This is a genomic window from Sphingomonas faeni, assembly GCF_040407495.1.
Lineage (GTDB): Bacteria > Pseudomonadota > Alphaproteobacteria > Sphingomonadales > Sphingomonadaceae > Sphingomonas > Sphingomonas faeni_D.
In genome coordinates this window covers 171337-285525 of sequence record NZ_JAPZPP010000006.1, presented here as the reverse complement: position 1 = coordinate 285525, position 114189 = coordinate 171337, and the positions used below count along the sequence as shown (strand labels likewise).

Annotated in this window: 107 protein-coding genes, 1 tRNA gene, 5 pseudogenes and 1 riboswitch (2 of these 114 cut by a window edge); of the genes and pseudogenes, 59 read left to right on the top strand and 54 right to left on the bottom strand. The window is 62.8% G+C overall.

Going from position 1 to position 114189, the window contains the following annotated elements:
* Together O6W96_RS17965 and O6W96_RS17960 are read left to right on the top strand one after the other, a co-directional pair.
* A protein-coding gene (locus O6W96_RS17965) for a DUF5677 domain-containing protein (RefSeq protein WP_353470786.1) crosses the window boundary here: on the top strand, nt 1-596 show its 3' portion. Its footprint begins 307 nt before the window's first position; the window shows 596 of its 903 coding nt (coding positions 308-903); the start codon falls outside the window, past its left edge; its stop codon occupies nt 594-596.
* A gap of 199 nt (nt 597-795) precedes the next feature.
* Nucleotides 796-1335 carry a pseudouridine synthase gene (locus tag O6W96_RS17960; protein ID WP_353470785.1) on the top strand — a complete coding sequence of 180 codons (540 nt, stop codon included), beginning with the start codon at nt 796-798 and terminating at the stop codon, nt 1333-1335.
* 962 nt (nt 1336-2297) lie between these two features.
* Here the strand turns inward: O6W96_RS17960 and rplS are convergent.
* Nucleotides 2298-2690, bottom strand: a complete 393-nt coding sequence (gene rplS / locus O6W96_RS17955; protein WP_031395442.1) for a 50S ribosomal protein L19 — start codon at nt 2688-2690, stop codon at nt 2298-2300.
* Nucleotides 2687-3418, bottom strand: a complete 732-nt coding sequence (trmD, locus tag O6W96_RS17950; RefSeq protein WP_353470784.1) for a tRNA (guanosine(37)-N1)-methyltransferase TrmD — start codon at nt 3416-3418, stop codon at nt 2687-2689. Before trmD ends, rplS begins: the two co-directional genes overlap by 4 nt.
* A gap of 108 nt (nt 3419-3526) precedes the next feature.
* On the opposite strand from trmD, the gene O6W96_RS17945 reads away from it, so the two are divergent.
* On the top strand, nt 3527-4432 hold the full coding sequence (locus O6W96_RS17945; protein WP_353470833.1) for an NAD(P)/FAD-dependent oxidoreductase: 906 nt from the start codon (nt 3527-3529) through the stop codon (nt 4430-4432).
* A gap of 27 nt (nt 4433-4459) precedes the next feature.
* Here the strand turns inward: O6W96_RS17945 and rimM are convergent, their stop codons facing one another.
* From rimM to ffh, 3 genes are all read right to left on the bottom strand, one after another.
* The gene (gene rimM / locus O6W96_RS17940) at nt 4460-5026 is read right to left on the bottom strand and encodes a ribosome maturation factor RimM (protein WP_353470783.1); all 567 of its coding nucleotides are present in this window, start codon (nt 5024-5026) and stop codon (nt 4460-4462) included.
* A 255-nt stretch (nt 5027-5281) separates the two neighbouring features.
* Nucleotides 5282-5728 (bottom strand): 30S ribosomal protein S16, encoded by a 447-nt coding sequence (rpsP, locus tag O6W96_RS17935; RefSeq protein ID WP_107961785.1) that lies wholly within the window; start codon nt 5726-5728, stop codon nt 5282-5284.
* Nucleotides 5729-5795: 67 nt separating this feature from the next.
* The gene (gene ffh, locus O6W96_RS17930) at nt 5796-7352 is read right to left on the bottom strand and encodes a signal recognition particle protein (protein WP_107952269.1); all 1557 of its coding nucleotides are present in this window, start codon (nt 7350-7352) and stop codon (nt 5796-5798) included.
* A gap of 384 nt (nt 7353-7736) precedes the next feature.
* Here ffh and O6W96_RS17925 point away from each other — a divergent pair, with 384 nt between their 5' ends.
* From O6W96_RS17925 to O6W96_RS17910, 4 genes are all read left to right on the top strand, one after another.
* The gene (locus tag O6W96_RS17925; protein ID WP_353470782.1) at nt 7737-9362 is read left to right on the top strand and encodes a putative bifunctional diguanylate cyclase/phosphodiesterase; all 1626 of its coding nucleotides are present in this window, start codon (nt 7737-7739) and stop codon (nt 9360-9362) included.
* Nucleotides 9363-9691: 329 nt separating this feature from the next.
* On the top strand, nt 9692-10939 hold the full coding sequence (mtaB, locus tag O6W96_RS17920) for a tRNA (N(6)-L-threonylcarbamoyladenosine(37)-C(2))-methylthiotransferase MtaB (RefSeq protein WP_353470781.1): 1248 nt from the start codon (nt 9692-9694) through the stop codon (nt 10937-10939).
* Entirely contained in the window at nt 10936-11871 is a 936-nt protein-coding gene (gene ftsY, locus O6W96_RS17915) for a signal recognition particle-docking protein FtsY (protein WP_353470779.1), read from the top strand. The genes mtaB and ftsY overlap by 4 nt, the downstream gene beginning before the upstream one ends.
* A gap of 116 nt (nt 11872-11987) precedes the next feature.
* Complete coding sequence (locus O6W96_RS17910; RefSeq protein ID WP_353470832.1) at nt 11988-12614, top strand: septation protein A; 627 nt, start codon at nt 11988-11990, stop codon at nt 12612-12614.
* A 121-nt stretch (nt 12615-12735) separates the two neighbouring features.
* Here the strand turns inward: O6W96_RS17910 and O6W96_RS17905 are convergent, their stop codons facing one another.
* The 6 genes from O6W96_RS17905 to O6W96_RS17880 all read right to left on the bottom strand — a co-directional run bounded on the left by O6W96_RS17905 (nt 12736) and on the right by O6W96_RS17880 (nt 18745).
* Nucleotides 12736-13350, bottom strand: coding sequence for a superoxide dismutase (locus tag O6W96_RS17905; protein WP_192974463.1), 615 nt, complete (start codon nt 13348-13350; stop codon nt 12736-12738).
* 131 nt (nt 13351-13481) lie between these two features.
* Nucleotides 13482-14279: an SDR family NAD(P)-dependent oxidoreductase gene (locus tag O6W96_RS17900; RefSeq protein ID WP_353470778.1), complete on the bottom strand. Its 798-nt coding sequence runs from the start codon at nt 14277-14279 to the stop codon at nt 13482-13484.
* A gap of 15 nt (nt 14280-14294) precedes the next feature.
* Nucleotides 14295-15059: an SDR family oxidoreductase gene (locus O6W96_RS17895; RefSeq protein ID WP_353470777.1), complete on the bottom strand. Its 765-nt coding sequence runs from the start codon at nt 15057-15059 to the stop codon at nt 14295-14297.
* Between the two features lie 118 nt (nt 15060-15177).
* A complete protein-coding gene (locus tag O6W96_RS17890; RefSeq protein ID WP_353470831.1) occupies nt 15178-16221 on the bottom strand; it encodes a phosphotransferase family protein in 1044 nt (347 codons plus the stop codon).
* Between the two features lie 17 nt (nt 16222-16238).
* On the bottom strand, nt 16239-17321 hold the full coding sequence (locus O6W96_RS17885; protein ID WP_133030494.1) for a Zn-dependent alcohol dehydrogenase: 1083 nt from the start codon (nt 17319-17321) through the stop codon (nt 16239-16241).
* Between the two features lie 140 nt (nt 17322-17461).
* Nucleotides 17462-18745 (bottom strand): acyl-CoA dehydrogenase family protein, encoded by a 1284-nt coding sequence (locus O6W96_RS17880; protein ID WP_353470776.1) that lies wholly within the window; start codon nt 18743-18745, stop codon nt 17462-17464.
* Between the two features lie 156 nt (nt 18746-18901).
* On the opposite strand from O6W96_RS17880, the gene O6W96_RS17875 reads away from it, so the two are divergent.
* Both O6W96_RS17875 and O6W96_RS17870 read left to right on the top strand, forming a co-directional pair.
* Complete coding sequence (locus O6W96_RS17875; protein WP_353470775.1) at nt 18902-20146, top strand: TetR/AcrR family transcriptional regulator; 1245 nt, start codon at nt 18902-18904, stop codon at nt 20144-20146.
* 87 nt (nt 20147-20233) lie between these two features.
* Complete coding sequence (locus tag O6W96_RS17870) at nt 20234-20638, top strand: STAS/SEC14 domain-containing protein (protein WP_353470774.1); 405 nt, start codon at nt 20234-20236, stop codon at nt 20636-20638.
* An 84-nt stretch (nt 20639-20722) separates the two neighbouring features.
* Here O6W96_RS17870 and O6W96_RS17865 read toward each other — a convergent pair whose 3' ends face one another.
* Nucleotides 20723-22024: a spinster family MFS transporter gene (locus O6W96_RS17865; protein WP_353470773.1), complete on the bottom strand. Its 1302-nt coding sequence runs from the start codon at nt 22022-22024 to the stop codon at nt 20723-20725.
* Between the two features lie 480 nt (nt 22025-22504).
* A complete protein-coding gene (locus O6W96_RS17860) occupies nt 22505-23119 on the bottom strand; it encodes a glutathione S-transferase family protein (RefSeq protein ID WP_353470772.1) in 615 nt (204 codons plus the stop codon).
* 73 nt (nt 23120-23192) lie between these two features.
* On the opposite strand from O6W96_RS17860, the gene O6W96_RS17855 reads away from it, so the two are divergent.
* The 5 genes from O6W96_RS17855 to O6W96_RS17835 all read left to right on the top strand — a co-directional run bounded on the left by O6W96_RS17855 (nt 23193) and on the right by O6W96_RS17835 (nt 28269).
* Complete coding sequence (locus tag O6W96_RS17855; RefSeq protein WP_353470771.1) at nt 23193-24740, top strand: class I adenylate-forming enzyme family protein; 1548 nt, start codon at nt 23193-23195, stop codon at nt 24738-24740.
* Nucleotides 24737-25513 carry a thioesterase family protein gene (locus O6W96_RS17850; RefSeq protein WP_353470770.1) on the top strand — a complete coding sequence of 259 codons (777 nt, stop codon included), beginning with the start codon at nt 24737-24739 and terminating at the stop codon, nt 25511-25513. Before O6W96_RS17855 ends, O6W96_RS17850 begins: the two co-directional genes overlap by 4 nt.
* A gap of 112 nt (nt 25514-25625) precedes the next feature.
* Nucleotides 25626-26138, top strand: coding sequence for an EF-hand domain-containing protein (locus O6W96_RS17845; protein ID WP_353470769.1), 513 nt, complete (start codon nt 25626-25628; stop codon nt 26136-26138).
* A 68-nt stretch (nt 26139-26206) separates the two neighbouring features.
* Nucleotides 26207-26926, top strand: a complete 720-nt coding sequence (locus tag O6W96_RS17840; RefSeq protein WP_353470830.1) for a response regulator — start codon at nt 26207-26209, stop codon at nt 26924-26926.
* 38 nt (nt 26927-26964) lie between these two features.
* Nucleotides 26965-28269, top strand: a complete 1305-nt coding sequence (locus O6W96_RS17835) for a sensor histidine kinase (protein ID WP_353470829.1) — start codon at nt 26965-26967, stop codon at nt 28267-28269.
* A gap of 142 nt (nt 28270-28411) precedes the next feature.
* Here O6W96_RS17835 and O6W96_RS17830 read toward each other — a convergent pair whose 3' ends face one another.
* The 4 genes from O6W96_RS17830 to O6W96_RS17815 form a co-directional block, all read right to left on the bottom strand.
* Complete coding sequence (locus O6W96_RS17830) at nt 28412-29701, bottom strand: MFS transporter (RefSeq protein WP_353470768.1); 1290 nt, start codon at nt 29699-29701, stop codon at nt 28412-28414.
* Nucleotides 29701-31833, bottom strand: coding sequence for a M3 family metallopeptidase (locus tag O6W96_RS17825; protein ID WP_353470767.1), 2133 nt, complete (start codon nt 31831-31833; stop codon nt 29701-29703). Before O6W96_RS17825 ends, O6W96_RS17830 begins: the two co-directional genes overlap by 1 nt.
* A gap of 103 nt (nt 31834-31936) precedes the next feature.
* The gene (locus tag O6W96_RS17820) at nt 31937-32119 is read right to left on the bottom strand and encodes a hypothetical protein (protein WP_353470766.1); all 183 of its coding nucleotides are present in this window, start codon (nt 32117-32119) and stop codon (nt 31937-31939) included.
* 52 nt (nt 32120-32171) lie between these two features.
* Nucleotides 32172-32888, bottom strand: a complete 717-nt coding sequence (locus O6W96_RS17815; RefSeq protein WP_353470765.1) for a Crp/Fnr family transcriptional regulator — start codon at nt 32886-32888, stop codon at nt 32172-32174.
* A 131-nt stretch (nt 32889-33019) separates the two neighbouring features.
* On the opposite strand from O6W96_RS17815, the gene gntA reads away from it, so the two are divergent.
* Nucleotides 33020-33706, top strand: coding sequence for a guanitoxin biosynthesis heme-dependent pre-guanitoxin N-hydroxylase GntA (gene gntA / locus O6W96_RS17810; RefSeq protein WP_353470764.1), 687 nt, complete (start codon nt 33020-33022; stop codon nt 33704-33706).
* Entirely contained in the window at nt 33699-34286 is a 588-nt protein-coding gene (locus O6W96_RS17805; protein ID WP_353470763.1) for an urea carboxylase-associated family protein, read from the top strand. The genes gntA and O6W96_RS17805 overlap by 8 nt, the downstream gene beginning before the upstream one ends.
* 6 nt (nt 34287-34292) lie before the next feature.
* On the opposite strand, the gene O6W96_RS17800 is transcribed toward O6W96_RS17805, so the two are convergent.
* The 8 genes from O6W96_RS17800 to O6W96_RS17765 all read right to left on the bottom strand — a co-directional run bounded on the left by O6W96_RS17800 (nt 34293) and on the right by O6W96_RS17765 (nt 43967).
* Nucleotides 34293-35516 (bottom strand): alpha-hydroxy-acid oxidizing protein, encoded by a 1224-nt coding sequence (locus tag O6W96_RS17800; RefSeq protein ID WP_435372238.1) that lies wholly within the window; start codon nt 35514-35516, stop codon nt 34293-34295.
* 146 nt (nt 35517-35662) lie between these two features.
* Complete coding sequence (locus O6W96_RS17795) at nt 35663-38551, bottom strand: TonB-dependent receptor (protein ID WP_353470762.1); 2889 nt, start codon at nt 38549-38551, stop codon at nt 35663-35665.
* A 1018-nt stretch (nt 38552-39569) separates the two neighbouring features.
* Nucleotides 39570-39752: a helix-turn-helix transcriptional regulator gene (locus O6W96_RS17790; protein WP_353470761.1), complete on the bottom strand. Its 183-nt coding sequence runs from the start codon at nt 39750-39752 to the stop codon at nt 39570-39572.
* Between the two features lie 436 nt (nt 39753-40188).
* A complete protein-coding gene (locus tag O6W96_RS17785) occupies nt 40189-40713 on the bottom strand; it encodes a hypothetical protein (RefSeq protein ID WP_353470760.1) in 525 nt (174 codons plus the stop codon).
* A gap of 104 nt (nt 40714-40817) precedes the next feature.
* Complete coding sequence (locus tag O6W96_RS17780) at nt 40818-41777, bottom strand: lysozyme inhibitor LprI family protein (RefSeq protein ID WP_353470759.1); 960 nt, start codon at nt 41775-41777, stop codon at nt 40818-40820.
* A gap of 10 nt (nt 41778-41787) precedes the next feature.
* The gene (locus tag O6W96_RS17775) at nt 41788-42540 is read right to left on the bottom strand and encodes a hypothetical protein (RefSeq protein ID WP_353470758.1); all 753 of its coding nucleotides are present in this window, start codon (nt 42538-42540) and stop codon (nt 41788-41790) included.
* Between the two features lie 2 nt (nt 42541-42542).
* A complete protein-coding gene (locus tag O6W96_RS17770) occupies nt 42543-43436 on the bottom strand; it encodes a CsgG/HfaB family protein (RefSeq protein ID WP_353470757.1) in 894 nt (297 codons plus the stop codon).
* Between the two features lie 219 nt (nt 43437-43655).
* Nucleotides 43656-43967 carry a hypothetical protein gene (locus tag O6W96_RS17765; RefSeq protein WP_353470756.1) on the bottom strand — a complete coding sequence of 104 codons (312 nt, stop codon included), beginning with the start codon at nt 43965-43967 and terminating at the stop codon, nt 43656-43658.
* Nucleotides 43968-44010: 43 nt separating this feature from the next.
* Between O6W96_RS17765 and O6W96_RS17760 the strand changes: the two genes are divergently transcribed.
* From O6W96_RS17760 to O6W96_RS17720, 9 genes are all read left to right on the top strand, one after another.
* A complete protein-coding gene (locus tag O6W96_RS17760) occupies nt 44011-45573 on the top strand; it encodes a sensor histidine kinase (RefSeq protein WP_353470755.1) in 1563 nt (520 codons plus the stop codon).
* Nucleotides 45570-46148: a response regulator transcription factor gene (locus tag O6W96_RS17755; RefSeq protein ID WP_353470754.1), complete on the top strand. Its 579-nt coding sequence runs from the start codon at nt 45570-45572 to the stop codon at nt 46146-46148. Before O6W96_RS17760 ends, O6W96_RS17755 begins: the two co-directional genes overlap by 4 nt.
* Before the next feature lie 401 nt (nt 46149-46549).
* Complete coding sequence (locus O6W96_RS17750) at nt 46550-46711, top strand: hypothetical protein (protein WP_353470753.1); 162 nt, start codon at nt 46550-46552, stop codon at nt 46709-46711.
* Between the two features lie 122 nt (nt 46712-46833).
* Nucleotides 46834-46956, top strand: a complete 123-nt coding sequence (locus O6W96_RS17745) for a hypothetical protein (RefSeq protein ID WP_353470752.1) — start codon at nt 46834-46836, stop codon at nt 46954-46956.
* 18 nt (nt 46957-46974) lie between these two features.
* A complete protein-coding gene (locus tag O6W96_RS17740) occupies nt 46975-47349 on the top strand; it encodes an XRE family transcriptional regulator (protein WP_353470751.1) in 375 nt (124 codons plus the stop codon).
* Nucleotides 47350-47398: 49 nt separating this feature from the next.
* Nucleotides 47399-47614, top strand: coding sequence for a hypothetical protein (locus O6W96_RS17735; RefSeq protein WP_353470750.1), 216 nt, complete (start codon nt 47399-47401; stop codon nt 47612-47614).
* Between the two features lie 2 nt (nt 47615-47616).
* Nucleotides 47617-47793, top strand: coding sequence for a hypothetical protein (locus O6W96_RS17730; protein WP_353470749.1), 177 nt, complete (start codon nt 47617-47619; stop codon nt 47791-47793).
* Complete coding sequence (locus O6W96_RS17725) at nt 47790-48248, top strand: hypothetical protein (protein WP_353470748.1); 459 nt, start codon at nt 47790-47792, stop codon at nt 48246-48248. Before O6W96_RS17730 ends, O6W96_RS17725 begins: the two co-directional genes overlap by 4 nt.
* Before the next feature lie 13 nt (nt 48249-48261).
* The gene (locus O6W96_RS17720; RefSeq protein ID WP_353470747.1) at nt 48262-48927 is read left to right on the top strand and encodes a dihydrofolate reductase family protein; all 666 of its coding nucleotides are present in this window, start codon (nt 48262-48264) and stop codon (nt 48925-48927) included.
* A gap of 187 nt (nt 48928-49114) precedes the next feature.
* Here O6W96_RS17720 and O6W96_RS17715 read toward each other — a convergent pair whose 3' ends face one another.
* Nucleotides 49115-50002, bottom strand: coding sequence for a LysR family transcriptional regulator (locus tag O6W96_RS17715; protein WP_353470746.1), 888 nt, complete (start codon nt 50000-50002; stop codon nt 49115-49117).
* A gap of 95 nt (nt 50003-50097) precedes the next feature.
* Here O6W96_RS17715 and O6W96_RS17710 point away from each other — a divergent pair, with 95 nt between their 5' ends.
* Nucleotides 50098-51201 (top strand): aldo/keto reductase, encoded by a 1104-nt coding sequence (locus tag O6W96_RS17710; protein WP_353470745.1) that lies wholly within the window; start codon nt 50098-50100, stop codon nt 51199-51201.
* Nucleotides 51202-51792: 591 nt separating this feature from the next.
* On the opposite strand, the gene O6W96_RS17705 is transcribed toward O6W96_RS17710, so the two are convergent.
* Together O6W96_RS17705 and O6W96_RS17700 are read right to left on the bottom strand one after the other, a co-directional pair.
* The gene (locus tag O6W96_RS17705; RefSeq protein WP_353470827.1) at nt 51793-54132 is read right to left on the bottom strand and encodes a putative bifunctional diguanylate cyclase/phosphodiesterase; all 2340 of its coding nucleotides are present in this window, start codon (nt 54130-54132) and stop codon (nt 51793-51795) included.
* Nucleotides 54132-54734, bottom strand: a complete 603-nt coding sequence (locus O6W96_RS17700) for a methylamine utilization protein (protein WP_353470744.1) — start codon at nt 54732-54734, stop codon at nt 54132-54134. Before O6W96_RS17700 ends, O6W96_RS17705 begins: the two co-directional genes overlap by 1 nt.
* 141 nt (nt 54735-54875) lie before the next feature.
* Between O6W96_RS17700 and O6W96_RS17695 the strand changes: the two genes are divergently transcribed.
* Together O6W96_RS17695 and O6W96_RS17690 are read left to right on the top strand one after the other, a co-directional pair.
* Nucleotides 54876-55772 (top strand): DUF3034 family protein, encoded by an 897-nt coding sequence (locus tag O6W96_RS17695; protein ID WP_353470743.1) that lies wholly within the window; start codon nt 54876-54878, stop codon nt 55770-55772.
* A gap of 12 nt (nt 55773-55784) precedes the next feature.
* Nucleotides 55785-56255 carry a group I truncated hemoglobin gene (locus O6W96_RS17690; protein WP_353470742.1) on the top strand — a complete coding sequence of 157 codons (471 nt, stop codon included), beginning with the start codon at nt 55785-55787 and terminating at the stop codon, nt 56253-56255.
* 167 nt (nt 56256-56422) lie between these two features.
* Here O6W96_RS17690 and O6W96_RS17685 read toward each other — a convergent pair.
* From O6W96_RS17685 to O6W96_RS17670, 4 genes and pseudogenes are all read right to left on the bottom strand, one after another.
* A pseudogene (locus tag O6W96_RS17685) lies at nt 56423-56752 on the bottom strand (hypothetical protein); the annotation flags it as partial.
* Nucleotides 56753-56768: 16 nt separating this feature from the next.
* Nucleotides 56769-57014, bottom strand: a pseudogene (locus tag O6W96_RS17680) (Arm DNA-binding domain-containing protein); the annotation flags it as partial.
* Nucleotides 57015-57173: 159 nt separating this feature from the next.
* Nucleotides 57174-57258: transfer RNA gene (locus O6W96_RS17675), tRNA-Leu, on the bottom strand.
* 57 nt (nt 57259-57315) lie between these two features.
* Nucleotides 57316-57996: pseudogene (locus tag O6W96_RS17670) on the bottom strand (ATP-binding protein); the annotation flags it as partial.
* 117 nt (nt 57997-58113) lie between these two features.
* On the opposite strand from O6W96_RS17670, the gene O6W96_RS17665 reads away from it, so the two are divergent.
* The 4 genes from O6W96_RS17665 to O6W96_RS17650 all read left to right on the top strand — a co-directional run bounded on the left by O6W96_RS17665 (nt 58114) and on the right by O6W96_RS17650 (nt 62004).
* Nucleotides 58114-59874, top strand: a complete 1761-nt coding sequence (locus tag O6W96_RS17665) for a Mu transposase C-terminal domain-containing protein (protein ID WP_082463427.1) — start codon at nt 58114-58116, stop codon at nt 59872-59874.
* On the top strand, nt 59871-60782 hold the full coding sequence (locus O6W96_RS17660) for a TniB family NTP-binding protein (RefSeq protein WP_082463426.1): 912 nt from the start codon (nt 59871-59873) through the stop codon (nt 60780-60782). The genes O6W96_RS17665 and O6W96_RS17660 overlap by 4 nt, the downstream gene beginning before the upstream one ends.
* A gap of 3 nt (nt 60783-60785) precedes the next feature.
* Entirely contained in the window at nt 60786-61757 is a 972-nt protein-coding gene (locus tag O6W96_RS17655) for a TniQ family protein (RefSeq protein ID WP_082463425.1), read from the top strand.
* Between the two features lie 82 nt (nt 61758-61839).
* Nucleotides 61840-62004 carry a hypothetical protein gene (locus O6W96_RS17650; protein WP_165895408.1) on the top strand — a complete coding sequence of 55 codons (165 nt, stop codon included), beginning with the start codon at nt 61840-61842 and terminating at the stop codon, nt 62002-62004.
* Nucleotides 62005-62181: 177 nt separating this feature from the next.
* On the opposite strand, the gene O6W96_RS17645 is transcribed toward O6W96_RS17650, so the two are convergent.
* Complete coding sequence (locus O6W96_RS17645; RefSeq protein ID WP_055879861.1) at nt 62182-62673, bottom strand: nucleoside deaminase; 492 nt, start codon at nt 62671-62673, stop codon at nt 62182-62184.
* A 357-nt stretch (nt 62674-63030) separates the two neighbouring features.
* On the opposite strand from O6W96_RS17645, the gene O6W96_RS17640 reads away from it, so the two are divergent.
* Nucleotides 63031-63840 (top strand): SirB1 family protein, encoded by an 810-nt coding sequence (locus tag O6W96_RS17640; RefSeq protein WP_055879859.1) that lies wholly within the window; start codon nt 63031-63033, stop codon nt 63838-63840.
* A gap of 33 nt (nt 63841-63873) precedes the next feature.
* On the opposite strand, the gene O6W96_RS17635 is transcribed toward O6W96_RS17640, so the two are convergent.
* Both O6W96_RS17635 and O6W96_RS17630 read right to left on the bottom strand, forming a co-directional pair.
* Entirely contained in the window at nt 63874-64248 is a 375-nt protein-coding gene (locus tag O6W96_RS17635) for a hypothetical protein (protein WP_055879855.1), read from the bottom strand.
* A 27-nt stretch (nt 64249-64275) separates the two neighbouring features.
* Nucleotides 64276-68457 (bottom strand): hypothetical protein, encoded by a 4182-nt coding sequence (locus tag O6W96_RS17630; protein WP_353470741.1) that lies wholly within the window; start codon nt 68455-68457, stop codon nt 64276-64278.
* Nucleotides 68458-68675: 218 nt separating this feature from the next.
* Here O6W96_RS17630 and O6W96_RS17625 point away from each other — a divergent pair, with 218 nt between their 5' ends.
* Both O6W96_RS17625 and O6W96_RS17620 read left to right on the top strand, forming a co-directional pair.
* Complete coding sequence (locus O6W96_RS17625) at nt 68676-69836, top strand: ATP-binding protein (protein ID WP_055879849.1); 1161 nt, start codon at nt 68676-68678, stop codon at nt 69834-69836.
* A gap of 98 nt (nt 69837-69934) precedes the next feature.
* Nucleotides 69935-72016: a hypothetical protein gene (locus O6W96_RS17620; RefSeq protein WP_353470740.1), complete on the top strand. Its 2082-nt coding sequence runs from the start codon at nt 69935-69937 to the stop codon at nt 72014-72016.
* 783 nt (nt 72017-72799) lie between these two features.
* On the opposite strand, the gene O6W96_RS17615 is transcribed toward O6W96_RS17620, so the two are convergent.
* The gene (locus O6W96_RS17615; protein WP_055879840.1) at nt 72800-73369 is read right to left on the bottom strand and encodes a recombinase family protein; all 570 of its coding nucleotides are present in this window, start codon (nt 73367-73369) and stop codon (nt 72800-72802) included.
* Between the two features lie 1741 nt (nt 73370-75110).
* The gene (locus tag O6W96_RS17610; RefSeq protein WP_333927310.1) at nt 75111-76043 is read right to left on the bottom strand and encodes an STM4504/CBY_0614 family protein; all 933 of its coding nucleotides are present in this window, start codon (nt 76041-76043) and stop codon (nt 75111-75113) included.
* 475 nt (nt 76044-76518) lie between these two features.
* Here O6W96_RS17610 and O6W96_RS17605 point away from each other — a divergent pair, with 475 nt between their 5' ends.
* Nucleotides 76519-76818 carry a hypothetical protein gene (locus O6W96_RS17605; RefSeq protein WP_333927309.1) on the top strand — a complete coding sequence of 100 codons (300 nt, stop codon included), beginning with the start codon at nt 76519-76521 and terminating at the stop codon, nt 76816-76818.
* A 49-nt stretch (nt 76819-76867) separates the two neighbouring features.
* On the opposite strand, the gene O6W96_RS17600 is transcribed toward O6W96_RS17605, so the two are convergent.
* Nucleotides 76868-77080, bottom strand: coding sequence for a hypothetical protein (locus O6W96_RS17600; RefSeq protein ID WP_333927308.1), 213 nt, complete (start codon nt 77078-77080; stop codon nt 76868-76870).
* Nucleotides 77081-77241: 161 nt separating this feature from the next.
* On the opposite strand from O6W96_RS17600, the gene O6W96_RS17595 reads away from it, so the two are divergent.
* Nucleotides 77242-77496, top strand: a complete 255-nt coding sequence (locus O6W96_RS17595) for a hypothetical protein (protein WP_353470739.1) — start codon at nt 77242-77244, stop codon at nt 77494-77496.
* 169 nt (nt 77497-77665) lie between these two features.
* The gene (locus O6W96_RS17590; RefSeq protein ID WP_248524374.1) at nt 77666-78064 is read left to right on the top strand and encodes a VOC family protein; all 399 of its coding nucleotides are present in this window, start codon (nt 77666-77668) and stop codon (nt 78062-78064) included.
* A gap of 285 nt (nt 78065-78349) precedes the next feature.
* Here O6W96_RS17590 and O6W96_RS17585 read toward each other — a convergent pair whose 3' ends face one another.
* Together O6W96_RS17585 and O6W96_RS17580 are read right to left on the bottom strand one after the other, a co-directional pair.
* A complete protein-coding gene (locus tag O6W96_RS17585; RefSeq protein WP_353470738.1) occupies nt 78350-78715 on the bottom strand; it encodes a hypothetical protein in 366 nt (121 codons plus the stop codon).
* A gap of 5 nt (nt 78716-78720) precedes the next feature.
* Nucleotides 78721-80301 (bottom strand): recombinase family protein, encoded by a 1581-nt coding sequence (locus O6W96_RS17580; RefSeq protein ID WP_353470737.1) that lies wholly within the window; start codon nt 80299-80301, stop codon nt 78721-78723.
* 34 nt (nt 80302-80335) lie between these two features.
* Here O6W96_RS17580 and O6W96_RS17575 point away from each other — a divergent pair.
* The 5 genes and pseudogenes from O6W96_RS17575 to O6W96_RS17555 all read left to right on the top strand — a co-directional run.
* A pseudogene (locus O6W96_RS17575) lies at nt 80336-80581 on the top strand (ATP-binding protein); the annotation flags it as partial.
* A 125-nt stretch (nt 80582-80706) separates the two neighbouring features.
* Nucleotides 80707-81849 carry a TniQ family protein gene (locus O6W96_RS17570; protein WP_147079641.1) on the top strand — a complete coding sequence of 381 codons (1143 nt, stop codon included), beginning with the start codon at nt 80707-80709 and terminating at the stop codon, nt 81847-81849.
* 664 nt (nt 81850-82513) lie between these two features.
* On the top strand, nt 82514-83599 hold the full coding sequence (locus tag O6W96_RS17565; protein ID WP_043150693.1) for a sulfite oxidase: 1086 nt from the start codon (nt 82514-82516) through the stop codon (nt 83597-83599).
* On the top strand, nt 83569-84039 hold the full coding sequence (locus O6W96_RS17560) for a YidH family protein (RefSeq protein ID WP_353470735.1): 471 nt from the start codon (nt 83569-83571) through the stop codon (nt 84037-84039). Before O6W96_RS17565 ends, O6W96_RS17560 begins: the two co-directional genes overlap by 31 nt.
* Nucleotides 84040-84280: 241 nt before the next feature.
* A riboswitch (Fluoride riboswitch) is annotated at nt 84281-84357 on the top strand.
* A 23-nt stretch (nt 84358-84380) separates the two neighbouring features.
* On the top strand, nt 84381-85745 hold the full coding sequence (locus O6W96_RS17555) for a voltage-gated chloride channel family protein (RefSeq protein WP_353470734.1): 1365 nt from the start codon (nt 84381-84383) through the stop codon (nt 85743-85745).
* Between the two features lie 9 nt (nt 85746-85754).
* On the opposite strand, the gene O6W96_RS17550 is transcribed toward O6W96_RS17555, so the two are convergent.
* From O6W96_RS17550 to O6W96_RS17525, 6 genes are all read right to left on the bottom strand, one after another.
* Nucleotides 85755-86231: a hypothetical protein gene (locus O6W96_RS17550; protein WP_031439129.1), complete on the bottom strand. Its 477-nt coding sequence runs from the start codon at nt 86229-86231 to the stop codon at nt 85755-85757.
* Nucleotides 86232-86244: 13 nt separating this feature from the next.
* The gene (locus tag O6W96_RS17545) at nt 86245-87489 is read right to left on the bottom strand and encodes a molybdopterin-dependent oxidoreductase (protein WP_197983136.1); all 1245 of its coding nucleotides are present in this window, start codon (nt 87487-87489) and stop codon (nt 86245-86247) included.
* A 106-nt stretch (nt 87490-87595) separates the two neighbouring features.
* Complete coding sequence (locus tag O6W96_RS17540) at nt 87596-88747, bottom strand: TDT family transporter (RefSeq protein ID WP_056056383.1); 1152 nt, start codon at nt 88745-88747, stop codon at nt 87596-87598.
* On the bottom strand, nt 88744-89616 hold the full coding sequence (locus tag O6W96_RS17535) for a LysR family transcriptional regulator (RefSeq protein ID WP_192239386.1): 873 nt from the start codon (nt 89614-89616) through the stop codon (nt 88744-88746). The genes O6W96_RS17540 and O6W96_RS17535 overlap by 4 nt, the downstream gene beginning before the upstream one ends.
* Before the next feature lie 88 nt (nt 89617-89704).
* Nucleotides 89705-90763, bottom strand: a complete 1059-nt coding sequence (locus O6W96_RS17530) for a malate dehydrogenase (protein WP_244647481.1) — start codon at nt 90761-90763, stop codon at nt 89705-89707.
* Nucleotides 90735-91904, bottom strand: a complete 1170-nt coding sequence (locus tag O6W96_RS17525; RefSeq protein WP_051583499.1) for a YncE family protein — start codon at nt 91902-91904, stop codon at nt 90735-90737. Before O6W96_RS17525 ends, O6W96_RS17530 begins: the two co-directional genes overlap by 29 nt.
* A 244-nt stretch (nt 91905-92148) precedes the next feature.
* Between O6W96_RS17525 and O6W96_RS17520 the strand changes: the two genes are divergently transcribed.
* From O6W96_RS17520 to O6W96_RS17505, 4 genes are all read left to right on the top strand, one after another.
* The gene (locus tag O6W96_RS17520; protein ID WP_043150680.1) at nt 92149-92628 is read left to right on the top strand and encodes a hypothetical protein; all 480 of its coding nucleotides are present in this window, start codon (nt 92149-92151) and stop codon (nt 92626-92628) included.
* A 35-nt stretch (nt 92629-92663) separates the two neighbouring features.
* The gene (gene copM / locus O6W96_RS17515) at nt 92664-93032 is read left to right on the top strand and encodes a CopM family metallochaperone (protein ID WP_132898311.1); all 369 of its coding nucleotides are present in this window, start codon (nt 92664-92666) and stop codon (nt 93030-93032) included.
* Nucleotides 93029-94447, top strand: coding sequence for a YncE family protein (locus tag O6W96_RS17510; RefSeq protein ID WP_133032469.1), 1419 nt, complete (start codon nt 93029-93031; stop codon nt 94445-94447). The genes copM and O6W96_RS17510 overlap by 4 nt, the downstream gene beginning before the upstream one ends.
* A 299-nt stretch (nt 94448-94746) precedes the next feature.
* Nucleotides 94747-94968 (top strand): hypothetical protein, encoded by a 222-nt coding sequence (locus O6W96_RS17505; RefSeq protein ID WP_056019259.1) that lies wholly within the window; start codon nt 94747-94749, stop codon nt 94966-94968.
* Between the two features lie 28 nt (nt 94969-94996).
* Here O6W96_RS17505 and O6W96_RS17500 read toward each other — a convergent pair whose 3' ends face one another.
* The 5 genes from O6W96_RS17500 to O6W96_RS17480 form a co-directional block, all read right to left on the bottom strand.
* Nucleotides 94997-96775, bottom strand: a complete 1779-nt coding sequence (locus O6W96_RS17500) for a chloride channel protein (protein WP_082445489.1) — start codon at nt 96773-96775, stop codon at nt 94997-94999.
* A 1-nt stretch (nt 96776) separates the two neighbouring features.
* Nucleotides 96777-97058 carry a hypothetical protein gene (locus tag O6W96_RS17495; protein WP_132833781.1) on the bottom strand — a complete coding sequence of 94 codons (282 nt, stop codon included), beginning with the start codon at nt 97056-97058 and terminating at the stop codon, nt 96777-96779.
* A 25-nt stretch (nt 97059-97083) separates the two neighbouring features.
* The gene (locus O6W96_RS17490; RefSeq protein ID WP_056019265.1) at nt 97084-98859 is read right to left on the bottom strand and encodes an SLC13 family permease; all 1776 of its coding nucleotides are present in this window, start codon (nt 98857-98859) and stop codon (nt 97084-97086) included.
* A 37-nt stretch (nt 98860-98896) separates the two neighbouring features.
* Nucleotides 98897-99196 (bottom strand): DUF202 domain-containing protein, encoded by a 300-nt coding sequence (locus O6W96_RS17485; protein ID WP_353470733.1) that lies wholly within the window; start codon nt 99194-99196, stop codon nt 98897-98899.
* Between the two features lie 631 nt (nt 99197-99827).
* Complete coding sequence (locus tag O6W96_RS17480) at nt 99828-101285, bottom strand: S41 family peptidase (RefSeq protein WP_353470732.1); 1458 nt, start codon at nt 101283-101285, stop codon at nt 99828-99830.
* A gap of 1255 nt (nt 101286-102540) precedes the next feature.
* Here O6W96_RS17480 and O6W96_RS17475 point away from each other — a divergent pair.
* Nucleotides 102541-103104 (top strand): recombinase family protein, encoded by a 564-nt coding sequence (locus O6W96_RS17475; RefSeq protein ID WP_353470731.1) that lies wholly within the window; start codon nt 102541-102543, stop codon nt 103102-103104.
* Complete coding sequence (locus O6W96_RS17470; RefSeq protein ID WP_353470730.1) at nt 103101-104525, top strand: hypothetical protein; 1425 nt, start codon at nt 103101-103103, stop codon at nt 104523-104525. The genes O6W96_RS17475 and O6W96_RS17470 overlap by 4 nt, the downstream gene beginning before the upstream one ends.
* A gap of 115 nt (nt 104526-104640) precedes the next feature.
* Here O6W96_RS17470 and O6W96_RS17465 read toward each other — a convergent pair whose 3' ends face one another.
* Nucleotides 104641-105051: a hypothetical protein gene (locus O6W96_RS17465; RefSeq protein ID WP_353470729.1), complete on the bottom strand. Its 411-nt coding sequence runs from the start codon at nt 105049-105051 to the stop codon at nt 104641-104643.
* Between the two features lie 175 nt (nt 105052-105226).
* On the opposite strand from O6W96_RS17465, the gene O6W96_RS17460 reads away from it, so the two are divergent.
* Complete coding sequence (locus O6W96_RS17460) at nt 105227-106450, top strand: hypothetical protein (protein WP_353470728.1); 1224 nt, start codon at nt 105227-105229, stop codon at nt 106448-106450.
* Between the two features lie 22 nt (nt 106451-106472).
* Here the strand turns inward: O6W96_RS17460 and O6W96_RS17455 are convergent, their stop codons facing one another.
* Together O6W96_RS17455 and O6W96_RS17450 are read right to left on the bottom strand one after the other, a co-directional pair.
* Nucleotides 106473-106616: a hypothetical protein gene (locus tag O6W96_RS17455; RefSeq protein WP_353470727.1), complete on the bottom strand. Its 144-nt coding sequence runs from the start codon at nt 106614-106616 to the stop codon at nt 106473-106475.
* Between the two features lie 238 nt (nt 106617-106854).
* A pseudogene (locus tag O6W96_RS17450) lies at nt 106855-107490 on the bottom strand (magnesium chelatase domain-containing protein); the annotation flags it as partial.
* 130 nt (nt 107491-107620) lie between these two features.
* Here O6W96_RS17450 and O6W96_RS17445 point away from each other — a divergent pair.
* The 9 genes from O6W96_RS17445 to dapE all read left to right on the top strand — a co-directional run.
* Entirely contained in the window at nt 107621-107923 is a 303-nt protein-coding gene (locus tag O6W96_RS17445; RefSeq protein WP_353470726.1) for a hypothetical protein, read from the top strand.
* Nucleotides 107924-108010: 87 nt separating this feature from the next.
* A complete protein-coding gene (gene rpmH, locus O6W96_RS17440; RefSeq protein WP_031393806.1) occupies nt 108011-108145 on the top strand; it encodes a 50S ribosomal protein L34 in 135 nt (44 codons plus the stop codon).
* A 56-nt stretch (nt 108146-108201) separates the two neighbouring features.
* A complete protein-coding gene (rnpA, locus tag O6W96_RS17435; protein WP_435372237.1) occupies nt 108202-108558 on the top strand; it encodes a ribonuclease P protein component in 357 nt (118 codons plus the stop codon).
* A gap of 198 nt (nt 108559-108756) precedes the next feature.
* Nucleotides 108757-109002: a membrane protein insertion efficiency factor YidD gene (gene yidD / locus O6W96_RS17430; protein WP_353470725.1), complete on the top strand. Its 246-nt coding sequence runs from the start codon at nt 108757-108759 to the stop codon at nt 109000-109002.
* Entirely contained in the window at nt 108999-110708 is a 1710-nt protein-coding gene (gene yidC / locus O6W96_RS17425) for a membrane protein insertase YidC (protein ID WP_353470724.1), read from the top strand. The genes yidD and yidC overlap by 4 nt, the downstream gene beginning before the upstream one ends.
* Nucleotides 110709-110767: 59 nt before the next feature.
* Complete coding sequence (yihA, locus tag O6W96_RS17420; protein WP_056487036.1) at nt 110768-111385, top strand: ribosome biogenesis GTP-binding protein YihA/YsxC; 618 nt, start codon at nt 110768-110770, stop codon at nt 111383-111385.
* Between the two features lie 103 nt (nt 111386-111488).
* A complete protein-coding gene (locus O6W96_RS17415; RefSeq protein ID WP_353470825.1) occupies nt 111489-112904 on the top strand; it encodes a S41 family peptidase in 1416 nt (471 codons plus the stop codon).
* A gap of 73 nt (nt 112905-112977) precedes the next feature.
* Nucleotides 112978-113649 carry a glutathione S-transferase gene (locus tag O6W96_RS17410; protein WP_353470723.1) on the top strand — a complete coding sequence of 224 codons (672 nt, stop codon included), beginning with the start codon at nt 112978-112980 and terminating at the stop codon, nt 113647-113649.
* Nucleotides 113646-114189, top strand: partial view of a succinyl-diaminopimelate desuccinylase gene (dapE, locus tag O6W96_RS17405; protein ID WP_353470722.1) — the 5' end (the start) only. 581 nt of this gene lie beyond the right edge of the window; 544 of the gene's 1125 nt are visible here — the first part of the coding sequence; the start codon lies at nt 113646-113648; the stop codon falls past the right edge of the window. Before O6W96_RS17410 ends, dapE begins: the two co-directional genes overlap by 4 nt.

Here is a 114189-nt window from a genome sequence, read left to right as displayed (position 1 = left end):
CTCGCGTGCTATTGGAAGCTGCCATTGTCTATAATTGGCTTTGCGGAGACAAAGTCGACGATGACGAACGAAAGGGCAGATTTATCCTGCTATACCTTCACGATTATGGATCTCGTCGGCGCCTGTTTCCCGATGATTTCAAAGATACTAGTGAGGTTTGTGAGGACCTAGTACGTCAGTTTGACGAAAACACCTTTTTGCAAAGGTATGATGCCAAACAAAGACGCGTTGCACTAAGAGGCGAGAAAACCCCGTTTATTCAAGATGACGTACTCATCCAGATGGAAAACGATCCAAATCAGTTCCGTTTGCTATATCGTTTTCTGAGTCAACATACTCATACTGGTCCAATGGCATTCTATAGAATAATGGAACATGATCGCGGTTCTGGAGTCGAAACTAAGCACGAGAAACGTTACATGCTGTTCGCGATCAACGCCGCCTGGGAGTGCCTCAATCAAGTTATCGACGAGCACCTTCTGATATTTCCGGACGCGGAGACGAGGCCTCCGCACCTCACCCCGCAACAAATTGAAGAAAACGTTGAAGTAGCTCAAGGCAGACGCAAGCCGCGCAATCATCGCCGACCCGTGTAGGTGGATCGTGTTTTAACGAGACGGTTAATATATTTTTCGATTAGCGAAAGTTTATTGTTACGGTAGCGGACTATGAAAGTCGTCCACGCAACCAGCAGTCGCAACCGTGCTCGTAAATGGTCACACGACCGACGGAGTACTGCTTTCGCTAACCGGCGGTCCGCGCTACCGATCAATATCACGACTCTAAAGACCCGCCATGCCCCGCATTATCCTGTTCAACAAACCGTACGACGTCCTCAGCCAGTTCACCGACGTGAGCAGTCCGACCCCGCGCGCGACGTTGTCGCAGTTCGTCGATGTGCCGGACGTCTATCCGGCGGGGCGGCTCGACCGCGATAGCGAAGGGCTGCTGCTGCTGACCGACGACGGCCGCCTCCAGGCGCGGATCGCGGACCCGAAGTTCAAGCTGGCCAAGACCTATCTCGTGCAGGTCGAGGGCGATGCCGGCGAGGACGCGCTCGATCGGTTGCGGAGCGGGGTCCTGCTGAAGGACGGCCCTGCCCGCGCCGACGTCGAGCGGATCGCCGCGCCCGACCTCTGGCCGCGCGTGCCGCCGATCCGGGTCCGCGCGAGCATCCCCGATTGCTGGCTGAAGATAACGATCCGCGAAGGCCGCAACCGCCAAGTCCGCCGCATGACCGCCGCGATCGACCACCCCACGCTGCGGCTGGTCCGGTGGAGCATCGGCGACTGGACCGTGGCGGGTCTGGAGCCCGGCACGTGGCGCGACGCCTGACGGGCGCTTGAGGCGGGCTGACGGGTGCGCGGGGGCCACCGGAGGCGGGTACGCTCCACGGGCACGACCTACAGACGGCAGCGGTCGTTATTACAAGCGGAACGCCTCCCCACCCACGCCGTCATCCTGACGAAAGTCAGGACCCAGAGCCAAGCAGCGCGGCGTTCGTGATCCTGGGTCCTGACTTTCGTCAGGATGACGGGGCGGCGGGGGTTACGTCACGCCCGCCCAAGCCTCGTCATTGCCGCGGAGGCGGGAACCCATACTGGCTGGCCTCGCACCATGATCACTGGCCCCCGAGGATATGGATCCCCGCCTCCGCGGGGATGACGGCGCGTTGCGTGACGCGCCGAGGTTGCATGATGCGATGGCGATGATGACGATGATGGCGCACGACGAAAACTCCCTCCCCTTCAGGGGAGGGTCGGGGTGGGGCATGTCCACGCGAGCGCGCTCAGCGTGGCAAAGCCCCTCACGCCTCAAACGAGCAGCCATCCCAATCAGCGAGCAAGCCTGTTTCCCCGCGAAGGCGGGGACCCAGACTGGGCTCCCGCCTTCGCGGGAGAACAAGGAAGCGCAAGTCGGCCTGCGCAGGAAGGCGCGTCCGTGTCCGACCAAATAACCGCCCCATGTCCCGAGGGACAGGCACCACCACCGCCACCGCTGGCCGGCGAGCTAATCGGCTGTCCTACACGCCCGGAGAAGCGCACCGTCACCAGATGCCCGCGCCCACCCCCTTAACCGCGACACCGCTCCCACACCCCGACGTCACCCCCACGTCAAGAAAGCTTCCCAGCGTCTACACTTCCTATACTTCCGTGCTGCAGCATAAACGCGAAACACCGACAATCGGCAACGTTTCCAAAAGCTTGCCGCCCGAACCAGCCCCCGCCCCGCGCACAACGAAAAAGGGCGCGGGGACCATCGCCCCTGCGCCCTTCTTCAACTCGAACAGTCTCCGATTACTCGGCGGCTGCGGTGCCCTTGGCAGGGCGCATGTCGCGACGCTCGGCGATACGCGCTGCCTTGCCGGTGCGGCCACGCAGGTAATACAGCTTGGCGCGACGCACGGCGCCCTTGCGGACGACTTCGATCGAATCGACGTTCGGCGAGTAGAGCGGGAAGACGCGCTCGACGCCCTCGCCGAAGCTCATCTTACGCACGGTGAAGTTCGAGCCCATGCCCTTGTTCGAGCGCGCGATGCACACGCCCTCGTAGTTCTGAATACGCGTGCGCTCGCCTTCGACGACCTTCACGCCGACCTTCAGCGTATCGCCAGGGCGGAAATCGGGGATCGTCTTGTTGGCCAGGAACTTCGCGATGTTCTCGGCTTCGATCGTCTGCAACAGGTTCATGTCTCGTCCTCGTGTCGCCGCGCGCCAGAGGGCGACTGGACCCGAGCGCCCTCATGGCGCTCCCAAAGGTCCGGTCGCCGTGACCGTGTATCGATCTCCGCGCGGCGTTTGCGCCATGCAGCGATCTTCGCATGATCCCCCGATCGCAGCACCTGCGGGATCGTGCGCCCTTCCCATGATTGAGGTCGGGTATAATGCGGATATTCGAGCAGCCCCGTTTCGAAGCTCTCGTCATCCCCACTAGAAGCCGCGCCCATTACGCCGGGCAGCAGCCGAATGCAAGCATCGAGCAGCACCAGCGCCCCCATCTCGCCCCCCGACAGGATGTAGTCGCCGATCGAGACCTCCTCGATCTCCCGCGCCTCGAACAGCCGTTCGTCGAACCCCTCGAACCGCCCGCAGAGAATGGTGACGCCAGGGCCCTGCGCGAGCTGGCGAACCCGCTCCTGGGTGAGAGGCTTCCCCCGAGGAGTCATCGCCAGCACCGGCCGCCCATCGGCAACGCTGTCGATCGCCGAGGCGACCACGTCGGCCCGGAGCACCATCCCGGCCCCGCCCCCTGCCGGCGTATCGTCCACCGACTTGTGCTTGTCGGTCGCAAAGTCCCGGATCTGCACCGGCGAGCAAGACCATCGCCCCTCCCCCAGCGCGCGGCCCGCAAGCGACGTCCCCAGCGGCCCGGGAAACATCTCCGGATACAGCGTCAATATCGTGGCAGCGAAAGTCACAGCGTCCAATTCTCTATGCGTTTGCGCCAGCGTGCGGCGCCGAATGCGCCCAGCACCTATACGGATCGGCGCAGTGGAACAATTACGCTGGCGAAACGCTCGCGGCGGATGGACGATTGCATCATCATCGGCGCCGGCCCAGCGGGGCTGACCGCGGCCATCTATCTCGCGCGGTTCCACCTCTCGATCCGGCTGTTCGATTGCGGCAGCAGCCGCGCCGCGCTCATCCCGTGCACGCACAACCATGCCGGCTATCCCGAAGGCATCCGCGGGACGGACTTGCTGGCCCGGATGCTGGCGCAGGCTGAGAATTATGGTGCGGTCCGCGAGGGCGTGCGGGTAGACGCGATCGAGGTCGACGACGACGGCTTCACCGTGCGGCTCGGCGACCGCCGCGCGCGCGCCCGGAGCGTACTGCTCGCCACCGGGGTCGTGAACAACCGCCCCAACATGCCCGACGCCATCCACGACGAAGCGCTGGAAGCGGGGTTGCTCCGCTATTGCCCGATCTGCGACGGCTACGAAGTCACCGACAAGCGCGTAGGCATCATCGGCACCGGCGACCACGGCATGCGCGAGGCGCTGTTCCTCCGCGGCTACACAAGGGACGTGACGCTGATCGCCCCAGAGGGCGGCCACGACCTCGATCCGGCATGCGAAGCGGCACTAGACGACGCCGGGATCGTCCGCGTCGGAGGCCCCTGCGGCAACTACGCGATCGAGGGGGACAAGCTGGCGCTGGACACGGTCGAGGGACGGTTGTCGTTCGACAGCATCTATCCAGCGCTCGGATCGGTCATCCGTTCGGAACTGGCCGTCGCGGCAGGCGCACGCGCATCCGAGGACGGGTGCCTGGAAGTCGACTCGCATCAGCGCACATCCATCCCCGGCCTGTTCGCGGCCGGCGACGTGGTGAAGGGCCTCGACCAGATCAGCCACGCAATGGGAGAAGCCGGCGTCGCCGCGACAACGATCCGCAACATGCTCGCCGAACAGCGACCACTTCGGAGGTAATCGCTACTCAACTTAGGAGAACAAGGCTTACTCAGCCGCGAACGAAGCCTCGACGATGAGCCGGTCGGCATTCCACTCAGGAACGGCCTCGGGCCGCATCGGTATCATGAACCGCTTGCCGGGCTTGTCGTCCACGGACGGCCGCTCGATCTCGATCACGTCGCCCGCACCGAAATTATCGATCGCAACGACGCGTCCGATAGCCTCGCCATCGGTCGAGACGACATCGAGCCCGATCACATCCGTGTGATAATATTCACCATCTTCCAGCGGCGGCAGCGACGACCGCGGCACCGTCAGTTCGGTCCCGCGCATCGCCTCGGCAACGTTGCGATCGGCGACCTCGGCGAAGCGCGCGATCATGCCGTTGTTGCCGTTTCGCGCCGACTTCAGCGTCAGCCCGCCGTCGTTGAAGCTTTTATAGCTCCCGAAATTCTCCGCGAAGATCTTCAGCCGCACTTCGCCACCGATGCCGTGCGCACCGATGACGACCGCGAGCGTGACCTCAGCCTTCCGCTGAGCCCTGGTCTGGACCGGGGGTGTCGTCGGATCCTTCGGCGGGGTCTTCGGCGGAGACGCCTTTGTTGGTGGCATCTTCGATGTCCTCGGGTGCGGGGGCTGTGCGGGGTTCGGATTCGGGGGCCATCATGCGCTCCTGTTCGGGGTTACCGATCAAGAGAACGCATGAAGTCCGGATCGGGTGCGGTTGTGCACCCGTTGTCAGCTTCCGTCATCCTGGGCTCGACCCAGGATCCGGGGTCACGAACGCTGTCGTTCCCGGCTCCGGATCCCAGCAGTCGCTGGGATGACGGAACAAGGGCGGCCGGGATGTCCCGACCGCCCCAGATCTTACGAAGCGCTCGTGGCGTCTTCGACTTCGGCAGCGACGACCTGCTCGGTCTCTTCGTTGCTGCCCGTAGCAGGTGCAGCCTTCGCGGCAGCTTCCGCCTCGGCAGCTTCGGCCGCCTTGGTCGCCCGCTCTTCAGCGCGCTCGGTGGCCTTCTCGCCGGGCTTGCCCTTGTTCGGGTTGTTGCGGGCCGAACGCTCGAGCACACCAGCCTGGTCGAGGAAGCGCGCGACGCGGTCGGTCGGCTGCGCGCCGACGCTCAGCCAATGCTTCGCGCGGTCGGCGTCGAGCTGCACGCGCTGCTCGTTGTCCTTGGCGAGGAGCGGGTTGTAGTTGCCGATCTTCTCGATGAAGCGGCCATCACGCGGCGAACGCGCGTCGGCAACGACGATCTTGTAGTAAGGACGCTTCTTGGAGCCACCGCGCGCGAGGCGAATGTTGATTGCCATGATATTTTCCTTCGTTTTCTAGATAGATCCCCGAGCAAAGCCGAGGTGTCGTGGTTGGATAAGGAGGTTATTTCTTCTTCAGAAAATCATCGAAACCGGCAGGCATCTGCGGCATCTTGGGGCCACCAAGCCCCGGCAGACCACCGCCGCCCATACCGCCGCCACCGCCCGGCAGGCCACCGGCGCCAGCCTTGTTGAGCATGTCGCCCATCTGCGGCCCGCCGATCGCGTTGCCAATGCCGCCGAGACCGCCGCCCATGCCGCCCTTGCCGAGCATCGCCATCATGCCCTTCATGCCGCCCATCTTCTTGATCTTCTTCATGGCGGTCGACATTTCGAGGTGCATCTTGAGCAGCTTGTTGACCTCCTGCACCGTGGTGCCGGAGCCCTTGGCGATGCGGATCTTGCGCTTGGCGTTGATCAGTTCGGGCTTGTTGCGTTCCTTGATCGTCATCGATCCGATCATCGCGTCCATGTGCACAAGCACCTTTTCGCCACCGACCGACGCGACCGCGCCCTGCGCCTTCTTCATGCCCGGGATCATGCCCGCGAGCGCGCCGAGCCCGCCCATTCGCTGCATCTGCGCCAGCTGGGCGCGCAGGTCGTTCATGTCGAACTGACCCTTGGCCATCTTGGCGGCCATGCGCTCGGCGTCTTCGGCCTGGATCGACTCCGCGGCGCGCTCGACCAGGCTGACGACGTCGCCCATGCCGAGAATACGGCCAGCAACACGCTCCGGATGAAACGCCTCAAGCGCATCGAGCTTCTCGCCGGTGCCTGCGAACTTGATCGGCTTGCCGGTGACCGCGCGCATCGACAGCGCCGCGCCGCCGCGCGCATCGCCGTCCATGCGGGTCAGCACGATACCCGTCAGCGGCACCTGGTCGCTAAAGTTCTGCGCGACGTTGACCGCGTCCTGACCGGTCAGCGAGTCGACGACGAGCAGGATCTCGGCCGGGTTCGCGACGTCGGCGACCGCCTTCATCTCGTCCATCAACGCCTGGTCGACATGGAGTCGACCCGCGGTGTCGAGCATCAGGACGTCATAGCCCTGGAGCTTGGCAGCCTGCATCGCGCGACGGGCGATATCGACCGGCTGCTGCCCCTGCACGATCGGCAGCGTAGCGACGTCGATCTGCGTACCTAGCGTCGCCAGCTGCTCCTGCGCGTTCGGGCGATTGACGTCGAGCGACGCCATCAGTACCTTTTTCCGCTCGCGACCGGCCTGGCCGAAATTGGCCTGCCCCGCCGCCAGCCGCTTGGCGATCTTGGCGGTCGTCGTCGTCTTGCCCGAGCCCTGGAGGCCGACCATCATGATGACGGCCGGCGGCGTGACGCCCAGCTCCAGCTCGACGGCATCCGAGCCGAGCATCTCGACCAGCGCATCGCTGACGATCTTGACGACCTGCTGCCCCGGCGTGACCGAACGCAAGACGTTCTGGCCGATCGCCTTCTCGGTCGCCTTCTCGACGAACTCGCGTGCGACGGGCAGCGCGACATCGGCTTCGAGCAGCGCGACGCGCACTTCGCGCATCGCTGCGCGCACGTCCGCTTCGGTCAGCGCACCCCGGCCGCGAAGGCGGTCGAAGACTCCGCCAAGTCGATCGCTCAGGCTTTCGAACATCGAAATACTCCCATACACCGCCATGGAGACACAAAGAACGCCAAACGCAAAAGCGCCGGCGGGCGAAACCTCGCCGGCCAGCGTGCATCCTTGGATGCTCGTCCAATGCGCCCCGTAACGGAACGTGGTGGGCCACCTACTGGAATGCTGCCAGGGATGCAAGATGGCGTCCTGGATCGTCATTATCGGGTGCCGCGCCTTGGCCTTTCGCTAAGGCAGCCTGCAAATTGGGCTCCAGACTCGCATGACCAACATTCTACCGTGATGTAGATCAACCAAGCGCGCCCGAGCCACGCCCCGTCCCGCCTGAGCTACGCCTTAACATCTCCTACACCTGTGCCATGCCACACCGTAAACCAATCAGAGACCGGACAGGCCAGACCCATGACCGCAAAGTCGGCGGCGCTCCGCGCGCCCCGCAACATCAGTCGGGAATTTATGACCGGCGCCGTCATGGGCGCCGCGCTTCTCCTGTTCGTCGGCACCGGCGGCACGGTTCTCCTCAAGGCGCTGGCACATCTCCACGGTAGCGACGTGGTGATCGATCGGACGCTGATCGCAACCATGTTGCTGAACGTCTCACTGATCTTGTTCGGCTGGTTTCGCTACCGCGCGCTGGCGGAGGAACTCAGCGACCTGACCGAAGCCGGTCACCGCGCAAAGGCTCTAGCCCAGCGTGATTCTCTGACAGGTTTCTTAAATCGCCGCAGCCTGTCCGAGGACGGCGCGACGTTATTTGCCAGCGCCAGCCGTCGCGGCAAGGCGATGGCCATGCTGACGATCGACATCGATCACTTCAAGAGCGTCAACGACCTGCACGGCTATGCGATCGGCGACCTGCTGCTTGCCTATGTTGCGGAAACGATCGCCGCAATAGCGCCTGGCGCTAGCCTGCTCGCGCGGCTTGGCGCGGACGAATTCGCCTGCACCTTCGTCTTCGACTCAGCGCACAAGAACGTCGCCGACCGGATCGCCGAGCGGATGGTAGCCGGCCTTGCGCTCCCGTTCCGGACCAACGGCGTCGACATCCATCTAAGCGTGTCGATCGGTATTGCCCGATCGGACGTCGACTGCAGTTCGATCGACGCGCTGCTGCGCAACGCCGATATCGCGCTCCACGCCGCCAAAACGGCCGGACGCGGCCGCCATGCATGGTTCGATCGATCGATGGAACGTTCGCTGCAACTTCGCGGCGAACTCGAAGCAGGCCTGCGCAACGCCGTCCCCGCGCATGAAATCGTCCCCTATTTCGAGCAGCAGGTCGATCTGGCCACCGGCTGCATCACCGGTTTCGAAGTGCTTGCCCGCTGGGAACATCCGACGCGAGGTACGATTGCGCCCGACGTCTTCATCCCGGTCGCCGAGGAGATTGGATTGATCGGCGATCTCTCGCTGTCGATCATGCGCCAGGCATTCACCGCCGCACGGGACTGGGACGCCGCCCTTACCCTGTCGGTCAACGTATCGCCGCTGCAGTTGCGCGATGCGTGGCTCGCGCAGAAGATCATCAAGACGTTGGTCGAGACGGGTTTCCCCGCCAGCCGCCTGGAGATCGAGATCACCGAAAGTGCGCTGTTCGACAACCTCCCGCTGGCGCAGTCGATCGTCGGGAGCTTGAAGAACCAGGGCATCCGGCTCGCGCTCGACGATTTCGGCACCGGCTATTCAAGCCTGGCGCATCTGAGGGCGCTGCCGTTCGACCGAATCAAGATCGACAAAAGCTTCGTCACGTCGATGCTCGACAACCCGGAGAGCATGGCGATCGTCAACACCATCGCGCGGCTGGGGGATAGCCTTAATCTGCCAACCACCGCGGAAGGAATCGAGGACGCGGCGATCGAGGAACGCCTGCGCGCGATCGGCTGCGCGAAAGGCCAAGGATATCTTTACGGCAGGCCGCTCGGCACGGCGCAGGTTCGACGGTTGCTGGCGGAGAAGCGATTGCTGGCGCAACGGCCGGACCGTGATGCGCCGCCGCCACGCGGGATCGCGCCGCGGTTGGCGGGGTAATTGCAAAACACCCATATTCTTGGGTGGCCTATCCCAACTTACGACGACCCCGGCGAAGGCCGAAGCCCAATTGGAAGGGTCGCAGTAACCGCGGATAGTCCGTTGTTAGCAGCGTTACCCAATTAGGCCCCGGCCTTCGCCGGGGTAGTGTGTGATGGATGGCGGCAGGGCCATTACCCTCGTTCTCCCGCGAAGGCGGGAGCCCAAGACCAAGCAATGCTCCGTTAGCTCCCTCGATTCCTGCGTTCGCAGGAGAACAGGATGTCGGACGCGCTAGCACCGCAACGCAAAGCGTGGACTTCGCTCCACGCCCCCCCTAAATCGCGCGCATGTCACCCGCCCCCGCGCCAGAGGTCATCAGCCTCGGCTGCCGCCTCAACATCGCCGAAAGCGAGACCATCCGCGCGCTCGTCGCCGGGCGGGACATGGTCGTGGTCAACAGCTGCGCGGTCACCAACGCCGCGGTGAAGGCGACGCGCGTCGCGATCCGCCGCGCCAAACGCGATCGCCCCGAGGCACAGATCGTCGTCACCGGATGCGCCGCGCAGATCGATCCTGCGAGCTTCGCTGCGATGGCCGAAGTCGACCGCGTCGTCGGCAACGCCGACAAGCTGACGTTTTCAGCCTGGCAGACGGATGACGCAGTGGTGGTCTCCGACATCACGCAAGTCCGCGAGACCGCACCCCACCTCGCCGCGAGCTTCTCCGCCCACGCCAGAGCGTTCGTCGAGGTCCAGAACGGCTGCGACCACCGTTGCACCTTCTGCGCGATCCCGTTCGGCCGCGGCCCGAGCCGCTCGGTCCCTGCGGGCGCGGTCGTCGATCGGATCGCCGGCCTAGTCGACGCAGGCCATCGCGAGATCGTCCTGACCGGCGTCGACCTCACCAGCTACGGCCCCGACCTTCCCGGCGCGCCGACGCTGGGCCACCTCGTCGAACGCATTCTGCATCACGTGCCCGCGCTCGAACGCCTGCGTCTCTCCTCGCTGGACGGCATCGAGATCGACGACCGCCTCTTCGCGCTGCTCACGACGGAGGCTCGGATCATGCCGCACATCCACCTGTCGCTGCAGGCCGGCGACGACATGATCCTCAAGCGCATGAAGCGCCGCCATTCGCGCGCCGAAAGCGTCGCCCTCGTCGAGCGCCTCAAGACAGTCCGCCCCGACATCGCGATCGGCGCAGACCTGATCGCCGGCTTCCCGACCGAGGACGCGGCGATGTTCGCCAACACGCGCGCGCTGATCGACGACTGCCACATCGTCCACCCGCACATCTTCCCCTACTCGCCCCGCGCCGGCACCCCTGCCGCGCGGATGCCGCAGGTCGAACCCGAAATCCGCCGCCACCGCGCCGCCCTCCTACGCGAGGCCGGCGAAACGTCGCGAGCGAACTGGCTGCAAACGCTGGTAGGCACCTCGCAGGATCTGCTCGTCGAACGCCCCGGCGACCGCGGCCATATCGGCAATTTTGCAGAAGTCCTGCTGGACGAACCCGCCATACCCGGCGACATCGTCCGCATCACGATCACCGGCGCCACGTCCGACCGCCTCAGCGCAACACGAGAACCATCATGAGCACCACCCCCACCTGGCACGACAAGCTGATCGGCGGCTTCAAACGCACCTCCGACCGGCTCGTCGGCAACCTCGCCGGCCTCGGCGGCGCACGGCTCGACAACGCGACGCTCGACGACATCGAGGAAGCACTGATCGCGTCGGACCTCGGCCCCGAGACCGCCGGTCGCATCCGCCACCGCCTCTCCGAAGGCAGCTTCGAACGCAACATGGAGGAACTTGGCATCCGCGTGATCGTCGCGGAAGAAGTCGAGAAGGTCCTCGCCACGGTCGCGAAACCAATCGAGATCGACGCCTTCCCGCGCCCGCAGGTGATCCTCGTCATCGGCGTCAACGGCTCGGGCAAGACCACCACCATCGCCAAGCTCGCGCATCTGCTGATGGAGCAGGATTACGGCGTGATGCTCGCCGCCGGCGACACCTTCCGCGCCGCCGCGATCGGCCAGCTCCGCACCTGGGCCGAGCGTGTCGGCGTGCCGATCGTAACCGGCCCCGAGGGCGGCGACGCAGCCGGCGTGGTGTGGGACGCGGTCAAGAAGGCAACTGAGACCGGTATCGACGTACTCATCGTCGACACCGCGGGCCGCCTCCAGAACAAGCGCGAGTTGATGGACGAATTGGCCAAGATCCGCCGCGTCCTCGGCCGTATCAATCCCGAGAGCCCGCACGACATCGTCCTGGTGCTCGACGCCACCACCGGCCAGAACGCGCTCCAGCAGATCGAGGTCTTCAAGGAGGTCGCGGGCGTCACCGGCCTCGTGATGACCAAGCTAGACGGCACGGCGCGCGGCGGCGTGCTGGTCGCGGCCGCGGAAAAACACGGCCTGCCGATCCACGCGATCGGGATCGGCGAGGGCATGACTGACTTGCGCCCGTTCGACGCGAACGAGGTTAGCCGGATCATCGCGGGTGTAGAGAGCGTTCGGAAGTAAAGCCTTTCCACTCGCTCCACGCCCCCTCTCTTTTCCGTTCGTCCTGAGCGTAGTCGAAGGACCGGCCCGTTTGTGGCAATGTCCTTCGACTACGCTCAGGACGAACGGTATTCTGGATTGATCTCGTGACCCCAACTAAGCCCCCCCTATCCCCCGGCCTCCGCATGGCGGTCGACTACGGTCCGCTCGCGGTCTTCTTCGCGGTGAACTTCCTCACGCCCGGCCTGCCGATCGTCCGCGTCGTCGCCGCCACCACCGCGTTCATCATCGCCACGATCGCCGCGATGATCGTGTCGAAGGTCAAGACCGGGCATATCTCGCCGATGCTGTGGCTGTCGGGTGCGCTAATCGTCGTGTTCGGCGGGCTGACGATCTATTTTCACGACCAGCGCTTCATCCAGATGAAGCCGACCATCATCTACGCGATGTTCGCGGCGATCCTGACGTTCGGGCTCGTCACCGGCCGCCCGCTGCTCCAGTCGCTGCTCGCCACCGCTTACCCCGGTCTGTCCGCGGATGGCTGGCGCAAGCTGACGCGCAACTGGGCGGTGTTCTTCGTGTTCATGGCGGTGCTGAACGAGGCCGTGTGGCGCAATACCACTTGGGATTTCTGGGTCGGCTTCAAGCTGTGGGGCGCCATCCCGCTGACGCTGCTCTTCGCGTTCGCCAACATTCCGATGCTGTTGAAGCATGGATTGCAAACGGGCGACAAAGCCGTGACCGACCTGCCGCCCGAAGGGTAACCTTACTGCTCCCCACCCGCTCGCGGGAGGGGTCGGGGGAGGGGCCGACCAAACAGACCGGACGCCGGTACGTACGTCGCGCCCTCCCTAGCCCCTCCCGCGAGCGGGAGGGGAATTGGGTTCAGCCAGCGACCTTTGCGTAGCGCTCGCCGACGACGTCCCAGTTCACGATGTCCCACCAGGCCTTCAGATAGCCCGGACGATCGTTCTTGTACGTCAGGTAATAGGCGTGCTCCCAAACGTCGTTACCGAGCAGCGGCGTGCCGGGCTCCTTGGCGTCGTCCATCAGCGGGTTGTCCTGGTTCGGCGTGCTCGTCACTTTCAGCTTGCCGCTGTCGTCTGCGATCAGCCATGCCCAGCCCGAGCCGAACTGCCCCGCGCCCTTGGTGTTGAACTCTTCCTTCAGCTTGTCGAGGCTACCGAAGTCGCGGTCGATCGCCTCGGCGAGCTTGCCCGACGGTGCCTGGCCGTTCTTGGCTGCCATCGTCTTCCAGAAGAAGTCGTGGTTCCAGAAACCGCCGCCATTGTTGCGGACCAGCGGCGGCTGCGACGAGATCATGCCGAGGATGTCCTCGATCGACTTGCCCGCCAACGCGGAGTCCTTCTCGACCCCTTCGTTCAGCTTGGCGGTGTACGCCGCGTGATGCTTGTCGTGATGAAACTTCATCGTTTCCTGGTCGATCACCGGCTCGAGCGCGTCATAGGCATACGGCAGCGGTGGGAGTTCGAAAGCCATGGGGGTTCTCCTTTATGGGGTCGGACGCTCAACGTCCGCACGTCGCAAATGGTCCCGCAAAAGTCGTTGCGCAAGCGTATCCAGCGGCCGAAACGCCGCGACCCGAAGGCATCATCGGCTAGGCAGGTGGGTCAGGCGGCCGTCTTGCCATATTCCTGCCGCGTGACGGGATGGCTGGACGAGAGGCCGCCATCGACCGCGATCGCCTGGCCATTGACGTAGCTGGCGTCGTCGGAGGCGAGGAACAGCGCGACCTTGGCGAGTTCCTCGGGCTGCGCGCCGCGGTGGAGCGGGTTGAGGCGGCCAACACGGTCCATCTTGTTCGCCTCGCGCGCGTAGTCGAAGACGGGCTTCGTCATGCCGGTCTCGGTCAGGCCGGGGCAGATCGCGTTGACGCGGACGTTCGAGCCGGTGAGTTGTTGCGCGGAAACGGCGGCGAGGTTGATGACGCCGGCCTTCGAAGCGGAATAGGCGGGCGAGCCGGCGCCCGAGCGAATCCCGGCGACGCTGGCGGTGAGGACGATCGCGCCCTTCCCCCGCTCGGCGATACGCGGGGCGGCATGCTTGATCGCGAGGAACGGGCCGATCAGGTTGACGCGCAGCACTTCGGTGATGAGCGCGACGTCGGTGTCGAACAGGTTGGCCATGCCGCCCGAGATACCCGCATTGGCGAACATCACGTCGAGCCCGCCGAAGCTGTCGCACGCCAGCGCCACGGTGCGGATCACGTCCTCTTCGACCCCGGCATCGATGCGGATCGCCTTCGCCGTGCCGCCGGCCTGCGTGATCAGGTGCGCGGTTTCGTCCGCGCCCTCGGCCTTGTCGGCAACGACGACCTTGCCCCCTTCGCTCGCGAACAAGAGCGCGGCGGCACGGCCGATGCCGGAGCCTGCGCCGGTGACGATGATGGATTTGTCCGTAAAGCGCATCGCATGGTCCTTCGGTTAGATCGTGACGCCGCCGTCGATGACCATCGTCTGGCCGGTCATGAAGTTGCTTGCCGACGACGCCAGGAAGACGACCGCGCCCGCGATCTCCTCCGGCTCGCCGATCCGGCGGAGCGGCACGCTGGTGTTCGCTGCCTCGATCCGCTGCGGGTCTTCCCACAAGGCGCGGGCGAAGTCGGTCTTGATCAGGCCGGGGGCGATGCAGTTCACGCGGACGTTCGACGGCCCGAACTCGACCGCGAGGTTGCGGGCAAGTTGCATATCGGCGGCCTTGCTGATGCAATACGCTCCGATCACTGGTGAACCGCGCAGCCCACCGATCGACGAGATGATGATGATGCTGCCGCTGCGGCGCTCCAGCATCTTGGGCGCGACCATCTGGATCAGCCAGTGGTTGGAGACGATGTTGTTGTCGAGGATCTTCCGGAACTGGTCGTCGGCGATGCCGGCTTGGGGGCCGTAATAGGGGTTCGAAGCGGCGTTGCAGACGAGGATGTCGATGCGGCCGAACGTCGCGCGGGTCTGATCTACCAGATGCTGAAGCCCGGCCTTATCGGAGATGTTGGCGGCGACTGCGATCGCGGTGCCGTCTCCGTGTCTGGCATTGAGTTCGGCAGCAACAGTGTCGCACGCGTCCTGCTTGCGGCTGGAAATCACGATCTTCGCGCCGTGCTCGGCCAACTCGCGCGCGGAGGCGAGGCCGATGCCCCGCGACGATCCCGTGACGATGGCGACCATGCCGGTCAGGTCGAACTGCGACATCTTCTACTGCTCCCCTTCCGCTTGCGGGAGGGGTCGGGGGAGGGCCCGATCTTTCCGCAACGTTTCATGCCGGGGAGGTCAGCCCCTCCCCTAACCCCTCCCGCAAGCGGGAGGGGAATCAGGCCCCCGCCTTCACCGCAAACCCCCAAGCCGCGTCCGCGAGCCCGTGGATCTTCGCCACCGTCTTTTCTGCCTGAGCACTCGACGCAGTGCCGTCGATGATGCGCTTCTTGATGCCCTGCACGATGCCGGTCAGCCGGAAGAGGTTGTAGGCGAAATACCAGTTGAGATCGGGCACGCCGTCGCGGCCGGTGGCAGCGCAATAGCGGTCTACAACCTGCTCGATCGTCGGAATGCCCGTTTCCGGCCCGGTCATCCCGAGCACGCCCGAGCGCCCCTCGGGTTCCGTCACCCAGCTCATCAGCAGATACGAGAAGTCCGCCAGCGGATCGCCGAGCGTCGACAATTCCCAGTCGAGCACCGCGATAACCTTGGGCTCGGACGGCGCGAAGATCATGTTGTCGATGCGGTAGTCGCCGTGGACGATCGCGGTGCGCGTCTGCTCGGGCAGCGTACGCGGCAGCCACCCGATCAGCCGTTCGACCGACTCCATATGCTCGGTCTCGGCGGCGCGATATTGCTTGGTCCAGCGGCCGACCTGGCGCTCGAAGTAATTGCCGGGCTTGCCGTACTCCTCGAGCCCCGCCGCTGCGTAATCAGTGTTGTGGAGCGCGGCGAGCGTGTCGACCATCGCCTCGTAATGCGCGTTGCGCTCAGGCGGAGTCGCGTCGGGCATCGCGCCGTCCCAGATCGTCCGGCCCTCGACCATCTCCATGACGTAGAACGCCGAGCCGATCACGGCCGCATCTTCGCATAGGCCGTAAGGTCGGGGCACGGGAAAGCCGGTCGGATGCAGTCCCGCGATGACGCGGTATTCGCGGTCGACGGCATGCGCGCTCGGTAGAATCGGCCCGAACGGTTTCCGGCGCAGCACGTAGGCGCGATCCGGTGTGTCGAGGCGGTAGGTCGGGTTCGACTGGCCGCCGGCGAACTTCGCGTAGGTCAGCGGACCGGCATAGCCGGGCACGTTGGCGGTCATCCACGCGCCAAGCGTGTCGAGGTCGAGACGGTCCTTGTCGCCGACCTCGATCGTGCCGACCATGCTGGTCGATGCGTTGCTCACGAGAAGGTGATCACGCTACGGGTCGTGTCGCCGCGGCGGAGTTCGTCGAACGCGTCGTTGATACGCTCCAGCGGCATCCGGTCGGCGATGATGGTGTCGAGATCGAGCAACCCGCGCATGTAGAAATCGACCAGCCGCGGGATGTCGACCGGGAAGCGGTTCGAGCCCATGAAGCCGCCCTGCAAGCGCTTGCCCGACAGCAAGTCCATCGCCGACAGCCCGACCTTCTCGCCGAGCGGCATCATCCCGAGGATGGTCGCGGTGCCGCCGCGACGAAGCACTTTCACGGCGGTGGCTGCCGATTGCGCACGACCGACTGCCTCGATCGCGTGGTGCACGCCGCCCTTGGTGATCGCGACGACCTCGTCCGCTGCGGTCTCGGACAATGCATCGATACTGTGAGTCGCGCCGAGCTTCTCCGCCATCGCGCGCTTCTCGGGCACCGGATCGAGCGCGATGATCTTCCCAGCGCCGGCGATCTTCGCCGCATTGACCGCCGCCAGCCCGATGCCGCCGCAGCCGACCACGCATACCGTCTCACCCGGCGTAACGTCGGTCGTATTGAAAACCGCGCCCGCCCCGGTGGTGATCGCGCACCCGAGCAGCGCGGCACGATCCATAGGCATGTCGCGGTCGATCGCGACGCACGCATGTTCGTGGACCAGCATCATTTCCGCGTAGGCGCTCAGGTTGAGCATCTGCGCGATCGGCCGGTCGCCGAGCATGAGGCGGGGGGCCGCGCCCTTGGGACGGCGAACGCTGGCGTCGATGCATAGCGACATCCGCCCGGTGACGCAGAACTCGCACTGACCGCAAAACGCCGAGAGGCAGGTCACGACATGGTCGCCGACCTTCACGCCGCGCACTTCGTCGCCGACTGCCTCGACTACGCCGCAAGCCTCGTGCCCCGGAATGGTCGGCATCGCATGCGGATAGGCGCCGTCGACGAAATGCAGGTCGGACCGGCACACGCCGACCGCGACCGTGCGGATCAGCACTTCGTGCGCGGTCGGCTTCGAGATGGTGACATCCTCGATGCTGAGCGGGGTGTTGGCTTCGAAAAGGACTGCGGCTTTCATGGGTAGGTGCGCTCCGAAACGAGACCGTCATCCTGACGAAAGTCAGGACCCAGAGCCAAGAGCGCTGCCCTTGTGGCTCTGGGTCCTGGGTCGAGCCCAGGATGACGAAGAAAGAAGGGCGAACGGGGAATGCGGTGAGTTTACCGGCTCACCCCGACGTCACCGCTGGACACGCCGCCCTTGCGGAAGTCGCCGTATTTCCCGAACTCATTCCTCGCGATCGAGCGATTGTGGACCTCGTCCGGGCCATCCGCGAACCGCAGAGTCCGCATCGCCGCCCAGTCGTGCGCCAGCCGGAAATCGCCCGACACGCCGCCGCCGCCATGCGCCTGAATCGCGTCGTCCAAAATCCGCAACGCCATGTTCGGCGCTGCGACCTTGATCATCGAGATCTCGATCTGCGCGGACTTGTTGCCCGCCTTGTCCATCATGTCCGCCGCCTTCAGGCAGAGCAGACGAGTCATCTCGATGTCGATCCGCGCAGTCGCGATCCGCTCCTCCCAGACCGAAAAATCAGCGATCCGCTTGCCGAACGCGACCCGGTCGAGCAGCCGTCGTGCCATCGCCTCGATCGCCGTCTCGGCCACGCCGATCGTCCGCATGCAGTGATGGATACGCCCCGGTCCAAGCCGCCCCTGCGCGATCTCGAACCCGCGCCCTTCGCCGAGCAGCACGTTCTCGACCGGCACGCGAACGTTCTCCAGCACGACCTCACCATGCCCATGCGGCGCGTGGTCATAGCCATACACGGAGAGCATCCGCTTGATCGTCACGCCGGGCGTATCCATCGGCACAAGGATCTGGCTCTGCTGCTGGTGCCGCGAGCCCTCGAAGCTCGTCTTGCCCATCACGATGGCGATCTTGCAGCGTGGGTCACCAACGCCGCTCGACCACCATTTGGTGCCGTTGATGACGTAGTGATCGCCGTCGCGCACCATCGACGTCTCAATGTTGGTCGCGTCCGACGACGCCACTGCGGGCTCGGTCATCAGGAACGCCGAGCGGATCTCGCCACGCATGAGAGGCCCGAGATACGCCTCCTTCTGCTCACGCGTGCCATAGCGGTGAAACACCTCCATGTTGCCGGTATCGGGCGCGGAACAGTTGAAACACTCGCTCGCCCAGCTGACCTTGCCCATCTCCTCCGCGCATAACGCATATTCGAGATTGGTGAGCTGCGTGCCTTCGAATTCGAACGAATCGTCGACATGCGTCTGGCCCGAATGCGGCGGCATGAAGAAATTCCACAAGCCCGCTGCCTTGGCTTTCTCCTTCATCTCCTCGATCACCGGAATCACCTTCCAGCGCTCGCCCTCATGCGCCTGCTGGTCGTAATCGGCCTGACGCGGGCGAATATTCTGGTCGATGAAGTCGCGTACCCGGTCCCGGAAATACGTCTCTCGTTCGCTCAGCGTAAAATCCATGCGGGCTCTCCAATCGTCATCGCTTTGGAGGCGAGTTAGACCATACCGCGTATTCGGTAAAGCGTGCGGAGGGCGTGAGAAAGCATGTTTTCAAGTCCGCCCTGAAAGCGCCTAAAAAGCACTGTATCTTCAAATCGAAGCTGTTAGGGTGTTTCGATGAAGGTTCCGGCAGAGGCCAGCGACGAGAGCGAACAGGGGACCAAGCGCTTCCGTGCGAAGCGTGACGCGATCCTCGCCGCGGCGGCAGAAGCGATCAACGAACAGAGTGCCAAGGGCATGACGTTCGCGGACGTCGCGCGGCGCGTCGGGCTCAACACGACGAGCGTTACCTATTATTTCAAGCGCAAGGAAGACCTCGCGGCGGCGGCGTTCGAGAACACGCTCGAATCGCTGATCGCGATGCTCGACGTCGCGGCGGAAGAGGCAACGCCGGAGGAACGCGTTCGCCGCTATCTCGCGCTCAACATGGACCGGCTCGGTCGGATTCAGCGCGGCGAGGAGAAGGCGTTCGCGGTCCTGTCGGATCTGCGCGCCACCGAGGAGCCGATGCGCGGTCGGCTGATGGCGGGCTGGCGCGAGGTGTTTCGCCGCACCCGCCTGTTGTGGGGGCCGACTTCGTCGCGCGCGCAGACCGATCTCAACGGCGCACGCGCGCATGTGCTGCTGGAAAACACGTTCTGGCTGCCGATCTGGCTGACGCGGTACGAGCCCGACCAGTACGGCCGCGTCGAGGAACGGCTGATGGACGTGTTCGCGCACGGCATCGCGGGCAAGGACGCCAAATGGTCGCCTACCTTGCTCGACCTCAGTCATGACGAGGCGGAGCCGGGGCGCGAAGCGTTTCTGCTCGCCGCGACGCGCCTGATCAACGAACTCGGCTATCGCGGCGCATCGGTGCAGAAGATCGCCTCCGAGCTGAACGTGACCAAGGGCAGTTTCTACCACCATCTCGATGCGAAGGACGATCTCGTCATCGCATGCTACCGCCGCAGCTTCGACACGATCGCCGATGCACAGAGCCGCGGCGAGGCCGAGGGCGGGAGCTACTGGCACAAGCTGTCAAGCACCGTCGCGACCCTGCTCGACGTACAGTTCGCCGAACGCGGGCCGTTGCTCCGCACCACCGCACTCAGCGGCCTGCCGGTCGGCGTGCGCAACGCGATGGTCGATCGCTCGAACGGCATTGCGCGGCGCTATGCGGGCATGATGATGGACGGCATCGGCGAAGGCTCGATCCGCGCGGTCGATGCGCTGATCGCGGCGCAGGCGTTGATGGCGCTCCAGAACGCGGCGTTCGACATGCGCAAATGGGCGTCGACGATGCCGCGCGAGCGGGCGATCGCGATGTATGCCTCGACCTTGATGTACGGCCTGTTCGACGATCGGATTGCGAAGGCCTGACCGCATTCGGGGGCGTTCGCACCCGTTACGGTTTTCTTACCTCGTGTTAATCCGCCGCACCCGATGCGACCTCCGAACCGAGGCGGCATGCATAATATCACTACGGATCTCGGATCGGGAATCATCGAGGTCGAAGCCTCGGGGTTCTGGACGCTCGAGCATGTCGAGGACTTCCTGCGCGACCTGGAGCGCGAGGCACGACGCGTGCTGGCCACCGGCAAGCGCCACATGCTGCTGTGCAATTTCTCGAAGTCGGCGATCCAGCCGCAGGAGGTGATCGCGATGCTGCAACGCGTGGCCGTGTCGATGCCACTGAAATCGCGTAGGGTGGCGCTGTATACCGAGGGGAAGCTTGCGCGGTTGCAGGTGAAGCGGATCGCCTCGGTGCGCGACGACATGGCGGTGTTCGACGACCGGGAGGCGGCGCTGACTTGGATGCTGGGGGAGGCTTCGGTCCCCCCGGACGCAACCGCCACCCCTCCGTCATCCTGACGGACGTCAGGACCCAGAATTACAAACGCCGTCCCTCGTGACCCTGGGTCCTGACTTTCGTCAGGATGACGAGGGAATGGACAGTTACCTCGCAGCATCCTCCGCGCGCTTCAGCAGAACCCCGGCGCGCCAATAGTGGAACAGCGCCCACGGCGTCATCAGCACGATGATGATCAGCGCATAGCGCAGCGAATCCTCGCCGAACCCGGGCTTGAGCAGATCGCTCAGCCACCCGACCAGCGTTGGCCCGAGCCCGAGTCCAACCAGGTTGATGACGAGAAGCGTGATCGCCGCCCACATCGCCCGGATCTGCAACGGCGCGAGATGCTGGATCAGCGCGAAGCTCGGCCCGAGGTATGAATTGGCGAAGATCAGCGAGACGAAATAGCTGCCGATCGCGATCGCCGGCGCGTCGATCAGGTAGAACGCCAGCGCGAACGGCAGCGACAGCCCTTTCATGGCCAGCACAACCCAAGCCTGGACGTGGAGGCCATGACGCCTGGCCAGAACGTCCGCGATCTTGCCACCGGCCAGCGCGGAGATCGCGCCGAACAACGCCCCCGGCAGCGCGATGTAGCGCGAGATGTCGAGCATCGAGATGCCCAGCGATCGCTGGATATAGCTCGGCCCCCAACCGGTCAGCGCGTAACCGATCATCGACGTCAGCGTGACGCCGACCACCAGATGCCGCGCCGGGGCACTCGCCCACATCGACGCGAACCCCTGCGCGACGCTCGGCATCGGCGTCGCCACCGCGCGCGCCGCATCGGACAGGCCGCGGCGAGGCTCGACCATGAACAGACGGACGAGCACGGCCAGGACGATCCCCGGCAGGCCGACGGTCATCATCGCGATCCGCCAGCCATAGCTGTGCGCAACGACGCCACCGATCAGCGTGCCGAAGCCCGCGCCGAGCACCACGCCGAGCGAATACACCGCCATCGCACTCGCGCGTTTCTCGGGCGGGTAGAGATCGGCAATGATCGAATGGCTGGGCGGGCTCGATCCCGCCTCGCCGATGCCGACGCCGATCCGGAACAGCATCAGTTGCGTGAAGTTCTGCGCGAGCCCGCACAGCGCGGTCATCGCGCTCCAGATCGTCAGGCTGGCAGCGATGATGTTGCGGCGACTGGTCCGATCGGCGAGTCGCGCGACCGGGATGCCGAGCGTCGCGTAGAAGATCGCGAACACCAGGCCAGAGAGAAGCCCGAGTTGCGTATCGGTCAGCAGCAGGTCCGCCTTGATCCGTTCGAGCAGGATCGCGAGGATCTGGCGGTCCATGTAACTGAAGAAATAGGTGAAGGTGAGCAGCGCGAGCGTCAGGCCCCGCCGCTTCATCGCCAGCGCATCGGCGATCTCGGGATGGGACTGATACGCTACGGCCATTGGCGATACCCTGACATCTAATTGCGTGGCAACGCTAGGGCATCAGCCACGTACCAGACAAGCTAAAGCTGAAACCGAAGCACACCCGGGAGGAGCCAAGGGAATGGTAATGTCGGGCAAAACTGTTGTGCCGGATCAGAGTCTTACGCGTTTTAGGAGCTGGCCGGCGGTTCGCGGGAAGGACGGCGGAAGATGCGTCCTCGTTCGGGTCGCTCTTCCGCCTTATCCCCTCTCCAACCTCGTGGCCGGGCTCGTCGGTCCATCGGCGATGGAGCGGAGCGTCCGGGCAATCTGAATACCGGGTATGCGGCCCCCTCGCATAGATTCGCGGCGTTGCAAAGCGACTTTTGGCTGCCGCCGCATTCTTGGCAAAATAGGACAAGGGCGATGAGCCTAACTGACGACCGTCGTCGACATCCACGCCTCCCCTATCGCGGACGAGTCGTTCAGATTTTGGCGCGTACCAACCCTGGCTCCCGTTCACGCTTGAGAACTGGGCCGGGCGGTGGCGCGCGCGTGCCAGGCGCTCAGGTGGGTCAGATCGTCGGGTAACGCGATGCCGACGAACTTCGCGAAGTCGATCGTCGTCAGCAGGACGATGTCGGCGATCGTATAGCGCTCGCCGTCGAGCCAGTCGCGGCCGCCGAGCACACGATCGAATTCCGCCATCGCCGCGAGAACACGGGGACGCTGGCTTTCGCCGAACTCGGTATATTGCGGCTGGACGATCCGCGCGGTCCAGGGATGCGTGTGCAGCCACACCATCGACAGCGGCGTCATCAGCCGCAACTCGATCCGCCGCGTCCACATGTCGATCTCGGCGATGTTGTGCGCGCCGTGACCGAACATCGGGGGGTCGGGATGGAGGATCTCAAAGTAGCGACAGATCGCGACGCTCTCGGTCAGCACGCGGCCGTCGTCGAATGCAAGCGCGGGGGTTTGGCCCAGCGCGTTGACCGAAAGGAAAGCGTCCGACTTGTGCTCGGCCTTGGGAATCGAGATCTGCGCCATCGGTACGCGGATCTGCTTTTCGGCCAGAAAAATGCGGACGCGACGCGGATTCGGCGCTGGCAGCGCGCTATCGTAAAACAGCAAGGGCGTCTCCTCGTTTCCAATTTTCGAATATACCGTATGGCATTGACCGATGCGTTCGCCTAGCGGTGCGCGGATGACGACTGCCGCAGACATGCTCGCCACGGGTTTTGCCACGCTGCCCGACCTGATTCACGCCCACGCGCTCGAACGCGGCGATCGCATGGCGGTAGCGGACGCGCAGGGCGGCATCGACTATCGGACCCTCGACACGCTGATGGATCGGGTGGCGGCTGGATTGCAGCGGGACGGGGTCGGGCCGGGGACGGCGGTGGCGATCGTGGCTGCGCCGACGACCGACTATGCTGCGGTATTCCTTGGTGCGGTACGCGCCGGGTGCGTCGCGACGCCGATCGCGCCGTCGGCCACGGCGGCGGCGATCGCAGCGATGATTGCGGATAGCGGCGCACCGATCGTGTTTCTCGATGCGGAGAATGCGCGGGCACTGGCCGGTTATGAGCTTACCGCCTGCGTGATCATGTTTGACCACAACGGCGGCGAACTAGGTTTTGGCGACTGGCTGGCGTCGCCGGAGGAGCCGCCAGCCCCAGTCGAAATAGCCCCCGAAGACCCGTTCAACATCATCTATTCCTCCGGTACCACCGGCACGCCGAAGGGCATCGTCCAGAGCCATGCGATGCGCTGGGCACATATCTCCCGCAACACCGCTGCCGGGTTCGACACCGCGGTGACGATGATCGCCACCCCGCTCTATTCCAACACCACCCTGGTCAGCTTCCTGCCGACGCTGGGCTGGGGCGGCACGGTCGTGTTGATGGGCAAGTTCGATGCACGCGCGTATCTGGAACTCGCCGAGCGCTACCACGCGACTCACACGATGCTGGTGCCGGTCCAGTATCAGCGGATCATGGCGCTGCCGGATTTCCACGCTTTCGACCTGTCGGCGTTTCGCTTCAAGACTAGCACCAGCGCGCCCTTCTCCGCGGCGTTGAAGGCCGACGTGGTCGCGCGCTGGCCCGGCGTGCTCGTCGAATTCTACGGCATGACCGAGGGCGGCGCGAGTTGCGCGCTGAATGCGACCGCCTATCCGGACAAGCTCCATACCGTCGGCCAGCCGATGCCGGGCCACGAGATCCGTCTGATCGACGATGATGGCGCCGAGGTCGCGCCCGGCGAGATGGGCGAAGTCGTCGGCCGCAGCCCGGCGATGATGAACGGTTATCACGGCCGCACCGAGGCCACTCGCGACGCCGAATGGCATGACGAAGACGGCAACCGCTACATCCGCCACGGCGACGTTGGCCGGTTCGACGCGGACGGTTTCCTCACGCTGATGGACCGGAAGAAGGACCTGATCATCTCGGGCGGCTTCAACATCTATCCGTCGGATCTGGAAGCGGTACTGGTGCAGCACCCGGCGGTCGCGGATTGCGCGGTAATCGGCGTCCCGTCCGAGGCCTGGGGCGAGACGCCGGTCGGGTTCTACGTGCCGCGCGATGGCACCACGGACGATGCGGCGGCGATCCTTTCCTGGGCGAACAGCCAGCTCGGCAAGACGCAGCGGCTCTCTGCATTGCACCGCGCCGACGAACTGCCGCGAAGCGCGATCGGCAAGGTCCTCAAACGCGAACTCCGCGACAGCCTTTCAGGGGCCACCGCGTGACCAGTCTCAAACAGGCGATCGAAGCGCTGGAGCCGTTCGACGGCGGCTGGCGCGGGACGGTGCCGGACAACTGGTTGCAGGGTCGGACGGCGTATGGCGGCTTCTCCGCTGCGCTCGCGCTGCACGTCGCCCAGACATCGGACGTCGACCTGCCGCCGCTGCGGTCGGCGCAGGTCTCCTTCATCGGACCGCTGTCCGGCGATATCGTGATCCGTGCGAGCCGGTTGCGACGCGGGCGCAACGCCGCATTCGTCCATGCGGATGTCGAGAGCGAGGCCGGGCTCGGGCTGCGCGCGACGTTCGTGTTCATGGGCGCGGTGGCGTCGCGGGTCGATCATCAGACTGGCGGCGCGCCGGACTTTCCCATGCCCGGTCCCGACACGCAGACCTTCCGCGGCCACAGCGCGGTCGCGTTCTCGCGCAACTTCGACCTGCTCGATCGGCGGGATGACCGCGTAGGACCGGCCGAATGGCTGCGCTGGGTGCGGCTGGCGGAGCGCGAGGAGCTCGATCCGATGGTCGAGCTTGTCGCGGTCGCGGATTGCCTGCCGCCCGCCGCCCTGAAACTGCTGGGCGGCCCTGCCCCGCTCAGTTCGATGACGTGGCTGCTCAATATCCTCGGGCCCCAGCCGGTGACGCGCGATGGCTGGTGGCTGCTTCGCGCGACCACCGACTACACGAAGGACGGCAGCTCGAGCCAGCAGATGGCGATCTGGAACGCGGACGGCACACCGGTCGCCGAACAGATGCAAAGCGTCGCGATCTTCGCCTGACCCCGACATATCTTGCGACACTTTGACGGTCCGGCGGCAAAAGCCTGCGACAACCGATGTTTAGAACGACGGTCATTCGATGGGAATTCGTCCCACTCCGCCGGAGACCGACATGCGCAAGACCGTCCTAACCCTGATGCTCGCCGCCAGCGCGATCACGTCCGCCGCCGGCGCGCAAACCGCCCCCGCGACACCGCGCCCGCCGATGCGTCAGGATGCGAACCACGACAGCGTCGCCACGCACGCAGAAGCGATTGCGCAGGCCGACGCTCGGTTTGCGCAGATGGATACCGACCATGACGGCCGGATCACTGGCGGCGAGATGCGCGCCTATCGCGAGGCGCTGCACGACCGGATGGTGGCCAGCGGTCGCGACGTCCCCGTGCCGCCGCCGGGCGGTCGCAAGCATGACGGCATGGGCCGCCGGATGGATCCGAACGGAGACGGCAGCGTGACGCGCGAGGAGTTCGAGGCACGCGCGCTCAAGCGGTTCGACCGGATGGATGCCAATCACGACGGCACGATCGACGCGACTGAGCGCGCCAATGCCGCCGAGATGCGCCACGTCGATCGGCGCGAGCGCCGCGATGGCGCGATCCCGCCCGCGCCTGCACCTGCTCAATAATTCGGAAGAGGAGAGGCATCGGGCGTCGGTGCTTCCTTTGGACAGCTGCCATGCTAGACACTGCCCCGATGGGGGATATGCCGCACCTGCTGCTCGTCGACGACGAGCGCTCGATCCGTGAGCCGCTGGCCGTGTACCTGACCAAGCAGGGATTTCGCGTCACGCAGGCGGGCGATGCCGAGGCGGCGCGGACGCGGCTGACGGCGTATGCGATCGATCTCGTCATCCTCGACATCATGATGCCGGGCGAGGATGGGCTGTCGCTGTGCCGCCATATCGCCGCGACCAGCGACGTACCCGTGATCCTGCTGACCGCGCGAACTGAGGAGACCGACCGGATCGTCGGGCTTGAGATGGGCGCGGACGATTACGTCGTGAAACCGTTTTCACCTCGCGAACTGGCGACGCGCGTGAAAGTGGTGCTGCGGCGTGCGACTGCGGGCGGATCGCGTCAGCATGCGCCGGAGAGCAGCTCGTACGGGTTCGCCGGTTGGGTGCTGAAATCCGGCGAGCGCGCGCTGATCGACCGCGAGGGCGTGTCGGTACCGCTGTCGACCGGCGAGTATAATCTGCTGCTCGCGCTCGTCACGCGCCCGCGCCAGGTCCTGACGCGCGATCAGTTGCTCGACCTGACGCAGGGGCGCGAGGCTGCCGCGTTCGACCGCGCCATCGACAACCAGATCAGCCGGTTACGGCGCAAGATCGAGGCGGATGCGAAGACGCCCGAGCTGATCAAGACGGTCTGGGGCGGCGGCTATACGCTGGCGGCGGAAGTCACGCGCTTGTGACGAAATCCCGACCGTGGCCGCACAGCCTCGCCGGACAGATGGCGCTGCTGATCGCGGTCGCGCTGTTCGTCGCACAGGTCATCAACTTCGGCATGATCCTGCACGATCGATCCGAGTTCCGCCTTGCGCAGGCAACGCGGCCGGTCGCGACGCGGATCGCGGATGCGCTGGATCGCGAGGCGCATGGCGGCCGCCCACTGAGTCCCGACCGCGGCCGCGTACGCCGCTTGCCGGCAAATCCGATCCCACCCACGATGTTCGAGCGTCATCCCGAAGTCGCCACCGAACTGCGCCGGCAGTTCGCCGATCTAGGGCTGACGGTCGGGCGGATCGATACCGGCCTTCGCCCCGCAACCGACGAGACGAGCGACGCGCATCGCCGCGACGGGCTGCGGCGCGGCGATCGGCAGGGCGCGACGCTACTGATCGCGATCGAGCAGCCCGGACGCGGATGGCTGATGATCACAGCGCCTTGGCCGCAACCCGGCTGGCGGTTGCTGCTGGCGGTACTGACGCAGACCGCGATCCTCTACATCATCGTGCTGCTGCCCGTGCTCTGGATCGTCCGACGCATCTCGCGCCCGCTCCAGGATCTGCGCCGCGCGGCGGAGAGCTTTCGGCCGGGCGATCCAGGTGCGCCGATGCCACCGCATGGTCCCGATGACGTCGTTGCCTTGATCGCGGCGTTCAACGCACTGAGGCTGCGCGTGACGGGGATGCTGGACGAGAAGGACCGGATGCTCGGGGCGATCGGCCATGACCTGCGTACGCCGCTGGCGGCGCTGCGAGTGCGCATCGAGTCGGTCGAGGACGATGTCGATCGGGCGCGGATGATCGATACGGTGGCGGAGATGAACCGCACGCTCGACGACATCCTGTCTCTGGCGAGGCTGGGGCGGCCAAGCGAACCACTGACCGATGTCGACCTTGCGGCGCTGGTCGATGCGGTGGTCGAGGATTTCCGCGATATCGGCAGCGACGTCAGCTTCGTCGAGACGGAGCGGCTGCGGATGCATCTGCGTCCCTCACTGATCCGCCGCGCGGTGCGCAATTTGATTGAGAATGCGATCAAATACGGTGTGTCGGCGGAGGTGCGTGTCGAGGCAGGCGCGAGAACCGTGGCGATTGTCGTGGCGGATCAGGGACCTGGTATTCCAGAAGACCGAATGGGCGACGTGTTCGACGCGTTTACGCGGTTGGAGAGCTCGCGCAATCGCGAGACGGGAGGGATCGGCCTGGGCCTGGCGCTGGCCCGCGCGATCGTGCGAGAGGCTGGCGGTGAAATCCGCTTGGTCAACCGTCCGGCTGGCGGTCTCGACGCGATCATCGAGTTGCCGCGCTAGATTTCCACAATCCTCCCCCGCCAGGGGGAGGTGGCGCGAAGCGACGGAAGGGGAGGATACGGGGCAGCGGTATCGCTTACCGCCCCCTCCGCCTGGCAAGAGCCAGCCACCTCCCCCTGGCGGGGGAGGATCGTTTGGTCGCTCAGTCCTCGACGATCTGGCTGTTCGTCCGCGTGTCCTTCATGCGCAGGTACACGACCAGCGACACCGCGATCATCGCCGTCACGTACCAGTAGAAGCCGCGTTCGAAGCCCGCGCCCTTGAACTTCAGCGCGACGAACTCCGCGGTCCCACCGAACAGCGTATTCGCCAGCGCATAGGGCAAGGCGACGCCCAGCGCACGGATATGCGCCGGAAACAGTTCCGCCTTCACGACCGCGTTGATCGAGGTGTAGCCCGTCACGATCACCAACGCCGCCATCACCAGCAACCCGGCATAGATCGGGTTGGTGGCGCTCTCCAGCGCGGTGAAGATCGGATAGGTGAACAGCACGCCGGCAATACCGAACCCGACCATCAGCGGTTTCCGCCCGATCTTGTCCGAAAGCCCGCCCGCGATCGGCTGTAACAGCATGAACACGAACAGCGTCGCGGCGTTGATCTGGCTCGCCACTTCGCGGCTGAACCCGCTGGTGTTGACCAGAAACTTCTGCATGTAGATCGAGTAGGCATAGAAGGCGAGCGTACCGCCAGCGGTCAGCAGCATTACCGTGATCGTCTCACGCGGGTGCTTGGTGATCAACTGGATAAAGCCCGACTTGGGCTTGCCGTCGCTCGCATCGGCCTTGGCATTCTCGAAGCTCTGCGTCTCGGCAAGGCCACGGCGAATGTAGAACACGACCACGGCAAGCACCGCGCCGATTGCGAACGGGATGCGCCAGCCCCAGGAATCGAGCGCCGCCTCGCTCATCGTCGACTGCAGCACGAGCAGCACGCATATCGCGAGCAGCTGGCCCGAGATCAGCGTGACGTACTGGAATGACGAGAAGAACCCGCGGCGGTTCTTGCCCGCCATCTCGGTCAGGTACGTCGCCGACGCGCCGTATTCGCCGCCGACCGACAGACCCTGCATCAGCCGTGCGATCACCAGCATCGTCGGTGCGAAGACGCCGATCGTCTCATACCCCGGCGTACACGCGATGATCAGCGAGCCCGCGCACATCAGCGTGACCGACACCGTCAGCCCCGCCTTACGGCCGTGGCGATCGGCATAGATGCCCATGATCCACGCGCCGATCGGCCGCATCAGGAAGCCGACCGCGAAGACCGCCGCCGTGCTGAGCAACTGCGCAGTGCGATCGGTCGACGGGAAGAAATGCGGTGCGAAATACAGGGTGAAGGCGGAATAGACGTACCAGTCGAACCACTCGACCAGGTTGCCGGTCGATCCACCGATGATCGCCTTGAGGCGCGTTTTCTGATCGGGTGCCATTACTTCGTCCCCTGCGGAGCTTGTGTCGGAAAGCCGCGCTTCTCCAGCAGCGCGTTCACGTCGGGATCACGCCCGCGGAACGCACGATACGCCTCGGCGCGATCGGTCTCGTTGCCGGTCGACAACAGGATCTTCGCGAACCTGTCCGCCGTCGGCTTGTCCCACGGGCTGCCCGCCTCCTCGAACGCCGCAAAGGTGTCGGCGTCCATCGTCTCGGACCAGAGGTAGCTGTAATAGCCCGCCGAATAGCTGTCCGACGCGAACAGGTGCTGGAACTGCGGTACGCGGTGGCGCATCACGAGCTGCTTCGGCATGCCGATCTCGGCGAGCGTCGCGGCCTCGAACTTGTCCGGATCGATCACGCCGTCAGGCACGGTGTGGATCTTCATGTCGACGATCGCCGACGACAGATACTCCGCGGTCTTGAAGCCCTCGTTGAACTTGCTCGACTGCTCGATCTTGTCGAGCAACGCCTGCGGCATCGCCGCCTTGGTCTGGTAATGCCGCGCATATTTGTCGAGCACGTCGCGCGTCAGCAGCCAATGCTCGTTCACCTGGCTCGGATATTCGACGAAGTCGCGCGGCGTGCCGGCAAGCCCCGGATAATAGACGTTCTGGAGCATCGCGTGGATCGCGTGGCCGAACTCGTGGAACAGCGTCTGCGCGTCGTCGAGGCTGATCAGGATCGGCTCGCCGGGCGCGCCCTTGGCGAAGTTGTTGTTGTTCGACGACAGCACGAGCTGAGCTGGGGCGAGCCCACGTTGCCCACGATACGTGTTCGCCCACGCACCCGATCGCTTGCCGGTCCGCGCGAAGTCGTCGCGATAGAACAGCCCGACGTCCTTGCCGTTCTTGTCCGTCACGCTCCAAACGCGCATGTTCGGCTCGAACACGGGAACGGTGCCGGTGATCTCCTTGAAGTTCAGCCCGTACAGCCGATTGGCGGCGTACAGCGACCCCTGGATGATGTTGCCGAGCTCGAAATACGGCTTCAGCTGCGCCTGGTCGAGGTCGTACCGGGCCTTGCGTACCTTCTCTTGGTAGAAGCGGTAATCCCATGGCTCGATCGTCAGCGAATTGCCGGCGACCTTCTGCATGTCCGCGACTTCCTCGGCGACGCGCGCCTTGGCGGCGGGCCAGACGCGCATCATCAGGTCCATCGCCGCGGCGGGCGTCTTCGCCATGGTGTCCTGCATCCGCCAGTCGGCATGCGTTTTGAACCCGAGCAGGTGTGCGCGGTCGGCACGCAGCTTGACGATCTGTGCGATCGTCGCGTTCGTGTCGTTCGCATCGCCGTTGTCGCCGCGGTTGACGAACGCGCGCCATACCTTCTCGCGAAGTGCCCGGTCGGTGGCGTAAGTCAGCACGGGATCGACCGCCGAGCGCGTGTTGACGATCGCGAAGCCCGGCAGCTTCCGCTCGGTCGCAGCCGCCTTGGCCACCGCCTTCACGCTATCGGGAAGCCCAGCGAGTTGCGCCTCGTCGGTGACCGAGATCGCCTTGCTTTCGTCGGCGAGCAGCTTCTCGCCGAACGTCGAGAACGCGGTCGCGAGCTGCTGGTTATACTGCGAAAGCTGCGTCTTCTGCGCGTCGGTCAGCTTCGCGCCTTGCCGCACATAGCTGTCGTAGATCCGCGTCACGAGCCGGATCTGCTGTGCGTTCAAGCCGCTGGAGTTGCGGCCTGCGTAGATCGCCTGGATGCGCGCGAACAGCGGCTTGTCGAACGTGATCGCGTCCGATGCCGCGGAGAATTTGGGCGACCATTCGCGGTCGAGCTTCTGATGGGCCGGGGTGTTCATGTTGCCGGTCATCACGCCGAACAGCGTCATCACCTGGCCGTAGCGCTTGCCGGCCAGCAGCATCGGCACGATCGTGTTGGCGAAGGTCGGCTTGGCCGGATTGTCGGCGATCGTGCGGTATTCGGCGGTCCGTTCGGCGAGCGTCGTCTCGAACGCCTGCGGGAACAGCTCGGGGCGAACCTTGTCCCACGGCGGCACTCCGCCCAGCGGACCGGTCCAGTCGGCCAGTAGGGGGTTCGCGGCGGGTGTCGTGGACCTCGCACCAGTCTGCGCGACGATCGACGTAGACGCCATCAACGCAACGGCGCTGGCGGCGAGGTATAGAAACTGCACATGGATCTCCCGGTCAATGTACCGGGTAGCATAGTGATAAAGTTACGTAGCGGAAGGCGTACGCATTGATCAGCGCGTAGCGCCGATCTTACGCGCCGTAAGATCAGTCGCCGGATCGATCGTTGCGAGGCTGGCTTGCAGCCACTTCCGCGGCCGCAATAAGCCGCCGTCCCGTTTCCGCAGCGGCCTGCGGCGTGAAAGTGATCGCCAGGCCGTCGAGGCCATCCAGCGTCACCAGCCCGTTCTCGGCGGCGGCGATGCCTGCAATAGTTTCCGGCGTTATCATGGTCTCACTCCCCCGACCGTTGATCCTGCCAAGGCCCCGCGCCGGGTACCCGTCACTCACCCCTGGAACCGTACAGATATTGTGGTTCGAATTCAGCAACGGCTGCGAGTGCCTTACGATCCACGATATTTACCTCGCCTGCCTTGAACGTCAGCAGGTTTTTCTCGCGAAGCGCTCTCAACACGCGGTTTACATGAACGCCGGTCAACCCGGTCGCTTCCGCCAGATCGGGCTGCGTCATCGGCAGCATGAACCGTCCGTCCTCCGCCATCCCGATCATCTCCAGCCGCGCGTTGAGTTCGCAGAACAGATGCGCGATCCGCCCTTCCGCGCCGAGCCGCCCCAGACGGAAAATCCACTCGCGGTGCATCGCCGCGTCGAGCAACGTGCTGAACCACAGTTTCTGCGTCAGATGCGGATAACGCTCGGTAATCGACTGCAGCGTGCGGTGTTCGAAGCAGGCGATCTTCACCGGCCCGAGCGTGGCGATGTCGTGATCGAGCCGCTTCATCGGGAATGCGTGGAGATCGATGAAATCGCCTGGTACGTGCACGGCGACGAGCTGACGCTGACCCTCGCGGTCGTCCATGTAGCGACATACGAACCCCTCGAGCAGTAATGTGCTCGTCTCGATCAGGTCGCCCGCACGGACGATCTGCTTGCGCCCGGGCACCTGCCGCACGGATTCGATGCCGTCCTCCAGCACCTGCTTTTCTTCGTTGCTCAACTCATGGCGACCACGTCCCATGAGGAATTTTTCCGAGATCATCGACACCCCTTCATCACCCGGCCTCGTACCGCCCTCCGCGATAGAAGAACAGATCGGGATTCGTACTGATCAACATCAAAGGTTATGCCGGTTGCGAAACATTGCCGCGGTTCGCGGGTTCCTCCCCGACCATGTACCAGCCAATTTTCCAAAACGATCACCCACTCGCGCGCAAGTTCATCGAAAACGTGCAGGCGCCGCAGTTTCCCTGCGTCGGCGCAAAATCCGCGCTCGCCAAGGGTCAGATGGACATTCTCGTCGCTCGCGACGTGCGGTCCGCTTGGGATGACATGAGAATTTCTCCGGCGCTCGGCGAGACCGTCCGCAAATACCGTGAGGATCGTGCGATCTTCCGCACGCTGATCATATTGTTCGAAGCGCCTGCTTTGCTGTCGGAAGAAGAGTTCGAGGCACATCTCTGGGCCCGTGCTCAGTCACTTAGCGACAAGGACGAATGGCTCGGCTACCGCCCCGACCCGTCGGTGAGCAGCGATCCCGACGATCCGCATTTTTCGCTGAGCTTTGCAGGGGAAGCGTTCTTCGTGGTCGGCCTGCATCCGAATGCGAGCCGGCCCGCGCGAAAATTCGAATCGCCGGCAATGGTGTTCAACCTGCACGACCAGTTCGAAGTGCTGCGCGACCAGCAGCGCTACGACAAGTTGCGGTCGTCGATCCTGGCACGCGACCTCGAATATGCCGGCTCGATGAACCCGATGCTGGCGCGACACGGTGAATCGAGCGAAGCACGCCAATATAGCGGGCGCGTCGTCGACGAATCCTGGAAATGCCCTTTCAAGCGAGGCGAAGCCCGTGGCTGACATCAAGACGATCCCGCCGCGTTCGGGCGCCGGTTTCACGCTCGACAAGGGCCAGACGCTCACCGTGATCGATCCTGAAGGTCGTCAGGTATCGGACTTGCTCGCCTATAGCCGCGTAGACGTACGCGAGGCGATCTCGTCGGGACGGACGCTCGATTATGCGAGCCGGTTGTACCTGACGACCGGCGACCTGCTCTATTCGAACCGCAGCAACGTGATGCTGGAGATCGTCTCGGACGATGTCGGGCGGCATGACTTCCTGCTGACTCCGTGCTCCAAGGAAACCTTCGCGATCATCTATGGCGATACCGATCCGCATCGCGGCTGCTTCGGCAACCTTGCGGAAGCGCTCGCGCCTTGGGAGATCGAATCGGATCAGATCCCGGTGGCGTTCAACTGCTTCATGAACGTGCCGATCAACGGCGAGACCGGCGCGTTCACCGTCGAGCCCCCGCTGAGCAAGGCCGGTGACACGATCGTCTTCCGCGCCGCAATGGACCTGGTAATCGGCATGACCGCATGCTCGGCACTGCAGTCCAATGGTGGCTCGTTCAAGCCGATCCAGTACCGGATCGACTGAACATCGTCAGGCGTGCAGGCGGACCGCGCCCGCCGCGCGGATGTCGGCAATCGATGGATAGCCGTTGACGGCCATCAGCAGGTCCGCCTCGGCCAGCATGCAGCGGAGAACGTGCGCCGCGCCGGCTGCGCCATCGAGCGCCAGTCCGTAGGTGTAAGGCCGGCCAACGCCAACAGCCGTTGCCCCGAGTGCCAGCGCTTTCACGACGTCGGTGCCGGACCGAATGCCCGAATCGAACAGCACCGGCGTCGACCCAGATGCGCGGACCACGTCCGGCAGCATGTCGATCGCGGCGATGCCACCATTCGCCTGCCTCCCGCCATGATTCGAGCAATAGATACCGTCGGCACCTTCGTCGATGGCGCGGCGTGCGTCATCGGGATGGCAGATACCCTTGAGCACGATCGGCAGTTTCGTCAGCGAGCGCAGCCACGGCATGTCCGCCCAGGTCAGCACGCGTCCGAAGGTCGCCGCCCAAGCGCCGATCGCTGCCGCCGGATCCTCTTCGGGCGGCTTGGCGAGCAACTTGCGGAATGCCGGGTCGGAGAAATAATTCATCAGCACGGCACCGCGCAATTGCGGGAAATTCGCCGCATTCAGATCGCGAGGTCGCCAGCCCGTCACCCAGGTATCGAGCGTCACGACGATCGCCTTGTACCCAGCGACTTCGGCACGGTGTACCAGGCTTTCGGCGACGCCGACGTCCTTGGGGGTGTAGAGTTGGAAAAAGCCAGGGGTGTCGCCAAGCGTTTCCGCGACCGTCTCAAGCGGGTCGTTCGACAGGGTCGACGCCATCAGCGGCACCCCGGTCGTTGCCGACGCATGCGCCGCCGCGAGGTCACCATGCTGATCCTGCGTGCAGATCCCGTTGATCCCGACCGGACTCATGAACAGCGGCGTCGGCAGCGTCATGCCGAACAGATCGATCGACAGGTCGCGGCGACGACAATCGATCATCATTCGCGGCACGAGCCCCCAATGTCGAAACGCCCGTGCGTTCTCGTCCTGCGTGAACTCGTCCCCGCACCCGCCCTGGAGATAGGAGAGCACCGCCGGTGGCAATGCCGCGCTGGCGCGCTGCTCGAGCGTCGCAAAATCGACCGGTAGCGCTGGCAGCACACCGCGCAGCCCCGCGCCATAGATCGCATTCTGGTAATCGCCGTAGTGCGCCATCAGACCCCTCGCACGGATGTTGACGATGATCGTGACGGAGTAGCGGAAAGACTGCAATCCAATGCCGCACACAAACTTACGCCGAGCCGCGCGCCGCCACGCACTCCTGCCGACTCTACGCCTTAAGATACGGTCCGAATGACCCACCTGGACCACGATCGAGCGTCCTTGACTCGATCGTGGTCCGGCATCGAACCCCGGGATCAGAACTTCACGCGCACGCCGAAATTATAGCGGGCGCCGGTTTCCTGAAGCGCCAGGAAACGGTCCTCGACTGCCGACCATTCCTTCACCCGCTCGTTGGTGACGTTGACGCCCTGCACATAGACCTGGAAGTTCGAGGTCAGGTCATAACCGACGTTGAAGTCGAGCTGGCCATAAGCGGACCGGTTGCGAGGGCGCCCTTGGCTCGACCGGCATTGCCGCAAATAATCCGACCGCCAGTTGTAGGATGTCCGCGCAGAGATGCCGTATTTCTCGTAGAAGACGCTGCCGTTGGCGGAATGCGGCGACAGGCCGTTATAGCCGCAGTCGAAGTCGGGTAGAACCTGGTCGCGCTGCACCTTGCTGTCGACGTAGGTGTAGTTGCCGGTAACGCCGAAGCCCGACGCGAAACCCGGCAGCCAGTCGAACGCATATTGCGCCCCCACTTCGATGCCGCGGATATAGCCGGTCTGCCCGTTGCGGGTACGGGTATCCTGGAACACCCGGTTGAACCGGTTCACTGGCAACGTCTGCAGCTCGAGGAAATCGCTCAGATCCTTGTGGAATCCACCGACACTAAGATAGCTGACCGGGGTCATGTACCATTCCACCGACAGGTCGTAGTTGGTCGACCTGAACGGCAGCAGGCCCGGGTTTCCGCCGCTCGACTGTGGTACCGAGATGCGTCCGCCGAAGTCGTTGTTGACGCCGAGATCGGTCAGCGTCGGACGCGTGACCGTCTGCGAGAACGCGGCGCGCGCGAGCAGCTTCTCGGTGACGTTGAACCGGATGTTCGCCGAGGGCAACGCGTTGACGTAGCTGTTGCGGACCGTGACCGCCGTCGCTGGCCCATAGGTGAACTGCAGCGTATCGTCGCCGGGCGTGTTGGCGATGTTGATGACGGGCGTGTCGAAGCCCGAGGAGACGACGTCGGTTTTAATGACACGTACGCCGACATTGCCTGCCCAGCGCTCGCCGCCGAACTGCATGCTCATATAGCCCGCCGTCAGCTTCTCCTGGACGTTGACGGTTCCACGAAGCTGCTCGCGTACGCCGAACGGTCCGCCGGGCAGCGCGAGTACCTGCTGCGCGAAGGCCGCCTGCTGCGCGGGAGTCCGGCCGTTGGTCGGGATCGACAACGTGGCGGGGTCGTTCAAATAGGCGAGAAATGCCTTCGGATCGAACTGGAACAGCGAGGGCGGAATAGTCTGGCCTCCTCCCAGGAGGTTGGTCCAGTCATACGCCTCCAATAGTCCTGACGCGATCGGGACCTGGTATCCGCAATAGGTGCAGTTCGAGTCGCTGTTGTTGAACTGCCGATTGATCTTGCGGCGTTCGGTATAGGAGCCGCCGATCAGCACCGATTTCAGGATCGAATCCTGTACGTCGTACTTCGTGTCCAGGTGAAACTCGGAGCCGCGGTCGCGCGACCGGTTGGTGTCGATCCCCATGTAATGCAGCCGCATGCGGGCGGGGTCGTTGATGATCGCATTGTCGAACGATGCCGTCGGCAGGCCCTGACCGGGGTTCAGGTTGAACTGGTAGCTGTAGGGCAGCAACGCACCGATCACGAGATACTGGTTCGGCGAGATGCGGTTCGCCCCCGTGACGGACGCATCCAGTCGCACTTCGACGTCGTCGGCCGGGTTCCACTTGATGTTGCCGCCGAACTGATAGCTTTCGGACTCGCGCTTCGTCAGGTTGTAGACGTGATCGATCTTCGAGTTGAGACCGTTATTGGTCAGCCTGTCGCGATTGTCCGCTAGGAACTGCGGGTTTTGGGCGATGAAGTCGCCGCCGATCATGCCCAGTCCGGTCGCTGTGGCGTTGCCATCGAACGTCGGCGCGAAGTACGGCGCGGACAGGAAGTTATCCATCTTGCGGACCACGCCCGACACGGTGAACTTCGAATAGATGCCGTCGACGGTGATCTCGAGATTGTCGCGCGGCTTGAACTGGACGGCACCGGCGAGGTTGATCCGCTCGCGCGCTTCCTGCGAGCGCTGGTAATAGAGGCTTTGGGGAACGTTGACGTTGCCCGCCACCGGGTAACGCGGATCGGCGCCGGTGATCAATGTCGGGGTGCCACCGATCACCGAGATAATATCGGGCCGTCCGTTGATCCACCCGTCGATCGCGATCGTGTCTTCCTGGTTCTTGCGCTTGGCGTACGACCCCGACAACACGACGCCGAAGGTCTTGTCGGTGTTGGTCCACGACGCGGTCGCCGAGGTGTCCGGCCCCGCCTTGTCGCGCAACGTGTCGTAGATCGCACCGGCGGACGCGGAGAAATGGAACCCGTCGCGCCCCGACAGCGGCCTTGCGGTGATGATGTTGACGGTGGCCCCGATGCCGCCTTCCTGCAGCTCGGGCACGTTCGATTTGAAGACGTCGGTACGCTGGATCATGTTGGACGACAGTACGTCGAACGAGAATTCGCGGCCCGGATTGTCGGTCGCCATGATGCGGCCGTTGACCAGCACGGTGTTGAATTCGGGCCCAAGGCCACGAACGGTAATGAACTGGCCCTCGCCACCCGACCGGTCGATCGCGACACCGGTAATACGCTGGAGCGATTCGGCGATATTGGAATCGGGGAATTTGCCGACGTCTTCCGCGCTGATGCTGTCGACGATCTGCTGCGCGTCACGTTTTACGCGCGCGGAATTGGCAAGGCTGCTGCGAATGCCGGTAACGACGATCTCTTCGCCGGCGCCAGGACCGTCCTGGCCCACCTCGGCGGCGGCCGGCGTCGGTTCCTGCGAGAGCGGGGTGGCGTCACCCTGGACCGATCCGGGTGTGGGTCGAGTTGCTTCCTGCGCCAAGGTCGGCGTCGTGACGAACACGCTGCTAAGCAACAGACAAGTATATGCAGTGATACGCTTCATATTTCCTCTCCCAGTACCGATTCCAATTTCGCAAATTCGGTATTTTTCTTTTCCTCGAAGCTATATCTGCCCGATGGTAAGAATTCTAAAATATTGGGTTCTGTGTTTTTTGAGAAGGATGGTGATGAGCTTAATCGAGTAAGGCACACATCCTATCTCATGAATCGTGATATTTGCTCCGCGCTACTCGCCGTTATGTACGAACTCCCGAGTTCAGCGGGCCGGCGCTGGTTGCGGCCTTCAAGTGGCTTGCTTGCCGCTCACATAAAGCAAAACCCAACCAAACCGCCTCGATCGCCGGCGCGGTACGTAGCACCCCGCAATTGGTCATCGGCCTAGGGCACGATCCAACCCAATATCACAACATCTTCCGCAGCATCGTGCTGACGAACGGTTTAGCCAGGCCGCACACCGGACCTGTCCGAACTCATTCGAATACAGCGCTTGCTGCCGTGATCGCCGCATATGCTGTGATCATGCTCACCTCTCCTTTCCCGACGTCTTAGCGCCAGCTTCAAAGGTTATAATGACGATCAATCTGCAATGTAAAGGATTACATTGCTCGGTTGGTCGATAAGCCGCGTACCGCAGCCCGCGCGCGATCTTTACAATAGCCCCATGCGCCGATCCGGACCGACGGCAATGCTGGCGCGCCGGATAGGGCGAATGTCATCTGGAACGCGCCGAGAATCAGCACATCGGCCACTCGACAGTCCGAATGCACGGCAAGCGGCGATCACAGGCGCGGCATTGCCGCGAGCGTTGGCGATACGTCGCTGGAGGATTGGACGGCGCCACCGGCACGACGCAACCCGCCCCTGTCGGGACGAGTCGGGATGCGTTGGAATTAGTGGTTGGTGCCTCTGGCCTCTACCGGTTCTCGCCGATCATTATATTGTTTTTCCTGCCTTTTCATAGTTGGTTGATTTGCGAAGTGCCCCCTAAAGTGCCCCCATCCTCAGGAGCGTAGGGGGTATGCTGCAAGCCGTTCGCGCATCCAATCATCGATGTCGGCCTGTCACCAGACGCTGGCTTGCACGGTCAGCTTCACTTGCTGAGGGAACGTACCGGCCGCGACCATGCGGTAGATCGTCGATCGACCAAGGCCTGTGGTCTTCATCACGTCAGGTACGCGCAGGAAGCGACCGCCGGAGCTGGCCTCGCCGCGTTGTCTAGCGGTAGCGAGGGTCATAGCGGTCATGCGGCTTCCTTGAGGCAATCGTGTTCAATAGGCGGGCGAGTACGGCGCGAAGCTTGCATTCATGGGCGAGGAAGTGTTCGCCCCTTCCCTCGGGGGCGACCGCTGCGGACCTGATTTCAGCATCAGACGCGCCACGCTCGCCGCTAATTTTGTAATTGAGTGCGCGAACGGTAATGCAGAGTTCGTCCGCAAGGCGACCCTTGCCCATCAACCCCGCTGCGGTACCAGGGCCCATCATCCGCACGACCTCGATCGGAAATGCTACCTGTTCCCGCTTTAAGGAACACCCAGTTGGAGTGCGGCCCTGTTCCCGAATTGGGGGACAAGCAGCTAGCTGTTGCGATGATTCATTCACGTGGGTTTCAACGGCCGCTGCAATGCTCATTATGAATCTCCCACTGGTGGAGATTCGGCGAGCGGGAACGCCAGCGCGCATTCATGTCGGTCTGTTCATATTACCTTGGCCTCGTACGAAACTCCATGGGAACGAAGGCCTTCGCATTTGCGACCTTGCCTTGGAGCATCGTCGCTCGGAAGGAAGTGCCTCCCACGACAGAAGCTCCATGCCCGCGGCTGCATAGTCACCCTTCGCGAGGCGAGCGTCGACGTTTTCTCTCTGTACGACGATGTGGACGCGCTCGACCTCGAGGATCGTCCGAACAAACTCTTCCGGCGCCGACCGATCCTCAACGAGGTGGTTCTTGATGAGGTCCGATATAGAGGCATGCATTCGCCCGTAATGCTCGAGAATGAGTGGCTCGCCGGCCAGAGCACTGGCGGCTTTTTCGGACACCATGCCCGAAAACTGTCTGATCCGGCGCTTCAATGGCTCTGCTCGAATCCCGGCATACCATGCCCGCGCCATCCCAACCGTGACGCCAGGGCGCGCCGCAAGCCACCGTATCTCCTCATAGATTGCCAGCAGCGTCGCTTCATCCGCCGGTAAAAGGATTTCGGCCATCGAATGAGTCTTTCCTGATTACCGCGCTCCATGTTCCCCGCCCATGCGTGAGCGCGGACGATGGAGCGCGTTCAGGCCACGCCGCTGAGTATGGGCGACAATGGTTAGAGGTCGTTTGGCCGCACATCGTCGGACGACGGTACAGGTTCTGCAATCGCGGAAGCCGAGGCACCTCCCTCGTCACGAAAGTTGGCCAGCCATGGCAGGCGTTCCTGCGTCATCCGCGTGTCGCAGTTGAGTCGGGCGATCTCCTTGTCGTTCGCGTCGATCGACGCGGACGCGGCTTCCACCTTGCAGTCGGCATTCTTCTTCGCGATCCACGCGCGTTGCTGCGGCAGGAGCCGTTGCCGCGTGGTACCGGCGAGCGCCTGCCAAGTAGCGCCGATCGTCTGCACGGCGAGCTGGTTGTCGGTCTTGGCGGACGTGAGGTTGGCTGCACGCTGCTCGCCGAGCGCCGCATTCTGCTCGGCAGTCTGTTGCGCCGCGGCCTGAGCCTCGGCACGCTGGCTATTTTCGGTCGACGCACGCAACAGCCCCGACGCCAGAACCTCGGCCGCGAAATCGAACATGTTGTTGCCGCTTTCCGTCTCGGCGAACACCTTGTCTCCGTTGTCGGTGGGCTGCACGTTGAATTCGATCCCCGTCGTGAAGCTGTCGGCATGCCGCTCGATATCGGATGCGTCGGCGAGCGCTGACACGCTGTTGAGGCCCGCGGTCTCGCGCGTATGGTCGGCATCCGCCAGCGCATCGGTCGCGAACCTCACCTTCAGCGTACCCGTGCAGAAGCGCTTGGTGCTGTTGGGATCCTCCTTCGAGGTGCGGATGTCGTCGATCGCGATGACCAGCTGCCCGATCGCGGCGCGGATTTTCGACAACGAGACCGATCGTGCGCCGTCCTCGCCGCGAACCTTCGCCGAGATCACCTTCTCAAGCTGGTCCTTCACAATTTCCACGACCGGCGCCTGCGCGCTCTCGGCGGTACAGCCGACAGCCGTACCGCCATCGTTGCATGCCGCCGTGCCCAGCGCCAATGCGGCGGCGAGGGCGATATATATCCTGTGCATGACTGCTCCCTTACGGCAATTCGACTTTGTGAAAGCGGCGCGCATTGGCCTGCGGATCGTCGGTTTCGATCAGGCGGGCGATCGCGCCCACCGAGACTGGTTCGGCCGCGCCGAACGGTGCGGCACTGGCACTGGCCGGCGTGCTGGCGGTGATCCGGTAGCGGACCGGGGCACCGCCATCGGACGCGACCTGGACGATCGCGCCGAGCGGCACCAGCGCGCCGCCGTGGTTCAGCACGATCTCTGTTCCATCGACCCCCGTTATCCGCAGCGGCGCGAGCGTGAAAGCGATGCGGCGTGCGGCGGCCAAGGCCAGCGCATTGCCGAGCCGGCGCATGCTGGGATCGGCGGGCGTCATGCTTGAACAGCCGCCCTCGCCGCCGACGATCTGCGAGCCAATTTCTGCACTGGCGTCGACCATGCCGCCGAAGACCACGCTGCCGCGCGCGTCGCGGACGCGAAGATCGAAACTCGCCGAAAGGCGCGTGCCGGCAACGCAATAGTCGCCCGCCGCGCTGGCGCTGACCGCCATGTCCGGCGCGCCGACGCGGCCGGTAACGACATAGTCCGGGGTGGGCACGTCGCGCCCGCCGCTGCTCGTCGATAGCCGGACGACACCGGATTCGAGCAGCGTCGACTGCAGGCGGTCGCGGAAGCCGCGGAGCGGACCTTCCTCGATCGTCGCCACCTTGACGGCCGCTTGCCCCTGCGCGAGCGCCGGCGCGGCACAGAGCAGCGGGACGAATGCCGCTGCAAGCCGCATCGTCACTTCCTCTTGGCCGGCTTGACGAGCGCGCGGATATCGTCGGTGGAGGCGGGGCGGACGATCGACCCCACTGGGATCGGTGCTGCGAATGCGGTCGCCGGCATGGCCTTGGACATCCGGCCGACGATCTCGGTGATGCGCACGAGGCCCAGCTTGCTCTCGTTCGACCCGATGACCTCGCCGCTCGACGGATCGCGGATGACGGCGCCCTTCGAATAGACCGCCATGATCGCACCCGGCTGCACCGCGCCCTCGCCATAGTTGAGCATCAACTGCCCGTCGCCCTGTACCGCGGCGACCTGGATCGGGTAGATCGAGGTGACGAGCCCGCTTGCTACCTTGGCCGCGGCAGACCGGATCAGCAGGGCGCTGTCGATGTTCGATTCTCCGCTGCAGCTCGACCCTGCCTTCTGCGTTTCGTCGATATGGGTAACGTATTTGATCTCGCCGGTGTCGGTATCGGTGATCTTGATGTCGAGCGCCAGTGTCGCGCTGGTGTTCGTGCAGCTCGCGCCCTTGTTGCCCATGAAACCGGCGAGCATGGTAGAACCGATATTGTCCGCCTTCTTGGCCGAGATCGACGTGATCGTCCCGTAGATGAGATAATCGATCCCTTCGAACCCGCCGACGCGACCGGGGGCGTTCGTCGTCACCATGCCACCCTTGGCACGTGCCTGTTCGCCAACGAGCTTGCCCATCTGCTGGCGCTCGATCATGCGAAACTTGCCCGTCCCTGCGATTGCGCTTTCGATCATCGCCGACAGTGTGTCGGCCTGATTGCTGTGGGTCAGGTCGTCGATCCGAACCACCGCGACAGTCGGTTTGCCCGCTTGCGCCGACGCCAGCGCAGGCGTCAGCGCGACCAGCGCGGCCGCCATCATCACGATTTTCATGTTCAATCCCCCTGTTCGTCGCAGTTCGTTCGTCGTGCGACGTCATCAACGACGGCGATCTCGCGCCGGCGACCGGCATGCCCCATGCCGATTGCCGCTTATTGCCGCAGGCTCGGCCGCTGCTCCTATCCGGAAAAAACCCGGAACGGACGGTAATGATATCGCAATGTATTTTCGTCCGCGCGCTGTGAGGAACTGTAGGGCGGATGCCACCGGTCTTTATGCCTGAGGCGTGGACTGCCGATCGTCGGCGCGTTCCGCCATCGTCGAGAACGCAGCCGCCTGGTCGAGGTGGATTCTGCGGCGGTCGGAGGAGTCCGCTCGTGCCGCCAGGCACAGTTTCTGTTCCGCCTGCTGCTCGTAAACCGCGCGGTCCTTGGTCATCGTCATACCCCCGAAATACCGTGCCGCATCTGTGCAAGACGGTGCCGCCGCGGTCAGTCCGGGAAAAACCCGCATGGGGCATGCCGAGCAAGCCTCGACGACCTCGGGGTATTTCCCCCACTTCAGCATCGCCACGGACCCGGCCATGGAAGATGGAATGAATGGTTCAAGCGAATGGTATCGATCCTGGTTGGCAGCATGGCGACCGCGGCCGGGCGAATGGCCCGTCCTGCTCGGCTATGGGGCCGTGTTCTGGGTGCTCCACCATCTGGCCGTCCTGTGGGGCGGCACCGGCTATTATTCGCTGTGGTTTCCAGCAGCCGGCGTCCGGCTGGCGCTGTTCTGGCGGTTCGGCGCGCGGCTGACTGTCGCTGCGGTCGCGACGGAGATCCTGGTTCAGATCCTTGGTGGCGTAATCGTGTTTCACGAGCCGGACTGGCCGTCGGCGATGGCGCGGGTCGCAAGCCCCGTACTCGCCTATGGCATTGCGGTCGCGCTGGTCCGCGCCCTCACCCGACGGTCCACGGGCAGCCTTGCGACCGCGCCCATGCCGCTCGGCTTGGCATCGGTTGCCGCGCCTCTCAGCGCCGTGCTGTTTGCGCTGCCATGGTCGATCCTTCGTCCGGAGGTCACGAACGTCACGAGCGTGCGCGAGATCATTGCGTCGCTGACGGCGTTCGGTGTCGGCGACCTGCTTGGCGTCCTGTTGGTAGCCCCGCCCCTTCTCTACGCCGCCGACCTGTTGAAGGGCCGGGCAAGCCTGCCACCGCACCGCCCGAACCTCGCCGCCGTCGCCGAAGCCGTCTGCGTTCTCGCCGCGTCGCTGGTTCTCGTCGCAACGCTGGCGACGATCGGTCTTGGCTTACCGGCGACCCCGGTGCTGCTGGCGATCGCGTGGATCGGACTGCGGTTCGGCCGTGCCGCAGCGTGGACGTCGATCGTCGTCACCGCCGTGTTCGTCCTGCCCGAAACAGCGGGCGCGATGGCATTGGACGCCCGCCTCGCGCTTCATATGAGCCTGGCCGCGGTTGCCGTGGTCGGCTATCTCGCCGGCAGCTTTGCCGATGCGGAAGCCAAGGCGGTTGCCGCTGTCGCGCGTCGCGACCGGATGTTGTTCCAGGCAGAGCGCCTGAAGACTTTGCGGGCAATGTCCGTCGTCGTAATCCACGAGATCAGCCAGCCGCTGTCGACCCTGTCGATCGAGGCGCGACACCTCGCCGACATCAGTCGTGATGCGGACCCGGATATCCGGGACACCGCCGCGCTGATCGAGCGCAAGGCGGACACGTTGGCGACGCTCGTCCGCCGTCTTCGCCGCTTCGGCGGCCGCGCCGTCGACGAGCCGTCCGTACTGCCCGTGGCGGTGTTGCTCGACAGTGTCGTGGCGCTTGCGCGCCCGGAAGCTGCCATTGCGGGCGTCACGATCGATGTAGGCCCTGTCGGCCCCGATCTTGCTGTCATGGCGCAGGAGGTCGAGTTGGCGCAGGCTCTGGTCAATCTCGTGCGCAATGCCGTGCAGGCGTGCGACGACAACCGCGTGGAGATCACCGTGACCTGTCAGGACGATCTCGTGGCGATCACGGTTGCGAACCACTGCGTCGATCATCCCCTCGTACACGACGGGATGGGCGTCGGATCGCTGATCGCGCGGACTATCGTCGGTGCGCATGGCGGGCAGCTATCACGAGTACGGACCGGACCCGCCAACATTGCCCATATCGTGACGCTCCCGCGTGCGGAGGAACCGGCATGACCATGGCCGCCACCGTCTACATCGTCGACGACGACGCCGATCTCGGCGCCAGCGTTGCCCGCCTGCTGACGCGCCACGGCCATATGGCAAGCGCCTTCGACGCGCCGCGGGTGCTGCTCGACGCGCATCGGCGCGCGCCAGCGGCTTGCGTGATATCGGACGTCATGATGGGCGAGACCGACGGTTTCACCTTCGCTGACACGCTGCGCGCGCTGGATCCGAACGTAGCGCTGGTCTTCATGACCGCCTGGCCGACAACCGCCAACGCCGTGGACAGCATCCGTCGCTACGGCGGTCTTGATTACCTCGAAAAGCCGATCGACGAGGCGCGTTTGTTGTCGGCGATTGGCGAAGGGGTAATCTGGTCGACCGACCGCCGCGCGCTCGCGCGCCGAACGGAGGCGCTGACCATGCGGGAGCGAGAGGTCTTCGATCTCCTAGTTAAGGGCTACAGCAACAAGGCCATTGCGGGCGAACTGGGTCTCAGCGCCAAGACGGTCGAAAGCCACCGAGCGGCGATCGTAGCAAAGACCGGCGCCAACGGCCTCGCCCAACTTATGAAGCTGGCAGAATAAATATTCTGACCGATCAGTTGACCTCAGATCGACTGGCTTTCCAGCAGGACGCCCGACGGTTAGTCATCGACGACGGGGACATCTTGATCAACGCGAATATTGTTGTGCTGCTGACCATGATTGAGACGCAGGATGATAAGACCCACATGCGGACATCCGAAAGCGTATTCTCGTTCCGACAAGCGGCCGTTTGTTCATCCAACCGTCCTGTTATTCGAGGGCGTCTCGGTGGAGTTCGGCATGCTCGGGGCGAACAGCTGAGCGGATGCCACTCTCTGCGGTGTGGCGACGCTCCCGTACCCGCCTCTTCTCGAGCGGGTGTCATCGATTAATCCGACGGCAATGGAACCGGGGGTATAGAAAACATTCCACGCATGGCATATTCCATCCATTCATGTGACGTGGAGTACACCGACGAGTTCGGCGACTGGTGGGCCGGACTGTCCGAGAAGGAGCAGAACGACGTGGCCGCGATCACCGAGATGCTGGATGAGCGCGGCCCAATGCTGCCGTTCCCGCACTCGTCGCAGATCAAGAGCTCGCGCCATCCCCACATGCGCTAGCTGCGCGTCCAGAGCGGCGGCGACAAGACCGGGGACGATCGCTTCTACGAGACCTTGGTGCCGGTCGCGGACGACCTCTACGACGTGCACCTGACCGAACTGAGGAAGGAGGGACTGCTACGATGAGCAACCGCAAGCCGTTCGCCGACCTGACCCGCGCGTTCACCGAGGAGCGCCGCCAGGCGGTCGACATCCGCAAGAACCAGCTCGCCGACGAGCTGACGCCGGCGCAGCCGTGGTCCTGACACAGAAGGCCCCAGACCATGGCTAATCGCAAAGCACTCCAAGCGCTCACCGCCGACTTCTCGCAGGAGCGCCGCGCCACCGTCGAGGCGCGCAAGGCTGAACTCCGCGCCGAGATGTCGCTGGCTGAACTGCGCGCCGCGCGTCACTTCACCCAGGAGACGCTTGGCGAGACGCTGTCGGTCGGACAGCCTGCCATCGCCAAGATCGAGAAGCGCACCGACATGTATGTCGGGAACCTGCGCCGCTTCATCAACGCCATGGGCGGCGAGCTCGAGATAACCGCGCACTTCGCGGACGGCGACGTCGTGATCACCAACTTCTCCAACATCGGGGAGGAGCTAGGCGACACGGCACACGCCGCGCCGATCGTCCGCCCGGTCGTGCGCGACTGAGCGGACCGCCGCCCGCGGTCGATCACGACGACGTCGCGAGTCGTAGGCGTTGAAGATCACCAAGCGCGATCGCGACTGGCTCGAGCACTTCGCGTCTGGCGGGCGCGAGCGGCCGCGAGGCATGGGACCGGGTGGCGTCTACAACTTCGTATCGCGCAAGTGGATCGTCCGGGTAGAGCGCGACGTAGACTTCGGGCCCGAACTCTACCGTCTGACCCCCGAGGGTCTCGCCGCGCTCGAGCGTATCCGCAGGGACGGCGAATAGCGATGCTAGACGACCTGAAGACATTCGAGCGCGTCGCCGACGAGGCAATCGGACGCCTGCCGCTCCTGCAGCTACCGGCACGCGCGATGCTGGCGGGGCTGCACTGGGTCGTATTCCTAGGCCGGCACGGGCGGCAGCTCGGCGGCACCGCCGAGCCTGCGGTCAGCGAGCGATCATGACGCGGATCGGCCACTTGCTGCCGCTGCTCTGCCGATTGCCGGCCGAACCCTATGACGAGAGCGCCGACGACGCGATCGGCGCCTTCCGCAAGGTCGATCCGGACGGCGCGCAGCTCATGAAGCTGCTCACCTACCTCCACTTCTCTGAGTTCATGCCCGAAGCGCATCGCGGGCACTTCGTGGTAGAGCGCTCCGGGGCAAAGTTCCGGCTGCTGCACAGGGACGTGCCGTTCGCCGAGGCACAGGCGAGGGACATCACGCTCAGCGAACTCGCGATCCCGTTCCCGCTCGAGGAAGCCGCCCGGATCGAGCCGGAGTTCGCCCGTCTCGCCCAGACCTCGCCACAGGTGGACTGGGGCTTCGTCGCGAGGTTCATGCACGACAACGTTAACGATTCGGCACTTGCTGCTCGAACCGTTCCAGTCGAGGATAGAGATTGGCGGGGCATACTTTGAGAGTATTTAATCCATGCGTACGCTGACCGGTGCGGCATTCGTATCGCTTGACGGCGTGATGCAGGCACCTGGCGGGCCTACAGAGGACTTAACCGGAGACTTTGGCCAGGGCGGCTGGGTGTTCGGCATCGGCGACGATGTGATCGATCCAGTGCTAGGCGACCTGTTCAAGCCGCCCTACGCTCTGCTTCTAGGTCGACGGACGTACGATATCTTTGCAGCCTACTGGCCGTTCGTCGAAGGCGAGGTGGACGGGATGGGCCACGCTCTGACTGCCGCTGACAAGCATGTTGTAACGCATGGCGATCAGCCGCTCGACTGGGCAAACAGCTATCGCCTGGACGGCATTGCCGCGATCCGAGCCCTAAAGGATAGCGACGGTCCAGACTTGCTGATTCAAGGCTCCTCAACGCTCTACCCTCCACTTCTCGCTGCTGGGCTAATCGACGAGCTGGTTCTGATGACCTTCCCCGTCGTGCTGGGGGCCGGCAAGCGTCTGTTCGGCGACGGCACGCCTTCAGGCGCACTGCGCCTGCTTGACCATCACGTTGGCGCAAAAGGCGTGATCGTCACACGCTGGGCACAAGCGGGACAGATTCCGACTGTGGGCCATCCTCACCCCAGCACTAGTGCGGCTGAGGCTGAACGCCAGCGGCGGATGAACGAGGGAAGTTGGTAGTCCTAGGTCGACAAATCGCGCTCGACCCATAGTCGGCCATCCGCGCGCCCTTCCACGCTTCCCAACTTCAGACACTGATTCATAACCGCCTGCGCCTTCCAAGGTTGATGCCAACATCCCCCACCGAAGCGCCCAGTGTTCATCTTGAACATCAACCGCCCTAACCCTTGTCAAAGCACGCCTGCGATCACACACGCATTGCCGTCACGAAGGCGCGGAAGGCAGCGCTAGGTTGGCGGCGGCTGGGATAATAGAGGTGGTTCGGGGGTAACGTCGGTGCCCAGCCGGCCAGCACTTCGACCAGCGTACCGTCGGCCAGTTGCAGCGCGGCATGTGGCAGCGGCAGGCAAGTTACCCCCAGTCCTGCCACCGCGGCGTCGCGCATCACGTCGATATCATTGGTGATGAAGTCGCCGCGGACCGACCGTTCCACCGTCCGGCCGTCGCGCTCGAATCTCCAGCGGTGTACGACGCCGGACGACGTGTACCGGTAACACAGGCACCGATGCGCGACGAGATCGTCGGGATCGAGCGGAGCGGGATGATCGGCGAGATAGGCCGGGGCGGCGACGAAGACCAGCGGCACCGGCGCGCTGATACGGACCGATATCATGTCGGCCTGCAGGGTCTGGGCATGCCGGACCCCGCAATCAAAGCGGTCCGCGACGATGTCGACGAACCCGTCGTCGACAACCAGTTCGACGGCGATGTCAGGATAGGCGCGCGCAAAGTCGGCCAGCCGCGGCAGGATGGCGTAGATCGCCGCGACCCGGTGCGCGCTGACCCGGATCCGCCCCGCCGGCCGTTCGCGGGCGTTGCCCAGGTCTGCCAGCGCGCCCGCGACCGAAGCGATCGCCGGCCTCAACCGCGCCAGTAGTTCCTCGCCGGCGGGCGTCGGCGCCAGCGAGCGGGTGGTACGGTCGAGCAACCGAACACCCAGTTTCGTTTCCAGCGACCTCATCGCATGGCTCAAAGCGGAGGCGGACAACCCAAGCCGTGTCGCCGCTCGCGCGAAGCTGCCAGCCTCGACGATCGTTTCGAACACAGCGAGACCGGACCAGAGATCACGATCCATTCCTGAACATCCTTCAGCAACCCATGCGCCGCAGACGATCTAATCCTCGCGCTGTCCGGCGTCCATCTGGGGGCTACACAGTACAGGATGCCACCATGAACCTCGACACTTATCGCCCGCTCGGCCGCTCCGGCCTTCTTGTCAGCCCGCTGGCACTGGGCACGATGACCTTCGGCACGCCGCGATGGGGGCTGGACGAGAGCGGCAGCCGTGCGGTGTTCGATCGCTACACCGATCTGGGCGGCAATTTCATCGACACCGCCGACGTCTATGCAGGCGGGCGATCGGAAGAGATGGTCGGTAGTTTCGTCGCCGCGCAATCGTCGCGCGATCGGATCGTCATCGCGACGAAATCGGGGTTTGCGACCGGCCGCGGCTATCACGCGGGCGGCAATGGCGCGCGCCACATTCTGGCGTCCGTCGAAGGATCGCTGCGCCGACTGCAGACGGACTTCATCGACCTGTACTGGGTGCATGTCTGGGACGGCGTAACTCCGGCCGAGGAGCTGTTGCGGACGATGACCGCCCTCGTCGCAGCGGGCAAAATCCGCTACTGGGGCATATCCAATACCCCGGCCTGGTATGTCGCCGAACTCGCGACGCTGGCGCGGGTCCAGGGCGATCCGGCGCCGGTCGGCCTGCAATATTTCTATTCGCTAGTCGAACGCGGGGTCGAAGCCGAGCACCTGCCACTCGCCCGATCGGCGGGCATGGGTCTCGTTCCCTGGAGCCCCCTCGCTTATGGCCTGCTCACCGGAAAATACGACCGCGCGACCGTCGAGGCCGGTCCCAAGCGGGCGGGCGGCGTCCCCAACCAAGCCGGGCAGGACGATGCCGCGCGGCCCGCCGACGACAAACGGCTCGATGGCGACAATCCGTTCGGCGACACGCTGTTCACCGAGCGCAACTGGCAAATCCTCGACGGTCTGAAGCGTGTCGCCGCGGAAATTGACGAAACGCCGGCGCGCGTCGCACTGTCCTGGGTGGTAAGGCAACCCGGCGTCGCATCGACGCTGATGGGTGTGAGCAGGGCGGAGCAGGTAACCGACAATGTCGCCGCACTCGGCCTCAACCTGCCGCCGGAACACCGCGCCGCTCTCGATGCCGTAAGCGGTGGAAGCCTGCCGTTCCTCTACGGCCTGTTCGATCCTGCCGCGCGAAACGGGATTGTCTTTGGTGGCGCAGATGTCCGAAGCTGAAGCTTCAACCTAGAGCTGGCAGCGTCCTGGTACCGGCAACCTGGGACTAAATCTGCGCTCGTTCGTGTTTAATCGCCAATCTTCGCGTTGTAGAATGCATCGTCCGCTAAACGGGTGTTGCACACCGGCATGCCGGTATAATACGGCTGCCTCCGAATAGACTTTCTGATGCTGATACCCAATTGTGGATGCTCAGCGGTTGCTGAGCCAAACCGAGAACCGGGCGTTCATTCATCTGATTAGTGCAGGCGGGGGCTCCGCGACGGCGGCTAAGCAGCATTGAGAATATAGCTCAGACTGAACTGTCGGGCGTGCGCGGTGCCGCTTGGCACAAAGGCTTCAGTTTCTGCAGCAGGTTCCTGGGGAGATAGCGGAGGTGGCGGCAGTCGGTTCTATCAATCGCCCTCGTCATACTGCCGTCGGCGGGGTAGGCACAGAGTAATGGACGTAGAACATGGCCACGAGCCGGATCAGTTCAGGTAACGCGTTAAAACAGCGGCACGGGTAGGCGGCAATGCCCTTGATTTTACGGCTCATACACAGCCGGTATCATCCCCCCGCCCCACCGCTATGTTGGTTTGAGAAATCCCGCTAAGCTGCTTCACTACGAACAGTTGCGAGCAAACCGGCGATATAGCGACTTTCTACCGGCCTGCTGAACAGGTAGCCTTGGATGTTACCGCAGCCCTCGCCGCGCAGCAGATTCAACTGGCTAGTATCCTCGACACCCTCCGCGGTCGTCTCCATGTCGAGCGCAGTTGCCAGGTCAACGATCGCGCGGACGATCGCGGCGGCACTTGGATCGCTGGCAATGCTGGTGATAAATGAGCGATCGATCTTGATCTTGTCGAACGGGAAGCTGCGTAGATAGCTGAGCGACGAATAGCCGGTGCCGAAGTCGTCGAGCGCGACGCGGATCCCCATCGCGCGCAGCGTGTGCAGCAACGCGATCACCGGCCCCTCGCCGTCGAGGAAGACCGATTCGGTGATCTCGATCTCGAGCCGGTTGGGGGCCAAGCCACTATGCGCGAGCGCCTGCAGGATGATCGCCTGGAACCCGGTGTTGCGGAACTGCAGCGGCGAGACGTTGACTGCCACGCGGATATGCTCGGGCCAATGCATCGCCTGCCGGCAGGCCTCCTGCATCACCCATTCGCCGATCGCGATGATCAGCCCGGTATCCTCCGCGATCGGGATGAACTGGGCTGGTGGAACGATGCCGCGCTCCGGGTGATGCCAGCGCACCAGCGCCTCGAACCCGCCGATCCGGTCGGCCTTCAGGTCGAACACCGGCTGATAGTTGAGGACGAACTGGCCCGCTTGGATTGCCTCGCGTAGATCGAGTTCGACCTGTCGACGCCAGCGTGCCGCGGCGTCGAGCGCGGGTTCGAAGAAGCGGAACACGCCGCGACCGTCTTCCTTGGCCAGATACAGCGCGAGATCGGCATTCTTGAGCAGTTCGTCGGCATCCTTGCCGTCGACCGGGCCGATCGCGATGCCAATGCTGACCGCAGTCGCGATCTGGTGGCCATCGGCGTCGACTGGCAGGCGCATCATGTCGAGGATGCTCTGCGCGAGCGCGCGCGGACGGTCGGCCTCAAACTGCCCGGACAGGATGATCGCATATTCGTCACCGCCAAGCCGTGAGACCAGCCCGTCGGATGTGACCTCGCTTACCATCTTGCCGATCGCCTTCAGCAGCGCGTCGCCGACCGGATGGCCGAGCGTGTCGTTGACGCCCTTGAAGCGATCGAGATCGAGGCACAACACTGCGATCGCCCCGCCGGTACGATCGATCTGGAGGATCGCCTGATCGAGCGATTGACGGAAATAGGTCCGGTTCGGTAGTCCGGTCAGGACGTCGTGGAACGCGAGATGCGTGATCCTATTCTCGCGCTCGATAATGCCGGCCGACATCCGGTTGAAGCTGGCGGCGAGCCTGCCGATCTCGTCGCGCCCCTTGACCACGATATCGGCACGACTGCCCTCCTCCAATGCCCGCGCCGCCGCATCGAGCGCGGCAATCGGTTCGGCGATCCCCATCGCCAAGCGACGACTCCCGAGCACGACCAGGATCAGTCCCGCGAGTCCCGCCAGCGCGATGCTCGCCTGCAAGGGCAGATACGGGGTCAGCGCGGCGTTGAGAGGATAGCGGATCAGGATCGCCGCTTGCGGTCGATGCGTCAGGCCGGCGAGCGGCTTGGCGATCGCGAAAGCACGGCCGGTCGGCAGGTTGAGCGTCGCGAGCGTTCGGGCCGATTGCGACGCGCCGACCAGATGGTTGATCGCGGAGTCCGATCCGATCGACCGATCGACCGCATGCCAGCGCCCCGCGTCATCGCTGCGCAGGATGGTCGCGATCAGCGGGATCGCGGACAACCGTTCGAGCGCATGCATTTCGGTGCCGTCGAGGCGCACCGCGAAAACCACCCAGCCGACCTGCGTCGGTGCCATCACCGGGGAGAGGATAAGCCGGTACACTTGGCCTCCGACTGTTACGACAGCGTCGCGCCGGACATTCGCGATCGCAAAGGGAAACCGCGCGACCGTCGCCGCCAGCGCACCCGACGGACCGGTCACCTGGCCGTCCTGATCGACCACGAACGCGGCGGTGACGTCGGCCCGGTGGCTGATATTGGCAAGTGCCGACCCGATCGTCGGCCGATCGCCGCTGGCGACCGCGGCCCGAAACCCGAAATCGCGCGACAACAGGTCCGCCGAGGCGATCAGCGACTGCGACCGAAGCAACCAGATCCGGTCATAGACGCTGCCGCTGGTGATAAGTTCCTGGCGCACGGAATCACGGGCATGCGTCCAGATCATCGCCTGTGCGACGACCGCGAGCAGCACCAGCGTCACCGCAAACAGGCTCGCATACAGCACCGACAGCTTGGTGCGGAGATGGCGGAACCGCGGCGGGCGCAGGCGCATCACCGGTGCAGCACGAAGGTCGTGGCAAACCCGGTGGCAGCGACGTCGATCGGCTGCGACGCGGTGCTGCCCAGCGCGCGGATCGAGGGATGCCAGACGCGGACCGTACCGGCGCCTGCAGGCACGCCGGTCATGCTAACATGCCCCGCCTGGTCGGTTAGCGCGGCAAACGGGGTGGCGGTCACGAACACGAATCCGCTCATCGAGTCATGGATGTTGCAGCCGAGCGGGACGACGCCCGGACGATCGAACAGGACGGTACGCGCATCCTCCTGACCGTAGAGTTTCAGGTCGAACTTCTTGGTCTTCGAAAACGAATAGACGTGGTGACGCACCCGATCGCGGTTGGGGAAGCCGACCGTCGCACCGACCGGCACGATCAGCACGTGCGGCTGGAACGCGATGTCGCGCTGTTCGATCATGTATGGCCCGCGCACCGTTACGCCGGGCGCCTTGGGCGTCTCGATCGTGACGACCGCGCCGTTCAGCGGCTTGCCGTCGAAGCCGCGAACATCGATCGCCACCGTCGCGGCATGCGCGGTTGCGGGCAGCGCCAGCGCGACGATCATCGAACACAGGCGGCGGGGGGCGAATACGGACATATCACCAGCCTCTAACCGTCGGAGGATTGCGAACCCGTAAACGTCACGAACGCTCGCTTGCGTCTTTTTTCGACGGGGCCATGTCGCGCTGGTCGGGCGCTAGAGACCGAGAATTAACCAATGGTCTCCATGAGATGCCGCATGATTCGCATTCCGCCCTCAACCGTCGCCGGGTTCATCGCTAAGTTCGCCGTGGCGACCCTGCTCATGGCCGCGAGCCCCGCCGCGGCGCGGGACGGTCGTGCCGGGGGCAAGCTGATGCTGACCAACGGCGTCACCACGATCGAGGGTAGCTCGGGCGGCGGCGTCTCGACCTGGGCGCTGATCGCCGGAAACGAGACCGTCGACGGGATCGGCGGCTCCGCCCATGTCTCGGTCATCCTGCTGCCGGACTATCGGTGGGAAAGCCATGGCGCCGCGATCGGCGTCCACGACCGGCTGGAACTGAGCTATGCGCGACAGAATCTCGATACGCGGGACGTCGGTGTAAAGCTCGGCATCGGCCGTGGCTATACGCTCAACCAGGACGTGTTCGGCGCCAAGTTGCGGATCGCCGGCGACGCTGTCTACGGCAGCGCGTACCTCCCGCAGATCGCGGTCGGTGTGCAGTACAAGCACAATCTGGATGCGCCGATCGTCGCCGCAGTCGGCGGGCGTCATGCGAGCAGCACCGATCTCTACGTCGCCGCCACCAAGCTCCTTCTGCGACAGAGCATCCTGCTCGGCACCACGGTCCGCTACACGAAAGCCAACCAGAACGGCCTGCTCGGGTTCGGTGGCGATCGCGGCGGTAGCCGCACCGTCCAGATCGAAAGCACACTCGGTTACCAGATTTCGCGCCAACTGGTTGTCGGCGGCGAATATCGCTCGAAGCCCGACAATCTTGGGTTCGCCAGAGAGAATGACTGGAAGACCGCCTATGCCGCCTATGCGATCAGCAAGAACCTGACCGCGACCGCTGCCTATGTCGATCTCGGGTCAATCGCAACGGCGGAGCGCCAGCGCGGCGGTTTCCTGTCGCTCCAGACCGCTTTCTAGGGGATATTTACGATGTTGGTGCTTGCCCTGCTCGTCCTACTCCAGACCGCGCCCGTGCCGCCGGGCGAGGATGCGGTCGCGCCCTATGCGATGAGCGACGCCAATGCGGGCGGCGGTCCGTTCAAGGGCGCTGCGATGCTCGCGGCGTTTCACGGCGTGGCCGGCATCGACCGGATCGTCGACGACCTGGTGACCACGAGCCAAGCCGATCCCCGGATCGGCGACATCTTCAAGGGGCAGGACATGATCCGCCTCCGCCGCACGCTCAAGGAACAGTTCTGCGTCCTGCTGAATGGCGACTGCCAGTATACCGGTCGCGACATGACGACCGCGCACAAGAACCTCGGCATCCAGGCCAAGGACATGAATGCGCTGGTCGAAAACCTCCAGGCGGCGATGCGCCGCGAGGGCGTGGCGTTCGCCAGCCAGAACGCCTTCCTCGCCAAACTGGCGCCGATGAAACGCGATGTGGTCACCCGTTAGACCAACGACCCACCATCGGACGTTCACGCCCCTTTCCTCGCTTCCAAATTCGGTCGTTCGTTCATCTCCGCGATATGGCCGCTTTCACGCGCGGCTAGGTGACGGGTGTTTCAGCTCCATCTTCGCGGCTTGTATCGCCCTCTTAGCTCAAGCGGCGTTGGCCAACTTCAGCATGGCCGGCGTCGCATGCACCGTTCGGCGCGAGGGATTGCCGCCATCGACCACGCGATCTGAGGCAGCTTGTCGAGATGCTTGTCCAGCGTCAGCGGGTACTCGCGGATGCGGATACCTGTCGCATTGTAAACGGCGTTGGCGATCGCCGGGGCGACGCCGGATATACCCAACTCGCCAACGCCTTCGGCTTTTAGCGGCGACATGGTCGGGTCGAGTTCGTCGAGGAAAACGACATCCTGGTGCGGGATATCGGCGTGAACCGGGACTTCGTAGCCGGCGAGGTCGTGGTTGACGAAAAAGCCGAAGCGCTTGTCGACCGCCAGCCTGTTGCACCTTGTGGATCGACGGGTCGACCCCGCCCCGCAGTAGCTTGGCCGCGTTCTCCCGCATGGCGCGCGCCTGAAGCAAAGCCGTGTCCGGGTACGAAGCGAAGACCAGGCGCTTCTCCTTGCCCCCGTATCTGAACTTCATGCGCCAGCTGCGATATCCGCTGGGCATGATGTATAAATATAAGCCGCCGGAGTCGCCGAGCTTGTAAGCCTTCTCCTTCGGCTTCGCCTTTTTGATGGCCGTATCGGTCAGCATTCAGTGCCCCCAAGCACGAAACTCGGTGCCCCCGAAGTGCCCCCAAATGATCGTCGCTGCATTGGGTGACAATGGGACGAGATGGGACTTCACACGCCCTGTAATAGCACCAAAACCCGCCCCTTGCGGGACGGGTTGGGATGCGTTGGAATTCGTGGTTGGTGCCCCTGGCCGGAATCGAACCAGCATGCCTTGCGGCAACCGATTTTGAGTCGGTCGCGTCTACCAATTTCGCCACAGGGGCAGCGGCGGGTTGGCTAGACGAAGCTTTCGTCCGCCGCAAGCGGGTTTAGTCGCGCCTTCAGTTTCGCGGCGGCCGGCGGCGGTAGCTAAGCGCTTCGGCGATGTGGATGCGGCCGACGGTCTCGCTGCCTGCGAGATCGGCGATGGTGCGGCCGACGCGGAGGATGCGGGTGTAACCGCGCGCGGTCAGGCGCATCGCTTCGGCCGCTTGGGCGAGCAGTTTGCGGCCGGCTTCGTCGGGCGTGGCGACGGCATCCAGCAACGCGCCATCGGCCTCCGCATTGGTGCGAACTGAGTGGTCGCGGTAGCGCTTGGACTGGATCGCGCGAGCGGCGGCAACGCGGGCGGCGACCTCGGCCGAGCCCTCGGTCGGCGGGGGGAGGATCAGGTCGGCGGCGCTGACGGCCTGGACGTCGATGTGCAGATCGATTCGATCGAGTAGCGGACCAGACACCTTGGCCTGGTAATCCGCGGCGCATTTGGGGGCTCTCGCGCAGGCCAGGCTCGCGTCGCCGAGGTGGCCGCATCGGCACGGGTTCATCGCTGCGATCAACTGCACGCGAGCGGGGAACGTAACGTGCGCGTTCGCCCGGGCGACGCTGACCGTACCCGTCTCAAGCGGTTGTCGTAGCGAATCGAGGACGGCGCGCTGGAACTCCGGGAGTTCGTCGAGGAAGAGGACGCCGAGATGAGCGAGGCTGACCTCCCCCGGCTTCACTTTCAGCCCGCCTGTGGAAAGCTTCCCTTTCGTTGCACCAAGCGACAGTCACGGCTGATCAATGACGCACATTCCGCTGCACTATACCGCACGTTTCGTTGCACTGCGTCAGCCTTGCGCTCCGGCGGCTTACGTTAGATGTTCCGCAACATGCCAATCCATGCCGCCGATTCCGAAGATCTAGGTGCTATCTTAGCCTCAAACTCTGGGGTGGACGGCGCAGAGTTAACCGATACCGAGATCGCAACTGCGGTGATTCGCAGGGGCATCATCGAGCCGCTTGTAGCACGTGACCGATGCTCGGTCGCGGACGTCAGCGACGCGGCTAAGCAGATCGGTTGCTCTACAAGGACTGTCTGGACCATCATAAAGCGGTATCGCAGCACCCGACGGCTTCGCGACCTTTTGCCTCCAAAGAGACGAGGCACCCGCGGACGAAGTTTTCTCGATCCGAAGGTCGAAGCGATCATCGTTCGGGTGTTTGAGACACATCATCTCAGCCGTATGCGGCCGACCATTGTTCAAACTGTGCGCGAAATTCGACGTATTTGTACGTTGGAAGGTTTAAAGCTTCCAAGCACCGACTCAATTCGCCGACGGCTTGCCCGCATTCCAGAAATTGAAATAGTCGCAGCACGAGAGGGCAGAAAGAAGGCTGGCGAGCGGTTCCGTCCGGTGTCGGGCGCAACACCTGTCACAAACGCTCCGCTTCAACGGGTTCAAATTGATCACACGAAGGTTGATCTCATTGTCGTCGACGAAAAGAACAGACTCCCTCTTCAAAGACCGTTCATCACGATCGCCCTCGACGAGTTTTCTAGATCCGTCCTAGGATTCCACCTATCGCTTGAAGCCCCTTCGGCAACGTCCGTCGGATTGTGTCTAGTCCATTCCATCCTACCCAAGGACGATTGGTCAGGTAAGATTGGTTTGCAGTTTCCATGGCCAATGTACGGTAGGCCAGACGAAATTTATGTCGATAACGGTTCCGACTTTCACTCAGAAGCTGTTCAGCGCGGATGCGACGCCTGGGGCATGCAAATCAATTTCAGGCCTGGAGGCATGCCACACTTTGGGGGTATTATTGAGAGAATGATGAGGACAGCGATGTCGTCAGTTAAGACATTGCCTGGGGCAACCGGTTCATCGATCATCGAGCGAGGAGACAGGGATCCAGATCGAGATGCAGCGATGACGCTCCCCGAGCTGGAGTTAATGTTCGCTACCTTTTTTGCGGGCCAATATCATTGCACGCCTCACAAGCACCATGGCCTGACTCCGAATACCAAGTGGATGCAGGGTATATTCGGTGACAAGAGTGAGCGCGGACGGGGTGTCCCGACAGAAATTCAGGACCCCCAACGATTACTCATCGATTTTTTGCCAATGGAACGCCGAAGGCTTACGCAAAGAGGTATTCGGTGGGGCGGCGTCCATTATATGGACGATATTTTGCGCCGCTACCTAATGGATGGAAAACACCGGGATTTTTTGGTCAGGCGTGACCCGCGCGACGTTTCAGCGATCTGGTTGTTAGCCCCAGACGAGAACCGTTATTACCGCATCGGAACGAAAGAGATCTCGCGGCCTTCATTGTCATTGTGGGAACTTGAGGCCGGCCGCAGAGCAATACGGGCGGAGGGACGAGCGGACTATGACGAAACGGCATTGTTCGCAGCAGTAGAAGCCCAGCGCCAGATCGCGAACACAGCGGCAGGCAATAAATCACAAGCGCGACGTTCTCGACTTGCCGTAGAACGGAGAGCGCGGAACGATGCGGGCAACTCGAACGCTCCCAGTGACACGATGCTCCCCCAGTCGCCTCTTCCACAGGCTCCTTGGAGATATACGGAAGCTGCAGCGCCAGACGAAGATGACGTTTTCGAGATACTCGAGTGAACGCTCCTCTGCGCCGCCTCACACCAAAAATTCACGCTATAATTGGGGCATCTCCGGAGGTCAGGCTGGAAGCGCTGAAGGCTCAACCCTTCGTCGCCTATGGCACCGCCAAACGCATTTCAGATCGGTTAGAAGAATTATTAATAAGCAAAAGGTCGCACCGTCCCGCGAGTATTCTTATCTCGGGACCCACTAACAACGGCAAGACAATGCTCGTTAATCGTTTTATCGGGCTACATCCCCCCGACGACGACCCCTCTGCCGAGGCCATCACCGCAAAAGTATTATATGTTCAAATGCCGCCGACACCTGATCCTCGACAGTTCTACACCTCTATCCTAGATCGTCTAAACGCACCAGTCCGTAGAACGGCTATTTTGAGCCAACTACAGAGCCAAGCACTACGTTTGGTTGAATCGGTAGGTTTAAAGGTCCTAGTTATTGATGAATTACATAATATCCATTCCGGTCGAGTTGAACAGCAACGCGCATTCTTAAATGTACTTCGTTACGTCTCGAATGAAAAGCAAATACACCTCGTTGGCTGCGGCCTCATAACTGCGGTTCGCGCACTGCAATCAGACGAGCAGCTTGCAAACCGTTTTGAGCATTGGCCGCTTCCTAAATGGACCTCAGAGAACGGAACTCGAGCTCTACTGAACACTTTAGAGTCGACTTTACCGCTACAACACGCGTCTGAACTGTCACAACCCGATATTATGAGCCGGGTGCTTGCCTTGTCTGGAGGAACGATAGGGGAGATTGTCCGCCTGGTTAATGCAGCGGCTGCAGAAGCGATACAGAACGGAGCCGAGCGGATCGATGCCTCCGTTATCGACGGATTGCGCTGGATTCCGCCAGGGGATCGCCGACGGGCGGCCGAGCTTTCGTTGGGGTATCGAGATTAACTATTGAAACCGCTTTTGCCATGGCGGCCCAAACCACAAGTCGACGAATTATTATCGTCATGGCTGTTACGTGTTGCCCACGGTAACTCTCCAAAATTGCAGACTTTTTCTCACTTGATTTGGCCAGGAAGACAGCTTTGGAACCGAGATCTCGATGCAATGGCACCGCGCGATGTCGTAAATGACTTAGCCAGACTAACTGGAACAGGCGAAAATGAAGCCTGGGCTACGACCCTCTATTCACTAGAGGGCATCTTATATGAACGCATTCGAATAACTAATGCTTCTCGTTGGATTTTGCCTCTCGGAATTTATCACCGAACTCGGCGCCGAGGAGGTCAGCAATGGTGCGCAATTTGCCTCAGCACTGATAGACAGGCGTATTACCGGAAAAATTGGCGCCTCGCCATAGTAAGCACGTGTTCAAAACATGGAATTGTGCTTGCCGACCGCTGCATCGACTGCGGTTCTCCTGCAGTGCCTCACCAAGGACTTGATCCGTGTTGCCACGTTTGCGGAAGTGATCGACGCTCTTACCCTCACGTGATCGCGGACTCAAAAGCGCTTCAACTCGAACATAACTTTCGTGAAATTCTTGCCGGTCGCGCCCACCCGCCCGAAGCATTCAGTAATATCTACCCACTTGCCTTCTTCAACCTAGTTCGACAGATCCTCTCGATTGTGACTGCCAACCCTCGAGCTCAGCGGTTGAGAGAAACCGTATGCAGACACAATGGCGGGGATCCCAGTGAGCCAACTTTTGAAGGTATTATCTCGGCTCCGGAGTTTTTGTCGAGTAGCGAAAGGCATAGGATGATGGCAATTGTTGCGCAGTTACTGGATGGTTGGCCGTACAAGTTCGTCGCACTCTGCGCGGAAGCAGGCATGTGGCGTTCCTGGGCCCTTCGAGGAGATCGGAGTTCAATCCCGTTTGAGTATACAACGGTGGTGGACAGGTATCTACACGGAACCTGATTCAGCCATCGTTCTGTACTTATCGACAGTCTTTTAGAGGGCAGTCGCCAGCAGAAGGAGGAGTCGTGTCGTCAGCCTTCAGATGGCAGACGGCATAGAGAACGTCGTCGTGATCGGGCTGGTCAGTGCATCGCAGCCTTGCCGCTTCTGCACCCTCGCGTTGGTAGATTACGGCGTTATCGACACTCGCCACCCATACCGGACTATTTCCATCAAAACCAGCAAGCCACGCATGTTGCTCGTCTGACCGTGTGCGAGCGAGAACCCATTGTGCGTCATTCATGGTGCTCATCCTTCGGGGGGGGCGGCCGAACAGGCGGGACCGAAAGCTGCCATCGGTTTATCGTTCTTCGCGCCGCGTTGGAAAGACCTGGCGACATACCGTCATTCGTTCAGCGCCGAACGGACGCGCAGCCGCAGCACGCTATAGATTTGCCTGCTCGTCGACTGGCAGCTCTGCGTCCGGACCATAATAGAGCTTGGCGCAGTCGTCGCGAAGGCAGCCTCCCTCAATGACGATATCGTCGCGGTAGGCGTCGCCGATGAACGTCAGCGTGTCGACGTGCTGTGCTTCGAAATACATCTCGTGGACATCATCGCGGCCCGCCCCGTAAACAACGCGCCCGACCTTCGACCAGATCGACGCCATCGTGCACATGCCGCAGGGCTGCAGCGTGGAGTAGAGCGTCGCACCGCGCAGCTCCAATTCCCCGGTGCTTTCACACGCCCGTCTGATCGCCATCATCTCGGCATGCGCGGTTGCGTCCGGCAATTCCTTGGTCTGATTGCGCTCGCCCGCGATAACCTTGCCATCGAGTACGATCACGCACCCCAGCGGTGAGGTCGAGGGGTCGGAACCCTTCGATCGGGCGATTGCGATCGCTTCGTGCATCCAGCGTTCGTCCTCTTGCGTCATCGTCTTGGCTCCCTGTCACCGTCTTACAACACGCAGCGGACACAATGGATCGTTCGGCGCGGTCATTTTCGAATGCAAAGGATAGCCGAATGCTACCGTTCCTTGCTGCGTGTTGGGAAGACAGGCCCCCGGACGGTCATTTTGGCAGGGTCGTAGGGTTTCTGCAGGCCAACGATATCGTCGTAGGTTCCACGCAGCCAGGTATCGATGTCGGCAGGGTCCAGGATCGTGATCAGGGACGGAACCGGCTGTGCCGCACAGTCGCTGCTCACGTATCATAAACTGGTCATGGATCAGGCGCGCCGTATCCTGGCGTCGCCATAGAAACCGTCGAAGCAGCCTCCCATCTAACGGCTCATGACCAATAGCATTCTTCATCTCGGGCTGATGGAAGACACAGAGATCGAGCTTGATCTGGCCGCCCTGGAACTCGCAGCGCTCGATCACCCCGGTGTCGATCTCGATGAATATATCGACGAGCTGACCGACATAGAAATAGCCCTGCGCGCTGCTGACGGCGACGCAGTGAGCAGCGCTGCTCAGGCTCAAGCCCTGAGCAGCGTGATGGGCGAAGAGTTTGGGTTCTCTGGCGACCGGGTGCACTACGACGATCCGCAGAATGCGGATTTGATCGCCGTCGTCGATCGACGGCTCGGCCTGCCGATCAGTCTTTCGATTATCTATGTGGCGATGGCACGACGCCTCGGATGGTCGGCGATGCCGCTCAATACCCCCGGCCACGTCCTGGTCCGCCTTGGCGACGCGTCGGATGCGCTGATCATCGATCCCTTCAACGATGGTCACATCGTCGCCCCTGAACAGGTGGAAGCCTTGTTGGAGCAGATGACGGGCCAGGCCCGGTTTTCCGACGGGATGCTTCCCCTGTCGAACCGGTCGGCGCTCGTCCGCCTGCTGCTCAACCAGGCGACCCGTGCCGAGCAGGCCGGGGATCCCGCACGCGCGCTGGTCCTGTACGAGCGTATGACGATCGTGGCACCTACGCATGCCCATGGTTGGTGGGAGCGCGCCAGACTTCAGCTGGTCGCAGGTGATGTGGCCGGCGCCCGCAGCAGCCTCAGTGCGATGCTGGAGATCACCCGGGACGACGATCTGCGCCTGCAGGTATCGGCAGCGCTCGATGCCCTTCCCCGGCCGACGCCGTCATGAATATTGCGGTGGATCGACTCTAGCCGTGATGCCTTATCCTAAGCGCGTCCATTGGCGCTCATGCCAGGCCCGGGACTGAACCGCGTCTCCGAAACGCCAGAACCGGGTCTCGCGTGTGTGGGGACCTGCGCGGACGAGCGTCCAGCACTCACCCGTCGGCAGCTCCACGACGCGGTGAATGTGCGCAGCGTCGACATGGTAGGTTTCGCCAGGGAGACGGTGAACCAGTTCGCTGTGCCAACCGCCGTTTGGATCCAGGTGGAACACCTCTTCAACATATCCGCCATCGAGAATCTCGGTGTCGAAACTCCAGGGGTGGTCATGCGGCGTCGCGTGCGGTTCTTCCATCTTGAACCGGTGCAGTGCGCGTCCGTCATCCAGATGGTATTTGGTAAAAGCCCGCGACATGCGCTCGACGCTGACGATCCGCGTGCCTTAGCTAGCATCCGATGGGCGGGTTGCGGACTTGCCGCGAGCTTTTTTCGCTTTGCCAGTCGCCGCGGCTTTTCGCTTACGTTGGCGACCTACGGCGAGTCGCTCGCGCCCTTGCGGCGTCCCTGCAACGTCGATGACATAGACGTCGATGAAGGGGCGCCGCTCCATCGGCACACGCGCTACCAGCATCTCGCGCAGCTGCTCGGGCGTGAGCGGCGCAGTGCCGTCCTCGGGATGCGCCGGCAGATTGTAACCGGGCACGTCGCCGAACCACAGCACGATGTAGACGCCACGACCTTCTGCTCGCCAGTCGATCGTATATTGAGCGTCGAGTTGCTCGGAGGCCGCGGCCCATACCTGCGTATGCCACTGCCCCTTGATCTCGACCGGCAGGGCCATCTTATCGAGGCGCAAGGCGATGTCCGCTCGGGTCGTGCCCGGCATCTGCTCCTCCGGCGCAAAGCTGATCGCATCCGGCAATTCGTTCGAGAGTTGGCCGATCAGCCGGTTTCGACAGTAATTTTCCTCGTGCGGACGGTCGCGGTCCCAATAGACCACCCAGCTGTCGAGATTGTCGCCGGCGAGCTTTGCGTTCAGTTCGCCCAGCCGGTCCGCGAAAAACGCGCGCAGGTCGTCGAGCGACTTAGGAGGGGTTCCCGTTGCAGCCGCCTTGAGCTGGTCGAGCGTGGCGGCGGTGTAGTCGTGATCGGCTTGGACACGACGCTGCTGGGCGGCAGCATGCTTAAGGTCGTCCAGGTAGCCGTAATCGCTCGCCTCCATCAGCGATGCTAGCATTTTACCTGCGGCCGCTGTGGGCAACGCCGATAGGGCGGCGATGCATTCTTTGAGGAAATCGGTGGCTTGCCAGGGGTTAGTGTCCCCATGCGACACGCCCTCGGGCCGCTCGAGGTAGCGCCAGGTGGGCGCGAAGGCGCTCACGATGTATCCGAGCTGTTCGGCTGAAAGCGTCGACAATCGAGAACCTGTTGGCGTCTGGATCACTGAACGCAGGTTCCACAGAAACTCGGGGCGGTCGGCGGCCGCAGCGCGTAGGTCGGTCTCGCGGTCAGCAAAGTCGGCCATGAAATCCAACGCCAGCCACAGGAATAGGGCATCGATATCGGCGCAGGTTTGGGCGCGACATTGGACAACCGTCTGGCGGATATCAGCGAGATCACCGGCGAGCACTGATGGAACAAGTCCGCTCATGATGGTCGCAGGCATCATGGGAAAGCGGGATAGCCATTCGCGACATAGCTGCGCGGCGAGCGGTACCATCGGCAGCAGGTGAGTCAGATAGTAAAGGTCGTAGACGTGGCGAGCATTGGCCTCGAGGTCCGGTTCGATGCTTGTGCGGTAGAATTGCTCCTGATCCTCTGGCGTGCCCAGACACAGATTGACCAAAGCGTCCTCAATGCCGAGCGAGTCTTCGGTGTTAGACGCTGGATCGCGCCGCCAAGCCATGAAGACGCTGTCGATATTCTGGCGGGGAAGGTCCGAAAGCGGCTGACCGGTTCTCAGCATCTCGGACACCCCGGCGATCAGCACCGTTTCGATTGGGTAGCTTTTGCCCTTTGCGTGGGCTTCGGCGATCTGGCGCGCCGTCGGGAGGTCCGCGCGCCTCAGGCTTGCGGCAAAGCCCGACAGCACGCGCTCGGCAAGCGCCGGGGTCAGGAATCCTGCCATCTTCTCTTCGGCACCACCTGGTAGATCATTCACATAGTAGTCGAGGCCGCGGTAGGCGTCGGCGGCCTCTGCGAGTACGGCGGATCCCGCGTCGACATGTTGAAGATTGTCGGTGATCCATGCGCGGTGGTCAGCAAACGCTGCCTCGCGCTCGGCATCCCGCTCGGCCTCCCACGCCGCATCCTTCGGATCTCGCGTATCTTCGATCGGCCTGGAATAGCGCTCGATGACATCGAGACGCAGCGGATCGTCGCCTGCGGTCTCTTCCGCTGCCGCGCGGAGAGACGGTGACAGCCCTCCGCGTCGCCGCCCCATCCAGAGGAGTGTGTCCCAGATTTCGGTGTCCGGAGTGGCAATATTTTCCCGGTGGCGCCAGGCCCGCAAAAGGACTGCGCAATCCTCTTCATCGGGGTAGAGACCGAGGGGAACGTCACCAACCCGAAATGAAAGCTTCCGCAGCTCCTTAGCGCTGACAGCAAGCAGGATCTCGGCCTGAACGGCCTGTCGCAGTGTTGATTCGCCGGCGAAGAAATCCCTGATTTTCTTCGGGGCCTTGTCGTCATAACCGCGTTGCCCGCGCAACCAGCTCGTCCAACGCCCGAGCTGCTCTGCCGAAGGCGCCGGCGCATATTCGAGGCGTCTGGCAAGAATGGAGAGTGCGAAATCGACCAGCGCCATGCGCTGGTGGTCATGGCGACGCACCATCGTGCCGTACTCTGCGATGACATCGAGCCATTTCTCCAACTGCGCTGAGGGCAGTTCGAGAAGGTGTTTGCTGGGAAACAGCGACTGATGAGATTTTCGCGTCGCCTTGCTGGCCGGACTCAGTGTCAGGCCCAGGTTGCACAACAGGATCGGCACCGCCAATTCCGGCGTGATATCCCGGACGGCCATGCTGACAGCGGCATTTGCCGCATTCCGCAGAGAACCGCTGTCACCGAGTTCGGCGAGGGCCTTTAGGAGGACCGGCCAGTCGGTCACGGCGCCGCGTTCGTTCAGGATCGCAAGGGTCGTCCCGCGCTGATGGTACGATCGCTTCGGATCGAGAAGCATCGCGCGCAATTCGCTCTGGAGAAGCGTGCCGAGTTCGGTACCCTGCATCGCCTCGATCAGCAGGGCACCAAGCATATGGTGTTCGCCAGGCGCGTTCAGGAGCGCGAGCAATTCGTCCTTCAATTCGACCCGGGCGAGGCCCCGCGCTGACTGGCGCGACCAATCTTCTGCCCGGAAAAAGGGGTCCTCATGCGACAGCGCGGCGAGTGCGCGCAGCAGCGCGCGAGCCGTCGGCAGCGGCAGGCCGTCGACATCGCCATAGCGAAGGACACCGTACGGATCATCGCTCACGCAGGTCATGCCGAGCTCGGGCGAGAAACCGGCGAGCCAGGCGTTCACCGCGCGCAGCGACGTCGGCACCGATCCACCCTGACGCAGCAAGGCAACGACCCGCCTGGCGGACTGTCCCGAGGACACGCACCGCGCGAGCCACTTGGCGGCAAGATACTCGGCCACGACGCGGTGGACCGGGACCAGGAGGTTTTCACCTTCGCCCTTGAACAGCCTTGTCTTGATGGCCTCATCGAACTCGGTCGCAAAGGGCAGCGAACGCATGCTTGGGCGTGAAAAATACGCGGATGGGAGGTCTCCCACCGCACCGCTGAACACGCCGAGCTTGTCGCACAGCAGGAAGGCTGCGGCTGCGGCGCCGGTCGAGAGCATCAGCTCTTCCGGGTCGCAGCCGGCATGCGGCCTGTCCTTGTGGCGATCATTGGCTTCCAGAACAAGTTTGGGGCAAGCCTGGGCGAGAAGCCCGCCGCGGGTTGCTGGCAGTGCGCCACCATCGAGCGCCACCTCGCCAAGCAATTGCAGCGTCAGCGGATTGCCATAAATGTCATGCAATCCCCGATCGATCAGATGGGTGAGCACCTGCTCGGCGTCGAGTTCGGGAAAGCGTGTCTCCAGAAACCGCGCTGCGTCGTCTCTGTCGAATGGTTGGAGCTCCAGCATCGTGGCGTCGCGTCCATAATCATCCTTGATCCGGATCCGATCGGCGGCGCCCCGCCAGTCGGCCGCGCGGCAGGACAGTATGAAGTCGGGATTGTCGAGTTCCGACAATTTGGCCAGCACCGCCTCGATGCCTCCGCCCTCTGCATTTGACGCGACTTCGTCAACGCCATCGATGACGATCCGCGTTACCATGCCGAGCTTCTTTGCGGGGTTGGCCATTCGCACCAGCTGCGTCGCTCGAATGAAGATCGCGCCGTCGATACCCTCGAAAGACTCCATCAGAATCGACTTGCCGGCCCCGGGATCGCCGACGATTACGAGAGGGCCCTCGAGCGCCATCACTTCGCTTTGGTGAAGCACGACCTCGACATCTTTCGGCGGGTCGATCCGCTGCAGCTTGCGCGCGATCGGACGGGGCCCGGCTTGGTCCGGGCCATTCAGATTGAGATCCTCAACCAGCTCGCTTTTTGTTTCCGCTTCGATATCGGTCATGAAAGGGGAATAGCCGGCTCGGCGCCCAGGCGCCATTTCTTACGGGAAACCATGCGCGACCTGCTACCTACCGCGCCCCGTGGCCAGAGCTGTAAGCAGGGGGGCGGCTCTAGTCCGTGCCGTCCGGCGTACCGGAGCCACCCGACGATGCGCGCGTGGTGTAAAGAAGCAGCAATGGACCTTCGACAGCGGGAAGAGCTGTCGTTATCGTGAGAAGAATGCTTGTGACAAAGGCCATGACCGTCTCGGCGGCGGAAGCGATGCTTTCCGGGCTGGCGCGCGACGCCTCCAGCGGACCCATCAGGCTCCCCACGAAGGGGCACCACCACCATGCTGGGGGTGAGGCCGCAGTGGTCCAAGCGCTGATCACATGGGCGCAGTCGATCCGCCACCCCGCGCTCCAGACATACGTGCCGAATGCCGAAGACCCGGATGGGCAGATGACGACCCTTACCCGGCAGTTCTTCGGCATCGCCGCGGCGCTGTTGTGCGACCGGGCGAGCGCGGTCGACGGCGCAGTCATCTCGGAGGCACTGCGCGCGCAAGCGCTGGCGCGCCTCGACGTGATTCAGAGCGAACGGCCGCGCGAGGCATCGCGCGGGCCCCAATATGAGGTGCTGTGCGTCGATCACCTCGACCGCGCGGCGCCCCGTCTGCTCTACGACCTCGACCTCGAGGGACAGCCGTCGCTGAAGGGAACGAGCGCCTTCATCGAGGTCGCGCGTCAGATAGACCGGACCATAGTTCCAAGGGAGCTATCGTCCTCCATCCCACCATCATTCACCGACGCGGTCGGCGGGGCTCTCTACGAGCTGTTCCGCAACACCGAGGACCATGCCCGTGTCGACGAGCGGGGGGACCGGCTTGGTCGTTCGATCCGCGGCGTACAGGCCAGGCGGCACGCAATCCCTCAGGCCAAGCTCGCTGAGTTCGTCGGCACGTCGCCCCCGCTTGCGGCATACTGCGCGAGACTTCGGCCGCCGCGGGCGACCAACAAGGACCTCCAGCTGATCGAGATCTCGGTAATCGACAGCGGCCCCGGCTTCGCCGCCGCGATCACCAAGCGGCCCTTGGCGGAGTTGACGCCGGTGGAGGAAGCCGACGCGGTCCGCCGCTGCTTCCAGAAGCACGCCACCGGCAAGACGACCTCGCGCTCGGGTCTCGGGCTGCCGAACGTCGTCGACATCCTCCGGGAGCACGGCGGTTTCATGCGCCTGCGCACAGGCCGCCAGTCGCTCTACGCCGACCTGAGCCTCGAACGCCGGACGCCCTACGGTACGCTTCCCGAGTTCGTCACCTGGCCGTCCGAACGCGAGACCTTCCCACGCGCGTCCGGCACCCTCCTCACGATCCTGCTTCCGCTCGTCGTCGAGCCGTGAAGTACCTCTTCGTCCATAGGTTCGACCGCATGGTAGGAACGGCGGCGCGCGACACGCTGGTCGCGTTCGTCGGTCCGCGCGAGCTCGACGTCGGCGCGATGGTCGGCGAACTCGAGAAGGAAATTGACGCGCGCCTCGTCCCGGACGAACTCGTCATCCTCTGCCGGGAAAGCGTGGCGGGCGAGATCGTGCGCTCCTTCTCCGCGCCCGGCCCCTTCCGCCGGCTCCAGGAAAGGCTGCTGAAGCGAACGCCGGTCACCCTCATCTCGTTCGGTGGCAACGGCTTTGAATTCCGGCGCATGCCGCTCGACGACGGCGAGCACGTGTCGGACGTGGCCCTGACCGACCTGCTCAGGCGCGGTGCGACATCGATCTTCCGGGACCACAAGGGCTTCGTGGAGTCCACGAGCGCGTACCACTTCCGCAACCCGTCGGGTCGGCACACCGGCCGCTTCATCCGCCTGTCCAACATTCTCGTGCGGCAGTCGGAGATCACGTTCGTCGCGCTGTGCGCGTTGCGACACATACCCGAGGACACGTCGGTCGTGTACGTCGACACGCCATCGCTCTTCGCGCTCGTCGCCGCGATCAACGATCTGCGCGCGTCTGAGGATGCACTGCCGCCCGTGCTGGTCGACAGCTTTAGGTCCTACGACGGCGTCGACACCTACGCGCACTTCCGCACCGGCGGCGCGGTCGCGCTCGTATCCGCATCCTCGAGCGGCAAGCTCGCGAAGCGGTTGGTCCAGAGAGGCTTCGACAGCCGCAGGATCGTGCACGTGCTCTTTCTCGGCGAAAAGCCGGAGACTCTGGTCGCGGCGGTTGACCTAGCATTCGATCGGCAGAATAACCCAGGCGGCTTCATCCGAACGGTGGAAGCCGACAGCGGTGCACCCTGCTCGATGTGTGCCAACGGATCGATCGCCATCCCGATCCAGGGGGATCAGTTCGACATCGCCGGCCCGCAACCCGAGCCGCTCGTCATCAAGCGGACGAAAGAGCATGCGGCGCTCTCGGCCACGATGGCCCGGCACGCCGGCACCGGCACGTTCCAGATCAACGCCGGACGACCGACCCGTCAATTCGCGATCGACGCGGAGAAGGTCGCCACGTCTGAAAGCGCGGAGAAGAGGCTCGCGTACCTCGCGGCCGCAAGCATCCCGGCCAAGCTCGGGCACTGCATCGTGGCGAACGCCGAGTCAGCGCCTTTCGCTAAGCGGGTGCTCGATGCCGCGGACAGCGCCGCTCCCATCCTCACGCGCGAGGAATTCGAGCAAGCCCGTGCAGCGGTCGAGGACGCATTCACCGATCCGATACTCGTCGTGTCCGCAGTCGTCGGAAGCGGCCGTCAGTTGCTGGACCTCAGCCGGATGCTGAGGTCGTGCCCCGAGGCGCCGCTCCTCTACTTCGCTGGGCTCGTCGTGACCGAGAGCACCGAGCGCACCCAGACCCTCACGCGCAATCTCGCGCTGACCCATAACGCCGCCGAGCACCCGCTGATCATCGTCGATCAGATCAACCTGCCCGGCTTGGCTGCACCGAACCCGTGGGACCGGGAACTTGCCGTCTTCGACGAAACGGCGAACCGGAGTGTGCCGATCTCAGCGGAGATCGAGCAGCGCCGAGAGCGCCTTCGGCAAACCTCGGTCGGATTGGAGCAGGAGTTGTTCCTGACCAACGCGCCGGGCGATCCACTCAAGATCCAGCGCGGCTTCGCGTTCTGGCCGGAAGGCCTGCCCGACAAGGCGAACACGCAGGCGGACGTGTTCTTCACGATCGCCTCCATCCTGCAGGGTCTCAGGACTGGCGAGGGCCGGAACGACAGGCAGACGCTGAGGACTGAATGGTTCTACCGCACGCTACTCAGCCCCGAGAACTTCGGACGGTTCAACGACGCGGTGATTCAGGCGAGCCTGCTGCGCGCCGCCCGTCCGTCCGAACTCGATTACACGGACAATGCGCAGACGAGCGCGGAAGCGGCACGGGTGCTCCGCCGCATCCTGGAGAGCGCCACCACGCCCCGCGGCGAGGCTGCTGCCGAGTTCCTGGTCGCCCTCGCGACGGGGCGACTGAGGGTGGCGAAGGACGACCTCGCGACCGTGCTCGACGGCCTGCCGCCGCAGACACCGCTGGTAGATGAACTCGTCGCTCTCTGTCGATCGCGGCTGCTTCCACCCTGACCCATCGGATGGAGTTGCGCGAAAAATCCATTTTCCAGCACGTCGGGCGCAGTTGGAAAGTCAAACGGATCGTTAAGGTCCTCCGGCAGGGAAAAGCCGATCGTGTTGTGCTCGAGTACCGCCCTCAGGCTGGCGAGACTCATATATTTGTAAAGACGCATCGGCCGCTAAATCCTCGACAGGTCCATATCATACACCACTCGCGGACCGACACGGGCCCAGAGCCGCATCCCCACGGCGAGAGATTGCAGGCAGACTAGGCATGGAAACGGGCCGAGACGTGTCAATCGAGCACCCGCACTTCGCCATTGGCGGCTGAGCCGGATACTATGAGCGCCTCGTGCGATGACTGCTGGGACGCTAGGTAGCGCTTTTGCTTTTCCGCACGATCGGCCTTTCTTTCGGTCAGATGGCGCTCAACCGTGTATTCGGGTTCCGGGTTGGGTGCCGGCTTCAGGCGACTGGATTTGCGGATCCTGTCAGCAAACGACAGCGCAGCAAGGCCTTGATCGATTAGCTGGACAATCCGTGCCGGCGCTCCAACGCTCCTTCCACCATAAAGCGCCTTGAGCGGCGGCGGCCGTGACTATGGCTGTTCCTAGGATCGTCAAAAACGGCATTTCAGGCTCCCCAAGCCTCGGCGAACAATTCGGACGGTGGGGTGCGACGAGCGCGAAGTCGAGATCTTTGAGCGAGCATCGACGCCTGAACGAACTGCCGCTTACCGCGAGTCACCGACCGAAACCGGCCAGTCCGGTTTCCACCAAAGGCGGATATGCGGTCCTACGTCTCGGAAGCTGCTACCGTATCCACCCTGGGGACGAACTTGTAGACGGTGCCTCGAGAGATGCCGAGTTGGCGAGCGACGTGTGCGGGCTTCATACCGTCGGCGATCAACTTACGCACCGCGTCGGGATCAATACGCGGCTTGCCGCCTTTGTAGACGCCCCGTGCCTTCGCTGCCTCGATACCTTCGAGTTGCCGTTCGCGTCGGAGGTTCGTCTCGAACTCTGCAAATACGCCGAGCATATCAAGAAACGCTTTTCCCGCTGCCGTGCTTGTATCGATCGGTTGCTCGGTCGCCTTAAGAGCGATCCCCCTGCCCTTCAGCTCATACACAATATCCTGCAGATCTTTCATCGACCGAGCGAGCCGGTCAATGCGGGTCACCACCAGAGTGTCGCCTTTGCGAAGGAAGTCGAGCAAGACTTGCAATTCCGTCCGTGCGCCGCGCTCGCTGCCCGATTTCTTCTCCGATCGGATGGTCTGGCAGCCAGCGGCCCGCAGCGCCGTTTCCTGTATCCCAAGATCCTGCTCGGAGGTCGATACGCGCGCGTAACCAAAAAATGTCATTGGACCCCCATCTGTTCAGTCAGGTTCTAGACCGCTTGCACGGAGTGTTCAATCTCTATGAATATGACCCTGATTGAACAGGAACAGTGTTCATCACGGTGTGTTCACTCACGGTATACTCCAGCGAGACGGCAGGACACGGCGGGTCTCCCCGGTCGTTCAGGTCCCACGCCGGCCCTTGCAAGCCCATGTTATGTAGTATCATCGACACACAGGCCGCGGCTTCCAGGCCCAATGTCCCCGGCGGTTCACGACCGGGCCGGACCGAAGCGCCAATGTCCTCCACGAAGGCCGCCAGTCCCCTCCAGGTCCCTATGCTTGGCGGCGCTAACAGGCTTCCGGTCAGCATCACGGCGTGGCGAAAACCCTCGCTTTTTCAGACATTTAGGGTCCCATTTGGGTCCCCTCCCACCCAGCCGGGGGAGCCCATTGCGATCATTGCCAATCGGGTTCGAAATCGACAGCTTCGCTCGCGCCGCCACAGCGCCAGTCCGACCCTGTGCACACCCGCCGGCCCCCTAAGGATCGCCCTGGATAGAACCGATTATTTCTCAGGCGCCGACGTGCTTCTCTTGCCCGCCAGTCGCAAAAGGTCCTGCCGGTCTCTGAGGACGACGAGGCGGGTGGCTGGTTTGCAATGACGGACCGGGGGAAGGCGTAGGCTCAGGGGGCCGAAGCGTAGTTTCCCTGTAGAGAGCAGGCAAGAACCCTATTCAGCCAATGATCGTCTTCTTCTGACTTAATATGCGAGTTCATTAATCTCTTTAAAATAGGCTTCTTGTGCCATCTGATAAAGCGTATCAAAACTTTCCCACTGCATCTTCAGGGATAGCGGGGCGCTTGGTCTGTCGTCGCACTTCGATCGCGGCAAAGGTTCCCGATTGACATGTAGATCGTCACTGCCCCTACGGGGCGCGGAGTATCTCCCTGACCATTGAAGAACCTGATGCGCTGACCGGAGGTGGTCTTCCTGCTGCAATGATGTCTTGGGTAGCTAAGCCATCTTCCACATTTGGGGAAGGTTATACGTACTAGGAACAGAAGCGTGGCCTTCTCTGTAATCTTGTTTCTGCGCGAGTGCCGCCTTTATGATGAGTTCGAGCGCCAGACTGCTTTCGCGTAGCCACCCCCAAAATAAGGCCGATTTGGCACCTTCCACCTCCCCGCCAATTGGTGACGGGTCGATGGGGACGCCGGATCGCATGGACCACATACAAAACGCTAGATACCTCGCACCGTCCGCCTTACTCCAGAACCCGAGTGCGGAACGCCGTATCCATTCATATGAATCAGTCTCTGCTGACATCTGCTCTCGGACCTAGCTGATTGGCAGATCATTCAACTGGGGGCGGGCGGCCTTTGCAATACCCTACACGGCGGATCGCTTCGTTCTACGATCTGCCACAGCTCGCCCGCACCGTCGCCGACCGGGCACCGCAGGACGCCGTGGTCGGTGGGGCATTTCGATCACGGGTCCCCTGGCCGCCCTCGGGGGGAGCCCGTGGCAATCGTGGTCAATCGGGTTCGAAATCGACGGCTTCGCTCCCGCGCCCACGGCGCCAATCCGACCCTGTGTAAGCGATCGCCTGCGCCGTCTCTCAGGCATCAGGTTCGCAATTCGAGATTACGCGGCAGCAAGGGCGACGTCGCTCTTGCAAATTGCGGATTGGAGGAGGTTGCGATAGGGCCGATTTGTTCGATTCAAAACCGTTTGGCAGCGAACGTAGATTGATCTCGGCGTTTACTTTGAAGCCTCAATTATAAAAACTATCTTGCTGGCAGCTAGATGCAGTGCGTAGGCTGCAACGTAAGACGGTACGACTTTAGGTGCCGCTCCCTGACCATGTGCGGCATCGTTGTCGCGGATTTTCGGTAGCCCAGATTGTATAGTTGCGACCAGTTGGTCAAATGATGTGTCAAGATATTCTGGCCACAGCTTATTTGCCCGTGCAACCTTCATGAGATCGCTGATTCTGGCTCCTTTTGTGTAAGGCCAGCCCTTAATTTCAAAGACCGCTTTTAAAGTGCTTTCTAGAGAGTTCGCCGCCATCGCGACGGCTTGGCGATGCTCGCCTTTGCGGTAGTGACTGTGTGCCTGCGTAAATTCCTCACGAGGTCCTGCGTATGCTGGCCCATTTAAAAGGCTTAGAGCAGGTTTAACCACCTCGGCATGGATGTACTGGCTGTCGATTCGCAGTAAATTACCGCTCTCATACTGGTATCCTAAAGTAGCCTGCCGGAGGCGGTAGTTAATCTCGTCGATAGCATCAGCACCTGATCCCTCTACTTCCCACTCTGAGCGGTGGCCATATTGGTTCTGATGCCCGGCAACCATGATCGCTTTGCAAATTAGTTCAAGTAGATCGAGCCAATCCGTAATATTAGCCTTACTCATAAAGCTAATGATGCGAGACCCAGAGTGTTCTTCCGTCGATATTTTATAAATGCCCTTTTCTCGACAATACACCTTCTCGATGCCCGTCCAGAGCGAGTTCTCAACGTCGGGGAAGCCGTAAGAGCCGCCCGATCGCGCAACTTTTCCAATCGCCTGAATTGCAATCTGAGTTATTTGCACCCGCAAAGGGCTGGAAACTTGTGTGTATTGATAAACGTCGTCAGCGCCCGAACGGGCCGCGTCCGCCTGTCGTTTCGAATACAAGTCCCAGATCGCCATTCTACCCCCCCAATTTTTCGTTGGCTTAGCCGGGGGGCGAGGCCTTGTCCAAGATCGTCCGACAACTTTGACTGCTACACCGCATGGCTGACAATTCGCTCCGTCAGGCGAGCACCGATCTTGAAGCGGTGATGGCCTAGCCAAAACTAACCAAGAAACGTTCGCTTCTAAGTCACCTCGTCCACCGTCGCATCGCAACCAGGAGCGAAGATGAGGGCTGGCCGCGCCTTCTCCCTGCCCTCTCAGTCGGCCTATGGCCAGTCAACAGCCTATAAGTTTCCACCGTCACCCCTTGGAACGATAGGGCGCAAGGTCCGAGGCGCTCCTCGCTGCTGCCCGGTCGACTTACCCTATCGACTTCAACGACGACCCGTACGCGCTCTTCCGTGAACCTCACATACCCTCAGCCTCCTTCGGGACGCTGGGGGTTCTTTTTTCGACTTCACGCCGACTCGGCAATGCATAGGATGCCGGCATGGATACCGAACGCCCCCAACCGGCCCTGAGGGCTTGGCAGGACTGCCTAGTCGACACGATCCTAGAGGAGCTGGCCCTGGGCATGAACGTCCGCATCGTCCTCCCCGGCACTTCGTCACCGATGGCTGTCGAGGATGCGCGTGTGGAAGGCGCTCTCGTCCTCCTCAGCGATCAACCGGGCACCCGGTATTATCTCGGGTCAATGGCAGGCGTTACGCTCATGGCGGCCCCTCTGGACGGGAGAGGGACGGGAACGTGGCGACCGCACTCCTGGACGCCCACGATGAACATCGACTGATCCCACGATGGACGTCGAGACCCTGAGGGCTTGCGCCAAGATCGCCAAGTTACGGGCAGACCGCGCTAGGCTCGACCAGTCGCACCTGGGAGACCGCAGGGATGGCCTGGAGCGCCTTGGAGCATCCCGTGCCCTCGACCAGCTCGCCGCAGACCTGGAGGCAGCCGCAGTAGCCTTCGAAGCCGATCCGTCCGGGGTCGATCCCGAGGACGACGACCAGTAACCGCAGGCCTCCTCGCGTTACCAGGGCCGTATTGGTCAAGTAGTACACCGCAGAAAGCCAAGGGGCGACCGAATGACCGGCTTCGCCCAATTGCCGGTCGCCTACCAGCAACTATAGATTGCTCTGAAGCAGCCGCTCATTCATCTATAAACGTGGCGCTACAATGCGCCTCGTATAAGAGTGTGAAAATGGAAATATTGATGTTGATCTGTCTGGTCGCCGCATTGCTCGGCTGGGTAGCGCCGCGACTGTGGCAATCGCGGTCTTTTTTAGCGGTGATGCTTGTCGTTTCTGTCCCCGTATTAGCTCTATACGTGAGGTACGAGGCTTTCGCCCGCGTCAACGACTGGGAAGGCATGGGGGCAATGGCGCTTATAGCCCTATGCCTCATCTGGATCGTCGTCAGCTTTACGGCCGGCATGGTGTCCATCCGCTCAAAGCGGCATGTCCGTTAAAGAGGCTTCGATCTCCAAAGCTGCCAGTCCGCTTCCTTTCCCATTCCAGCCATTCCGCTAACGCCCAAATAGCGGACACTCCACGGGCCGGGGTGACTGCGGATCACCCGCCGGCTAGGTGAGACTGCTAATAGCGATCGGAAGTCGATCAGTCTTCAGGAGAGTGCCTGTGCTTTTTCACACCATGGTCGGATCGAATGACATTGAACGGTCCAAGCGCTTCTACGACACGGTGCTCGGCACCTTGGGTGCAGGGGAAGGGACGCGGAACATCGCCGACAGCGGCCATACACGTCTGATATACAATAACGGCAAAGGAACGAACTTCATCGTCAGCCAGCCGATCAACGACGAATCGGCAAGCGTCGCCAACGGCAGCACCGTCGCATTTTCATGCGACTCGCCCGAACAGGTGAAGCAGCTTCACGATGCCGCCGTTGCCGCTGGCGGGACATCGATCGAAGCTCCGCCCGGACCGCGCGAAACTGCTTCAATGGGCACCATCGAGCTGGCCTATTTCCGTGACCCCGACGGCAACAAATTGTGCGGAATTCATTTTCCTGCCTGATCTGTCCGACACGGGTCCGCTTCTGATTGTAGCGGACCCCGATCACGCGATCTCGCGAATGTCCGCTTTCCTGCCCTAATCGGACGTTCGGACAGCGCGGCAGGGTGCGGCAGGGCCGTTCGGTCCCTCGCCGTCCCGCGAATGTTTGGCGTGTACCAGGGGGGCGTCCAAAAGGGCTTTGGCATGAGAACCGATTAGAAGACTCACTGAGTCCCATGCGGGCCCCGCCGCTACCCTTGGGACATGGCGACGCCTAACGCCTGTCAGTGACTCTCCCAGACGCTCCTAGCCTATCCAGGCCGGCAGGGTCTCCAGGTCCTCCAGTGTCAACACGATCCGCTGGGCCCCCGAACCGCCTGCCTGGACCTGATCGACGACGTAAATGCCGCATCCCATGTAATGGCCGGTAGTTCCCTCCCTCAGGTCGACCGAAGCGCCGCCGAAGGCCCGCAAGGTCTCCATGGCCGCCGATGTCAGCACGACCGACTGGCCCTCCTGGGACTCAGGGTCGACTTCGTCGATTACGACGACGCCGCACCCCGCGTGGTCCGCGAACGTATTCCCGTCGCCCAAGTGAAGCTCCAGGCCCCCTTCGAATACCTCAGCGGTCAGCTCCAGGACGCCCAGGTCGTCGTTCGCAATGCGTGTCATCTAGGTCATCGCTGTTCCCCGTCGTTCGTGTCATCCATCATCAAATATTGGACCCGACAGGTCCCGCCGTGCGTCCATTCAAGTTCGATAGCGCCGTTCGGCCAGTCGATCGTCGCTCGCTTAAAGACGGACCGAAGCGCTAAGTTCGCCTCCCCGTGGTCCAACGCTTCGCGGTCGACAGTAATGGCAGCTAGGACGCGGTCGGCCCTCGATCCAACAACTAGGCCGGATGCGGCGTCTCTCTTGTCCCGGAGTTTCTGGAGGTCCACCTTTGCTTCCTCCAGTTCTCGCTCCCTCTTAGCGAGCCGGGCCGTCAGCGTAGGGCTTCGCTCATGGGAGAGGTTGTCCGTCAGAGTCTCGATTTCCTCGTGCCACGCATAAATCCCGTCCTCCAGCTCCCCAATCTCCCGTTCAATCGATAGCGCCCCGGCGGCGCCCTCGCGGTCCCGCAGGATGACAGGGAGGGCTTCCAGGAGCCGACGCTCCACAAGTTCGTAGGGGACGGATTTATACTGACAACCGGCGCCCACCTTCGCCCGCGAACAGACGAAGGACGGCTTGCTCCGCGAGCCCTTATTGACCTTCGACATCGTGGCGCCGCACGTTGGGCACGCTGTAAGGCCGGCGAGGAGATTGGAGACTGGCGCGTATGCGTGTCGCCCTCGCGCAGGGGCCCCGCGAGTCTGTGTGAGGACCTTTACGGCCCCGAAGGTCTCGGGGGACACGATGGCGGGGAAGTAGCCGTCAACGGAGTCCAGCGGCGTCCGCTTCTTCAGCAACTTGGACCCGACTTGAACGTGACTCACCACATGGGGCGTGAAGATCCCAAGGACGGCGGGATTGCTGAGGATTTTCTGTATGTAGGTGCCGTGCCAATGGGTGCTCCGGCCCCATGTCGGTATCCCTTCAAGGTTGAACGTCTTCGCGATCAAGTTCTGCCCGATGCCTTCCAGCGACATCCTGTAGATACGGCGAACCAACTCCGCGCGATCGTCGTCGAGGACGAAGACGCCCGCTTCCCGGTCGAGCCGGACCCAGGCAGGCGCTCTGCTCGTGAAGGGTTTCTCTCTGATCTGATCGACCTTCCGGCTCCAAGCCTCCTTCAGTCGCCGCGACTTCACCGCGCTCTCTTCGTTCGATCGCATGAACCCCATGATGGAATACATCATGCCCATCGGGTCGCGCCGAAGGCCTTCCAGAGAATAGACGCGCTCATCCAATAGCGTGACGACCGTTATTCCGCCTTGGATCATATTCGAGAGGAGGGTCTGGGCATCGAAAGCGTGGTCGCGGCTGATCCGGTCCAGGCTCTCAACCAGGAGGAAACTCCCTTTAGGGACATGCCCAACCCGGACAGCCTCCAGAAACTCTCCGAGCATCCCGACATTCGCATTGCTGCTACGGAACGCGGAAACCCCAAGGTCCTGAAAGGTCAGGCTGTCGTCCAGGACAAGGCCGTGTCGGCTCGCATAGCTCTCGGCCAGCGCCGTCTGTCGACGTAGGCTATCGCCCTCCAACTGCTCCGGCGTACTAAAGCGAAGGTATGAATAGGCGCGGGTGCCGCTATCGGGTGTCAACTTTTCCATCAACTTCCGCTATCTAATGACGGGGTCTCCAGTCAATAACAGGTTGATGGTGGGTCCGCCTGGGTCTGGGAAGTCGCTGATGGCATCCTGTCTTCCCGGTATCCTGCCACCGCTCGACCCTGCCGAAGCGCTGGAAGTATCTATGGTCCAGTCGGTCGCTGGTACGCTGACCGGCGGGCGCCTGACCCGCACAAGACCCTTCAGAGCGCCACACCATTCCGCGTCGATGGCAGCACTCACCGGGGGCGGTGTGAACGTCTTGGGTCTCGTTGCACTAGCTTGAGTGCTGCTGCACAGGGCGGGGCTTCCTTGCACTAGCAGCGAGAGAAAGACATTATGCCCGGGTGCTCATATCACGTCCCTTGAACTCGCTGAGAAGGTTGCCCGGGCAGATCAGTCACTTCTTTGCCCCATTCGTCTAGGCCATGGCCCATACGGGTTGAGCCAGCGTCGGGTGAGGCGCTTTCATCGTGGCTTACTCGCATCGGGAACTTGCACGATGTTAGTTTCGAGCAGCTGGTTCAAGAATACTTCGGATACAGCGGGAGTTGGTCCGAAATTAATTTTACGAGCGATCTAAATCTTTTGCAGAATATCTGCAGATTAAGTCGCGTAGAGTTTAATAAAGTTCGTTCGATGACGTTTGATGGCGTTGTTCCATATGCATTTGGCGATAATGCAGGAGGTTTTGAGGATTACGTTCTAAGTCAGACAGTTTTATTGAAAAGCTGGAACGATCGGCCTAGACTGACACGAAATTCCCTTAAGTGGCGGCCTTGGGGTTTTGGAGATCGAGTTCGGGCCTGTCCTCGATGCGTAGGCGAGGATTGCACTATCGCCCTGCGTTTGGACTGGCTGGTTCCAGTTTCACTATCATGTGCCACGCATCAGTGCTTCCTTCAGGAATGCGTATTTTTACCTGGTCAGTATGTATTGTGGAATCAAACCTTTACAGGCAAGCCGACGCTCGAAATGGTTGAGTTAGATCGTATTTCGGGCAACGCTTTTCGCGAGGGGATAATACCCGATCAATTCATTACACCTACACGATGGTTCAGGACGCTCAGAACGTTAGTCGAAGAGCTAATCGCGCCGGGTTATGTCCATAAAGAAAAACGAAAGTTAATTGCTGAGCTTTGGCACGAATATGGAGACAGAATACTGCGTTTAACGGGAGGATCGTTTGAGCTATTACAGTGGATAGATCAGAGAGAAGTGTTGAAGGTGGCTTCTGTTGGAATAGCTCACCTAATTAATACATCATACCAAGAGGTTTTAGGGGTAGAATGGCCAATTAGATCCGCGGAAGTCAAAAAAGCAGCCCACTACCTAAAAGATGCCTTGGCAACACGAGTATGGAAAAATACTTTAGCAGATGGTGGCTATGACAGGGCGAAACGAGATTCCTCTTACGCTTCGCTACTAGGGAACATTTTATACTGGCATCGCGACTCGCAAATGGAGCGCGCATGGATGATCGAAATCTATTTGCAATCGAAAGGGGTTTCAAGTTTCTCAGCTAACGATATCAGAATGTATAAAGGATAGATTAAATGTGCCCGTTTAGGGGTCATTTGAAGCCTCCGTTTGGTATTCTTAAAGCATTTTAAAAGAATGTGTCTCATGACAATGGGCTCAAAGCCTTCGCTTTAAGAAGCGTGTGGACCGCAAGTGCTGACGTCTGAAACGCCGGACAGGGTATACCCTAAATGACGCTTCGCTTTTGCGCTGTGCAACCAGGGTCCTTCTCCTGAAAGTACATGTTCATTGGCCCACCCTGGACGTACAAGCACCAAAGGTACGCTGGTAAGCTTCGCCGGCCTGCGGCTTCGTAGGGCAGTGGCTGCGGTAGCCCAAGCGTTTCAAGTGTCCTCGAAAGCACGAACTGAGTTGCGATAGGGAGGGGAGGCGCCGGCGGGGTTGTCTTAGGCGACGTAAAACACCCGTTTGTCGCGCATCTGCGATGGCGACAGGGTTTTCCGTCATCCCTAGTACCTAGCGACGACTTTTGGGACAAAGCCGTCGTAGCAAGTCCAGCCACATCGCGACGATCTACGGGAAAGGCTGTCTGGCGCTCGGCGCCTTTCGCGCGACGGCATGGTGATCGCTCCACCGCCGTCTAGAAAGGGATAGGCTATCGAAAGAGTCTGGGTGACATCGCCCAGCAAAACGATCGATTTCGCTACTGATTTCATCATGGTAGGCCGCTTGCATGACCGCATCCGATCGCGCCGAACAGAATCTGATCCTCCGCTGTCCGGAGCCGCTCAATGCGGAAACGCCCCCGGATAAACTGATCACGTCCTTCCTGACGCCGCAGGCGAACTTCTACATCCGCAGTCACGGACCAACGCCGGAACTGGCCGACGATCATCGTATAGCGCTGGACGGCTTAGTCGACCGCCCGCGCTCCTACACGGTTGCCGAACTTCAAACGGCATTTGCGACCCGGACAGTGACCGCGACCATGCAGTGCGCCGGCAATCGTCGGGCACATCTTCAAGACGTGGAAAAGACTTCGGGCGATCCCTGGGACGTGGGCGCGATCGGCAATGCGGCTTGGACCGGCGTCGCACTGTGCGACGTACTCGCCGCGGCCGGCATCCAAGATGGCGCGTCGTTCGTCGGCACTACGGGGGCCGACGACGTGGATGTCGATGGTGAGACGGCGCCGTTCGGTGCCTCGATCTCGATCGCCAAGGCGCTAGAGCCGGACGTGCTCATCGCCTGGGGCATGAACGGCGAGGTGCTGGCCCCCGAACATGGCGCACCGCTGCGGCTCGTCGTGCCGGGCTATGCGGGCGTTCGTAGCGCCAAGTGGCTGACGCGCATCGAGGTGCGCGATCGCCCGTCCGATGCGCCGATCCAGGCCAAGGACTACAAGCTCTTTCCGGCGTCGGTAGCGAAGGAGGACGCGGATTGGGACCGGGGCCTGACGATCGAGGAGATGCCGCTCAACGCTGCGATCTGCGCCCCCGTGGACGGCGCGCATATCGGCGCCGGCGCATGCGAAATCGCGGGCTATGCGGTCGCCTTCGGCCGAGCGGTCTCGCGCGTCGAGGTCTCCGTCAATGACGGCACCGACTGGCTGCAGGCGGAACTGACCAGCCAACCGGATTCACCCTGGAGCTGGACGCAGTGGCACGTCACGGTCGATCTCTCGCCCGGGCTCCACGTCCTGGTCGTGCGCGCCGTCGACGGTGCCGGGCAGATGCAGCCCGAACGGCCCGAAGCGATCTGGAACTTCGCCGGCTATCTCTCGACGGCTTGGCATCGCATCACCGTCACCGCTGGCTGATGGACGCGCCGCACAACGCCGATCGGGCCCATGCGAAGCTCGCGGAGAGCGCGAGCTCGCTAAAGGACAGCGCAGTCCAGCAGGTGGACAGCGCTGATCGTCGCACGGAGCTTGCTGCAGACCGCACAATCCTCGCCGGCGAACGCACCTATGCCGCCTGGGTGCGTACCGGCCTGGCGGCGCTCGCTTCCGGGATCGGCGCGCGCGCGCTGCTCAAGGACGTCGTGTTCCCGTGGCTGGCGACGGCGACCGGGACGATGCTGATCCTGTTCAGCGCCTTTTGCTTCGTCGCCGCGGTGTGGCGAGAGATGGGTGCCGGCGCCCCGCCGCCACGACCGGACATAAAGCGCCTGCCCGCGGCGTTGCTCGTGGTGATGAACGGGTTTCTCATGCTCGTGTCGCTGGCCACGCTCGTCGGCATCTGGACGGCACGCTCGTAGCGCAGCGACGCCAACCGCGCTGCGAGCCGATCAGCTCCAGCAGCGCATCGGCGGCTTTCGTGCGGTATAGCTCCTTGCGACGCAGCTCGAGAACGACGCGCGGGCCGAAACCGATTGGTCCCGCATGCAACGTAACCGGAGTCGGTACATATAACGGGCTCAGATAGACGCTAACGACCGGCCGGTCCGAGCATTTGCCCGACCAACATGCCCATTGACGGTTGGGGCAAACGTCTCATAGATCGACTTTGGCAATGGATTTCTGCCGGGCAATTTGGCCGAACCGCTCTGATAAGAGCTGATGATTCCTACTTGGCGCCTTCGGGCAGCAAGGAGGAATTGTGCGCGCTACCTTTCGCAATCTCGTCGGCACGCTGAACGTCGCGGCATTCATGCGCGATCGTCACGACCATGCGATCTCTGTCCTGCGCTGGGCGCTGATCTTGCTGCCCATGGCGGCACTCGTCGGGACGCTATGTGCGGCGTTCCTGTTGAGTCTTGATACCGTTACGCGACTGCGGTTCGCATCGCCCTGGCTGCTCTATCTGCTGCCGGTGGGCGGGTTCGTGGTCGGATTGCTCTACCATCTCACCGGGCGCTCGGTGGAGGGCGGCAACAACCTGATCGTCGAGCAGATCCACGAGCCTGGCGGCGGGGTGCCGCTGCGGATGGCACCGCTCATCTTCTTCGGCACAGTGGTGACGCATCTTTTCGGTGGCTCGGCCGGACGTGAAGGCACCGCCGTCCAATTGGGCGGAAGCCTTGCCAGCGGTTTCGGCCGCGCGCTCCACCTCGATGCGGGCGGCACGCGCATCCTGTTGATGACGGGTATCGCGGCCGGGTTCGGCGCGGTCTTCGGCACGCCGATCGCAGGCGCGGTCTTCGCGCTCGAAGTGCTGGCGATCGGCCGCGTTGAATATTCCGCGCTAGTGCCTTGCCTCGTTGCAGCGCTAGTCGGCGATTGGACGTGCCTCGCCTGGGGTATCCATCACGGTGTCTACCCGATCGGTACGTTGATACCGGTCGATGCGCTGCTTGTAACGAAGGCAGGTGTTGCGGGGATCATATTCGGACTGGTCGGTCTGGCCTTCGCCGAAGCCAACCACGTGGTCGGGGGATGGCTGAAGCGGATCGTCCCCTATGGTCCACTACGTCCAGTGATCGGCGGGGTCGTCGTTATCGCGCTCGTCTTCCTGTTCGGCACGCGCGACTATCTGGGCCTGGGTGTCCTGGCAGCAAGACCCGAGAGCCTTACCATCGCCAGCTTCTTCGGACCGGATACGCACCCGTGGAGTTGGGCGATCAAGCTGCTGTTTACCATCGTCACGCTCGGCGCGGGTTTTAAAGGCGGTGAAGTCACGCCTTTGTTCTTCATCGGCGCAGCGCTCGGTAACGCGCTGGCGCCTTTCTTGGGCGTGCCGACGGGCCTGTTCGCCGCGATCGGCTTTGTCGCGGTGTTTGCCGGGGCCGCCAATACCCCGCTCGCCTGCACCTTCATGGGGATTGAACTGTTTGGCGCCGGCTATGCGGTGCCGATCGCCGTCGCCTGTTTCGTGGCCTATCTCTGCTCGGGCCACAACGGCATCTACCTGTCGCAGCGCGTTGCGATACCCAAGGTGCCCGCGAACGGCCTCGCGCCCAATGCAACACTGCGCGAGACACGTACACGCCGCACAGCACTTCGCGCCCAGAACCGCGTGTCGTGAGTTGATGGCTTAGCCTGATCCTCCCGATACGTCGGGCGCAGCCTTCGGATCGGGGTCTTGCGCCTTGCCCTTCGCGGCACCCGGCTGCTTTGCGCTCATGGCGGTCAGATAAGCGACGATCGCCGGCACGTCAGCCTGTGCAACGGGAGCCTTGTAGACCTCGCGCATCTTGGTGACCTCCGCGGTCCACTGGTCGGAAGAGAGTGGCGGCTGGTTCAGCGCCATGCTCGCCGAATGACACGAGGTGCAGTTGGCGTTGATGACGTCCGCATGCGGACCAGCCGGATATTGCCCTTCGTCGGTCGGGAGATCGACCGAGGTGGACGCCAGCGAGAAGCCGCGCGCCGAAACGCTTGGCGGCGGTGGTGCGGCCGGGGCGGCAGGCGGCGGGGCTATGCGGCTGTTCGGGGCACCGATCGCAAGTAGCAGAACGACGGTCGCGCCGACGAACCCAAACGACAGCGTGCCGATGGAAGGCGTTTTCATGGGGGAGCGCTCCTCAGCCGACGACGATGTTGGTGGTTTCAATGTTGCCGCGCATGAACCCGCCCGGGTTCCAGATCGGCGTCATCGGCTGCGCGATGCCGGCGGTGTTCCAGCAGCGCGACATCAGCCTGGTCGGGCCCGCATGCGTGAGCGGCACCTGCGCGTCCCAGCGGCGGAAACTGTATTTGCCGTGATCGGGGCCGAGCGTCGTCTTGTACCAGGTCTTGCCGTTGTCGGTCGACACATCGACCTTGGCGACGCCGCAATCGCCCCCCATCGCAATGCCGCCCAGCGGGATCGACCGGTCGAACGCGATCGCCTGCCCTTCGTCGAGGCTCGTGACCCAACTGCGCGGGATCATCTTGTTGATCGGAACGGCCGGGAAATCCTTCTGGCCCGGCCGCACGTTCGCGCCTGGAGTGTCAGGGATTTTGTACGCCTTGGCCATCCAGTAACCGTCGTCGGGCGCGGCGAGCACCTCGATGTCGTTCAGCATCTTGACCCAATAGGTCGAATACCAGCCGGGTACGATCAGCCGGACCGGGAAGCCGTTGAGGAGCGGCATCTGTTCGCCGTTCATCCCGAAGGCGAGCATCACTTCGCCGTCGCGTGCGTGGTCGATCGACAGCGACTTGGCGAAATCCGGTCCACCCGCGACCACCGGCTGGTCGAGCGCACCGAACCGCACTGCAACCGCGCCCGGCTTCACGCCGGCGATGTCGAGCACGTCGCGCAGGCGCACGCCGAGCCATTTGGCGTTGCCCATGGCCCCGTGACGCCACTGCGCACCGGCAACGGGCGGCTGGAACAGCGCACGCGAATTGCCCGAGCATTGATTGATCGCCGCCAGCTCGACGCGTGGCAACTTCAGCAGTTGCGCGAGCGAGATTGACAGCGGCCGCGTGACCGCGCCGTGCACCTTGATCCGGAACGCCTCGACATCGATCGCGGTGGGGATGTCAGCCCAGTGCCAGCGGACGAAGAACTGGTCGTTTGGCGTGAAGACGTCGCCATTGAACACGCTCATCGGCGTTTCCAGCAAAGGCGGGTGGATACGCTGGAGGATCATGTTGCCCTTGCCAGGGAACGCACTGGTCATCGGTCGTTCCGACGGACCGCCAGGCAGGTGCAGATCGACAATGCTCTGCGCCAGCGCGGGTGCGGCGATCAACGCGCCGCTGCCGATCGCAGCCTCTGCGAGAAAGCGACGGCGGTTCGTCGCCTGCGCCAGTTTCATATCCAGGCTGTCCACCAGCATTCTCCCTTCGATGTCATGCTCTTATGCGCGATCCGTCCGACGGTCTGCCCGGTACGGGTCGATCGGATGCGCCGGTTCGATCCGGCAGGACGATCAGTTCGGCCCATCAATTGGCTTGGGCGATGCAGGGCGACACGAACAGGTTTCCGCGCCAGCCGCCTGTGACCGTCTTGGCGCCGACCAGCAGCCACATCGCTGCGAGCGCGATGGTAAGGACGGTGCCGACGATCCCGAAAAAGCCGAGCTGGAGCGTCGTGCCGAGCTTGAAGGTGGCGACCGTGTAGACGCCGAGCGGGAAGGTGTAGCCCCACCACCCGAGGTTGAACGGAATGCCCGCGCGCCAGTAGCGGATCGTGATCAGCGTCGCGAGCGCCAGCCACCACAGGCCGAAGCCCCAGAGCAGCAGCCCGGCGATCGTGCCGATCCCCTGCGCTACCGCGCCGATCTGCCCCAGGCCGTTGGCGGCGAGGATCGCGGGCGCGTCGCTGCCGAGCACCAGCATCCCGAGCGCACCGGTGCCGATCGGGCCTAGTGCGAGCCAACTCGATGCGGCCATGCTCTCGTGCGGCAGCTTGTGCAGCGCCATCCGCAGGATGAGGATCGCGAGGATGCCGAACGCGACCGGCACCGAATACGCCCAGAGGACAAAGGAGGTCGCCAGCACCACGAACTGGTGGTGCGCGTCCGCCAGATGCGGTGCGAGCAGGCCTCCGCTCGCGCCTGCGACCTCGGCCGCGACCACTGGCAGGAGCCACACCGCGGTCATGCCGTCGAGCGAATGTTCGTGCCGGGTAAACATGAGGTAGGGGATCGCTACACCGCAGGCGAGCGACATCGCGACGTCGATCCACCACAATGTCTCGGCGATCGGGATAACGCCGGCGCCGAACCGCGGCAGGCCGAACGCCAGGAACCCGTTGATGATCGTCGCGAGGCCCATCGGGATCGTGCCGATGAACATCGACACGGTATTGTGCCCGAAGATCCGACGCGCCTCGTGCCCGAACATCGTCCAGCGCGCGGTGTAGAGCCCGGCGAACAGCGTGAAGAGCGCGATGTTGAAATACCACAACGCCTCGCCGACCGGGTGCAGCGATGCGCCGACGCCCGGCACCTGCGGCAAGGCCAGCGCGAGGATGCCCGTGCCCATCGTAGCGGCGAACCAGTTGGGGGTGAACTGGCGGATCATCTCGCGCGGAGAATCAAGCCGGCTGAGCGGCTTCAGACCATCGAGAACGGGTTTCAGATCGGCAGTCACTTGCCAGTCTCCTTGATGAGATCGGTCAGCGCGTCGGCCGCCCGGGTACGATAGCGCTCCTTGTGCCGCAGCGCGTAGAATGGACGCCGCGGCAGACCGAGCGGCAGATCGTGCAACGTGCCGGCCGCGATTGCAGGTGCGACGACATGCTGCGACAGCACCGCGACGCCCGCGCCGGCCTCGACCGCGCTGCGGACCGCCTCGTTCGATGGCAGGGTCAGCGCTATGGTAAGGTCCGACGGATCGACGCCGCGCTGGCGCAACACCTCCTCGAACGACGAGCGCGTGCCCGATCCCTGCTCGCGGACGATCCAGCGCGCGGTCCGGATCCAGTCCTCGTCGATCGTGTCGGCAGCGCGGTCACTCACCAGCACCATGCGGTCGTTAGCGACCGTCCAATGCGCGAGCGCGGGCTCGTCGATCACACCCTCGACGAAGCCGAGCTCGACCGCACCGTCGAGCACGCGCGCCGCGGCCCCCTCGGTGTTGTCGATCGCCAGTTCGATTGAGATCGCGGGGTAGCGCGCATGGAACGCGGCCAGCTGGCGGGGCAGCCAATAGCCCGCGATCGTCTGGCTTGCGACTAGCCGCAGAGTGCCGCGCTCCAGTCCTGCATATTCGGCCAGTGCAAGTTCCGCGCTGGCGGCACGGCCAAGCACTGCGCGTGCGTCGACCAGAAACATACGGCCCGCTTCGGACAGTTCGATCCCACGGCCGACCCGGTGGAACAGCGGCACGCCGTGCCGCGCTTCTAGCGCGGCGATGGCAGCGCTTGCGGCTGACTGCGTCACATTGAGCGCTTCGGCCGCGCGCGTCATGTGCTCGCGCTCAGCGACACCGACGAAAATCCTGAGTTGTTCCAGGGTCATGCCCGATCTCCTTGCCCCAATGATAGGGAAAGGAGATCAATCGCACCAACCAAAGATTACGGTCATTCCAATCATATATACCGATCGGTCATTTCAGAATGTCGATAACCGCCTCACGTTCATCGACCAGTTCGGCAATCGTGCGATCAAGCATCGTTCGCTGGAATGGATCGAGGATCAGTCCTTCGATACGCGCATACCCACCGCTTTTGCAGTGCACCGGCACGCCGCACACCAGCCCTTGCGGGATACCGTAGGAGCCATCTGACACCACGCCCATCGACACCCAATTGTCGCCTGCGCCGTGCACCCAATCGCGCAGATGGTCGATCGCCGCATTTGCTGCCGACGCGGCCGAGGACGCACCCCGTGCTTCGATGATCGCGGTTCCGCGCTGCGCAACGGTGGGGATCAGGGTCTCGCGGTACCAGGCCTCGTTTCCGATACGGTCGGCAAGCTTTTGGCCATCGAGTTCGGCATTCCCCCAGTCGGCAAACATCGTCGGCGAATGGTTTCCCCAGACGACGAGCTTTGTAATCGCATCGACACCGACACCCGCCTTGGCCGCAAGCTGTCCCTGCGCGCGGTTGTGATCGAGGCGGATCATCGACGTGATGTTTTCGGCAGGGAAACCCGGTGCGCTTTGCGCAATGATCCAGGCATTTGTGTTGGCGGGATTACCGACGACCAGGATCTTGGCGTCGCGTTTGGCCACTGCGTCCAGCGCTGCGCCCTGCGTCTTGAAGATCGCTGCGTTGGCAGCGAGCAGATCACGGCGCTCCATGCCCTTCGAGCGGGGACGAGACCCGACCAGCATGGCCGCATCGATGTCCTTGAAAGCCACCATCGGATCATCAGTAATGATCACATCTGCCAGCAGCGGGAACGCGCAATCCTCCAGTTCCATGACCACGCCGCGTACTGCGTCCAGCGCCTGCGGCACGTCGAGCAGTTGAAGGATAACGGGCTGGTCCGGTCCGAACACGTCACCCTGCGCGACCCGGAAGAGCAGCGAATAGCAAATTTGTCCTGCGGCACCGCTGATCGCGATCCTGACGGGGGGCTTGGTCATTTTGGAAAGGGCTTTCGTTGGGAGATTACAGACGGTGTGAGACCGATCAACGCGCCGCCAGGGCAAGCGCCGCATCGCGCCCGGATGGCACCAGATTGGCGAGACCTTTTCCTGATCTTACGGCACCAGGAACGTAGATCAGGCTCTGCGCATCCGTACTGATCGGGATCGTCGACACGGTGGTGTACGTCAGCGTGTCGATCCCAGCGACCTTGTTGGTTCCGGCCAGGCTGGCATAGATCCTCGTACCATCGCCCGACGGCCAAACCGCACTCGGAGCCGCTTGTAGCGGGACGGTTGCCACAGCCTCCAGGCTGTCGGTTCTATAGACCTTGATTGCAGGTTGATCGCCGCCAACGCTGACATAGGCAAAGGAATCGTCTGCGCGCTGGGCGAAGTTGACCGCGCCCGTTGCTGGACCAGTGTTTATCACTTCGCGTACCGCAAACGGCGGTTTGGCAGCAAAGACCGTGGTCGTGCCGCTCTCGCGGCGTGTTGCCCAGATCTGTTTGCCATCTGGCGAGACCGCGATTGCTCCCGCACCTGCACCGTTGCTGGCAACGTGTCCGACGACGCGCCGATGCTCGACGTCGACAACCAGGATGGACGGCCTTTCAGTAAGCGATACAAAGGCATAGCGTCCGTTTGGCGACAGGATGGTCGCGCCCGCTCCGCCACTTGCTGGTACGCGGGTGATCTCCCGCGCTGTCTTAGGATCCACGACCGCGATGGCATGTTCATCGCCGAGCGAAACCCAGAGTTCGTGCCCATTGGGCGTAAACGCGACGGCGGTAGGCGACGTCTGGAACACGGTCCGGCCTCGTTCCGTGTTCGTGGCCAGATCTACGAGCGTCACACTGTGCTGCGCTAATGCCGATACCGCCAGGGTCCGCCCGTCACGCGTTGCAGCCAGGTGCTGGACTTTGGGGCTGGAAAAGCTGGGCTCAGCTATCGCGCTTTTGGCGAGGTCGATCCGTCCCAGTTCGTTGCCCGCTGCAGGATCGATGACAACGATCTTCGTCGATGTAGGGTCAGACACATAGATCCGGTCATGATGGCTGAGGTCGATATCAGCCTTCGACCACGGTGCCTGAACCGCCTTGATATCGTAGGGAAAGTCGTCCGCCGCAGGTGCAGCCCAATAGGCCTGAGCGATCGCCGGGACTGGCGCTACGGAGGCCAACATCGCGGCAACCAGAACGATCGCAGCTTTCATCGTTTGATCCTTATCACGGACCCGGCGGGTGATCGTGCCGGTCCGATGCCGCTAGATCGACCGATATGTCCCTCGCGTCCAACGCATGGTCGCGATGATTTCAATACGAAAACGCGATTATAGATCGCCGACCGTTCCTGTTAAATGATTGGAATGACCGTGGTTATGCGTTGGACCGACCGCCCCGCCGCAATCATCTATCCTGTCACGCTCGGCATTCATCGAGACGCGCGGAGACTTCCTCATGGCAACACAGCCGATCTACGATCTCGCTACCGAGACACTCGTTGCTCCTAAGCCTGTGCGTCGACATCTCGCAATCGTGCCGGATGCAGGCAATTATGACGAGCTGGAAAGAACGGCTCCAGGCATCGCATCGCGCGGCGTCCATCCTGCCACGTTGGGCTTGCTCGTCGGCGTGTATGCAGCAATGTTGCTGACTTTCTGGACCTTCTTCGCACGTGATGCAGCTACGGCGCTCGTCCTGACGGTCGTGTCGGTCTTCATGATCCTGTATTTCGGTCTGATTGCTGGCGGCATCGTACTCAGCGATACTCCCGCCCCCGGCGAACCCCTCCGTTCGTTCTCGGAGTTCATCAAGGGCCCGGTCGATATCTTGACGGGCACGATCACAGGGCGCGAAGCGGCTATACAGATGCTCTTTCTCCCGGCCTGCATGGCCGTGCTAGCAACGATTATCGGCATCATCGCTCGCGTGTCGTAAACAGGAAAACTAGGGACAGGACGATGAGATCACGCATGACCTTGCTGATGGCGATAGGCTTGTCCGTATCGACCGCTGCTATCGCGCAAACGGACGGCTTCGCGTCCGCGATGGATGCGGCGATGACGCGGATGCACGGCGCGATGATGACTGGCTATTCAAACGATCCCGATCGCGACTTCGCAAGGATGATGATCCCGCATCATCAAGGTGCGATCGACATGGCTGAGATCGAGCTGCGTTACGGCAAGGACGAACGCCTGCGCCGGCTTGCGCAAGGGATCATCGTCGAACAGCGTCAGGAAATCGCGGTGATGCAGGGCATCCTATCCGAAGGCGGCGCGTTGTCACGTCACACCGGACCGACCGCGACTGGTCACCCCCATCACGGAGACCGTCCATGAAGCGTTTCACCCTAACCGCCTGCACCGCCTTGTGCTTTTCAGGCCCTGCGTTTGCCCAGCAAGTGCCCAATGCGACCCCCGACATCCCTGTCAGCGCGCAGGACCGGTTCTACACGTCGGACCAGTTCTCCAACACCGTGTCGGTGATCGACCCATCAACCAACACGCTGCTCGGCGTCATCAAGCTCGGCGACCAGACCCCCGCCAACCTCAGCCCGCTCTACAAGGGGCAGCTGCTTGTCCACGGCATGGGCTTCTCGCCCGATCGTAAGACGCTGGCGGCGATCTCGATCGGTTCGAACTCGGTGACGTTCATCGATACCGCGACCAATGCCGTGAAGCACACGACCTATGTCGGGCGCTCGCCGCATGAGGCGTTTTTCCGCCCCGACGGTCGCGAAGTCTGGGTCGCGGTGCGCGGCGAGGATTATATCCAGGTGCTCGACGGCAAGACCTTCGCGCCGACCACGCGCATCCCCGTTCCTAATGGCCCCGGCATGACGATCTTTTCGCCAAACGGGAAATACGGTTACGTCTGTTCGAGCTTCTCGCCCGAGACAGTTGTGATCGACACCGCCTCGAAGAAGATCGTCGGTCGCGTCAAGCAGGCGAGCCCGTTCTGCCCTGACATCGCCGCGACGCCCGACGGTAAGCAGGTCTGGTTGACGCTCAAGGACGTCGGCAAGGTCATGGTGTTCGACGCCAAGCCACCCTTCGCAGTGCTCAAGACGTTCGATACCGGCGCGATCACCAACCACGTCAATATCGCCCGCAATAAGAATGGCCAGTTCGCCTTTGTGACGGTCGGCACCGAGAATGTCGTGAAGGTGTTCCGCACCACTGACTTCGTGCAGGTGGCGAGCATCCCGGTCGGCGCGCTCCCGCACGGCCTATGGCCGTCGGGCGACGGCACGCGGATGTATGTCGGGCTGGAGAACGCCGATGCGGTCGCGGCGATCGACACAGCAAGCAACACCGTCATCGCGACGATTCCAATCGGTCAGGGGCCGCAAGGCGTGGCATATGTTCCCGGCGCGGTGCCGGTAGGCGATGGCCGTGCAAACCTGGTGCCGCTCGCGCAGGCCGGCATGAAGATCCAGCTGACTCTATCCGGGACTGGGCGCAGCCAGGTCACGCTGTTCGATCAAGGCCAGGTCCAGATTTTGCAGGCGGCGGTTGCGGGCCTCAGCCCAAAGATGCCCTATGTCCTTGGATTATCCTCCCACGCTGACGGCAGCGGCGTGATCCAGCCTCTGGCGAAGTTCATGACCAATCCGGCGGGCGGCGCGATAGTAAACACGCTCGGACCGCTCCGCCAGATCGTCAGCGACGCGAAAGGCGACATGCGCCGTTACCTCGTCATTGCTCCGGGCGACCCGATGATGCCGGGCGCTGTCGTTCAGGTGCAAAAATGAGGATTCCGGTGAAACCTGCGCCCCGCTGTCCGTGTCCGGTATATTCGGCATGACGCTGGGCTAGGTCGACACGACGTCTCGAGAGTGTCGGAAAGCACTTGTTTGTCGCACAATGGTGATTACGACTGGGTTTTCTACATATCGGGCCGCTGAATGCCAACAATGGGAAGGAAAGCGGACTGGCTGCTTTAGAGAGGGCAGGTGCGCTCCACTACCTGTTGCACTTCCATTTCGTCGCAGCAGGATGCCTTTACGCCTAGCTCATTACAGGCCCCGATCCGGCGCCGCATCGGCCTTCCGTGCCTGCCCGCCTGATAGTGCTGGGGGTCGCCGTCGTGATCCACTCGATCATGTCGCAGCTGCTCTACGCCGGGCTGTTCGTCGCCATATCCGTGCCGGTTGAACAGTTTCGCCGCGGTGCGGAGCTGATGTCAGTACATGGCGCCCAACTCGCCGGAATGGGTCTGCGATGCGGCATGTTCTGGGTCAAAATCGAAGCCCGGCTTAAGCGAGACCGGTAGGACGAAGCGTTTGCTGCGTGCCGGCTGGTCAGCTTTCTCCAAACAACTCACGTTGCGCCTTGTCCAATTCCTCTGCGTAGCGGCGTCGCGCATAGCTCTCGGAGAGGATGCCGAGAACTGCCCCGTCGCTTCCAACTACCGCCAGTTCGTCCGCACCTTCGGTATCGAACGTAGTCATGACGCTTCTGATGTCTGAATCCGGCGTAAGGGCGAGACCCGTGTGGATCGCCAGCGACCCGATCGGTGCCTTCTGATCGACCTCTTCGGCAAATGCACTGGCAGTCTGTACGATACCGCCATAATTTTCGTGGTCATCGACTAGTAGGACCCGACTTGTGGAACCAAGCGGAAACGCCCGACGAAACTCGGCGATCGTCGTGTTGCACGGCGTAGCCCTTTCGACACGTCGCATCATCTTGCCCGCTGTAAGCGTTCTGACCCAGCCGACATCGCGGGCGCTTTTGATGGTTTCGCCCCGGAGATGCAGGCGCCACGTAGAAAAGGAATAGCCGAACAGCTCGCGGACGATGGTGGACGAGACCAGCGATGCTGCAATGGCCGCGCCGGCAAGGGAGAAGTCGTGGGTCGCCTCAAGGACTAGCATCGCCATCGTCATCGGCCCGCCAACTACGGCGACCGCTAATGCGGCCATCCCCACCAGGGCCGCATTGTGCGGGTCGATCACAGGCGATCCGACAATCCATTCGAGTGAACCAGCAAACAGGTGACCCAGCAGGCTGCCCAAGAACAAGGATGCGAAGAACAGGCCACCGCGGAAGCCAAAGCCAAGTGAGATGATGGAGGCCGCGCACTTGACGACGAAGATGGCGGCGAGGAAGCGCAGCGATACCTCGGCTTCAAGATTGAGGTGGAGGGCGCCGTGACCAGCAGAGAGAATTTGCGGCGTGAGCATCGCCAGAGGGATGAGCAGAAGACCGCCCAATATCGGCCGGCAAATCGAGGGTATCGGCAGTTTGCGTGTAGCTGCTTCCATCTCCGCAACAGCCCGCATCAGCAGTATACCAGCGCCAGCGGCACAGGCCCCAAGACCGGCGTAGAGAAGGTAGTGGAACGTCTCGATCTGTTCGCCTGCATTAGCCGCAACCAGATACGGTTGAGCACCAAACGCCTGCGCCACAAGGACACTCGCCAGGCACGCCGCAGCGACAGGTGCCAGCGCTGATATCGTATAGGCCCCGATTACGATCTCAAAGGCATAGAAGGCCCCAGCTAATGGAGCCCCGAATGCACCTGCGATGGCGGCGCCCGTTCCGGCGCCGACCAAGATGCGCAGATCGGACCTGCGTAACGCAAACCAGTTGCCGCTGAGCGAGGCGACGAGCCCTCCCAACTGCGCATACGCCGCCTCAAGCCCCACAGACGCACCGAAGCCGTTGGAAAGGATCGTTTGCCCGGAGATAACGAGGCTGTCGGACCATGACATGCGACCACCATGAAGGGCGTTCGCCTCTACAGCGTCGACCATCCGGCGCCGGCGAGCATGAGTAACCCAAGAGAAGAGTGCGAGGACGGCTCCACCAGCCGGCAGGGCAAGTAGAGCAAGGTAAGGGATCGTCGTGGCCGCACTCAGCCTTTCATCCGGCGACAAGGCATAAAGCAGATGCTGCATCGCCTGTGCGAGCGTACCCTGGACGACACTGAGCAATCCGGCTGCACTGCCGATCATGATGGCCAGCACGATGAGTGCAGCTTCGCTGGATCGAAAAGCTTTACGGAGCCACGATGGCGCCACCCGACCAGATCCAGGTGGACTAGCTGCGCTATCGATCAGTGGCGCTGAAGCCATGTCAGTCGGCGTCCTGCATCAAGGTTGCAAACAGGGCTGCGGCGAGAACGGCGCTCGAAAGCCACATCACAATCGACAGCGTCCAAGACGTCGCCAGTCCAGCTGCCGTGATTGTTGCAAGCAGTAGGACGATGAGAACGGGCATGGCTGCCCGCGAGTGGAAAAAACGCATGAAGCCGCCTACGCCTGCTACATCTGCGGTGCCACAACCTTCCGAGCCGCCCGGTACGCTTCCTCGCCACGGACGCCATTCAGTATCTTCGAACGCCTGCGGCTTGGCCATGCTGCCCATCAACAGTACCCGGCGATCAGTGCAGTGGCCAAGTCCACATCACTAGAGGCGTACCAACCAAGACCACCAGAACCGATAGTGGTGCGCCCAGCCGGGCGTAATCGCTGAAGCGGTAGCCCCCAGGACCAAAAACCAAGGTGTTACACTGATGCCCAATCGGCGTCAGGAAATCGCATCCTGCCCCGATAGCGGTCCCGATGAGGAAGGCTTCGGGGCGATATCCGAGGTCATGCGCGAACACCGCCGCGATTGGCGCCATCACCAAGACCGTCGCGGCATTGTTGAGAAACGGCGTCACAGCCATCGCCGCTACGAGGATCAGGGCGACCGCGCCCCATGGCGGCAAGGAGGCCGCCAGATGGGCAAGCGAGGTCGCGAGTACATCCGACGCGCCGGTGGTGCGCAGGGTTTCACTGACCGGAATGAGCGCGCCCAGCATGATGAGAATTGGCCATTCGACGCCATCATAGGCATCTCGCAGCGGTAGCGCTCCGGTCGCCATCATTAGACCGGCAGCGGCGAAGAAGGCGACGGCCACAGGCACATAGCCGGTCGCGGTTACGGTCATCGCCACCGCGAGGATGATAAGTGGTAGGAAGCGACGCTTCGAACTTCCCAGACGCAGGGCACGCTCTGCCAGCGGCAGCGTACCGAGGTCACGCATGCGTTCCGGCAAGAGTGTGAGGGGTCCTTGAAGAACAATGACATCGCCGGCGCGCAAGACGGTCTCGCTGAGCTGCTTGGTCAGCCGTTTGCCGGCGCGCGATACCGCGATGAGATTGACGCCATAGCGTTGCTGAAGCCGCAGTCGTCCAGCGGACTGGCGGACCAACACGGAGCCGGTGGTGATGACCGCCTCAATGACGCCAACCTCATCATCTTCGCTGCCTTCCGGTAGGTCACGATGCTGTCCGGCAAGTGCTAGGTGGTCACCCGCAATGACACGCTCAAGCGTATCCGGGTCACCGCCCAAGATCAGCGTGTCGCCGGCAGCCAGAAGGAACTCGGCCGTAATGCTCGTGCGCACATCGTCACGGACAACATTGGCGATCGTCACCTCATTATCATGACGGTCGATGAAGGACTCAACCGTTTCGCCGACAGCGGGCGATCCGTCTTGGATGGTCGCCTCAGTGACATAGTCCGTGATGTTTAGAGCTTCGCCCATGGTCGGCGCTGCGCGGCGTTCCCTGGGCAGGAGGCGGTAGCCGAAACGCAGGAAAATGAGGCCGACCACAAGCAGGCCCAGCCCCGTTGGCAGATAATCGAACATGCCGAACGGCTCACCGGTCATCTGCTCTCGTACTCTGCTGACAATAATATTCGGCGACGTACCAACGAGGGTCATCAACCCGCCAAGGAGCGAAGCGAACGACATCGGCATCAGGAACACCGAGGGGCTAGTGTCCGATTTCTTCGCCGTCTGCACGGCTGCCGGCATCAGCATAGCCAAGGCACCGACGTTCTTTACGAGCCCGGACGATACCCCGACTGCCGTAGTCAGCACCACGAGTTGCGACCGGACGCGTGTCACGCGCCGCGCCAGTATCCCGAGCGCGCTCTCGATTAGGCCGGAACGCTGCATTGCCGATGAGATCACCAGCGCCGATCCAACGATGATAACGATGTCATCGGAAAAGCCAGTAAATGCCGCTTTGGGCTTCACCAATCCCAGCGACAGCCCGGCAAGCAGGGCGATGATGGCCGTGACATCATAGCGAAATCGGCCCCAAAGAAAGAGGCCCATCATGCCAATCAGCAGGCCAATCGACATAAGTTGCGGCGTGGTCATGCAAGCAGAATCCGTAAAATGGCGATAGTCACGCCGGTTATTGCAGCCAAATCCCGACGAGTGCCGCCAAGACGGCAATCGCTAGGAAGCCGTTCACAGAGATCAGCAACCAAGCCGGCAGTCGCTGAGTCTCGGGCCGCGGTGGGGCGATAGGAATCATTTCACGCCAGACCGCTGCAACGAAGCAGAAGCCGCTGAACAGGATCAGGACGGTTGCGGTCGCACCGGCAAGCCAGCCGGGCACGATGTTCTCAAGCAATGCGCGGGCGCCAATTCCTGCGGCTAGAGCGGCAAGCCCGGTACGGACCCAGGCTGCGTAGGTGCGCTCCGCTGCCATGACTGTTCGATCGGCAGCAAGCTCCGTGCGCCGATCGGCGCTATCTGCTTGCTGCTTGGCGCTATGCTCCAACCGGTCCGCACCGTGAACGAATGGGCCGTTGAAATCACGGGTCAATGACAGTCGTTCGTTGGCCATGGATGATCAACGATACCCACACGCTTTCAGCACATCGAATGTTAAAAAGGATCATGCCGAATAAGTTATCGAGGTTAGCAGATCCCCCGCCTTCACAGGTGTCAAAACCGGCTGGTTGCGGCACGAAACCTTTCTCGAAAACGATCCAGACCGTGCGAAAACTCCAACCCCGAATGTAGCGTACTAATATAGCTGCGTGTCGGTTGCCAGGTGATTGGCTATCTTGCGTCGCAGCCATATCTGGCGACGTTATGTTTCGAGCATCACGTCTGTATCGGGGGCGGCGGTGAGTTTTCGCACGGTCTGGATCGAATTTCGGGAATGTCCGGGTTGGGGAGGAAAGCGGACCGTCCGCTATTGGGAAGGCGGGTGGCGATAGCCGACATTGGGCAGCTGCCACCTTTCCCGAAAAGGATCGAACTTCGGGAAAAGGCGGTTTGAGTGGGCTAGATTGGCTGATCCAGGCAGCCAAATACCGGACGCTGACGTTTATTCAGTCAACCTGCCGCTCTAACCAAGACTGGACGAACGTTATCGGGTCATCGACCTGCTCGCTGATAGGTATGTCGGGCTGCAAACCGACGTTATCGATTGGTTCGTCCGGCAACCGCATCGACCGGCTTGTGGCCCATCGAAGAACGAAGAGCTTGGACGGAGACGGAGCTTCCAAAACGTTCGAGTAATCGATTACGCCCGCCGTCGGGCCACCAAATGTCGTGACCTTTCGGCTCTGGCGAGCATCGAGGACGAATTGGTCGCCGCTGGACCCTGCGCCTGTGGCGATAATGCCTACCCGTTTTGGGTTAGGCATGATGCGTGGGAAGGTCGTAATCGAAAACGGCCGGTCTCCGCTGCTTACCCAATCGCTCTTAGCATTGCGGATGCGAGCAACAATACGCCGCAGCTGCGATACCGTATCTGGTGAGAAGCTAGGATCTTTAAGCATCGCTTCGTACAGGTCCGCATTGCGTGCCGTCGCGCGAAATTCGACATCGATCGAATATATCGGCCGCGTGTAAAGCCATTCCATTAGCTTTGAGTATGATCCGTCGCTGCCACCAGAGTTATTGCGAGCATCGATGACGAGATTGGGAGTGCTGTTTAAGAGAAGGTTGTTATCCTTCAGTAGTCGTTCAATCTTTTCTCCATTCTCGCCGTAAAAATTTGGCAGGCGCAAAATCGCTGTTTTGTTCGATAGCCGGCGGAAGAAGAAATCGGGTGATGGAACGATGTTTTCTACCGGCACTGCGGGCGTGGGTTTCACCCGCACCCAGTCAACCGAAAGCGAAGCAAAGCGCAGAACGGAGCTTTTGCCAAGGAACCTTACCGTAGTTGTTTGGGCGCTGTGATCGCGCATGTAATATGTGCCGCTCCAACCATGGGCCGAGGGCGTCAGCGCGAATTTTACCTGACCCGGGGACCATGCAGCAGACTTGCTGCTGGTGATGACACCCAGTGCGCGCTGCGGATCGGCCGGATCGGCCAGAATGGCGGCTTGATAACTGCCGTCGGTGCTGGCCCACGTCGTGCCGGCAAGAGGCTGCCTTGCCATAGTTGCGGCGGGTATTGGCCGGTTGGTTGAAAAGAAGGGGCCTCGTGAAGCGAGGAGCGTGTCGGCGTTCGGCGATGCCTGCTCCGGCAATGAGGCTAAGGAATAGCTTGTATGACGATCCTTGAACCAAGCGATAACGTCGCCGATGATTTCACCCTCTTTTACTGGGTTTTTTTCAATCTCAGCCCGTTTAGTGCGCACCAGCGCTTCGAACTCTACAGCCTTCGCGCCCGCCGCCTTGTCAGCAAAGCCAGCATAATCATGCCGAAGGACCTCAAGGACGAAATCGAAATCCTTGAGAGCATCTTCCCTTGACTGAGCGAAGGCCGGGCTTGGTAGCAGCGATATGGCAATACCGGCCAGCAACTGAATTGTGAATCGACGTGCAGTAGCTATCATGCTCAAATATCCCAACGCTCGCTACCACCTCGTGCAGCGCCGACCGGCCGTCTGCAATCAGAAAGCGCGAGGATGATCTTCCGACCGTGACGGCTATGATGCGGCGGTTTCAAAAGGATCGCGAGGTGGGATTCTGTTCGTCGGCAATAAGTAGCGAGGCTGATTGAAAGCGGACTGGCGCCTCATGCTCAATGACACTCGCCAAGCCGGCGGCCCACGAAAGTTGATCGAACATCATATCCCATAAATGTGATTGTTTCTTCAAAGGAGAAATAATCGCTACTGTATCGACCCGAAACACGCACGGGCATGCCTCTGACATCGCGATCCGGAGTATCTATCGTTGTATCGAGGAGGATGCGGCCGTCTGCAACGGCAGCTCGACCCCATCCGTCATTTGAACTGGCTACGCCGGCAAGTGCCGCTAGAGTTGGCTGCTGTGCAGCCTCTGCCGAAAGACAGTGCCGGCGCGCTACAGGCGTACCCGGAACGCCACCCCGACCTGGACGAGTGGTCGTTACCTCCCATTCGCCGCTCTGCAAGGCCTGTGCCCGCGCAACGTCGCAGGCAGACGTGCAAACCGTAAGTAGCGATGCAGCAATGAGATATGAGAACTTCATCCGAGTAGCCTTCCCTCCGACTTGGTAAGGCGTCCTACAAGCTCAATGCCTAAGCGGTGGTTATGACCACTAGTGGACCGCATTCTGGCAATCCTGCCTTTCTCGATTGGGAACCCATAGCGGAACAGTCGCCGGGGCGATCACGGCGAGAGCGTCCAAAGGCACCCCGTTTCCCAAAATCTGTTCCCGATTGCTCTTTCCGAAATGGCCTGTCGGAGGCGGAGAAACGGGAAACATCGCGCTTAACGAATGGCCGGTCTCGGGAGCCCGGATCGCCATCCCGACGTCCGATTGTGGGCGTGAACGGCCCTGCCGTTTTTAAGCGCCGACTAGCCCCGCCAGTGTCGGAAAACACATGATTGTCGTCAGGCCGCAAGTTAGGCGATCGGGGCTACCCCATTCTGCACGTGGTACATGCGACAAACCCTGTCGCTTTGTCCGGTTGTGCGGAAACCAGAATCCGGGGGTTTTCCGTCACTGATCAAAAAAGGGCGGGAAGTCACGCTCAGCGTCAATCGGGGTATACCTGTACGAGTCGATGCGCTGAGACATTTTTCCCGTCTCGATAGGGTTGACTTCGAGTTGCGAGACGTCCACCTGTCGAGCATCTTAGAGCCTAACGAGACAGGACGGACATGGCGAGCATCATCGGGTACGCACGGGCTTCCTCGGACGATCAGGACTGCACGATCCAGGAGCGGGCCCTCCAGGCGGCAGGGTGCACCATGATCCGGTCGGAGAAGCGGAGCGGTACGTCGCTAGTGGGCCGGACCGAGCTGGATACGATCCTCGCCTTCCTTCAGGCGGGGGACACGTTGATGGTCACTCGCATTGATCGCCTGTCGCGGTCCGTCCGGGACCTGGAGGAGCTGGTGGAGACCCTGAAGACTCGCGGGGCCTTCCTACGGGCCACGGAGCAACCGATCGACACGTCCACGCCTGCCGGCAAAGCGTTCCTTCAGATGCTCGGGGTCTTTGCCGAGTTCGAGACCGCCTTGCGTCGGGAGCGGCAGATGGAGGGCATTGCGAAGGCGAAGGCCGCCGGGGTCTACAAGGGCCGCAAGCCCTCCGTGGACGTCGCTCAGGTTCGCCAGATGAAGGCGGAGGGCGTGGGCCCGGCGGAGATTGCCCGGCGCCTGGGGATTGGCCGTGCGAGCGTCTACCGGGTCCTGGGAAGCGCGGAGGGGCAGGCAGCGTGACCGATCTCGATGCGATGTCTTGGCCTGACCGCCAAGCCGTCCCGTTCATCGACCTGCGAAGCGTGCCGCTCTCCGAGGGCGCCAAGGCGTTCGTTCAGACCCTGCTGGAGGAGATCATCCTTCCCACTTGGCCCGCGACCATGCAGCAGCGCCCGTCCACCATTCTAAAGCACCGGCAGGTCCTGGCGGGCCTTGTCGGTGACCTGCTTCGTATCCGTATTCGTACCGGAGACGCTATTGGCAAGCACGGCGTGGCGGATAGGGACTTCGTGACCCTGCCCTTCTCGCGGGACGTCTTCCTGCGGACGCGAGACGCGCTGATAGGACGTGGCCTGCTGCAATTCCTCGGCGGCCATCGGTGGCTATCGCACAGTATCGCCCCAGGGACGGTGACGGGGTCGGTCCAGGCGTGCTTCCAGTTAACGGCGGAGCTGCTGGTGCTCGCTGAGGAAGCGGGCGTGCTTGGCCGCGACCTTGAAGACTGGGGGGCGCACTGGACTCGTCCGCGCTCTGAGACGGCACCGAAGGACGACACGTCGTCACTCGTGATCCTTCGTGCAGAGAAGACGTTGGGCGCAGGGAACGCCAAGAGCACCGGGAGGCCTCTCCCGATCAATCTTACGGACCCGAGAGTTGATGCCATCGCACAGGAGCTGCGGGAGCATAACGCCTTCGTCGCGGAGGCGGGAGTGGACGGCGTGGCGTATGCGGGGCTCGCCCGTGTCTTCAATAATGGCGACCTGGACGGGTTCGCGTGGCGCTGGGGGGGGCGCATGGTCTCGCTACCCGGCGGCGGCTATGAGGGAGAACGCAAGGCCGATCGGTTCACGGTCATGCGACTTGGTGGCGAGCGGGTCGGCGAAGTAGACCTAAAGGCGTCGTACCTCACGATCCTCTATGGCCTGCGGGGCCTGCCGCTCGATGCGTCTGTCAACGACCCGTATGACGTCGAAGGCGTCGACCGGGAACTGGTGAAGAAGTGGATTACCCAGGCTCTTGGTCGCGGGGACGCGGATGCTAAGCGTTGGTCCGACGAGGCGCGGCGTCATTACTCCTCGCAGTTCCCTGGACGGAATATCACCGTCGATCATCCAATCACGGAGGCGCGTGACGCGATCCTTGGGGTCCATCCGGTCCTCGGGGACCTGAAGTGCGGCCCCGACGTCTCCGTGCACTCGCTGGCTTTCCACGAGAGCGAGATCATGCTGGCGGCCATGCGGCGCCTTCGGCAGGACGGCGTGCCCAGTCTACCTGTTCACGACTGCCTCATCGTCCCCTTGCAGCAGCGAAGGTTCGCCCAGGTTCAACTTGCGGAGGCGTTCTCGACGCACATAGAGGTGGAGACAGGCGCTCCCTCTGCAGCGGTCCCGGCAACACACCTCCAGCCTGAGGAGGACTTGCTGTCACCTGTAGGTGAATGAATATCGATCCATCACTCCGGTGCCTTCAGGCTCTTACAGTCACCAGGAGGAGCCCGGAGCATACTGGAAGGAAAAGTCCTTGCCGGGGACGCCTCTGTCCCGCTGGGGCCGTGCTTTAATCATAGTCGCGCCTTGGACGACCACGACCGATGTCACGAGCAGCACCGTGAGGCAGCCGGGTCTCGAAGCGGCGAAGTTGCCGGCGAGCGTCCTTGTCGCCAGCGTTCACCGCAAGACGCAGCCAATGTCGGTAGCCCCGAAAATCCCGCCGATTGAAGCAGGAGATGGCGGCGTTGTAAGCCGCCACCGGATCGCCTCGCCGCAATGCCCGATGAGCCAAGCCGGCGGCAGAGAACGGTTCGGCCGCAGACCTGCCGTCCTCGCCGATGCGGCGGCTAAGCTCCGTCATCGCGGAGGGATACCGTCGCAATGCAAGATGCCAGAGCAACCCCATGCCGTCGCCCGGTGACAGGCCGTTACACCATGCGTCGGCAAGGCGCTGAAGTTGCTCATTGGGACTGCCCATGGCTCTTCGTACGGGGCTCGGCCGTGTTCCTCAATTCGCTCCTGCCGATCTATCTGTCCTCAATCCTAACGGACCGATTGGTTGAAACCGGCCTGTCCGCTTCGAGCTGGCGATCGCCGTAACGACCTTTGAAACGTTCGGTGAGGCGTGTGCAATGTATGATATGGAAAGTTCGATGAGCACGATTTTTTGGTCATGGCAGAGCGACTTGGACAAGCGCGTTACCCGCGATGTGGTCCGCGATGCGCTCGCGTCGGCGATTGAGGACCTGCACGCCGAACTCGACGAGCGACACGAACTAACCTCAGACACTCAGGGTGTGCCGGGCTCGCCCGACATCGTCGCTACAATTCTTGCCAAAATAGACGCCGCCGCCGTGTTCGTCGGGGACGTAACGCCGGTTGCCATATCCGCCACTGGGAAAGCCGTGGCGAACCCTAACGTCCTGATCGAGCTGGGCTACGCCAAGAAGTCTCTAGGACTGAACCGCGTCATCACTGTGTGGAACACCGCGTTCGAGGGCGCCGAGATCGATCGCCTGCCATTCGACATGCGTGGCCGACGTGGCCCGATGTCCTTCCACCTTGCGCCGAACGCGGACACGGCAGTGCTGAGGGCCGCACGCGACGGCCTGCGCAAGGGGTTAGCCGAGGCACTCCGTCTGTCGGTCGGCACAGCAGCGACGGCGGCCGGTGGCGATGCCGTCCCCGACTGGCAACCTTCTGGACCAACAAGCTCAGCGCTTTGGTTCGACGATCGAAACCCGCTGACAATCAACGAGGGTGGTCGGCCCGGATCGAAGACCGTCCATCATGGACCTTACTCCTACGTGCGCATCCTGCCGCGAAGCTGGAAGCCCCCCACCGACTGGGGTCAGGGCGCACGCCAGCCAAGTATTCTTGGTAACACCGAGGGCTTCAGTTCGGGCATGACCAGAGGAGGGCAAATCGTGTACTCGGGCAGCTTGCGCTCCGCCGAGAAACGGCCTCTCACGAACTTTGTCATGCAGTTTAAGTCAACGGGCGAAATCTGGGGCGTCACACCTTTCGTCACGCGAGGCGAGCGAGGCGGCAGCTTCTATGCGGACGCCTTCATCAGTAACGTCTATGAGTTCATTGAGAATAACGTGCGCCACCTCATCGAGAACGGTGCGGCTGGACCCTACCAAGTGCGCATGGGCTTCACCGACATGAGCTCGATGCGATGGACCACCTCTACTGGATGGGGCGGCGGGCCCGTCGCCCTGGAAGAGCAGGTGGATGCCTCGATGACGGTCCGCAACGCGTCAGAGGTGGAAATCCTTGCTGCGCTCGACGTCGGCTGGGGAGAGATTGCGGGCGCGTTCGGACTTCCTCAGCCGCCCCGTGCGATCCTCGTTAAGCAAATCCGTGGCTATTGACTGCCGCCGAAGCGTCCCGCCTTTACCCCTCCGTCCAGAGTTGCACACCGCTCAGGTCGAGACCGTCGAACCTGAGCTGGTCGATCGCCAAGCCCAGGGGGCTCAGGTCGCCATAGCCTTCCCCTGCGGTCTCGTCGGACAGCTTGTGGCCCTGAATGTACGCCATGTTCTCCCGAGCGATGCTGCTGGTCCGGGCCGCCGTGCTCCAGGTGTGGCGGAACTCGCGCATGGGCTGGCGTCCGGTCCCCTCTAGGTGGACGCCGTTGTCCTTCAGGTAATTACTTCGCCAAAGGCCGGGAGGATCGACCGCGCAAGCCACAGCCAGCGGAGAAAGGTCAGAGAAGGCCCATATCACCGCGCCCTACACTCATATTCGGCAAGGGGTCTTGTCGACACAACGTGAAGAGGTTATGCGATCCGGCAGCCGCGATCTCCAGCGCACGCTTCGCCGTCTCCTGCCCTTTCACCTGCCGTAGGTCCGGACCGTGATCGGCGGCTTCCGCGATTCCGGGCTTAGGGGGACTAAGCAGGCCATAACCTTTGAAGTGGTTCAGCAGCGACAACAGGTCGGGTGCGGCGATGACCTCGATCTCACCGGCCCACGCTGCTTCCGAGCCTTGCGCGGCGGGGCAGACGAGCCCCTTCCCGACTTCCGATGCGTGCAATGCCGCGAGCAGCACGCCCGGCGACGCGGTGATCCGCGCGTCGAGGCCGAGTTCGCCGACGATCACGTAATCCGCCAGTGCTTCTGCATCGACCACGCCCATCGCGGATAGCAATGCCAACGCGATCGGTAGATCGAAATGCGATCCTTCTTTCGGGAGATCGGCGGGCGACAGGTTCACCGCGATGCGTTTAGGCGGCAGCGACAGCCCCATGCCCGCGATCGCACCGCGCACGCGTTCGCGACTTTCACCGACCGCCTTGTCTGCCAAGCCGACGACGTTGAACGCAGGAAGTCCTGGAATCAGTTGGACTTGCACCTCGACCGCGCGCGCTTCCAAGCCCAGATACGCCACCGTCGCTACAATCGCCGCCATGCCCGCTCCCCCGCGACACGACGTCACGCCTTATTCATACCCGATTTGCCATGTCTGCAAGGACACGCGGCCCAGCGCCGCCGATCCGCGCCGTCTTGCCATCCTAATACACCGGACCCACATGCCTTCCGTGAAAGCAGTCCGCTCCCCCGTCCTCCGCTTCGGCCAACTGGTGCTCGGGGCGCTGCTGATCGTGAGCGCGCCGCTGCTCGCGCCGCTGCCCGGACCTGCGGGCATCTTCCTGTTCGCAGGCGGCATGGTGCTGATACTACGCAATTCGCGCTGGGCGCGGCTGAAATGGGCACGGTTGAAGCGGCGCTGGCCGAGAACCGGGCATTTCGTCGATCGGATGATGCGGCGACAAAGCGCGATCCGGCGGCACGAGCGCGCCAAGGCGGCGAAAAGCATGCCGATCACGCCGGGTGCGAATTGACTTACCGCCGCCCTTTCCGTAAGCGCCCAGCCATCAAGGCCGTCCCCGTGGCGGCCGTTTTCTATTTGATGACCTAGGGAATGACCAATGAAGCGGACCTTTCAGCCGAGCAACCTGGTACGCGCACGCCGTCACGGCTTCCGCGCACGGATGGCGACGGTCGGCGGCCGGGCAGTGATCCACGCACGCCGCGCCCGCGGTCGCAAGAAGCTGTCGGCCTAACCATTCTAGACAAACGCCGCGATTTTCTCGCGGCGAATGCGGGGAAGCGCGCACCGATGCCAGGATTCGTCCTGCTCATGCGCCCCCGCGATGACGGTGATGAGACGATGCGAATCGGCTTCACCGTCACCAAGAAGATCGGCAACGCCGTCGTCCGGAACCGCATGAAACGGCGGTTGCGGGCGTTGGCGCGTGAGCTGTTGGCGGAACGCGGCGTTGCCGGGGCTGATCATGTGCTGATCGGGCGTAACGGCGGAGTCGAGCGGGACTTTGCGCTGTTGCGGACTGAGTTGGGTAAGGCTTTCCGCAAGGTCACGCCGCAAGCTGCCGACGCGCCAGTAGGTAAGGTTGCCACTTCCGCCAACACCACCACCCCGGCGAAGGCCGGGGCCCAGGTGGGAAAGCGGCCGTGATGCAGGAACGCCCGTCGTTAGCTACGTCCCCCAACTCGGCCCCGGCCTCCGCCGGGGTGGCCTCTAGGTTTGGATGGCGTGGTGCCGAATGCGCGACCTCCAAGCGCTCCTTGTTCTCCCGCGAAGGCGGGAGCCCAGTCTGGGTCCCCGCCTTCGCGGGGAAACACCCTTGCGGCGTGGGCGAACGTCGGTTTTGACATGTTAGCCCGCCTCCTCATCCTCCTCGCACGCGGCTGGCAACTCGGGCCCTCGCTCGTTCTGCCGTCGAGTTGCCGCTACGATCCTTCGTGTTCCGCCTATGCAATCGAGGCCGTTGAGCGCTATGGCGCGCTCAAGGGGGGCTGGTTGGCGGCGAAGCGTATCGCGCGTTGCCATCCGTGGGGCGGGTACGGCCCTGACCCAGTCCCAGACATCGACAAGAAACTGAAAGACGCCGCCCTGTGAAAGACGACAAGCAGAATTTCGTGCTGTTCGCGGTGATCGCGGCGCTGATCCTGTTCGGATGGCCGCTGATCCAGGGCAAATTCTTTCCGACCGCGAATCCGCCGGTCACGAAGATCGAAGGCGGCAAGACCAAGGCCGTCGCGAACCCGGCCGCCGATCCCGCCGCGGACGGTGCCGCCGCGATCGGCGATCGTAACGCGATGATCGCGAGCACCCCGCGTATCCGCATCGAGACCCCCCGCGTGTCCGGTTCGATCAACCTGAAGGGCGCGCGGATCGACGATCTCGTGCTCAAGGGCTATGACGAGACCGTCGCGAGGAACTCGCCGCCGATCCGCCTGCTCTCGCCCGCCGGTGCGCCCGACGCGTATTTCGCAAGCTTCGGCTGGCGCGCACAGGGCCTGACCCCGCCCGCCGCCGACGTCGTCTGGACGCCTTCGGGCGCGACCACGCTGACGCCGACCACGCCGGTCACGCTCGACGCGACCAACGCCACCGGCCAGCGCTTCCGCATCCAGATCGCGGTCGACCAAGACTATATGTTCACGGTCCGCCAGACCGTTCTCAACGCCGGCACCGCGCCCGTCCCCGTCGCCCCCTACGGCCTGGTCAACCGCGTCGGCATCTCGAAGGATCCGTCGTCGATGACGATCCATGTCGGGCCGATGTCGGTCGATAACGGCGGCGCGCATTACCGCCCGAACTACAAGGACATTGACGCCGCCGCGCAGAAGTTCACGACCACCGGCGGCTGGCTCGGCTTCACCGACAAATACTGGCTGACCGCGATCATCCCCGACCAGGGTCAGGCGTTCGACGGCCAGTTCCGCGCTGGCGCCAACAAGGCGTATCAGGCCGACTACGCGCTCCAGCCCAAGCAGGTCGCACCCGGCCAGTCGATCACGCAGGTCTCGCGCTTCTTCGCCGGCGCCAAGGAAGTCCGCCTGCTCGATCGCTACACGGATCAGGCCGGCGGTGTCGCCAAGCTCGACTATGCGATCGACTGGGGTTGGTTCCGGATCGTCGAGAAGCCGATCTTCTATTATCTCGACTGGCTGTTCCGCGTGATCGGCAACTTCGGTGTCGCGATCATCCTGCTCACGGTCACGATCCGCGGCCTGCTGTTCCCGATCGCCCAGCGCCAGTTCAAGTCGATGGCGGCAATGCGCGCCGTCCAGCCCAAGGCGAAGGCGCTTCAGGAAAAGCACAAGGACGACAAGGTCCGCCTGCAGCAGGAGACGATGGCGCTGTACAAGGCCGAGGGCGTCAATCCGCTCGCCGGTTGCGCCCCGACGTTGCTCCAGATCCCGATCATGTACGCGCTGTACAAGGTGCTGATGCTGACGATCGAGATGCGTCACCAGCCGTTCGTCGCGTGGATCAAGGATCTCTCCGCGCCCGATCCGCTGACCCCGCTCAACCTGTTCGGCCTGCTCGCGTTCACGCCGCCTCACATGATCGCGATCGGTGTCGTGCCGATCATCCTGGGCATTAGCATGTACTTCCAGTTCAAGCTGAACCCGACGCCGATGGACGACACGCAGAAGCAGGTCTTCGCGCTGCTGCCATGGGTGCTGATGTTCGTGATGGCGCCGTTCGCGGTCGGCCTTCAGGTCTACTGGATCACGTCGAACTGCCTGACCATCATCCAGCAGAAGCTGCTCTACGCCCGCCATCCGGGCCTGAAAGTGCCGGTGACCAAGTGAACGAGCCATCCAACCTCGGCCCTGACCTTGAGCAGACCGACGCACCGTTCACCCCCGAGATGCTCGAGCATGCGCGCAAATTGTTCGCGGGGCATGTCGGCTTCCTGAAGTCGGCGCCGACGCTCGAGTTCCTGCCCGATGCGTCGGTGCCGGAGGTGGCGTTCGCCGGTCGCTCGAACGTCGGCAAGTCGTCGCTGTTGAACGCGCTTACCGGTCGCAATTCGATGGCGCGTACGTCGAACACGCCGGGCCGCACGCAGGAGCTGAACTTCTTCGACGTCGGCGCCCCGCTTGCGTTCCGCCTCGTCGACATGCCCGGCTACGGGTTCGCCAAGGCGCCCAAGGACGTCGTCAAGAAATGGCGTTTCCTGATCAACGACTTCCTGCGCGGGCGTGACGTGTTGAAGCGCGCGCTCGTGCTGATCGACTCGCGCCACGGCATCAAGGACGTCGACCGCGAGATCCTCGAGATGCTCGACAAGGCCGCGGTCAGCTATCGCATGGTCCTGACCAAGGCGGACAAGATCAAGGCGTCGGAACTGGTCGAGGTGACGGAGCGCACCGCTGCGGAGGCCCGCAAGCGTCCCGCGGCACATCCCGACATCCTGGTGACGTCGAGCGAATACGGCATGGGTATCCCCGAGCTCCGCGCGGCGGTGGTCGAGGCGGTCAGCTAAGGCAACGGTGGCTGACCGATCTTCAATTTCCGGCTGACATGATCCGCTAAACTCCGTAACTTCCTGCAAAAGGGGAGTTACTATGCGCGCGCGTATCGGGGCGATGCTGGCGACGGCAGCAATGTTGTCGGGCTGCGGGGGTGGCGGGGACGGTGGTACTGTTGCGACGGGCGCCAGTACGTCCTTACCAACGCCCACGCCAACGGCGTCCGCGGGATGTTCGTTGCGCGAGCGGCAGGACTGGGCGGCAGCGCAACTTCGCGAATGGTATCTGTTCCCCGACACGCTGCCGGCGACGCTAAGTCCGGCGGCCTACGCAACGGTCGACGATTACATAGACGCGCTCACCGCCACCGCGCGGGCGCAGCGCAAGGATCGGTTTTTCACCTATCTGACGTCGATCAAGGAAGAGAACGCCTATTATAATGCCGGATCCAGCGCAGGGTTCGGTATCCGGTTTGCGCTGGACCAGTCCGGCCAGCGCCTGGTCGTGGCGGAGGCGTTCGAAGGCGCGCCGGGTCTCGCGGCAGGGATCGATCGCGGGACGGAGATCCTGGCGATCGGTACGACCTCCGCCACGCTTCGGACCGTGAGTGCGATCGTCGCCGCCGAAGGTACGGCCGGACTGACGACGGCGTTGGGCCCCGATACCGCGGGAACGTCGCGGGTTCTGCAGATCAACAACGCGGCGGGTACGCGTACCGTCACCGTTACCAAGACCGACTTCGCATTGCTGCCGGTATCGACCCGCTACGGCGCAAAGATCATTCAGGATGGCGGACAGAGCGTCGGCTACATCAATCTGCGGACGTTCATCAAGACCGCAGAACCTGCGCTGAAAACCGCCTTCGCCGACTTCCGCGCGAAGGGCATCACCAAGGTCATCATCGACCTGCGTTATAACGGCGGAGGCCTGATCGAGACGGCAGAGTATCTGGGCGACCTGCTAGGCGGGGCGCGATCGACGTCCGAGGTGTTCGACTACGTCACCTTCCGTACGGAGAAGGCCTCGAACAACACCACGCGGTTCTTCGCGCCCAAGGCGGAATCGATCGCACCGACCCGGATCGCGTTCATCGGGACGGGCGGCACGGCATCGGCTAGCGAACTTGTGATCAACGCGTTCACGCCGTATCTTCACGCCAACGCCGGACTGATCGGCACCAACACCTACGGCAAGCCGGTCGGCCAGATTGCGCTCGACCGGGAAGCATGCGACGACCGCCTGCGTGTGATCGCACTGGCCACCCAAAATGCCGCACGCAGCGGCGATTACTACGACGGGCTGGCAACCAAGGTCGAGGCATCTTGCCAGGCGTCGGACGATATCGGCTACCCGCTCGGCGACCCGCTCGAATCGTCCACCCGTCAGGCCTTGAACTTCCTAGCCGGGCGAAGCTGCACGCCGATCACGGGCGCTGCGAACGCACGGTCGCTCCGTACCGCCGACACACGGCGCGACCTCCTGATGCCGGATCAACCGGGCACCGCACAGCGCGTCGTGCCAGGCATGTTCTGATCCGGACCTGTCGAACCCGATCCGCGAGCCGCAGCGATTGCCTCTTGTCGCCCCCTCGCCTAGCACCGCCCGCATGAAACTGATCATCGGCAACAAGGCCTATTCCTCCTGGTCGCTGCGCGGCTGGCTCGCGTGCAAGCAGTCGGGGCTGCCGTTCGAAGAGGTCGTCGTGCCGATGTACGACGCCGATTGGGAAAAGCGCCGCTCGGGCGACGAGTTCGCGCCGTCGTCGGGCAAGGTCCCGATCCTGTGGGACGGCGACGCGGTCGTATGGGACAGCCTGGCGATCGTCGACTATCTCGCCGACAAGGTCGGGCGCGAGCGCTTCTGGCCCGAGGACAACGCGGCACGCGCCATGGCGCGATCGATGGCGGCGGAGATGCATTCGAGCTTCGCCGCGCTGCGTCGCAAGCACAGCATGAACGTGCGCCAGGTCTTCCCGGCGCGCACGCCCGACGACGACGTGCTCATCGAACTGCAGCGGGTCATGGAGATCTGGGCACAGGCGCGCGCACGCTTCGGTGGCGGCGGCGATTTCCTGTTCGGCCAGTTCGGCGCGGCGGACATCATGTTCGCGCCGCTCGTCACGCGGATCGTCACGTACCAGCTGCCGATCGCACGCTTCGCGGCAGGCTACATGCAGGCGATGTTCGAACATCCGTTCATGCAGGACTGGATCGCCGCGGCGCAGGAAGAGGAATGGGTCCTCGAACAATTCGAGCAGCCGGTGCCGACGCCTGCATGAGCGCGCCGATCGATCCGGTCGCGCTGACCCAGGCGTTGCTCCGCGCGGATAGCGTCACGCCGGCGCGCGGTACGGTGTTCGATGTCCTGGAGTCGGCGCTCGTCCCGCTCGGCTTCGCAGTCGATCGGTTCGTCGTCGGCGAGGCGCCAGACGGTCCGGTCGAGAATCTGCTCGCCACGCGCGGCGATGGACCGCGACATCTAGCGTTTGCCGGCCATGTCGACGTCGTCCCCCCCGGTGAAGGCTGGACAGGCTCGCCCTGGTCCGGCGAGGTCCGCGACGGATTGCTCTATGGACGCGGCGCGGTCGACATGAAGGGCGCGGTCGCCGCCTTCGTCGCAGCCGCAAGCCGCAGCGATGCCGGAACGCTGTCGCTCATCATCACCGGCGACGAAGAAGGCCCCGCAACATACGGCACCGTCGCATTGATGCAGCGGATGGCCGCGCGTGGGATCGTTCCCGACCTGTGTCTGGTCGGCGAACCGACCTCGACCGTGCGGCTTGGCGACATGCTGAAGATCGGGCGGCGCGGCTCGGTCA

Excerpts from the sequence above, each read along its gene's own strand:
- O6W96_RS17960 (WP_353470785.1), top strand. The coding sequence starts at position 796 with ATGCCCCGCATTATCCTGTTCAACAAACCGTACGACGTCCTCAGCCAG.
- rplS (WP_031395442.1), bottom strand. The coding sequence starts at position 2,690 with ATGAACCTGTTGCAGACGATCGAAGCCGAGAACATCGCGAAGTTCCTG.
- O6W96_RS17945 (WP_353470833.1), top strand. The coding sequence starts at position 3,527 with ATGGACGATTGCATCATCATCGGCGCCGGCCCAGCGGGGCTGACCGCG.
- rimM (WP_353470783.1), bottom strand. The coding sequence starts at position 5,026 with ATGCCACCAACAAAGGCGTCTCCGCCGAAGACCCCGCCGAAGGATCCG.
- rpsP (WP_107961785.1), bottom strand. The coding sequence starts at position 5,728 with ATGGCAATCAACATTCGCCTCGCGCGCGGTGGCTCCAAGAAGCGTCCT.
- ffh (WP_107952269.1), bottom strand. The coding sequence starts at position 7,352 with ATGTTCGAAAGCCTGAGCGATCGACTTGGCGGAGTCTTCGACCGCCTT.
- O6W96_RS17925 (WP_353470782.1), top strand. The coding sequence starts at position 7,737 with ATGACCGCAAAGTCGGCGGCGCTCCGCGCGCCCCGCAACATCAGTCGG.
- mtaB (WP_353470781.1), top strand. The coding sequence starts at position 9,692 with ATGTCACCCGCCCCCGCGCCAGAGGTCATCAGCCTCGGCTGCCGCCTC.
- ftsY (WP_353470779.1), top strand. The coding sequence starts at position 10,936 with ATGAGCACCACCCCCACCTGGCACGACAAGCTGATCGGCGGCTTCAAA.
- O6W96_RS17905 (WP_192974463.1), bottom strand. The coding sequence starts at position 13,350 with ATGGCTTTCGAACTCCCACCGCTGCCGTATGCCTATGACGCGCTCGAG.
- O6W96_RS17900 (WP_353470778.1), bottom strand. The coding sequence starts at position 14,279 with ATGCGCTTTACGGACAAATCCATCATCGTCACCGGCGCAGGCTCCGGC.
- O6W96_RS17895 (WP_353470777.1), bottom strand. The coding sequence starts at position 15,059 with ATGTCGCAGTTCGACCTGACCGGCATGGTCGCCATCGTCACGGGATCG.
- O6W96_RS17890 (WP_353470831.1), bottom strand. The coding sequence starts at position 16,221 with ATGGTCGGCACGATCGAGGTCGGCGACAAGGACCGTCTCGACCTCGAC.
- O6W96_RS17885 (WP_133030494.1), bottom strand. The coding sequence starts at position 17,321 with ATGAAAGCCGCAGTCCTTTTCGAAGCCAACACCCCGCTCAGCATCGAG.
- O6W96_RS17880 (WP_353470776.1), bottom strand. The coding sequence starts at position 18,745 with ATGGATTTTACGCTGAGCGAACGAGAGACGTATTTCCGGGACCGGGTA.
- O6W96_RS17875 (WP_353470775.1), top strand. The coding sequence starts at position 18,902 with ATGAAGGTTCCGGCAGAGGCCAGCGACGAGAGCGAACAGGGGACCAAG.
- O6W96_RS17870 (WP_353470774.1), top strand. The coding sequence starts at position 20,234 with ATGCATAATATCACTACGGATCTCGGATCGGGAATCATCGAGGTCGAA.
- O6W96_RS17865 (WP_353470773.1), bottom strand. The coding sequence starts at position 22,024 with ATGGCCGTAGCGTATCAGTCCCATCCCGAGATCGCCGATGCGCTGGCG.
- O6W96_RS17855 (WP_353470771.1), top strand. The coding sequence starts at position 23,193 with ATGACGACTGCCGCAGACATGCTCGCCACGGGTTTTGCCACGCTGCCC.
- O6W96_RS17845 (WP_353470769.1), top strand. The coding sequence starts at position 25,626 with ATGCGCAAGACCGTCCTAACCCTGATGCTCGCCGCCAGCGCGATCACG.
- O6W96_RS17840 (WP_353470830.1), top strand. The coding sequence starts at position 26,207 with ATGGGGGATATGCCGCACCTGCTGCTCGTCGACGACGAGCGCTCGATC.
- O6W96_RS17835 (WP_353470829.1), top strand. The coding sequence starts at position 26,965 with ATGGCGCTGCTGATCGCGGTCGCGCTGTTCGTCGCACAGGTCATCAAC.
- O6W96_RS17830 (WP_353470768.1), bottom strand. The coding sequence starts at position 29,701 with ATGGCACCCGATCAGAAAACGCGCCTCAAGGCGATCATCGGTGGATCG.
- O6W96_RS17820 (WP_353470766.1), bottom strand. The coding sequence starts at position 32,119 with ATGATAACGCCGGAAACTATTGCAGGCATCGCCGCCGCCGAGAACGGG.
- O6W96_RS17815 (WP_353470765.1), bottom strand. The coding sequence starts at position 32,888 with ATGATCTCGGAAAAATTCCTCATGGGACGTGGTCGCCATGAGTTGAGC.
- gntA (WP_353470764.1), top strand. The coding sequence starts at position 33,020 with ATGTACCAGCCAATTTTCCAAAACGATCACCCACTCGCGCGCAAGTTC.
- O6W96_RS17795 (WP_353470762.1), bottom strand. The coding sequence starts at position 38,551 with ATGAAGCGTATCACTGCATATACTTGTCTGTTGCTTAGCAGCGTGTTC.
- O6W96_RS17790 (WP_353470761.1), bottom strand. The coding sequence starts at position 39,752 with ATGACCGCTATGACCCTCGCTACCGCTAGACAACGCGGCGAGGCCAGC.
- O6W96_RS17785 (WP_353470760.1), bottom strand. The coding sequence starts at position 40,713 with ATGGCCGAAATCCTTTTACCGGCGGATGAAGCGACGCTGCTGGCAATC.
- O6W96_RS17780 (WP_353470759.1), bottom strand. The coding sequence starts at position 41,777 with ATGCACAGGATATATATCGCCCTCGCCGCCGCATTGGCGCTGGGCACG.
- O6W96_RS17775 (WP_353470758.1), bottom strand. The coding sequence starts at position 42,540 with ATGCGGCTTGCAGCGGCATTCGTCCCGCTGCTCTGTGCCGCGCCGGCG.
- O6W96_RS17770 (WP_353470757.1), bottom strand. The coding sequence starts at position 43,436 with ATGAAAATCGTGATGATGGCGGCCGCGCTGGTCGCGCTGACGCCTGCG.
- O6W96_RS17765 (WP_353470756.1), bottom strand. The coding sequence starts at position 43,967 with ATGGCCGGGTCCGTGGCGATGCTGAAGTGGGGGAAATACCCCGAGGTC.
- O6W96_RS17755 (WP_353470754.1), top strand. The coding sequence starts at position 45,570 with ATGACCATGGCCGCCACCGTCTACATCGTCGACGACGACGCCGATCTC.
- O6W96_RS17745 (WP_353470752.1), top strand. The coding sequence starts at position 46,834 with ATGAGCAACCGCAAGCCGTTCGCCGACCTGACCCGCGCGTTCACCGAG.
- O6W96_RS17740 (WP_353470751.1), top strand. The coding sequence starts at position 46,975 with ATGGCTAATCGCAAAGCACTCCAAGCGCTCACCGCCGACTTCTCGCAG.
- O6W96_RS17730 (WP_353470749.1), top strand. The coding sequence starts at position 47,617 with ATGCTAGACGACCTGAAGACATTCGAGCGCGTCGCCGACGAGGCAATC.
- O6W96_RS17725 (WP_353470748.1), top strand. The coding sequence starts at position 47,790 with ATGACGCGGATCGGCCACTTGCTGCCGCTGCTCTGCCGATTGCCGGCC.
- O6W96_RS17720 (WP_353470747.1), top strand. The coding sequence starts at position 48,262 with ATGCGTACGCTGACCGGTGCGGCATTCGTATCGCTTGACGGCGTGATG.
- O6W96_RS17715 (WP_353470746.1), bottom strand. The coding sequence starts at position 50,002 with ATGGATCGTGATCTCTGGTCCGGTCTCGCTGTGTTCGAAACGATCGTC.
- O6W96_RS17710 (WP_353470745.1), top strand. The coding sequence starts at position 50,098 with ATGAACCTCGACACTTATCGCCCGCTCGGCCGCTCCGGCCTTCTTGTC.
- O6W96_RS17705 (WP_353470827.1), bottom strand. The coding sequence starts at position 54,132 with ATGCGCCTGCGCCCGCCGCGGTTCCGCCATCTCCGCACCAAGCTGTCG.
- O6W96_RS17700 (WP_353470744.1), bottom strand. The coding sequence starts at position 54,734 with ATGTCCGTATTCGCCCCCCGCCGCCTGTGTTCGATGATCGTCGCGCTG.
- O6W96_RS17695 (WP_353470743.1), top strand. The coding sequence starts at position 54,876 with ATGATTCGCATTCCGCCCTCAACCGTCGCCGGGTTCATCGCTAAGTTC.
- O6W96_RS17690 (WP_353470742.1), top strand. The coding sequence starts at position 55,785 with ATGTTGGTGCTTGCCCTGCTCGTCCTACTCCAGACCGCGCCCGTGCCG.
- O6W96_RS17665 (WP_082463427.1), top strand. The coding sequence starts at position 58,114 with ATGTTCCGCAACATGCCAATCCATGCCGCCGATTCCGAAGATCTAGGT.
- O6W96_RS17650 (WP_165895408.1), top strand. The coding sequence starts at position 61,840 with ATGGCAGACGGCATAGAGAACGTCGTCGTGATCGGGCTGGTCAGTGCA.
- O6W96_RS17645 (WP_055879861.1), bottom strand. The coding sequence starts at position 62,673 with ATGACGCAAGAGGACGAACGCTGGATGCACGAAGCGATCGCAATCGCC.
- O6W96_RS17640 (WP_055879859.1), top strand. The coding sequence starts at position 63,031 with ATGACCAATAGCATTCTTCATCTCGGGCTGATGGAAGACACAGAGATC.
- O6W96_RS17635 (WP_055879855.1), bottom strand. The coding sequence starts at position 64,248 with ATGTCGCGGGCTTTTACCAAATACCATCTGGATGACGGACGCGCACTG.
- O6W96_RS17630 (WP_353470741.1), bottom strand. The coding sequence starts at position 68,457 with ATGACCGATATCGAAGCGGAAACAAAAAGCGAGCTGGTTGAGGATCTC.
- O6W96_RS17625 (WP_055879849.1), top strand. The coding sequence starts at position 68,676 with ATGCTTGTGACAAAGGCCATGACCGTCTCGGCGGCGGAAGCGATGCTT.
- O6W96_RS17620 (WP_353470740.1), top strand. The coding sequence starts at position 69,935 with ATGGTCGGCGAACTCGAGAAGGAAATTGACGCGCGCCTCGTCCCGGAC.
- O6W96_RS17615 (WP_055879840.1), bottom strand. The coding sequence starts at position 73,369 with ATGACATTTTTTGGTTACGCGCGCGTATCGACCTCCGAGCAGGATCTT.
- O6W96_RS17610 (WP_333927310.1), bottom strand. The coding sequence starts at position 76,043 with ATGGCGATCTGGGACTTGTATTCGAAACGACAGGCGGACGCGGCCCGT.
- O6W96_RS17605 (WP_333927309.1), top strand. The coding sequence starts at position 76,519 with ATGGATACCGAACGCCCCCAACCGGCCCTGAGGGCTTGGCAGGACTGC.
- O6W96_RS17595 (WP_353470739.1), top strand. The coding sequence starts at position 77,242 with ATGTTGATCTGTCTGGTCGCCGCATTGCTCGGCTGGGTAGCGCCGCGA.
- O6W96_RS17585 (WP_353470738.1), bottom strand. The coding sequence starts at position 78,715 with ATGACACGCATTGCGAACGACGACCTGGGCGTCCTGGAGCTGACCGCT.
- O6W96_RS17580 (WP_353470737.1), bottom strand. The coding sequence starts at position 80,301 with ATGGAAAAGTTGACACCCGATAGCGGCACCCGCGCCTATTCATACCTT.
- O6W96_RS17565 (WP_043150693.1), top strand. The coding sequence starts at position 82,514 with ATGACCGCATCCGATCGCGCCGAACAGAATCTGATCCTCCGCTGTCCG.
- O6W96_RS17550 (WP_031439129.1), bottom strand. The coding sequence starts at position 86,231 with ATGAAAACGCCTTCCATCGGCACGCTGTCGTTTGGGTTCGTCGGCGCG.
- O6W96_RS17545 (WP_197983136.1), bottom strand. The coding sequence starts at position 87,489 with ATGCTGGTGGACAGCCTGGATATGAAACTGGCGCAGGCGACGAACCGC.
- O6W96_RS17535 (WP_192239386.1), bottom strand. The coding sequence starts at position 89,616 with ATGACCCTGGAACAACTCAGGATTTTCGTCGGTGTCGCTGAGCGCGAG.
- O6W96_RS17530 (WP_244647481.1), bottom strand. The coding sequence starts at position 90,763 with ATGCGGCGCTTGCCCTGGCGGCGCGTTGATCGGTCTCACACCGTCTGT.
- O6W96_RS17525 (WP_051583499.1), bottom strand. The coding sequence starts at position 91,904 with ATGAAAGCTGCGATCGTTCTGGTTGCCGCGATGTTGGCCTCCGTAGCG.
- O6W96_RS17520 (WP_043150680.1), top strand. The coding sequence starts at position 92,149 with ATGGCAACACAGCCGATCTACGATCTCGCTACCGAGACACTCGTTGCT.
- copM (WP_132898311.1), top strand. The coding sequence starts at position 92,664 with ATGACCTTGCTGATGGCGATAGGCTTGTCCGTATCGACCGCTGCTATC.
- O6W96_RS17510 (WP_133032469.1), top strand. The coding sequence starts at position 93,029 with ATGAAGCGTTTCACCCTAACCGCCTGCACCGCCTTGTGCTTTTCAGGC.
- O6W96_RS17500 (WP_082445489.1), bottom strand. The coding sequence starts at position 96,775 with ATGGCTTCAGCGCCACTGATCGATAGCGCAGCTAGTCCACCTGGATCT.
- O6W96_RS17495 (WP_132833781.1), bottom strand. The coding sequence starts at position 97,058 with ATGGCCAAGCCGCAGGCGTTCGAAGATACTGAATGGCGTCCGTGGCGA.
- O6W96_RS17490 (WP_056019265.1), bottom strand. The coding sequence starts at position 98,859 with ATGACCACGCCGCAACTTATGTCGATTGGCCTGCTGATTGGCATGATG.
- O6W96_RS17485 (WP_353470733.1), bottom strand. The coding sequence starts at position 99,196 with ATGGCAGCGGAGCGCACCTACGCAGCCTGGGTCCGTACCGGGCTTGCC.
- O6W96_RS17480 (WP_353470732.1), bottom strand. The coding sequence starts at position 101,285 with ATGATAGCTACTGCACGTCGATTCACAATTCAGTTGCTGGCCGGTATT.
- O6W96_RS17475 (WP_353470731.1), top strand. The coding sequence starts at position 102,541 with ATGGCGAGCATCATCGGGTACGCACGGGCTTCCTCGGACGATCAGGAC.
- O6W96_RS17465 (WP_353470729.1), bottom strand. The coding sequence starts at position 105,051 with ATGGGCAGTCCCAATGAGCAACTTCAGCGCCTTGCCGACGCATGGTGT.
- O6W96_RS17460 (WP_353470728.1), top strand. The coding sequence starts at position 105,227 with ATGAGCACGATTTTTTGGTCATGGCAGAGCGACTTGGACAAGCGCGTT.
- O6W96_RS17455 (WP_353470727.1), bottom strand. The coding sequence starts at position 106,616 with ATGGCGTACATTCAGGGCCACAAGCTGTCCGACGAGACCGCAGGGGAA.
- rpmH (WP_031393806.1), top strand. The coding sequence starts at position 108,011 with ATGAAGCGGACCTTTCAGCCGAGCAACCTGGTACGCGCACGCCGTCAC.
- rnpA (WP_435372237.1), top strand. The coding sequence starts at position 108,202 with ATGCCAGGATTCGTCCTGCTCATGCGCCCCCGCGATGACGGTGATGAG.
- yidD (WP_353470725.1), top strand. The coding sequence starts at position 108,757 with ATGTTAGCCCGCCTCCTCATCCTCCTCGCACGCGGCTGGCAACTCGGG.
- yihA (WP_056487036.1), top strand. The coding sequence starts at position 110,768 with ATGCTCGAGCATGCGCGCAAATTGTTCGCGGGGCATGTCGGCTTCCTG.
- O6W96_RS17415 (WP_353470825.1), top strand. The coding sequence starts at position 111,489 with ATGCTGGCGACGGCAGCAATGTTGTCGGGCTGCGGGGGTGGCGGGGAC.
- O6W96_RS17410 (WP_353470723.1), top strand. The coding sequence starts at position 112,978 with ATGAAACTGATCATCGGCAACAAGGCCTATTCCTCCTGGTCGCTGCGC.